General features: G+C 67.9%; 84 protein-coding genes and 1 tRNA gene (1 of these 85 running past the window's edge). 54 read left to right on the top strand and 31 right to left on the bottom strand.

The features are described 5' to 3' along the window. Positions 1–126: 126 nt before the first annotated feature. Positions 127–1242 (bottom strand): hypothetical protein, encoded by a 1116-nt coding sequence (locus FBZ89_RS18190; protein ID WP_145751290.1) that lies wholly within the window; start codon positions 1240–1242, stop codon positions 127–129. Between the two features lie 186 nt (positions 1243–1428). Between FBZ89_RS18190 and FBZ89_RS18185 the strand changes: the two genes are divergently transcribed. Together FBZ89_RS18185 and FBZ89_RS18180 are read left to right on the top strand one after the other, a co-directional pair. Continuing rightward, on the top strand, positions 1429–1776 hold the full coding sequence (locus tag FBZ89_RS18185) for an ArsR/SmtB family transcription factor (protein WP_145751289.1): 348 nt from the start codon (positions 1429–1431) through the stop codon (positions 1774–1776). Continuing rightward, positions 1773–2747 (top strand): SRPBCC family protein, encoded by a 975-nt coding sequence (locus FBZ89_RS18180; RefSeq protein WP_145751288.1) that lies wholly within the window; start codon positions 1773–1775, stop codon positions 2745–2747. The genes FBZ89_RS18185 and FBZ89_RS18180 overlap by 4 nt, the downstream gene beginning before the upstream one ends. Positions 2748–2768: 21 nt before the next feature. Here FBZ89_RS18180 and FBZ89_RS18175 read toward each other — a convergent pair whose 3' ends face one another. After that, positions 2769–4490: a J domain-containing protein gene (locus FBZ89_RS18175; RefSeq protein ID WP_145751287.1), complete on the bottom strand. Its 1722-nt coding sequence runs from the start codon at positions 4488–4490 to the stop codon at positions 2769–2771. Further along, a complete protein-coding gene (locus FBZ89_RS18170) occupies positions 4487–6190 on the bottom strand; it encodes an Hsp70 family protein (protein ID WP_145751286.1) in 1704 nt (567 codons plus the stop codon). The genes FBZ89_RS18175 and FBZ89_RS18170 overlap by 4 nt, the downstream gene beginning before the upstream one ends. 240 nt (positions 6191–6430) lie before the next feature. Between FBZ89_RS18170 and glsA the strand changes: the two genes are divergently transcribed. The 3 genes from glsA to FBZ89_RS18155 all read left to right on the top strand — a co-directional run bounded on the left by glsA (position 6431) and on the right by FBZ89_RS18155 (position 9014). Continuing rightward, on the top strand, positions 6431–7486 hold the full coding sequence (gene glsA, locus FBZ89_RS18165; protein WP_145751285.1) for a glutaminase A: 1056 nt from the start codon (positions 6431–6433) through the stop codon (positions 7484–7486). A gap of 111 nt (positions 7487–7597) precedes the next feature. Next, positions 7598–8557 carry a hypothetical protein gene (locus FBZ89_RS18160; protein WP_145751284.1) on the top strand — a complete coding sequence of 320 codons (960 nt, stop codon included), beginning with the start codon at positions 7598–7600 and terminating at the stop codon, positions 8555–8557. 64 nt (positions 8558–8621) lie between these two features. Further along, entirely contained in the window at positions 8622–9014 is a 393-nt protein-coding gene (locus FBZ89_RS18155) for a hypothetical protein (RefSeq protein ID WP_145751283.1), read from the top strand. Between the two features lie 88 nt (positions 9015–9102). On the opposite strand, the gene FBZ89_RS18150 is transcribed toward FBZ89_RS18155, so the two are convergent. Beyond that, a complete protein-coding gene (locus FBZ89_RS18150; RefSeq protein WP_145751282.1) occupies positions 9103–10953 on the bottom strand; it encodes a DUF885 domain-containing protein in 1851 nt (616 codons plus the stop codon). Between the two features lie 178 nt (positions 10954–11131). Here FBZ89_RS18150 and FBZ89_RS18145 point away from each other — a divergent pair, with 178 nt between their 5' ends. Both FBZ89_RS18145 and FBZ89_RS18140 read left to right on the top strand, forming a co-directional pair. Further along, entirely contained in the window at positions 11132–11773 is a 642-nt protein-coding gene (locus FBZ89_RS18145) for an aspartyl/asparaginyl beta-hydroxylase domain-containing protein (RefSeq protein WP_145751281.1), read from the top strand. Positions 11774–11930: 157 nt separating this feature from the next. Beyond that, positions 11931–12020, top strand: a tRNA-Ser gene (locus FBZ89_RS18140). 59 nt (positions 12021–12079) lie between these two features. Here FBZ89_RS18140 and FBZ89_RS18135 read toward each other — a convergent pair. Next, positions 12080–14029, bottom strand: coding sequence for an AAA family ATPase (locus tag FBZ89_RS18135; protein WP_145751280.1), 1950 nt, complete (start codon positions 14027–14029; stop codon positions 12080–12082). Positions 14030–14450: 421 nt separating this feature from the next. Between FBZ89_RS18135 and FBZ89_RS18130 the strand changes: the two genes are divergently transcribed. Together FBZ89_RS18130 and FBZ89_RS18125 are read left to right on the top strand one after the other, a co-directional pair. Continuing rightward, the gene (locus tag FBZ89_RS18130; protein WP_145751279.1) at positions 14451–16043 is read left to right on the top strand and encodes an ABC-F family ATP-binding cassette domain-containing protein; all 1593 of its coding nucleotides are present in this window, start codon (positions 14451–14453) and stop codon (positions 16041–16043) included. A gap of 410 nt (positions 16044–16453) precedes the next feature. Next, on the top strand, positions 16454–17641 hold the full coding sequence (locus FBZ89_RS18125) for an MFS transporter (RefSeq protein ID WP_145751278.1): 1188 nt from the start codon (positions 16454–16456) through the stop codon (positions 17639–17641). On the opposite strand, the gene FBZ89_RS18120 is transcribed toward FBZ89_RS18125, so the two are convergent. Beyond that, complete coding sequence (locus tag FBZ89_RS18120) at positions 17642–18487, bottom strand: helix-turn-helix transcriptional regulator (protein ID WP_145751277.1); 846 nt, start codon at positions 18485–18487, stop codon at positions 17642–17644. A 93-nt stretch (positions 18488–18580) separates the two neighbouring features. On the opposite strand from FBZ89_RS18120, the gene FBZ89_RS18115 reads away from it, so the two are divergent. Both FBZ89_RS18115 and FBZ89_RS18110 read left to right on the top strand, forming a co-directional pair. Further along, positions 18581–19474 (top strand): SDR family oxidoreductase, encoded by an 894-nt coding sequence (locus FBZ89_RS18115; RefSeq protein ID WP_145751276.1) that lies wholly within the window; start codon positions 18581–18583, stop codon positions 19472–19474. A 17-nt stretch (positions 19475–19491) separates the two neighbouring features. Continuing rightward, entirely contained in the window at positions 19492–20388 is an 897-nt protein-coding gene (locus FBZ89_RS18110; protein ID WP_145751275.1) for an SDR family oxidoreductase, read from the top strand. A gap of 26 nt (positions 20389–20414) precedes the next feature. Here FBZ89_RS18110 and FBZ89_RS18105 read toward each other — a convergent pair whose 3' ends face one another. Then, a complete protein-coding gene (locus FBZ89_RS18105; RefSeq protein WP_145751274.1) occupies positions 20415–21470 on the bottom strand; it encodes an SDR family oxidoreductase in 1056 nt (351 codons plus the stop codon). Positions 21471–21609: 139 nt separating this feature from the next. On the opposite strand from FBZ89_RS18105, the gene FBZ89_RS18100 reads away from it, so the two are divergent. Further along, complete coding sequence (locus tag FBZ89_RS18100) at positions 21610–22536, top strand: AraC family transcriptional regulator (protein ID WP_145751273.1); 927 nt, start codon at positions 21610–21612, stop codon at positions 22534–22536. Between the two features lie 296 nt (positions 22537–22832). Here FBZ89_RS18100 and FBZ89_RS18095 read toward each other — a convergent pair whose 3' ends face one another. Both FBZ89_RS18095 and FBZ89_RS18090 read right to left on the bottom strand, forming a co-directional pair. Next, on the bottom strand, positions 22833–24710 hold the full coding sequence (locus tag FBZ89_RS18095; RefSeq protein WP_145751272.1) for a DUF4153 domain-containing protein: 1878 nt from the start codon (positions 24708–24710) through the stop codon (positions 22833–22835). 67 nt (positions 24711–24777) lie between these two features. After that, entirely contained in the window at positions 24778–25233 is a 456-nt protein-coding gene (locus FBZ89_RS18090) for a winged helix-turn-helix transcriptional regulator (RefSeq protein WP_145751271.1), read from the bottom strand. 110 nt (positions 25234–25343) lie between these two features. Here FBZ89_RS18090 and FBZ89_RS18085 point away from each other — a divergent pair, with 110 nt between their 5' ends. After that, positions 25344–26258: an alpha/beta fold hydrolase gene (locus FBZ89_RS18085; protein ID WP_145751270.1), complete on the top strand. Its 915-nt coding sequence runs from the start codon at positions 25344–25346 to the stop codon at positions 26256–26258. Here FBZ89_RS18085 and attM read toward each other — a convergent pair. Continuing rightward, entirely contained in the window at positions 26249–27040 is a 792-nt protein-coding gene (gene attM / locus FBZ89_RS18080) for an AttM family quorum-quenching N-acyl homoserine lactonase (protein WP_145751269.1), read from the bottom strand. The genes FBZ89_RS18085 and attM overlap by 10 nt on opposite strands. 112 nt (positions 27041–27152) lie before the next feature. Between attM and FBZ89_RS18075 the strand changes: the two genes are divergently transcribed. After that, positions 27153–28043, top strand: coding sequence for a LysR family transcriptional regulator (locus FBZ89_RS18075; RefSeq protein WP_145751268.1), 891 nt, complete (start codon positions 27153–27155; stop codon positions 28041–28043). A 7-nt stretch (positions 28044–28050) separates the two neighbouring features. On the opposite strand, the gene FBZ89_RS18070 is transcribed toward FBZ89_RS18075, so the two are convergent. Next, positions 28051–28635: a hypothetical protein gene (locus tag FBZ89_RS18070; RefSeq protein WP_145751267.1), complete on the bottom strand. Its 585-nt coding sequence runs from the start codon at positions 28633–28635 to the stop codon at positions 28051–28053. A gap of 257 nt (positions 28636–28892) precedes the next feature. On the opposite strand from FBZ89_RS18070, the gene rpsB reads away from it, so the two are divergent. The 15 genes from rpsB (at position 28893) to lpxB (ending at position 44170) form a co-directional block, all read left to right on the top strand. After that, a complete protein-coding gene (rpsB, locus tag FBZ89_RS18065) occupies positions 28893–29672 on the top strand; it encodes a 30S ribosomal protein S2 (protein WP_040843524.1) in 780 nt (259 codons plus the stop codon). A 282-nt stretch (positions 29673–29954) separates the two neighbouring features. Continuing rightward, the gene (gene tsf / locus FBZ89_RS18060) at positions 29955–30872 is read left to right on the top strand and encodes a translation elongation factor Ts (protein WP_145751266.1); all 918 of its coding nucleotides are present in this window, start codon (positions 29955–29957) and stop codon (positions 30870–30872) included. Between the two features lie 381 nt (positions 30873–31253). Further along, positions 31254–31976: a UMP kinase gene (gene pyrH, locus FBZ89_RS18055; protein ID WP_276328573.1), complete on the top strand. Its 723-nt coding sequence runs from the start codon at positions 31254–31256 to the stop codon at positions 31974–31976. A gap of 2 nt (positions 31977–31978) precedes the next feature. Next, on the top strand, positions 31979–32536 hold the full coding sequence (frr, locus tag FBZ89_RS18050) for a ribosome recycling factor (RefSeq protein WP_186457425.1): 558 nt from the start codon (positions 31979–31981) through the stop codon (positions 32534–32536). A gap of 62 nt (positions 32537–32598) precedes the next feature. Further along, positions 32599–33336 (top strand): isoprenyl transferase, encoded by a 738-nt coding sequence (locus FBZ89_RS18045; protein ID WP_145751265.1) that lies wholly within the window; start codon positions 32599–32601, stop codon positions 33334–33336. Further along, the gene (locus FBZ89_RS18040; RefSeq protein WP_246172305.1) at positions 33323–34201 is read left to right on the top strand and encodes a phosphatidate cytidylyltransferase; all 879 of its coding nucleotides are present in this window, start codon (positions 33323–33325) and stop codon (positions 34199–34201) included. Before FBZ89_RS18045 ends, FBZ89_RS18040 begins: the two co-directional genes overlap by 14 nt. Then, positions 34192–35406: a 1-deoxy-D-xylulose-5-phosphate reductoisomerase gene (locus FBZ89_RS18035; RefSeq protein ID WP_145751263.1), complete on the top strand. Its 1215-nt coding sequence runs from the start codon at positions 34192–34194 to the stop codon at positions 35404–35406. The genes FBZ89_RS18040 and FBZ89_RS18035 overlap by 10 nt, the downstream gene beginning before the upstream one ends. 208 nt (positions 35407–35614) lie before the next feature. Next, positions 35615–36757, top strand: coding sequence for an RIP metalloprotease RseP (gene rseP / locus FBZ89_RS18030; protein ID WP_145751262.1), 1143 nt, complete (start codon positions 35615–35617; stop codon positions 36755–36757). Between the two features lie 13 nt (positions 36758–36770). Beyond that, positions 36771–39101 (top strand): outer membrane protein assembly factor BamA, encoded by a 2331-nt coding sequence (gene bamA, locus FBZ89_RS18025; protein WP_145751261.1) that lies wholly within the window; start codon positions 36771–36773, stop codon positions 39099–39101. 110 nt (positions 39102–39211) lie between these two features. Further along, the gene (locus tag FBZ89_RS18020; RefSeq protein WP_186457423.1) at positions 39212–39766 is read left to right on the top strand and encodes an OmpH/Skp family outer membrane protein; all 555 of its coding nucleotides are present in this window, start codon (positions 39212–39214) and stop codon (positions 39764–39766) included. Positions 39767–39839: 73 nt separating this feature from the next. After that, entirely contained in the window at positions 39840–40880 is a 1041-nt protein-coding gene (gene lpxD / locus FBZ89_RS18015; RefSeq protein WP_145751259.1) for a UDP-3-O-(3-hydroxymyristoyl)glucosamine N-acyltransferase, read from the top strand. After that, a complete protein-coding gene (fabZ, locus tag FBZ89_RS18010) occupies positions 40864–41346 on the top strand; it encodes a 3-hydroxyacyl-ACP dehydratase FabZ (protein ID WP_004273206.1) in 483 nt (160 codons plus the stop codon). The genes lpxD and fabZ overlap by 17 nt, the downstream gene beginning before the upstream one ends. A gap of 12 nt (positions 41347–41358) precedes the next feature. Next, positions 41359–42147 (top strand): acyl-ACP--UDP-N-acetylglucosamine O-acyltransferase, encoded by a 789-nt coding sequence (gene lpxA / locus FBZ89_RS18005; RefSeq protein WP_145751258.1) that lies wholly within the window; start codon positions 41359–41361, stop codon positions 42145–42147. 29 nt (positions 42148–42176) lie between these two features. Next, positions 42177–42977 carry an LpxI family protein gene (locus FBZ89_RS18000; protein WP_342780630.1) on the top strand — a complete coding sequence of 267 codons (801 nt, stop codon included), beginning with the start codon at positions 42177–42179 and terminating at the stop codon, positions 42975–42977. Beyond that, positions 42974–44170, top strand: a complete 1197-nt coding sequence (gene lpxB, locus FBZ89_RS17995) for a lipid-A-disaccharide synthase (RefSeq protein WP_145751256.1) — start codon at positions 42974–42976, stop codon at positions 44168–44170. Before FBZ89_RS18000 ends, lpxB begins: the two co-directional genes overlap by 4 nt. Before the next feature lie 3 nt (positions 44171–44173). Here the strand turns inward: lpxB and FBZ89_RS17990 are convergent, their stop codons facing one another. Continuing rightward, complete coding sequence (locus FBZ89_RS17990; protein WP_145751255.1) at positions 44174–45097, bottom strand: DMT family transporter; 924 nt, start codon at positions 45095–45097, stop codon at positions 44174–44176. 115 nt (positions 45098–45212) lie between these two features. Here FBZ89_RS17990 and FBZ89_RS17985 point away from each other — a divergent pair, with 115 nt between their 5' ends. After that, positions 45213–46628 (top strand): aminotransferase-like domain-containing protein, encoded by a 1416-nt coding sequence (locus FBZ89_RS17985; RefSeq protein ID WP_246172303.1) that lies wholly within the window; start codon positions 45213–45215, stop codon positions 46626–46628. Here the strand turns inward: FBZ89_RS17985 and FBZ89_RS17980 are convergent. The 4 genes from FBZ89_RS17980 to gltX form a co-directional block, all read right to left on the bottom strand. Next, the gene (locus FBZ89_RS17980; protein ID WP_145751253.1) at positions 46616–47323 is read right to left on the bottom strand and encodes a 2-phosphosulfolactate phosphatase; all 708 of its coding nucleotides are present in this window, start codon (positions 47321–47323) and stop codon (positions 46616–46618) included. The two genes, FBZ89_RS17985 and FBZ89_RS17980, sit on opposite strands and share 13 nt — an antisense overlap. A 197-nt stretch (positions 47324–47520) precedes the next feature. Continuing rightward, entirely contained in the window at positions 47521–47745 is a 225-nt protein-coding gene (locus FBZ89_RS17975) for a hypothetical protein (RefSeq protein WP_145751252.1), read from the bottom strand. Between the two features lie 19 nt (positions 47746–47764). Then, positions 47765–49084, bottom strand: a complete 1320-nt coding sequence (gene gltA / locus FBZ89_RS17970) for a citrate synthase (RefSeq protein ID WP_145751251.1) — start codon at positions 49082–49084, stop codon at positions 47765–47767. Positions 49085–49196: 112 nt separating this feature from the next. After that, a complete protein-coding gene (gene gltX, locus FBZ89_RS17965; protein ID WP_145751250.1) occupies positions 49197–50603 on the bottom strand; it encodes a glutamate--tRNA ligase in 1407 nt (468 codons plus the stop codon). A 391-nt stretch (positions 50604–50994) separates the two neighbouring features. Between gltX and FBZ89_RS17960 the strand changes: the two genes are divergently transcribed. After that, positions 50995–53061: a ComEC/Rec2 family competence protein gene (locus tag FBZ89_RS17960; RefSeq protein WP_186457422.1), complete on the top strand. Its 2067-nt coding sequence runs from the start codon at positions 50995–50997 to the stop codon at positions 53059–53061. A 38-nt stretch (positions 53062–53099) separates the two neighbouring features. Here the strand turns inward: FBZ89_RS17960 and lexA are convergent, their stop codons facing one another. From lexA to FBZ89_RS17930, 6 genes are all read right to left on the bottom strand, one after another. Then, the gene (lexA, locus tag FBZ89_RS17955) at positions 53100–53822 is read right to left on the bottom strand and encodes a transcriptional repressor LexA (protein ID WP_145751248.1); all 723 of its coding nucleotides are present in this window, start codon (positions 53820–53822) and stop codon (positions 53100–53102) included. A gap of 152 nt (positions 53823–53974) precedes the next feature. Next, positions 53975–55174 (bottom strand): molybdopterin molybdotransferase MoeA, encoded by a 1200-nt coding sequence (locus FBZ89_RS17950; protein WP_145751247.1) that lies wholly within the window; start codon positions 55172–55174, stop codon positions 53975–53977. 13 nt (positions 55175–55187) lie between these two features. Beyond that, positions 55188–55679 carry a cyclic pyranopterin monophosphate synthase MoaC gene (gene moaC / locus FBZ89_RS17945; protein WP_145751303.1) on the bottom strand — a complete coding sequence of 164 codons (492 nt, stop codon included), beginning with the start codon at positions 55677–55679 and terminating at the stop codon, positions 55188–55190. Positions 55680–55681: 2 nt separating this feature from the next. Further along, a complete protein-coding gene (gene trpC, locus FBZ89_RS17940) occupies positions 55682–56497 on the bottom strand; it encodes an indole-3-glycerol phosphate synthase TrpC (RefSeq protein ID WP_145751246.1) in 816 nt (271 codons plus the stop codon). Beyond that, the gene (gene trpD, locus FBZ89_RS17935; protein WP_145751245.1) at positions 56494–57558 is read right to left on the bottom strand and encodes an anthranilate phosphoribosyltransferase; all 1065 of its coding nucleotides are present in this window, start codon (positions 57556–57558) and stop codon (positions 56494–56496) included. Before trpD ends, trpC begins: the two co-directional genes overlap by 4 nt. Beyond that, positions 57555–58178, bottom strand: coding sequence for an anthranilate synthase component II (locus tag FBZ89_RS17930; protein WP_145751244.1), 624 nt, complete (start codon positions 58176–58178; stop codon positions 57555–57557). Before FBZ89_RS17930 ends, trpD begins: the two co-directional genes overlap by 4 nt. Positions 58179–58423: 245 nt before the next feature. Here FBZ89_RS17930 and FBZ89_RS17925 point away from each other — a divergent pair, with 245 nt between their 5' ends. Together FBZ89_RS17925 and FBZ89_RS17920 are read left to right on the top strand one after the other, a co-directional pair. Then, complete coding sequence (locus FBZ89_RS17925) at positions 58424–59539, top strand: divergent polysaccharide deacetylase family protein (protein WP_145751243.1); 1116 nt, start codon at positions 58424–58426, stop codon at positions 59537–59539. 54 nt (positions 59540–59593) lie between these two features. Continuing rightward, positions 59594–59797, top strand: coding sequence for a heavy-metal-associated domain-containing protein (locus tag FBZ89_RS17920; protein WP_145751242.1), 204 nt, complete (start codon positions 59594–59596; stop codon positions 59795–59797). A 121-nt stretch (positions 59798–59918) separates the two neighbouring features. On the opposite strand, the gene trpE is transcribed toward FBZ89_RS17920, so the two are convergent. Next, entirely contained in the window at positions 59919–61445 is a 1527-nt protein-coding gene (gene trpE, locus FBZ89_RS17915; RefSeq protein WP_145751241.1) for an anthranilate synthase component I, read from the bottom strand. A 6-nt stretch (positions 61446–61451) separates the two neighbouring features. Further along, entirely contained in the window at positions 61452–63335 is a 1884-nt protein-coding gene (locus tag FBZ89_RS17910; RefSeq protein ID WP_186457421.1) for a peptidylprolyl isomerase, read from the bottom strand. 327 nt (positions 63336–63662) lie between these two features. On the opposite strand from FBZ89_RS17910, the gene tpiA reads away from it, so the two are divergent. The 4 genes from tpiA (at position 63663) to kdsA (ending at position 67755) form a co-directional block, all read left to right on the top strand. Beyond that, on the top strand, positions 63663–64412 hold the full coding sequence (tpiA, locus tag FBZ89_RS17905) for a triose-phosphate isomerase (protein ID WP_088871575.1): 750 nt from the start codon (positions 63663–63665) through the stop codon (positions 64410–64412). Between the two features lie 142 nt (positions 64413–64554). After that, the gene (gene secG, locus FBZ89_RS17900; RefSeq protein ID WP_145751239.1) at positions 64555–64986 is read left to right on the top strand and encodes a preprotein translocase subunit SecG; all 432 of its coding nucleotides are present in this window, start codon (positions 64555–64557) and stop codon (positions 64984–64986) included. A gap of 105 nt (positions 64987–65091) precedes the next feature. Beyond that, the gene (locus FBZ89_RS17895) at positions 65092–66723 is read left to right on the top strand and encodes a CTP synthase (RefSeq protein ID WP_145751238.1); all 1632 of its coding nucleotides are present in this window, start codon (positions 65092–65094) and stop codon (positions 66721–66723) included. A 192-nt stretch (positions 66724–66915) separates the two neighbouring features. Next, the gene (gene kdsA, locus FBZ89_RS17890; protein WP_145751237.1) at positions 66916–67755 is read left to right on the top strand and encodes a 3-deoxy-8-phosphooctulonate synthase; all 840 of its coding nucleotides are present in this window, start codon (positions 66916–66918) and stop codon (positions 67753–67755) included. A 67-nt stretch (positions 67756–67822) separates the two neighbouring features. Here kdsA and FBZ89_RS17885 read toward each other — a convergent pair whose 3' ends face one another. After that, positions 67823–68488: an ankyrin repeat domain-containing protein gene (locus FBZ89_RS17885; protein WP_145751236.1), complete on the bottom strand. Its 666-nt coding sequence runs from the start codon at positions 68486–68488 to the stop codon at positions 67823–67825. Between the two features lie 294 nt (positions 68489–68782). Between FBZ89_RS17885 and eno the strand changes: the two genes are divergently transcribed. From eno to FBZ89_RS17840, 9 genes are all read left to right on the top strand, one after another. Next, positions 68783–70063: a phosphopyruvate hydratase gene (gene eno, locus FBZ89_RS17880; RefSeq protein ID WP_145751235.1), complete on the top strand. Its 1281-nt coding sequence runs from the start codon at positions 68783–68785 to the stop codon at positions 70061–70063. 196 nt (positions 70064–70259) lie between these two features. Next, positions 70260–70631, top strand: a complete 372-nt coding sequence (locus FBZ89_RS17875) for an FtsB family cell division protein (RefSeq protein WP_145751234.1) — start codon at positions 70260–70262, stop codon at positions 70629–70631. Positions 70632–70838: 207 nt separating this feature from the next. Further along, complete coding sequence (gene pdhA, locus FBZ89_RS17870; RefSeq protein WP_145751233.1) at positions 70839–71852, top strand: pyruvate dehydrogenase (acetyl-transferring) E1 component subunit alpha; 1014 nt, start codon at positions 70839–70841, stop codon at positions 71850–71852. A gap of 22 nt (positions 71853–71874) precedes the next feature. Continuing rightward, complete coding sequence (locus FBZ89_RS17865) at positions 71875–73266, top strand: pyruvate dehydrogenase complex E1 component subunit beta (protein ID WP_145751232.1); 1392 nt, start codon at positions 71875–71877, stop codon at positions 73264–73266. A gap of 113 nt (positions 73267–73379) precedes the next feature. Beyond that, positions 73380–74711, top strand: a complete 1332-nt coding sequence (locus FBZ89_RS17860; RefSeq protein ID WP_145751231.1) for a pyruvate dehydrogenase complex dihydrolipoamide acetyltransferase — start codon at positions 73380–73382, stop codon at positions 74709–74711. A 120-nt stretch (positions 74712–74831) separates the two neighbouring features. Beyond that, positions 74832–76232 (top strand): dihydrolipoyl dehydrogenase, encoded by a 1401-nt coding sequence (gene lpdA / locus FBZ89_RS17855; protein WP_145751230.1) that lies wholly within the window; start codon positions 74832–74834, stop codon positions 76230–76232. A gap of 233 nt (positions 76233–76465) precedes the next feature. Continuing rightward, on the top strand, positions 76466–77461 hold the full coding sequence (gene lipA / locus FBZ89_RS17850) for a lipoyl synthase (protein WP_145751229.1): 996 nt from the start codon (positions 76466–76468) through the stop codon (positions 77459–77461). A gap of 5 nt (positions 77462–77466) precedes the next feature. Then, a complete protein-coding gene (locus FBZ89_RS17845) occupies positions 77467–77928 on the top strand; it encodes a type II toxin-antitoxin system RatA family toxin (RefSeq protein ID WP_088871565.1) in 462 nt (153 codons plus the stop codon). A 120-nt stretch (positions 77929–78048) separates the two neighbouring features. Next, complete coding sequence (locus tag FBZ89_RS17840) at positions 78049–80193, top strand: S9 family peptidase (protein ID WP_186457420.1); 2145 nt, start codon at positions 78049–78051, stop codon at positions 80191–80193. Between the two features lie 37 nt (positions 80194–80230). Here FBZ89_RS17840 and FBZ89_RS17835 read toward each other — a convergent pair whose 3' ends face one another. Beyond that, positions 80231–80836, bottom strand: a complete 606-nt coding sequence (locus FBZ89_RS17835; RefSeq protein ID WP_145751228.1) for an MBL fold metallo-hydrolase — start codon at positions 80834–80836, stop codon at positions 80231–80233. 20 nt (positions 80837–80856) lie between these two features. After that, positions 80857–82446: an RNA repair transcriptional activator RtcR gene (rtcR, locus tag FBZ89_RS17830; protein WP_145751227.1), complete on the bottom strand. Its 1590-nt coding sequence runs from the start codon at positions 82444–82446 to the stop codon at positions 80857–80859. A 250-nt stretch (positions 82447–82696) separates the two neighbouring features. Here rtcR and FBZ89_RS17825 point away from each other — a divergent pair, with 250 nt between their 5' ends. The 3 genes from FBZ89_RS17825 (at position 82697) to rtcA (ending at position 87308) form a co-directional block, all read left to right on the top strand. Continuing rightward, positions 82697–84241 carry a TROVE domain-containing protein gene (locus FBZ89_RS17825; protein WP_145751226.1) on the top strand — a complete coding sequence of 515 codons (1545 nt, stop codon included), beginning with the start codon at positions 82697–82699 and terminating at the stop codon, positions 84239–84241. Positions 84242–85018: 777 nt separating this feature from the next. Further along, complete coding sequence (locus tag FBZ89_RS17820; RefSeq protein WP_281292028.1) at positions 85019–86266, top strand: RtcB family protein; 1248 nt, start codon at positions 85019–85021, stop codon at positions 86264–86266. Between the two features lie 28 nt (positions 86267–86294). Continuing rightward, entirely contained in the window at positions 86295–87308 is a 1014-nt protein-coding gene (gene rtcA / locus FBZ89_RS17815; protein ID WP_145751225.1) for an RNA 3'-terminal phosphate cyclase, read from the top strand. A 16-nt stretch (positions 87309–87324) separates the two neighbouring features. Here the strand turns inward: rtcA and FBZ89_RS17810 are convergent, their stop codons facing one another. Both FBZ89_RS17810 and FBZ89_RS17805 read right to left on the bottom strand, forming a co-directional pair. Beyond that, positions 87325–87999, bottom strand: a complete 675-nt coding sequence (locus FBZ89_RS17810; protein ID WP_145751224.1) for a hypothetical protein — start codon at positions 87997–87999, stop codon at positions 87325–87327. Positions 88000–88003: 4 nt separating this feature from the next. Further along, positions 88004–88996: an MBL fold metallo-hydrolase gene (locus tag FBZ89_RS17805; RefSeq protein WP_145751223.1), complete on the bottom strand. Its 993-nt coding sequence runs from the start codon at positions 88994–88996 to the stop codon at positions 88004–88006. A 225-nt stretch (positions 88997–89221) separates the two neighbouring features. On the opposite strand from FBZ89_RS17805, the gene FBZ89_RS17800 reads away from it, so the two are divergent. Continuing rightward, positions 89222–89998, top strand: a complete 777-nt coding sequence (locus FBZ89_RS17800) for an alpha/beta hydrolase (protein WP_186457419.1) — start codon at positions 89222–89224, stop codon at positions 89996–89998. A gap of 7 nt (positions 89999–90005) precedes the next feature. On the opposite strand, the gene FBZ89_RS17795 is transcribed toward FBZ89_RS17800, so the two are convergent. Continuing rightward, the gene (locus tag FBZ89_RS17795; protein ID WP_145751221.1) at positions 90006–90509 is read right to left on the bottom strand and encodes a CinA family protein; all 504 of its coding nucleotides are present in this window, start codon (positions 90507–90509) and stop codon (positions 90006–90008) included. 4 nt (positions 90510–90513) lie between these two features. Continuing rightward, complete coding sequence (locus FBZ89_RS17790) at positions 90514–91689, bottom strand: bifunctional 2-C-methyl-D-erythritol 4-phosphate cytidylyltransferase/2-C-methyl-D-erythritol 2,4-cyclodiphosphate synthase (RefSeq protein ID WP_145751220.1); 1176 nt, start codon at positions 91687–91689, stop codon at positions 90514–90516. Positions 91690–91944: 255 nt separating this feature from the next. Here FBZ89_RS17790 and dusB point away from each other — a divergent pair, with 255 nt between their 5' ends. From dusB to FBZ89_RS17770, 4 genes are all read left to right on the top strand, one after another. Then, a complete protein-coding gene (gene dusB / locus FBZ89_RS17785; RefSeq protein WP_145751219.1) occupies positions 91945–93036 on the top strand; it encodes a tRNA dihydrouridine synthase DusB in 1092 nt (363 codons plus the stop codon). Continuing rightward, positions 93036–94160: a two-component system sensor histidine kinase NtrB gene (locus FBZ89_RS17780; protein WP_145751218.1), complete on the top strand. Its 1125-nt coding sequence runs from the start codon at positions 93036–93038 to the stop codon at positions 94158–94160. Before dusB ends, FBZ89_RS17780 begins: the two co-directional genes overlap by 1 nt. 3 nt (positions 94161–94163) lie before the next feature. Next, positions 94164–95618 carry a nitrogen regulation protein NR(I) gene (gene ntrC / locus FBZ89_RS17775; protein WP_004271807.1) on the top strand — a complete coding sequence of 485 codons (1455 nt, stop codon included), beginning with the start codon at positions 94164–94166 and terminating at the stop codon, positions 95616–95618. Positions 95619–95953: 335 nt separating this feature from the next. Then, positions 95954–97228, top strand: partial view of a sensor histidine kinase NtrY-like gene (locus FBZ89_RS17770; protein ID WP_145751217.1) — the 5' portion only. 1089 nt of this gene lie beyond the right edge of the window; only the first 1275 of its 2364 coding nucleotides appear in the window; its start codon is at positions 95954–95956; its stop codon lies off the right edge, out of view.

Here is a 97228-nt window from a genome sequence, read left to right as displayed (position 1 = left end):
CAACGCCTAAACCACGCTTCATGAACCGCCGTATACGGAACCGTACGTACGGTGGTGTGGGAGGGGGGAGGTGTGAACCTTCCCCCTACCCGATTGGTCAATCGTTTGACGCGGTGGGTCGAACTATCAGTAGGGTACGAGCAGCGGCCCATAGCTCCCGATGGCCTTACGCTGGTCAGCCACGATAAGCACCAGATGCGGATGATCGAAGCTGATCCACAAGCCGCCGACTTCACGGAAAGCCGGCAAAGGAACGTGCCGTGCCCGGCCCTGCGGCGACAGGCGATACAATCCGTCGATGCCGGAGGCCCATAGGCTGTCGCCATCGCTGGCCAAGCCATAGAAGGCGACCAGATCGTAAGTGGGGGCCTGTCTCCCCAGCTGCCACACCAGCCCGTGCGTGTTGGGGGGACGATACGGTTGGCGATAGAGGGTGTCCGTCGCATCACCGCACAATTGGGCCACCCCGCCGACGGCGGAAAAATGAATCAGCCCCACCGCCAGGGCCAGGCAGTTGGGCCGCCAAGGCAGGGGCAGGATGGCATTGACTGGCAGGCTGCCGTTGCGGTCGAATTCCGGATCGATCTGCTTCATCCGCCCTGTCCGTCGGTCGATGCGGCGTAGGCCGCCACCCCATTCGCCGGCGTTCAGGCCGACGAACAGGTCGTCGGGTGTACCGTAAGTGGCGGCGACGACGCCCACTGCTTCCAGCGATTCCGACAGTTGCACAGGCCTGATGGCCGCTCCGTCCATGTGGATGATCCGGTGGTCGGTCAGCACCGTGATGACGCCGCCGGTGCAGTCCAGCGCCATCGCCCGGTCCCCTTCCGCCGACAAGGTCGCCAGCGCCGTCCAACGATTCTGGGACCGGTGGCGCAATGTCCAAGGTCCGGCTCCGTCTGGGCCGCCGGTCAAGACCAATGGTCGGTTGTCCAGCACGCACAAGCCCACCGCCGATTCCGGCAAAGGCTCAGGAATGCGTGTCAATCCACCGATGGCGATGCGGGACAGCCGACCCCGGTCAGTCAGTAGCCAAAGCAGCCCATCAATCGCGAGGGCGCGTGCCAGGAAGGCCTCCTGGTCCGCCCGCAAATCCAGGTCGCGGGATGGGGTAGTGTCCGGATGGACCAGGAATACGCCCATGAGCGCCAGCAAAAGCAGCGTTACCAGCTTGCCGATCAGCAGGGCCGGATGGAGGAGACGGGGCGGGAGATTCTCTCCCATGGCGGTGTTGTGGCCCATTTAAAGCGGAGTCCTCATCGGGAGGTGTGGGCCATTGGAAAGGTCCCTTTTCGTTTATGGCTATCGTTCCACAAACGTCCCATGAACATACACGCTTAACGGGCATTCGTCTTTAGTCGTCATGCTGTTTGAGCAACAAAACACTAAACCACTTGCTTTAGTATTCCTGCCACGATACTAAAGTATATGCTTAACCAACCATCCCCCCTCGACCTCACCTTCCAGGCGCTCGCCGACCCCACCCGCCGTGCCTTGGTGGAACGGCTGGTGCGCGGGCCGGCGTCGGTCAGTGAGCTGGCGCAGCCGCTGAAGATGTCCCTGCCGGCGGTCATGCAGCATCTGGCGGTGCTGGAAAGCTCCGGCCTGGTGCGGTCGGAGAAGGTGGGGCGGGTGCGGACCTGCCGGATCGATGCCGCCCAGCTGAGCCTGGCGGAGCAATGGATCAACCAGCGGCGCATGGAATGGGCCGGTCGCCTGGATCGGCTGGGCCGTTATCTCGAAACACTAAAAGACGAAGACGGAGAGGAATCATGACCCAAGTTGGAACCCAGGCCGCCGACGCGGCCGTGTTGCGGCCCGAGCCCGTGCGCATCTCCCGCGCCATTCCGGCGCGGCGCGAGACGGTGTTCAAGGCGTGGAGCAAGGCGGACCATGTGAAGCACTGGTTCGCGCCGGAGCATTACACCGTGCCCCACGCCACCGTGGAGATGCGGGTGGGTGGCGCGTTCGAGGTGTGCATGCGGGCACCGGACGGCACGGAGCATTGGACACGCGGCAGCGTCGCCGAGGTCACGCCCATCGACCGCCTGGTGCTGGACCTGCGCGTGGACGGCGGCGACGGCAAGGTGCTGTTCACCGCCTGGACGGAGGTGACCTTCTCCGACACCATCTGCGGCACGCAGCTGGACATCGTGCAGACCTACACCGTCTATGACCCGGCCATGCTGGCCGCCATCGGCGGCGCGCCGGAAGGCTGGTCCCAGACCCTGGACAAGCTGGCGCGGCACGCCGCCCACCTGGATGGCCGCACGGGCGACCTGCCCACCGAGCGTTCCGCCGTCCACGCCATCTTCAGCCTGGAGCGCACCTACGACGCGCCGGCGGCCCGCGTCTGGCGGGCCCTGTCGGATTTCGAGGCCAAGGCCAAGTGGTTCGGCGGCGACCCCGGCCAGTGGGAATCGCTGGAGCGCAGCATGGACTTCCGCGTGGGCGGCACGGAGCGGGCCAAGGGCCGCTGGCAGGGGGGCGTGACCTCCACCTTCGACGCGCACTACCTGGACATCATTCCCAACCAGCGCATCGTCTACAGCTATGTCATGCACCTGGATGACCGGAAGATTTCCGTGTCGCTGGCTACCATGGAGCTGAAGCCGGCGGGCGCGGGCCGCACCACCCTGAAGATCACGGAGCAGGGGGCCTTCCTCGACGGCTATGAGGACAACGGCTCCCGCGAGCACGGCACCGGCTTCCTGATGGACCGGCTGGGCGCCTCGCTGAAGGACTGAGGGGGCGAATAACCGACCGGATCAGGCGGCCTGGGGGCGTTTCAGCTGATAGGCGATCATGCCCAGCACGCTGGCCATCAGCACCAGGCCGCCGATCAGCAAAACGTCGCGGGTGTCCACCGCGCCGGCCATGGTGTGGGCGACGCGCAGCACCACGCCCGTGCCCCAGATGGCGTAGTAGCGCCGCTTCGCCGCCTCGCCGGAGAGGGCGAGCGAGGGCACGCGCTCCAGGACCTGCACCAAGGTCACCGCCGCCACGGCCCAGGGCAGCAGGCCCGGCGTGGTGTCGGCCGCGAACAGCAGGCCCATGGTCAGCAAGGCCGCCAGCGCCAGGCCCGCCAGGGCGCGGCGCCGCCGGGGCTGCTCGATCTCCGCATACCACCACCGGGTCAGGAGGCCGGCCCCGATGCTGGTGGCCAGCAGCGCGCCCGCCACCGCCACGGCGAAGGCCGGTACCCGCGCCGCCGGCAGCAGGGGCCCGATCCAGAACAGCCAGAACACCAAGGGAATGCTGTTGGCCAGCAGGATGCGCACGGCCTGGCGGCTGGTGTCGTTGGCGTAGACCATCTGGAACAGGCCCGCCCACCACAGGGCCAGCGTGGCCGCCGCCGCCGTGACGGGGATGCCGACGGACGGCGGCAAGGCCAGCGCCAGGGGGATGAGCGCCAGGCTGAGCGGGGCCCAGCCCAGGCGGATCGCGGGTCCGGCGTCCCGGGCCCAGCGCCGCCGCAGCCATCGCGCCGGCATGCGTACGCCCAGCCGGTAGGCGAGGCTGGCGGCGGCCAGCAGGGGCGGTATCAACAGGAAGCCCGCAGGCCACGCCGCCAGATCCTCCGGCGACAGGCTGGCCTCAAGATAGACGTAGACGGCCAGGAACAGGGGCGTGGCCAGCAGCAGCCACGCCAGGCCGGCGCTGACCGGCTCGGCCGCCAGATAGGCCTCCCAGGCCGCCAGCACGTCCGCGTCGAAATTGGCGCGCAGCGAGGGGTAGTCGTTACGGATCAGGGTGATCAGGCCGCGCACGTCCTTGGTCAGATCCGGCAGGGACAGGCGCAGGCGCGGACTGTACCGGTTCGGCGGCACCTGCAACAAGCGATAGGCGGCGGCGTAGGTGTGGTCCCGACCCCGCAGCTTGGCCAGGAAGGCCAGGTCGCGCCCGCGCTTCTGCACGGCGGCCAACAGGGGCGTCTGCGTGCCGGCCTTGGCCGCGTCCCAGCGGAAATGGGCGCTGGCGAGGGGGACCAGCGCGTCCGAGCGGGGCGCCGTGGACAGCAGCAGCCGGGCCAGCCAATCCTCCGTCCGGTTCTGCACATCGATATGGGCGAGGGCGGGGGAAGCCAGCACGGACGCCAGGGCACCCTTGAGCGCGGCCGGGTCGGCGGGGGTTGGGGCGGACAGCAGGTCGCCCAAGTGGTTGCACAGCGCGACGTGGCGGACCACCGCCTCGTCCACCGTGGGTTCCGGGGGCGGCGCCTCCGCCGGCGGCGCCTCGGCGGGGGCCGGCGACGGTCCTTCTACGGCGGGCGGCGCCGCCTCGGACGTCGCGGCCTCCTCCTCCGCCACGCTGGCGTCCGGCACCTGCCGGCGGGCGTGCAGCAGGGCTTGCTCATAGGCCTGGCGCAGCGCCTGGAACCCGTCCGGATCATCCTCCGGATTGGTGACCTTCAGGCGCCGGGCATAGGCGCGGCGAATGGCCAGTTGGTCGCCGGTGGGCTCCAGCGCCAGGATGTCCCATGGGTTCACAGGTACGTCTCGCCTTCCAGCTGGTCCAGCGCCTCGCTCAGCGACTGGCGGGCGGTCTCGATGGCGCGGGGCTCCTGGCCCTCCAGGATGCCTTCGAACTGCGCCAGCAGGTGGGCGACATAGGCGCGCTTGTCGCCCAGGAAGTCCTCATAGCAGCGGTTGGCGCGGGCCAGGACGGCGCGGTTGGCCTCGGTATCGCGCGGGTGGACCTTCAGGGCCGCCAGCGCCTGGCGCCGGGCCTCCAGGTCGTCGGGCTTGGCGGATTCCTCGTCGGTGATCACCAGGGTGCGCTGCTCCCCCGTCTCCGGCACGTGGACGTCCACCTCCAGCAGGCCGTTGATGTCGTAGGTGAAGCGGCAGTCAACCTTGATGGCGCCGGCCGGCCGGGGCGGCACGGGGATGCTGACCTGGCCCAGGGCGATGTTGTCCTGCACGTCGCGCGACTCCCCCTGGTAGACGGTGAAGGTCACCGCCTTCTGGTTGGCCTGCAGGGTATGGAAGCTGCTGACCCGGCTGGCGGGGATGACGGTGTTGCGCTCCAGGATGGGGGAGAAGATGCCGGTGCGCAGGCTGCCGTCGGGGTTGCGCTCCGCCACGTCCACGCCCAGGGAATAGGGGCAGACATCGGTGATGACCACCTCGTTCAGGGCGGCGTCGCGGCCCTTCAGCCCGGCCTGGACGGCGGCGCCCAGCGCCACCGCCTCGTCGGGGTGCACGGAATGGGCGGGAAAGCGACCGAACATGCGGGTGACGGCGCGGCGCACCGCCGGCATGCGGGTGGCCCCGCCCACCAGCACGATCTCGCGCAGCGACCGCGCCTCCAGCTGGCCGTCGCGCAGGGCGCGCAGCACGGGCTCGCGCAGGCGGTTCAGCAGGCCCTCGGCCTTGGCCTCGAAGGCCTCGGCCGTCAGCTCGTACTCATAGGTCTTGTCCTTCCACACCACGCGCACCGGCGTCGATCCCTGCTCGCTCAAGGCGCGGCGGGCGCGTTCGGCGGCGGCGCGCAGGCGCTGGTACAGGGCGTCGCTGTCGCGCGTGTCGCGGCCCCAATCGGTGGCGAAACGCTGGCGCAGGTCATCCACGATCAGCTCATTGAAGTCCTCGCCGCCCAGGCGGTTGTCGCCGCTGGTGGCGCGCACCTCGATCACGCCCTCGAAGATCTCCAGGATGGAGACGTCGAAGGTGCCGCCACCCAGGTCGAAGACCAGGAACTGCGTCTCCGCCTCCAGCTGGTGGATGCCGTAGGCCAGGGCGGCCGCCGTCGGCTCGTTCAGCAGCCGCTCCACCTTCAGGCCGGCCAGCTCGCCCGCCCGGCGCGTGGCCTTGCGCTGCTTGTCGTTGAAATAGGCCGGCACGGTGATGACGGCCTCGGTCACCGGCTGGCCCAGATAGGCCTCCGCGTCGGCCTTCAAGGCCTTCAGCACCAGGGCCGACAGCTCCTCCGGCAAAAAGTCGCGCTTGCCCAGGCGGGTGACGCGCTGCGACCCCATCAGGCGCTTGAAGGCGGTGGCGGTCAGGGTCGGGTGCGTGGCTTGGCGTTCGCGCGCCGGCAGGCCCACCAGCACCGTGCCCTGGTCATCCAGGCTGACGGCGGAGGGCGTCAGCCGGTGGCCCAGGCTGTTGGGGATCAGTTCCGCCTTGCCATCCCGCCAGACGGCCACCGCGGAATTGGTGGTGCCCAAATCGATGCCGACGATCAACCCAACGACCCTCCTGATACACCAACCGGCGGTACGCATCATGCCGCCACCGTTCTAGCCGCCGGGACGGCCAGGGGGAAGGGTGGATGCCAGCATGTGGCCAAGATCATGCGGCCAAGATCATGTGGCCACGATTAAGGCTTCTTGGCGGACAGGCGGCCCCGCTACAGTGACGCCAAACACCGGCACCCAAGCATCGCCATCCAGATGCCGGCCAGCCTGAACGAGGGGGATCCTTTGATGAAGTCCGGTTTGACCCAGCGGGCGCGCGCCTGGAGCGCCGCCGTCGCGTTGTCGCTGACCTTGCTGGGCGCCGGCGCCGCCCCGGCGCGTGAGGCCCCGCCCGCCGACAAGGCCATCCAGCAGGCAGTAGACCAGGCCTACGCCAAGGTCAAGGGCGTGATGGACGGGGAAAACGCCAGCTACATCCCCTATCTCGCCAAGGCGGACCCCAAGCTGTTCGGCATCGCCGTGGTCACGGCGGATGGCCGGGTGTTCAAGGCCGGTGACGCGGGGCAGGAGTTCCCCGTTGAGTCGATCGCCAAGGTCTTCACCCTGGCCCGCGTGCTGAAGGACCAGGGGCCGGACGCGGTGATGGCCAAGATCGGCGTGAACGCCACCGGGCAGCCTTTCAACTCGGTCCTGGCCATCGAGCTGAACAACGACAAGCTGACGGGCAGCCCCCCGGCCGGCAATCCTCTGGTCAATGCCGGCGCCATTGCCGCCGCCAGCCTGGTGCCCGGCGTGGACGTCAACGCCCGCTGGAAGGTGGTGCTGGACACCGCCTCCGCCTTCGCCGGGCGGGCGCTGGCGCTGAACCAGGACGTCTATCAGTCGGAAATGGCCAGCAACCAGCACAACCAGGCCATCGCCCTGCTGCTGCAGAGCTATGACCATCTCTACGCCGACCCGGTGGCGACGGTAGACCTTTACACCCGCGAATGTTCCTACAACGTCAGCGCCGTGGACCTGGCCACCATGGGCGCCACCCTGGCCAACGGCGGCACCAACCCGATGAGCCACAAGGCGGTGGTCGATCCCGCCACCAGCGCCCGCGTGCTCGCCGTCATGGCCACCGCCGGCCTCTACAACACCACCGGCGAATGGCTGTTCAAGGTGGGCCTGCCGGGAAAGAGCGGCGTGGGCGGCGGCATCCTGGCGGTGGCGCCGGGCAAGCTGGCCATCGGCGTCTACTCCTCCCGCCTGGACGCTGCCGGCAACAGCGTGCGCGGCCAACTGGCGGTGCAATCCATCGCCGAGGCGCTGGGCCTGAACCTGTTCGCGGCAAGCAGGTAGGTGATAGGGCGAGGGGGGGCGGAGCGCGAGAACGGCTGACCCCTTCGTCTTTAGATTGACAAGAACAAAAATAGAACATACGCTGCTCTTCCAGCAACAGGGAGAGCGAGCATGGATGGTTGGCAGCGTCGGTATCGCCTGAGCAACGGCCCGGGTGGCCTGGGGATCAGTTGCACGGCCGAGGGCTTGGCCCTGGCCGGCGTGCCCCTGCTGGCCAAGGGCGTTGGCGGTTTCCACGTCCGTTCGGCGGCGGCGGTGGAAACCTTGCTGAAGCGCGCCTATGCCGGCGCGGAACCGGGCGCCGCCGTGCTGCCCGGCCTCACCAAGATCGCCGACGCGCTGAACCGGGGCGACCTCGCCCAGGCCATGATCCGCGCGGTTCATCTGCGCCTGCCTGAGTTGGACTGGGACGCCGCCGTCCGCCTGGCGCGGGCCAACGACAATCTGGCGAAGTACAGCCCGGACCAGCCGCGTGACTGTGACGGGTGTTGGACCGACAGCGGTGGAGCGGCGAAGCCTCAAGCAGGTTTCGCGTTGCGGACCAACACTCAAGCACAAGCGGCGCCTCATGCCTGCGGTGTTTTGCGTGTAGAAGAAAAAGATCTTCTGCCTCCAGTTAAGGCGAAGGAACTGTTCGATAAAGAGTATAAGAAATTACAGGACGAAGGGCTTTTGCCGACGCAGGGATTCCTGGCAGGAAAAATACCTCCCAATTTTGAATTCGTTCCACAGTTTGGCTCTCTACGGCCAAGGGATCGTGCCTTGCCATTTCCCACCCTGAAGGAAGCTCAAAAAGACGCGGATGAGCATAATGGGATAATCGTCGGCGGATACACCAAGGGCAACTATAGTCAAATTTTCCGAACGGCAGCCGCGCCTACTTACATTCCTGGATTCGGGAAATCCACACCTGAACAAACAATGAGATTCGCCATTTTGCACGAATGGGGGCATCAACAACAGGGTGGACAATGTAAAGAAGTTGAATGCTGTGCGGACAGCTATGCCCTCAAACATATGGGGGTAAAAAATGAGGATAATGAGGGCCATAAGGCGCATATCATTTTGTAAGATTATTTCACTTATATCATGCTCAGCGCTACTTGGTTTATTTCTGATGTGGGAATTCCCACCGATGACTGCTGAAGTTGGAGATTGGGAACATATTACGCTTAATACATTCTATGATTACATGGATAATGGTCCTCCAGATGGCGATGAATTTTATCTTTCTTTCGATGGCAGGGATCCAGAAAATGATGTTCTTGAGGAAATAAGGAAAAGATACCCGGGCATTATATTTCATCCAGATAGTGAGAACACGGAGTATGGACAATGCAGCACAGGAATTGTTGGGGATACATACAGGTGCAAATTAGGTGCTGTTGTTCATGCTGAGGCATTGAGCATATTGATGCGCTGGGTCGCCCTGGCCCACGCTGGTTCTTGGCATTGCGGTGGCGACCACTGGCTCTTTAAATTCTTTGGCCGGTGGGTCGTGTTTTCCAGGCGCGTCGGCTGCGCGTGACCACGGCGGTGGTGTGCAAAATGGGGGGGCGTGACCTGGATTGATACGGCGGTGGCCGGAGCCTTTTCCGGCCGCCGCCCGTCAGCCTTTACCCCTTCATCGCCGCGATGTGGCGGTCGACGATGCGTTCCAGCAGGGTCAGGGGCACGTTGCCCGACAGCACCAGGGCGTCGTCGAAACGCTTGAGGTCGAAGCGGGCGCCCAGGGCGCCCTCGGCCTTCCGGCGCAGCATGTTGATCTGGTTGTGCCCCATCTTGTAACCGCAGGCCTGGGCCGGCATGGCGCAATAGCGGTTCAGCTCGCTGCGCAGCTGGGCCACCGGCATGCCGGTGTTGGCGTGGAACCAGTCCAACGCTTGCTGAAAGCCCCAGCGCTTGGCGTGCATGCCGGTGTCCACCACCAGGCGGCAGGCGCGGAAGCCAATGGACTGCAGGAAGCCCAGCTTGCCCAGCGGGTCGCCGTCATAGGCGCCCAGCTCGTTGCCCAACTGCTCGGCATACAGGGCCCAGCCCTCGGAATAGGCGTTGAAGGCCAGGTGGGTGCGGATCAGGGGTAGTTGATTGGCGTACTCGCCCTGCCAGATATGGCCGGGAATGCCCTCGTGATAGCACAGCGTGGGCAGGGAGTAGCGCGGCCAGATGCCCGTGTCCTTGAGGTTGATGTAGTAGTAGCCGGGCACGCTGCCGTCGATGCTGCCGGCCGAGGCATAGCCGTTGGGGGCGCCGTCCTGGATGGCGGGCGGCACACGGCGGATGACCAGCTTGCCCTGCACCAGGGTGGCGAAGGCGCGGGGCAGGCGGGTGCGGATGTCGGCGATGCGGCCGTTCAGATATTCCAGCAGCTTGGCGCGGCCGGCGTCGTCGTTGGCGAACAGCAGGTCCGGCCGCTTGGCTAACGCCGTCATGCGTTCACCCACCGTGCCCTGGCTCAGGCCCTGGGCTTTCAGCAGGGTGTCCATCTCCGCCTGGATCTGGGCGATCTGCTCACGGCCTTGGGCGTGCATCTCCTCCGCCGTGCGGGTGGTGGTGGTGCCGGCGCGCAGGGCCCAGGCGTAGTACTCCTCCCCCTGCGGCCGCTGCCACACGCCGGGCTCCGCCACCGCCACGGCGCGCTGGGCCTTCAATGCCGCGATCTGCTTGTCCAGCGCCGGCGCCACCTTGGCGGTGCACAGCGCCTCCACCTCCTTGGCGTAGCGGTCCGGCAACTTCGCCTTGGCCGCGCGCTGGCGCAGCGACTCCGCCAGGCCCCACTGGGCGATGGGCTCGGCCCGCGCCGGCACCATCTGGCCCAGCATGATGTCCAGCACGAAGTCCGGCGCCACCATGCCCACGCCGCGGTCATGGTCCAGGCGCTCGGCTTCCGCCGCCAGCTCGCCGGCATAGGCCTCGACCCGCGCCAGGTAGGCGTCGGCGTCGGCCGCGGTCTCCACCGCGTGCTGGGTGTCGAGGAAGGTGGGCACGTCTACATAGGCGCCGCCCAGGGGCGTCACCGAATAGGGCGTGTTGCGGAAGCTGTTCTGGCCGGAAAGCGTGCCCACGTCGCCGAAGGGGAAGCGCCAGCCCTCGACCGCCGTGCGGAAGGCCTCCTCGGTCACGTCCACGTTCAGCGCCTGGGTGGCGGACAGGGGGGCGCGGTCGACCGCCCGCAGGGTCTTCAGCGTTTCGCCCGCCCAGGCGGCGCGGGCGCGGTCGGCGGCGGCGGAACGGTCGGTCAGGCGGCCGTGCAGGGCGGCGCGCGCGTCCTTGTCGATGCCCAGGGCCGTGGCGTTTTCCGGATATTCGGCCAGCAGCCGCTCGGCGATACCGGCCAGCAGCTTTTCCGCGGCGGCGTCGCCGGGCGCCGACGTGGCCTCCGCGGCCCGGACGGGGAAGGGCAGGGCCAGGCTGGTGGCCACGGCCGAGGCGCCCGCCAGCAACGCGCGGCGGCTGATATCCGACATGTCTCGCTCCCGATATTGTATGCAACTGCCTGATCCGCTTGTACCCGGCTGGGGGGCGGGGCGCGAGGGGGAAAACGCCCGGCGTGGGTGCGTGCCGACGGGTGGCCTGTCCCATGGCGGGCCGGCGGCTTAACCGCTAAACAGGAAGGTGGCGCACGGCGTGGGGACGGGGGCGGGCTTGCATCCTTGGCAGGAATTGACGCGCGACAGCGGGCTGGCGCTGCATGGTCCATTGGCCATGGCGATGGATGTGGCCGCGCTTCAGGCGGACTTCGCCACCCTGGACCGGGATTTGCCGGCCGAGGCGCGTGGTAGTTTCGGCGGCACCAACGGCTGGACATCCGTGCCGCTGCTGGACCGGCGCCTGGACGGGGCGCCGGTGGCGATGCCGGCATTGGCCTTGATGCCGTCCGTCGCCGCGCTTCTGGTGCGCGCGGACTGGCGCGTGCGGGCCTGCTACCTGCTGCGGCAGGGGCCGGGCGAGATTCTGAAATGGCACTACGACGGCCAAGCCCTGCACCTGGAGGAGGCGCGCATCCTCATTCCCATCGCCGTCCCGCCAGCCGCCGTCACCTGGGTTGGACACGAGGCGGCGGCCTATCCCCCCGGCCAGGCCTGGGCGGGTGACTTCTCCATCCCCCACCAGGTCGAGAACCCGGCGCCTGAACAGCGTGTCGTCCTGGCCCTGGATGTCGATGCCACGCCGGTTGTGGCGTGCCTGTTCCCGCCGGCGCTGTCCGCCGAACCGCTCCGGCGCATCCAACTGGCGCAGGAATGCTGCAACCTGGTGCGGGCCTGGCGGGGCAGCGGCCAGGAATAATGGCGGCACGTCGCGCAACCGTGTGGACGCGGGCCGCGAGGGAATGCTAGACGATGGGCCTCCCGGCGCCCAAGGCCCGGGCGGTCGGTGGGAACCGGATGGAATCTTCTTCCCGTCCAGGATTGAGGGTGTACGCCAACCTACTGACGGAAAAGACGGATGGGTGGCCGAGTGGTTTAAGGCTCTAGTCTTGAAAACTAGCGGACTCGCAAGGGTCCCGTGGGTTCGAATCCCACCCCATCCGCCAACGCCCTTCCGTCCGGCCCATCGCTCGGAACGGGGCCTTTCCCGCTGTGTCGCTTCCCATCAGAACCCCATCTTCGCCCGCACGGGACGCCACGCACCCTCGCTCGACAGGCGATCCAGCAGGTCATGGGCGTCGCGGGCGGGCTGGTGGCGCAGTTGCCGCTTCACCGCCGCGAAATCGCCAGGGGTCAGGTGGCTTGCCATGCCGGCGGGGGCGGGCATGCCGAAGAACCGCTCGAAAGCCACGGCCGCGCGCGTTGGCCCCAGCGGCGCCAGATCGATCTTGAATACGAAGCGGCGTAGGGCGGCGGTATCCAGCCGGTGGGCGTGGTTGGTGGTGGCGATCACCGGCAGGGGATGACGGTCCAGCCAAGTCAGCATTTCATTGACCTGGCCCGACTCCCAACTATGGGTCGCGGAACCGCGATCAAACAGCAGGGAATCCACCTCGTCGAACAAAAGCACATGGCCGCGCTCGCGCGCGTCGCTAAAGGCTTTGGCGATGGCGGCCTCGGTGCCGCCCACCCAGCGCGACAGCAGGTCGGAGGCGCGCTTGACCACCAGCGGACGGTCGAGCGCGCGGGCCAGATGATGCGCCAGCGCGGTCTTGCCCGTGCCCGGCGGCCCCGTGAGCAACAGCGACACATCCAGGTCTTCGCCCCCTTTGCCGGCACTTTCCTCCAACCGCGCCAGCAGGGGGGCCAGCGGTACGGTGCTCTCGAAAAGATCGAGATCCAGCTGTTCCCCGTTCGCCACGGGTACTTCGCTGCCCCGTAAGGCGCACACCAGTGCCGTGGCGGGGCGGACGGCCTCTTCGGGTTCGCCGGCCAGTCGCGTGGCCCGTGCCGCCACGCGCAGGACGGTGGCGGTCTCGGGCGCCACGTCGAGCAAGGCTTCCAGCCGGGAGGAGGGGACGATTCCTTCCTCCGACGCGATCCGCTTCAGCATCCGCCGTGCCGCGTTGGGGGTGGGCAGGTCGAGCTTGAGGACGAAGCTCATGCGCCGCAGGATCGCCGCGTCGATGTTGCCCAGCGCGTTGGTCGTCCAGATCACCGGCACGTCGTTGGTTTCCAGCAGGCGATTGATGAAGACCTTGCTGCCCTGGCGCCCGGTCATCCAGTCCCCGTCCGATGGTTTGGCGTCGCCGATCAGATCCTCCATCTCGTCAAACAGCAATGCGGCCGCGCCCGCCGGGCCCATGACGCGCTGGCCGAGTTGCAGTGCGCAGACGCGGTCCCAGCGGCTAGGCTCATCGCCGTCATCATCGGCCTCGCCCACGCCATACAGCGCCAGGCCCGCCGCCTGGGCGAGGGTGCGCGCCAGTTCGGTTTTGCCTGTGCCCGGCGGCCCGTGGATCAGAATGTTGACGCCTGAGGCCCGGTCGCGGCTGGCCCCCGCCAGCAACCGCACAAGGAAGTCGATGTCGGCGACGTGAGCGAAATCAGCCAGTGTCAGCCGCGCCTGCTGATGCGGGCCGATCAGGGTGGCAATCACGGAGGCGCGATCGGCGGCGGCACGATCGAGCAGCCTTTCCAATGGCCAGCGGAGATTGACCTCGATCACTCCCCGCCGATTGGCGCGGAAGTCGGCGAGGCCGAGCCGCGAGGCGGCGCTGCGGCGGACGGCCCGGTCGGCATCGGCGGGGGCCGCGCCAGCCGCCCCACCCAGCAGGACGGGCAGGTCGCGGCCGTGCTCGCTCCAGGCCTCGGCCAATCCCGCGGCGCGCGGCAGTCGGCCCACGGCCACCAGAAGGCGCAGCAGGGCGGTGTCAAAAGCATCCAGCGCCAGGGTCGGGGCCAGCACATTCACGATGGCCAGCGCATGCGAGGGGGGCCCATGGTCCTGCGGGTCGTCCAGGGCCGCAAGGGCGGAAGCCCAGTCGCGCTTGTCATCCAGGTTGAGCCATTCGGCCTGGGCATCCGCCCAGCCGTCAAGGGCGCGGCGCAGGCGTGCATCGCCCACCACGCCGATCCGGAGCGCCAGGCACCGGACCATCGTCCATTCGTTCATGAAAAATCCGTTCATACGATCAGCGCGCGTCGGCGCAAGGCGACACGCACGTCACGGTCCATCCGTTTGGTTCGGGCTGCGGGCGGCGCATCCATGGCCCCGCCGCATCGCCCCCACAAATAGGGAGCGCCTTACGGAAGGGAGTGGATGCCGCCGGCCGCGCCTGTGAAGGGCATGTGGGCCAGCAATCCATTTACTCCTGATCGGGCAGGCATAGGGCCTGACGCGGGCACCTATAATCCTAATCCGGCGATATCACAAGGCCCGGCGCGACTCTGCGACCGGGCGCCGACGCGGTTTGCCTTGTGTCATCACACCCTCTTCCCCATACTCTGGGGCGAGTGCGAACCAACTGGATGGTGCTTCATGGATTTCCGCCCGAACACGACGAGCCTTCGTTCCGTCTTCGGGGATATCCATCATGCCTGCCACCATCGCGCTTGCCGATCTCAGCTGGGCCACGCCTGACGGGCGCCCGCTTTTCTCCCATCTCTCCCTCAGTTTCGGACCCCAGCGCACCGGCCTGGTCGGGCGCAACGGCGTGGGCAAATCCACGCTGTTGGCGTTGATCGCTGGGGCGCTGCCGCTGCAGACGGGTGCCGTGACGGTGTCCGGTACCCTGGGCGTGTTGCGCCAAGGCGCGCACCTGCGGGCGGACGAGACCGTGGCCGATCTGTTCGGCGTGGCCGACGGTTTGGCGCTGCTGCGCCGGGCGGAGCGGGGCGTCGCCACGATGGATGAATTGGCGGAGGCTGACTGGACCCTGGAGACGCGGCTGGAGGGGGCGCTTGCCCGTTTAGCCCTGGACGTGACACCGGGGACGCCGCTGGCGGCGCTGTCGGGCGGCCAGCGCACGCGGGTGGCTCTGGCCGCCCTGGTGTTCGCCGAGCCGGACTTCCTGCTGCTGGATGAGCCCACCAACAACCTGGACGCGGAGGGCCGCGCCGCCGTGGCGGCCCTGCTGGCGGGGTGGAAGGCCGGCGCCATCGTTGTCAGCCATGATCCCGACCTGCTGGAGGGCATGGACGCCATCGTCGAGCTGACCTCCCTGGGCGCCACGAGCTACGGCGGGGGCTGGAGCCGATACCGCGCCCTGAAGGCCCAGGAACTGGCGGCGGCCCGGCACGACCTGGATGAGGCGGAGAAACGGGTGGCCGATGCCGCCCGGCGGGCGCAGGAGGCGGTGGAGCGCCAGGCGCGGCGCGATGGTGCCGGCCGGCGCAAGGCGGACAAGGGCGACATGCCGCGCCTGCTGCTGGGCATGCGCCAGGACAGCGCCGAGCGCAGCGCCGGGGCGGGGGCCCGCCTGGCCGATGCCCGCGGCGCCCAGGCGGCGGATGCCGCCGCAATCGCCCGCGCCCGCATCGAGGTGCTGCAGCCCCTATCCATCACGCTGGCCTCCACCCATCTGCCCGCGCAGAAGGTGGTGCTGGCGCTGGAAGAGGTGACCGCCGGCTATGCCGAGGGGCACCCCATCCTGGACGGCCTGCCCCTGACGGTGACGGGGCCGGAGCGGGTGGCGGTGGAGGGACCCAACGGCTCGGGCAAGAGCACCCTGCTGGCGGTGATCGCCGGTCGCCTGGCGCCCTGGTCAGGTGCCGTGCGGGTCCACACCGGTCTGGCGCTGCTGGACCAGCGGGTGAGCGTGCTGGATCCGGCGCTGTCCGTCCTGGAGAACTTTCGCCGCCTGAACCCCGGTGCCACGGAGAATAGCTGCCGTGCCGCCCTGGCCCGGTTCCGTTTCCGCGCCGATGCTGCCTTGCAAGGGGTGGCCAGCCTGAGCGGCGGCGAGCTGATGCGCGCCGGCCTCGCCTGTGTGCTGGGGGGCGAGGCGCCGCCGCCCCTGCTGATCCTGGATGAGCCCACCAACCATCTGGACATTGACGCCATCGAGGTGGTGGAGGCGGGCTTGCGCGCCTATGACGGCGCCCTGCTGGTGGTCAGCCATGACTTGGCCTTCCTTCAGGCCATCGGCGTCACCCGATGGCTGGCCCCGGGGCGCTTGAGAAATTAGATGAGCCGACACAGAAATTAAAGCCGATTACAATATCTTAAGGGGCATTCCTCACACCGCGTGTGGCCGTTGGCCGTTTGTGCCGTGCCCCGTCCGCCCGACTTTGGGAAAGCTGAGCATCGGCGCGCTGATAGGGGCGACGAAGACCCGGAATCGGAATGAACTGAGCCTGTTTCATTAGAAAAAACAAACGCTTGTTCTTGTCACCTCAGACACTGCCCCAATGCGACTAGGCGATGGGGCGAAGTCGTCGTATTTTCAGCACGGTACGGCGACGTGCCTCCTCTGATGTCGCTCTCCCAAGGCGGCCGTAAGCGTTCCACGTCAACCAACGCATCGACCCGTCCCACCGGACGGCTCGTGCGTTGCCGCGCGTGCCGCCGGCCGGGGCAAGAGCCCGGAGCGTTTCCATGGCATCCATTCCGTCGCGTGATCCGGCGCAGCGCCGCCTGCCGCTGCTGATCGGCATCCTTTTCCTGTCCTACCTCTGTGTCGCCATCCCCCTTCCGGCCGTGCCCGTCTATGTCACCGGGCAGCTTGGGCTGGACAATGCCTGGGCCGGCCTTGGCACCGGCATGACCTTTCTAACCGCCATCCTCAGCCGGGGGCCGGCGGGCGGCCTGGCCGACCGGCGGGGCGCCAAGGCGGCCGTGGCGCGCGGCCTGGTCCTCTACGGGGTGGGCGGCCTGGTGTCCCTGGGCGCGGGCCTGCCGCAGGACAGGCCGGTGCCAGCCTTCCTGATCCTATTGGCCGGCCGTGTGCTGCTGGGCCTGGGCGAAAGCTTCACCGGGGTCGGCGTCGTCGCCTGGGGCATTGGCATGGTGGGGCCCCAGCGCACGGGCAAGGTCCTGTCCCTTGTCGGCGCCGCCATCTACGGCGCGCTGGCCGTGGGCGGGCCCATCGGCCTGGCGCTGCTGGACCATGCCGGCTTCGCCGGCGCCATGGCGGTGAGCGCCGTTTTGCCCTGTCTGGGGCTGCTGGCGATCTGGCCGCTGGCCGGCGTCGCCCCTCATCCCCCGGCCGTCCGCCCATCCTTCCTGGGCGTGATGGGCCGCATCTGGCTGCACGGGTTGATCGTCTGCCTGCAGGGCATCGGCTTCGCCGCCATCGGCGCCTTCTTCGCCCTCTATTTTCTCAACCGGATGTGGGACCACGCCGGCCTGGGCCTCACGGCGTTCGGCGGCGGCTTCGTCCTGATGCGGGTGGCGTTCGGCCACCTGCCGGACCGCATCGGCGGATTGCTGGTGGCCACCGGCTCGCTGGCCGTTGAGGCCGCGGGCCAAGTCCTGGTGTGGAGCGCGCACGACCCGGTCCTGGCCTTGGCCGGCGCCTTCATGACCGGCCTGGGCTGCTCCATGATCTTCCCATCCATGGGGCGGGAGGTGGTGCACCTGGTGCCCCCGCACCTGCGCGGCACGGCCCTGGGCGGTTTCACCGCCTTCCAGGATCTGGCCTATGGCCTGACGGGTCCGCTGGTCGGTTTCCTGGCCGACCGCGCCGGCTATGGCAGCGTCTTCCTGGTGGGTGGGGCCGCGGCGGGGCTGGGCGTCGCTTTGTCGCTTTATCTGCGCCGGGCGCGGATGGCCGAGACGGCGTGATCACGACCGCATCAGCGACTGGATGCGCTGGGCGTCCTCCGCCGTGGCGGGGTTGTAGACCGTCATGGTGAGGTCTGTCCGGCCATCCACCGCGAAGGCCGTGTATTCGAAGGCGAGGGGGCCGATGACGGGATGGCGGATGTGTTTCACCGCCTCATGCGGTGCGCTGACGACCCCGTTCTCGCGCCATAGCGCCGCGAACTCGGGGCTGAGGCGGCACAACTCGTCCACCAGCGGCTCCACCTCGGCGGCGGCCCCCGCCCGCGCGGCGTCGATGCGGAAGGCGCCCAGGACGAAACGCGCCACGCTTTCCCAGTCGTACTGCACGGCGCGGGCGCGCGGGTCCAGGAAAAGAATGCGCAGGATGTTGCGCCGCTCCGGCGGCAGCGCGCCGTAATCCGCCAGCATGACGGTGGCCGCCCGGTTCCAGGCCACCACATCCCAGGTCGCCGTGCGGATCAGGGCGGGGCTGGGGTCCAGCGCGTCCAGCACGCGTTGCAGGCGGGGGGTGACGCTGTCGTTCCGGCGGTACCGCACCTCGGGCGGGCGACCCAGGCCCAGCAGGAACAAATGCTCCCGCTCCGCCTCCGTCAGCATCAGGGCGCGGGCGATGCGGTCCAGCACATCGGCGGAGGGGGCGCCGCCCCGGCCCTGTTCCAGCCAGGTGTACCAGGTGGGGCTGATGTTGGCGCGCTGCGCCACTTCCTCCCGGCGGAGGCCGGCGGTGCGCCGCCGCTCCGCCGGGAAGCCCAGGGCGACCGGGTCCAGCCTGGTGCGCCGGTCCTTCAGGTACCCACCCAGCTTGTTGTCATTCGGGTTGGTGCCGGCGGTCAGGGGCTCGCTCATCCTGTTACCCATTTTACTATGATAACGTCACTACTTTACCAGGATAAGACCGGCGCCGAGAGTTGTCTTCAGGGAAACTTGGAGACGACGCTGATGCGTGTATTCGTGACAGGTGCCACGGGATGGGTCGGTTCCGCCGTGGTGGCCGACCTGATCGTGGCGGGGCACCAGGTGCTGGGCCTTTGCCGCTCGGCCGACGAGGCCGCCGCCTTGGCCGCGGCGGGCGCCGAGGTTCATCACGGCAGCCTGCAAGATCTGGAAAGCCTGAAGCGCGGCGCCGACTGGGCCGACGGCGTGATCCACCTGGCCTTCAACCACGACTTTTCCAACTTCGCCCAGAACGGCGCCGATGAGCAGCGGGCCATCGCGGCCATCGGCGACGTGCTGGAGGGGTCGGACCGGCCGCTGGTCGTCACCTCGGGGATCGCCCTGCTGGCGCCGGGCACCTTGGCGACGGAGCGGACCCCGCCGCGCCCGGCGCTGGAGGCCTTTCCCCGCAATCCCGAAGCGGCCGCCGCCGCGCTGCGGGCGCGGGGCGTGCGCGTGACGGCGGTGCGGCTACCACCCTCGGTGCATGGTCATGGCGACCACGGCTTCGTGCCGCGCCTCATCGCCTTGGCCCGGGAGAAGGGCGTCTCCCCTTACGTGGGCGACGGCCTCAACCGCTGGCCGGCCGTGCATCGGCTGGATGCCGCCCGGGTGTTCCGCCTGGCGCTGGAGCGTGGTGCCGAGGGCGGCCCCTTCCACGCCGTGGCGGATGAGGGGGTGGCGTTCAAGGCGATCGCCGAAATCATCGGCCGGCGGCTGGGCGTACCTGTGGTCTCCCGCACGGCCGAGGCGGCGGCGGCGCATTTCGGCTGGTTCGCCCGCTTCGCCGGCGTCGATTGCCCAGCCGCCAGCGCCGGGACCCGGGCGCTGCTGGGTTGGGCGCCCACACAACCCGGCCTGCTGGCCGACCTCGATCATCCGGCGTACTTCGCCGTCTAACACAGGGATATCGGATCATGCGTGTGTTCGTGACAGGTGCCACCGGCAACATCGGTTCCGCCGTGGTGAAGGATTTGATCGCGGCCGGCCACCAGGTGCTGGGTCTTTGCCGCTCTCAGGACAAGGCCGCCGCCCTGGCCGCCGCCGGCGGTGAAGTCCACCACGGATCGCTGGAGGATGAGGACAGCCTGCGCAGCGGGGCCGCCCAGTGCGACGGCGTCATCCATCTGGCCTTCAACCATGACTTCTCCCGCTTCGTCGCCAACTGCGAGGATGACCGCCGGGTGATCCGGGCGCTGGGCTCGGCGCTCGCCGGCTCCAGCCGCCCCCTGGTCATCACCTCCGGCACGCCCATCGCCAACACTGTTCCGGGTGAGCCGGCGAAGGAGGGCAACGCCATCGTCGGCTCGAACGTCCATCCCCGCGCCGCGTCGGAGGAAGCGGCGGCCGCCCTGGCGGCGGAGGGGATCAACGTGTCGGTGGTGCGCCTGCCGCAGGTGCACGACCCGGTGACGCAGGGTCTGATCACCCCCCTGATCGGCATGTTCCGGCAGAAGGGGGAATGCGTGTATGTCGGTGAGGGCTTGAACCGTTGGCCGTCCGCCTATCTGCTGGATGTCGCCCGGTTGTACCGGCTGGTCGTGGAACGGGCCGAGCCCAATGCGAAGTACCACGCGGTGGCGGAGGAGGGCGTGGCGATACGCGACATCGTGGAGGCCATCGGCCGCCGGTTGGATCTGCCCGTCAAATCCATTCCCCAGGAGGAGGCGCCGGCCCACTTCGGCTGGCTGTCCATGTTCGCCGGCCTCGACATGCCGGCCTCCAGCGCCTGGACGCGCGAGGTGCTGGGCTGGCGGCCGACCGGCCCGGGGCTGATCAGCGACCTGGAGCGGCTGGAACTGTCCGGTCACTGACGTTGGCATGGCTGGGGTGGGACGGTTCACCCCACCCCTGACGCCGCCCCTTTCACGCCGGGAAGCAGGCCGAGCCGGATCAGGCTTTCGGCGGTCGCGACGATGGCTTCCTCGCTGGGGCGTGGCGCCCAGCCCAGCAGTCGTATCGCCTTTTCGCTGGTGGCGTTCAGGTTGACGCCCAGCAGGGTGACGGCACCCCTCATGACCGGGTTTTTCAGGCTGATCAGGCGGACCAGCCAGTTGGGCAGCACCCGCGTGGGCACCTTGGCGGCGGCGGCCCCCAGGCGACGCCGCAGCACCCTGGCGATATCGATCATCCACAGGCTTTCACCGGAAATCGCCAGGAAGCGCTCACCGTTGGCGGCGGCATGGGTCATGGCGCGCAGGTGCAGGTCCGCCACGTCCCGCACGTCGACGATTCCGCAATTGAGTTTCGGGCATCCCGGCTGCCCATTCATCATGTTCCGGATCAGGCCGATGGAGTGGGAATAATCGGCGCCCAGCACGGGGCCCAGGACGGCGGTCGGGTTCACGGCCGACAGCTCCAGCCCGCGCCCCTCCCGCGCGATGAAATCCCAGGCCGCCCGTTCGGCCAAGGTCTTCGATTTCTGGTAGGGCCAGACAGCGCCCGTCAGGTCGCTCCAGTCCGTCTCGTTGAACGGCCGGGTCATGGCCTTGTGCCCGGCGCAGATCGCGCCGAAGGCGGAGGTCAGCACCACCCGCCTGACCCCGGCGTCCCGCGCGGCGCGCAGGACTCGCAAGTTGCCCTCGACGGCCGGCTTGACCCAATCCTCCTCGCTGACCTGCTCACCCGTCGGGGTGGGCGAGGCGCCATGCAGGACATAGGTGCAGCCGGCGACCGCTTCCGCCCAGCCTTCATCGGCGGTGAGATCAGCGGCGACGAAGGTCAGGCGGTCGCCCGCCTCCGCCCCGCCGACCTTCAGGTGCGCGCGCACCTCGGCCTCCCGCGACAGGGAGCGGACGGTGGTCCGCACGCGATATCCAGCTTTCAGCGCCGCCAGGATGCAGTGCTGGGCGATAAAGCCCGTGCCGCCGGTCACGAGGATCAGTTGGTCATTCATGTCGATTTTCCGAGAGGAGCGCTGGTGATTTGACGACGCCCAGTCAACGGGCGCTCTCCGTCTTTCCCCCCAAAGGTAGGGCGCGCAATCCGGACTGTGAATGCTTGAAAGTACGTGATGCTTTGGCGATAGTACGGAAATGAGTGCCGACCCTTTCTCCGACATTCTCAAATTCACCAATGCGGAATCGCTGGTGACCGGCGGCTTCACGGCGGGCGGCGCATGGGCCATCCGTTTCCCGGCCCCGGATAAGATCAAGTTCTTCGCTGTGGTGAAGGGCCGTTGCTGGGTGCGCATCGAGGGCGAGGCGGCGCCGGTTCATTTCGAGACCGGCGACGTAGGGCTGCTGTCGGCCAAGCGGTCCTTCGAGCTGGCCAGTGACCTGGATGCCGCGCCTATCGATGCCATGAGCCTGTTTTCCCGCACCGACAAGACGAAGCCGGTGACGGTGGGTGAGGGCGATGATTTCGCCCATATCGGCGGCCATGTCCTGCTTGACCCGGCCAGCGGCCGGCTGCTGGCGGATGTCCTGCCGCCGTGGATCCACGTGCCGGCGGCCTCACCGCAGGCGACGGCTTTCCGCTGGCTGCTGGACCAGCTGGTGGCGGAGCGGCGCGCCGACCTGCCGGGCACGCAGCTGGTGACGGCGCAATTGGCCCAACTGCTGTTCATCCAGATTTTGCGGGCCCATCTCAAGACGTCCGGGCCCCTGCCGGCCGGATGGTTGCGCGCGCTGGGCGACCCCCGCCTGGCGCCCGCCCTGCGGCTGATGCACGGCGATCCCGCCCGCGCCTGGCATCTCGATGAGCTGGCCAGGGCCTGCGCCATGTCGCGAACGACGTTCGCGCTGCATTTCAGGACCGTCGCGGGCTTGGCGCCGCTGACTTACCTCACCGAATGGCGCATGCGCCTGGCCGAACGCGCCTTGCGCGAGGGGGGCACCCCCGTGGCGGTCATCGGCCAGTCGCTGGGCTACAGCTCCGAAAGCGCCTTCAGCACCGCCTTCAAGCGCGTGACCGGCGCGTCCCCCAAGACCTACCGGGACGCCGTCCGGATGTCCGCTTAGGGCTTTCACACATGGTGGTCATGGGCGTCGTGGGGGGCGCCGAAGCTGAAGCCACCGCTGCCCATCCCCATCCCCACGCCGCCGCCGTTCTTGTCTCCGCCCTTGTCGCCTTGGCGGTCATCTTTTGCCCTTGCCGCTGTTGGCGGAGGGCCGGGCTCTGCGTGGGGATGCAAAGGTCGCCGCTGCTGGATGGTGGACATCACCACCAGCCGCCTCCGGTCTTTCCTTTCAGGAAGCGGATGCGAGCCTGCACGGTTCCCGAAAAGGGATGCGATTCTCGCTGTCAAACGGAACGTTCAGGGGCTGGTGGGGCAGGTATGATAGCCGAAATCGGCTCGGTTAATTTCCAGCCGGATGCCGCCAACCATCAGGTCCGGCCAAGGATGGGGAACGGTGGTGACTGCCCCTTGCTTGAAGGACTGCTCCAGGGCGTTACAGTTCGTAAGGTCGCCTAGTACATAACCTGTTTTGTGCCATGTACCGGCGGTGTCCACCTCGTACACGGCGGCCGACATGCCATCCAGCAAGAAGATGGCTTCCGGTGTTCCAGGCATGAGCGTCAGGAAATAAGCGGCGCATCTTTCGGTGGGGTGACCGCAGCCAGCACGCGGCCACATCGCCCCTTCCTCGGAATAGGTCTTCAAGAACGCCGAAGGGATGGGATGCCCGGGGGGATAGACCGCCAGCCGCTTTCGCAATTCGTCCTCAGTCGGCTCCGTGGTGGGGAACTGATGCCACACCTGATAACGGTTTGCCTTTTCCAGGGAGGCTTGCGCGGCTTTGTGCAGCAATGCAGTCTGTTCAGCCGTCCATTGGGGCGCTGTCATCTGGTTCAGGGCGATCGTGGCGTCTTGGCCCCAGCGGGCGCCGTCGAAGCGTAGGGTAACGATGTCGATCTTGTCCGGCGCTACAACGCCCGCGCGCAGCCGGGCCATCTGGTCGGCCACCATCAGCCGGGCGGGATCGGCCACGGGCGTCAACAGGACCAGCAGCAGGATCAGCACCAGGTGGGCGGAGACGTGGTTGGTGATTTCCAGCAAGCGCAGCCACTGGGGCCCATGTGGGCTGGGCGCGCGCAGCACGGCGCCGACGTAGCCGATGGTGTAGGCGGCCAGGGCCAGGACAATGGCGGCCGCCACCACGCGCTGCACGCTCCAGCCGTACTGCCCCACCCGCAAGCTCAGCGCCCAGGCGGCCAGCGCCACCAAGGGCAGCAGCGCCAACGCGCCCACGGTGCCGGCCCAGCGCTTGGCGGCGATGGCGGTTCGCTCCACCGCGCCATCCTGATAGCAGCAGTTGATGAGGAAGATCAGCAGCGCCGACGCCGTCAGCAGCAGCTTGGCGGCGAAATGGGTCTGCCAGAGCGGTTGCAAGGACAGAAAGGGCAGGCTGCCCAGGAAGCCCACGACGATGACCACCAGCAGGGGCAGCAGCCAGGAGAACAGGGTCAGCGCCAGGGCGCGCGCGCCCCGGATCAAGGCGGGCTGCACATCGGTGATGTGCACGGCGCCCGCGATGGCCAAGGTGGTGGCGGGGATGGCGAACCAGTCGTGGTGGATCAGTCGTTCGAAGAAGGTGATCTTCAGCAGATTGAACAGACCGGCGCCGAGATAAAGCACACCCCAGAACACACCCGTGAACACCACGGTCAGGGCTGCCTGCACTCCTTGCTTCCAGGCGGTGTCAAAATGGCGCGGATAGCTGGGGCGCCAACGCCGCTCGATGACCGCGTCCACCACCAGGGCATGGGCGATGAATAGGCCGCCGGCGATGCTCAGCCACACGTCGATGTGGCCCCAGATCAGCGAGGGAGCCTCCTTCGACCCCATGGCCGAGCCGGCGGATGGCAGGTGGGCTTCCGGCAGGCGGGCTTCCGTATGATAGCCGAGGCCGGCGACGATCACGGTCGCCACCAGGATCCATATCAGCAGCGGCCGCCAGGCGATCTGTCCCACCCCCAGCAGGGCGAGCAAGGGGATCAGGGACAGAACCATCGCCAGGGGCGTGAACAGCTCGGGAACGGTCGCGGGCCAGGCCAGCGGCTTCGTCGCCGCCTCGGCCAGCAGGTACAGTCCCGCCGCCTGGACCAGGGCCGCCACCAGGCGGGTAACGAAAACGTCAGGGGGCCGCCCCGCCGTCTGTGCCGTTGTCGCCGCTGTGCCGTCCGTCGCCATCACCACCCCACCGCGTCGTCGTTGCCCGCCAGCTTAAACGGGGTTTTGTGCAGAAGCGATGCAGGGTTTAAGGATTTTCCACCGGAAAGCGCACCACGGTATCCTCCGGCGCCAGCGGGGTGCCGTCCTGGGCCTGGGGTTCCAGGCGGCGCAAGGGTTTGCCGGTGCGCTTGTCCAGCAGGCGCACGTGTGGCTCATCGGCGGTGAAGAAATGGTCCTCGCCCCACTGGCGTAGGGCAACCAACACCGGGAACAGGCCGCGCCCCTTGGCCGTCAGCACATAGTCCTGGTGGGCGCCGCCGTCGGCGGCCGGCACCGTCCGCAGGATGCCGTGGGCCACCAGGGTGCGCAGGCGGGCGGCCAGGATGTTCTTGGCCAAGCCCAAATTCTTCTGGAACTCCCCGAAGCGGCGCAGGCCGTCGAAGGCGTCGCGGATGATCAGCAGCGACCAGCCGTCGCCGATGGCGTCCAGCGGCCGGGCGACGCCGCACAGCGAGTCCTGGTGGCTGGTGCGCTTGACCATGGCGGTCTCCCCTCATGCCGATGATGGCCTGGATATAGAGGTTGCAAATTAAAACCTCAAGCGATACGTCTCATATGGTTTTAATTTGAAACCATATCGGAGCGACCGCCATGATCCCCGCCGATGCCACCTTCGACGGCACCTTTCCCTTCGCCTCCCATATCACCAACGCCCCCGGCTTTCCCATGCACTATGTGGATGAGGGTGAGGGCGAGGTGGTGCTGTGCCTGCATGGGGAGCCGACCTGGGGCTACCTGTTCCGCCACCTGATCCCGGCGTTGAGCGTCACGCATCGCGTGGTGGTGCCGGACCATATGGGCTTCGGCAAAAGCGCCACGCCGCCGGACCGCAGCTATTGGCTGCAGGATCACATCGACAATCTGGAGCGCTTCATTCTGGCGCTGGACCTGCGCGACATCACGCTGGTGCTGCACGATTTCGGCGGGCCGACGGGCATGGGGCTGGCCGCCCGCCATCCGGATCGCGTCAAACGGGTGATTTCCACCAACGGCCCCGTATCCTTTGGCCAGCCCGACCAGCTTGACCGGCTGCTGGCCAATGCCGCGACGGCGCCCTGGTTCCAATGGATACTCAAGGCGCACGCGGACGGCAGCCTGGAAACGGTGCTGGGCCAGCTGGGCTACACCATCCTCAGCACCCTGAAGCTCAATGGCTTTGAGGACATGGGTGTGGTCACCGACAGCTGGCTGGCGGCTTATGGCGCGCCCTTCGCCACCCCGGCGGACTGCCTGGGCGCCATCGGCTGGGCCAAAGGCTTCGCCACGGGCGCACACCGGTTCGAAATGCCTGACGCCGCGGCCATGCGGGCCATCCGCACCAGACCCGCCTTGGCCATCTGGGGGATGGCAGACCGCACCTTGCAGGCGCGGCACTTCCTGCCGCTGTTCCGCGACCTGTTCCCGGCCGCCGCCGTTCATGAACTGCCCGGCGTGGGCCATTACTGCCTGGAGGATGCGCCGGACCTGATCGCCCGGCTGATCGCCGACTTCCTGCGTCAGTCGTAATAGCCCGGCGCCAGCCGGAAGCGGGGCCATACCTCCGGGTCATGGCCCGGTACCAGCGTGGCGCCGGTCCGCTCCGCCAACGCATGCAGTTTGCGGACCGACCGGACCGTGTCCACGGCGGAGGCCAGGAAGCCCGGCAGCGCCCTCTCGTTCCAATGGTCCAGGGTGTAGACGGCGTCGGCCGCCAGCAGCCAGGCGCCGCTGCGGGGCAGGGTGACCAGGAAGGATTGATGACCGACCGAATGGCCGGGCGTGAACACCAGGCGCAGGACGCCATCGCCGAACACATCGTGGCCATCGGTCGCGTCGCCCTCCAGGAGGCGCCAATCCAGGCCGGGGCGATCGAAGTCGCGGCGGGTGTAGGCGCCGGCGGCGAACCAGTCGGGGGCGTGGGCGTACTCATGCTCCCGCCGCTGCACGATGTGGGTGGCGCCGGGGAAACGGCCGATGGCGCCGGTGTGGTCGGAATGCAGGTGCGACAGCGCCACGTGGCGTATGTCACCGGGGGCCAGGCCCAGCGTCGCCAACTGGGCGACACAGCCTTGGTCCGGCGTCATCACCGGGCGGAAAACGTCGACCGTGTCGCCCCAATAGCCGCGTGGGTCCGCCAGCCCCTCCGCCGCCAAGCCGCCGTCCAGCACGACGTTGCCCCGGGGATGGGTCAGCAGGAACCAGGGCACGGGGATCTCATAGTCGGCGCCATCCCCCTGGTTCATGCGGATGTCGTGCGCCTTGCAGCGCTGGGTGCCGGATTGGAAGAAGTAAAGCCGGATGTCGCTCATGGAGGGCTTCCTTGGGGTAAGGGGTGCCCGCAATGTCAGCCATCGGGGTACTGGGCGGATAGGCGGGGTTCGTTGATTACATTCATCGGAAAAACCGATAAGGTCCGCGCCCATGGATTTGCTGATGGCGATGCGCGTCTATGTCCGGGTGGTGGAACGGGGCAGCCTGTCGGCGGCGGCCCGCGACCTCGGTATGGGCCAGCCGGCGGTGAGCGAACGCATCGAGCGGCTGGAGGCCCACCTGGGCAGCCGCCTGCTGTTGCGCAGCACCCGCTCCCTGTCCGTGACCGACGCCGGCGCCGTCTTCTACGAACGCGCCCGGCAGACGCTGGAGGCGGCGGCCGATGCCGTCGCCGCCGTGGGCCCGGACCAACCCTTGCGCGGCACGCTGCGCCTGGCGGCGCCTCATGGCGTGGGTGAGGTGCTGCTGCCGCCCATCCTGTTGCGCCTGCGCCGGTCGCACCCCGATCTCGACATCGACTTGGTATTGAATGACCGCGTCGTGGATCCGGTGACCGAGGGGGTGGATCTTTCCCTGCGGCTGGGCGACAGCGGGGAGGGCGCCTTCGTCGCCCGACCCCTGGGCCACGTCCGCCGCCTGCTGGTGGCCGCGCCCGAATATATGGAGCGCCACGGCGCGCCGGCGGGGCCGCATGATCTGGGGGGCCATGACTTCGTGCGGGTCGGCGGCCTGTTCGCCAACGGCCGGCTGCCGCTGGTGACCGAAGACGGCAAGGCCATCGCCACACCTATACGGATAAGGATGAGCCTCGGCCACTGGCGGCCGGCGCATGCCCTGCTGCTGGGCGGGGCCGGTATCGGCGTGTTGCAGGCGCCGGTGTGCGCGGCGGACGTGGCGGCGGGGCGGCTGGTGCCGCTGCTGCCCGGCCACCGGGTGCCGGGCTTCGACCTGCACGCGCTCTATCCCGTTAGCCGGCAGGTGCCGCCCAAGGTGCGGCTGGTGCTGGACCTGCTGCGGCGGGAACTGCCGGCGCTGCTGTGACCCCGGTTCAGGGCCGCAGGATTTCCACCACCCGGGCCACGGGGCGCTCGGCGCCGGGCAGGGTGAGGGCCAGGTGGGCCAGGCGGCCATAGAGCATCTCGCCCTCCGCCCCACCCAACAGGCGGACCAGTGCCGCATCGGCCGCCAGGGTGAAGAACAGCCGCGGCCGGCTGAGGAAGGGCAGGCCGGCATCGGCCAGCAGGGTGCCGAAGGGCGTCCTTTCCGCCAGCGCCTCCGCCGCCACGGGGGGCGGCAGGGCCAATAGATCGACGCTCAGCAGGCCCAGGGCCAGGGGGCGCCCATCGGCCCGCGCCGCCAGGATGACGAGCCGGCGCAGGCGGTCGAAGCCGGGACCCTGGTCGCGGGTGCGGGCCTGGACGTTGACGCTGACCGGGCCGCCGGCGTGGCGGGCCAGGGCCGCCGTCATGCCATCGACATGGTCCAGGCGCGGGCGCACGATGTCCGGCAGGGCGACGGCGGCGACGGCGGTGATGGCCGGCGGCGCCAGGCCCAGGTCGGCATAGCTGAGGGCCAGCGCGGCGCGGGCCTCCGCCAGGGGGGGCTCCGCGGGGAGGTTGGTGGGGACGAACATGGGCCGCACCATAGGCGTGGGGGCCCGCCACTGCCAAGCGCCCGGCGCGGGGGACCCCTTTCGTTCCCGCAGGGCGGGCGCCCGCGCTTCGGGGTTGAAATCGCCGGGGCGGCGGAGTATCACACCGGCCATCGTCAATCCCACACGTGGGCTTGCGGGGCGTCCTTATTATCTGGGCGGTCCGCTTCCGGTGTCTCAAGGCCAGGTGGCCAAGGGGCATTGCCCACGGAGGCCAAACCGGAGAAAGGTTCCGTTTCATGGCTATGCCTACCTTTACCATGCGCCAGCTGCTGGAAGCCGGCGTGCATTTCGGTCACCACACCCGTCGCTGGAACCCGAAGATGGCCCCGTACATCTTCGGTGTGCGCAACGGCGTGCACATCATCGACCTGGAGCAGTCGGTGCCCATGCTGCACCGCGCCATGCAGGCCGTGCGTGACGTGGTCGCCGGCGGTGGCCGCGTCCTGTTCGTCGGCACCAAGCGCCAGGCCCAGGAGAAGGTGGCCGAGGCTGCTGGCCGTTGCGGCCAGTACTACGTCAACCACCGTTGGCTCGGCGGCATGCTGACCAACTGGAAGACCATCTCCCAGTCCATTAAGCGCCTGCGCGAGATGGATGAGCTGCTGGGCGGCCAGATCGCCGGCCTGACCAAGAAGGAACTGCTGAACCGCACCCGTGACCGCGACAAGCTGGAGCGGGCGCTGGGCGGCATCAAGGAGATGGGCGGCCTGCCGGACATCCTGGTCATCATCGACACCAACAAGGAGTCGCTGGCCGTTCAGGAAGCCAACAAGCTGGGCATCCCCGTGGTGGCCGTGCTGGACAGCAACAGCAACCCTGACGGCGTGACCTTCCCCATCCCCGGCAACGACGACGCCCTGCGCGCCATCGAGCTGTACTGCGAGCTGATCTCCGGCGCCGTGCTGGATGGTCTGCACGCTGAGATGGCCGCCTCGGGCATCGACGTCGGCGCTTCGGAAGAGGCCCCGGTGGAAGAGATCCCCGCCGAGGAAGCCGAAGTCGCGGCCGAGGCCTAAGGCTTAAGCGAACGGCCGGGCCGGGGCTCCGTCAGGGGTTCCGGCCCGGCCGGCTTGCTGTCCGGGGGCGGTGCCCCTGGGCTGTCCGGGTTGTTGGAATGCTTCAAACCATTCCCGTTCCCGGCCGACCACCGCCCCGCTTCGGGGCGGCTGTCATATGGGTGGCCCCCCGCTGGGGTGGCGACCCCGCGAATTTCCGGATGCGGACGGCGACGTCCCTCCGATCCCTGAGCAAAATCCCTGCGGACGCCTGTCCGCCCTGACGCGATGAGAGAGGCGAAGATGGCTGAGATTACGGCTGCGCTCGTTAAGGAGCTGCGCGAAAAGACCGGCGCCGGCATGATGGACTGCAAGAAGGCCCTGAACGAGGTCGCCGGCGACATCGAGGGCGCCATCGACTGGCTGCGCAAGAAGGGCCTGGCCGCCGCCGCCAAGAAGGCCGGCCGCGTCGCCGCCGAGGGCTTGGTCGGTGTCGCCTCCCAGGGCACCGTCGGCGCCGCCGTCGAGATCAACGCCGAGACCGACTTCGTCGCCCGCAACGACCTGTTCCAGGCCCTGGTGTCCGGCGTGACCAAGCTGGCGCTGACCGATGCCAACGTCGAGTCCCTGAAGGGCCAGGCTTTCGGCAACGGCCGCACCGTCGCGGAAGAGCTGACCCACCTGGTCGCCACCATTGGCGAGAACATGAACCTGCGCCGCGCCGCCCGCCTGTCGGTCACCGACGGCGTCGTCGCCACCTATGTCCACAACGCCCTGACCGGCGGCTTGGGCAAGATCGGCGTGCTGGTAGCCCTGGAGTCGACCGGCGACAAGGCCAAGCTGCAGGAGCTGGGCCGCCAGATCGCCATGCACATCGCCGCCGCCCGTCCGGAAGCCCTGGACATCGCCGACGTCGATACCGCCGCCCTGGACCGTGAGCGCAACGTGCTGGCCGACCAGGCCCGCGCCTCCGGCAAGGCCGAGGACATCATCGCCAAGATGGTGGAAGGCCGCCTGCGCAAGTACTACGAGGAAGTGGTGCTGCTGGAGCAGACCTACGTCATCGACCAGGAGACCAAGATCCGCAAGGTCGTCGAGAACGCCGCCAAGGACGTGGGCGCCCCGGTGAAGCTGACCGGCTTCGTGCGCTTCGTGCTGGGTGACGGTATCGAGAAGGAAGAGAGCGATTTCGCGGCCGAAGTGGCCTCGATGGCGCGCTGATCCTACAGCCGACCTGAGTTGAGTAAGACCGGCGCGTCCAGTGATGGGCGCGCCGGTTTCTTGGGTGCCCCTTGCCATGGTGGCCCCCAGGCCATCCCGGCACCATTTCTGTGTCAGCCCCGGATGGCGATTTTCCCGACAATTCCAAGTGAGTAGAGTGGCCGCCGGCGTGATCGTCCGCGCCGCTCTTTCGTGTGCTTCGGGCCCGGCGTCATTTTGGCGGCACAATTCGGGGCTCTGTTGTGCTGCCTTCCCGCAACGCCAGACTTGGCGGCGGGGGCAAGTTTGCAGTAGAGCTAACCCGGATCTGACCCCGGACACTCGTGGCTTCCCAACCCGGCTTGCCGCCGGGACCATCAACTGGCGAGAGGACCTGACCCCGTGGCTGCCCGATACAAACGCGTGCTATTGAAAATCTCGGGCGAGGCGCTGATGGGGGACCGTGAATTCGGTCTCGACCAGAAGGTCGTCAACCGCGTCGCCAACGAGGTGAAGACCGTCGTCCAGATGGGGGTCGAGGTTTGCCTGGTCATCGGCGGTGGCAACATTTTCCGTGGCATCTCGGGCGCCGCGTCGGGCATGGAACGCGCCACGGCCGACAATATGGGCATGCTGGCCACCGTGATGAACGCCCTGGCCATGCAGAGCGCGCTGGAGCGCATCGACGTGCCCACCCGCGTGCAGTCCGCCATCCCCATGGCCAGCGTGTGCGAGCCCTTCATCCGTCGCCGCGCCGTGCGCCACATGGAAAAGGGCCGGGTGGTGATTTTCGCCGCCGGCACCGGCAACCCCTTCTTCACCACCGACACGGCCGCGGCATTGCGCGCCTCGGAAATGGGTTGCGAGGCCCTGCTGAAGGGCACCAAGGTGGATGGCGTCTACACCGCCGACCCCAAGAAGGATCCGACGGCTGAGCGCCTGAGTTCCCTGAGCTACCTGCACGTGCTGTCCAACGACCTGCAGGTCATGGACGCGACGGCGATTTCGCTGGCGCGTGAGAACAACATTCCTATCCTCGTCTTTTCCATCCATCAGGAAGGCGGTTTCGCCGAAGTCATGGATGGAAGGGGTCATTTCACGATCATTACGGAAGAAGAGGCTTGAACGTGGCCGCCCCCGATATCGATGGCATCAGCCGGCGCATGGATGGCGCCGTGGAGAACCTGCGCAAGGAATTCGCCGGCCTGCGCACCGGCCGCGCGTCGGCCAGCCTGCTGGAACCGGTGACGGTCGAGGCCTATGGGTCGCACATGCCCCTGGTCCAGGTCGCCACCATCGGCGTGCCCGAGCCGCGCCTGATCACCGTGCAGGTGTGGGACCGCAGCATGGTGAAGGCCACCGAGAAGGCCATCCGCGAGGCTGGCCTGGGCCTTAACCCGCAGACCGAAGGCCAGACCATCCGCGTGCCCATCCCGGACCTGAACCAGGAGCGCCGCCAGGAACTGGTGAAGGTCGCCAACAAGTACGCCGAGCAGGCCCGCGTGGCCGTGCGCAACGTGCGCCGCGACGGCATGGACCTGCTGAAGAAGGCGCAGAAGGACGGCGACCTGTCCGAGGACGAGCACAAGACGTGGTCGGACAAGGTGCAGGCCCTGACTGACGCTCACATCAAGAAGATCGATGAGGCGTTCGCCGCCAAGGAAAAGGACATCACCCAGATCTGAGGTGGCGTCCCAGGTTCGCTTTCATTCCTACCCGTCCCGGTTCCAGTTTCTTCGAGAGTCCCATGTCCGGTGCCGCAGTGCCCCTGAACGCCCGCCCGCCCGCCCATATCGCCATCATCATGGACGGCAATGGGCGCTGGGCGACGCGCCGGGGCCTGCCCCGCACCGCCGGCCACAAGAAGGGCGTGGAGGCGGTGCGGCGTGTGCTGGAGGCGGCGCGGGAACTAGGCGTGTCCTACCTCACCCTGTTCAGCTTCTCGTCGGAGAACTGGAGCCGGCCGGAGGGGGAGGTCAGCGAACTGATGCACCTGCTGCGGTTCTACCTGCGGGGGGAAATCGCCACCCTGCACAAGAACGGCGTGCGGCTGCGCATCATCGGCGACCGGTCGCGCCTGGCGCCCGACATCGTCACGTTGATCACCAACGCCGAGACCCTGACGGCGAACAACACCGGCCTGACGTTGGTCATGGCGCTCAGCTACGGCTCGCGCCAGGAAATCGCCAACGCCGCCCGCCACTTGGCGGAAGAGGTGAGGGCTGGGCGCATGACGGCCGACCAGGTGACGGTGGAAAGCCTGGGCGCCTCGCTCTATACCCAGGACATCCCCGATCCGGACCTGGTGATCCGCACCAGCGGGGAAAAGCGCATCAGCAACTTCCTGCTGTGGCAGATGGCCTATGCGGAGCTGGTGTTCGTGGAAACGCTGTGGCCGGATTTCGGTCGCCAGGAATTGGATGACGCCATCCAGGAATTCCATCGGCGCGACCGCCGGTATGGGGCAACGGTTGGAACGCGCTGAAGGGCTGTTGGCCAAGCTGCCGGGTGATCTGAAGACCCGTATCTTCTCCGCTTTGGTCCTGGGGCCCCCGGTCCTGGTGGCCGTGTGGCTGGGCGGCATCGTCTTTCAGCTGGTGCTGGTGGCGGTCGCCGTCATCGCCGGTCTGGAATGGCTGCGCCTGGTGGTGCCGGGGCGCCAGCCCTGGGCCACGGCCATGGGGCTGATGACCATCCTGGTCACCCTCAGTGGCGAGTTCGTGGCCGGGCCGCTTTACGCCCTGGTCTTGCTGGCGGCGCAGACGGCGCTGTTGTGGTGGGCCGCCGCCGGCGGTCATCCGCATGCGCCCGAGGCGCAGGACGCGGGGCAGGGTGGCCGGCTGCCGGCGCCCATCCTGTTCGCGCTGATCGTGCCTTACGTCGGCGGCGGCTGTCTGGCGCTGGACTGGATCCGCAACCGGGCGGGCCCCGACGCCCCCTGGCTGTTTCTGTTCCTGCTGCTGGCCATCTGGGCTACCGATATCGGCGCCTATGCCGCCGGCCGCGCCATCGGCGGGCCCAAGCTGGCGCCACGCATCAGCCCGAAGAAGACCTGGGCGGGCCTTTTGGGCGGCATGGCGGCCGCGGCTTTGGTAGGGTTGGCCCTGTCACCGCTGGCGACTGTGTCCTCGCCCGGCGCGGGCGCCCTGGTGGCGGCCGTCATCGCGGTGGTGGGCCAGGCGGGCGACCTGTTCGAATCGTATATGAAGCGCCGGTGCGACGTGAAGGACAGCGGCTCGCTGATCCCCGGGCATGGCGGATTGTTGGATCGCATTGATGGGCTGGTCATGGCGGCGCCGGTGTTCGCGCTGTTCCACGCCCTGATTGGGGAGAATGGGTCATGGTGGTGAGTTCCCTGCAGGCCGTTGTGGCGCCGGAGGCGGCGGCCGCCGCCGTTCCAGCCGCGCGCACGGTGACCATCCTGGGCTCCACCGGCTCGGTGGGCTGCAACACGGTCGAGCTGGTCGCGGCCGACCCGGAGAAGTACCAGGTCGAGGCGCTGGTGGCCCGCAAGAACGTGGATCTGCTGGCCCGCCAGGCCAAGGAGCTGCGCGCCAAGGCCGCCGTGGTGGCGGATGAGGCCCATTACGCCGCCTTGAAGGACGCGCTGTCCGGTACCGGCATCGAGGTCGCCGCCGGTGCCCAGGCGGTGGTGGACGCCGCCGCGCGCCCCGCGGACTGGGTCATGGCCGCCATCGTGGGCGCCGCCGGCATGGAACCGACGCTGGCTGCCGCCCGTCGTGGCGCCACCGTGGCCTTCGCCAACAAGGAGGTGCTGGTCTGCGCCGGGGCGCTGATGATGGCCGAGGTGAAGCGCCATGGCGCCACCCTGCTGCCGGTGGACAGCGAACACAGCGCCATCTTCCAGGTCTTCGACTCCGAGCGGGTGGAGGGCGTGAGCCGCCTGATCCTGACCGCCTCGGGCGGGCCCTTCCGCAACAAGACGCGCGAGGATATGGCCCGCGCCACGGTGAAGGAGGCGGTGGCCCACCCCACCTGGGACATGGGCGCCAAGATCTCGGTCGACAGCGCCACCATGATGAACAAGGGGCTGGAGGTCATCGAGGCCCACCATTTGTTCGGCATGCCCGAGGATAAGATCGACGTGCTGGTCCACCCGCAGTCGGTGGTGCACAGCCTGGTGGAATATGTCGACGGTTCCGTCCTGGCGCAGCTGGGCACGCCGGACATGCGCACGCCCATCGCCGTGGCCCTGGGCTGGCCGCGCCGCATCGCCACCCCGGGTGATCGCCTGAACCTGGTGACCGCCGGCCATCTGGAGTTCCACGCCCCCGATCCGGAGAAGTTCCCGGCGCTGCGCCTGGCGCGCGAGGCCATGCGGGCCGGCGGTTGCGCCGCCTGCGTCATGAACGCCGCCAACGAGATGGCCGTGGCCGCCTTCCTGGATGGCCGCATCGGCTTCCTGGATATCGAGCGTATTGTCGAGCACACGATGACGACAGTGCCGCATTCCCGCCTTAATTCACTGGACGATGTGCGCGAAGTCGATACCGTTGCGCGGCGGGTTGCGGCTGAAGCGATTCAGGCGCGATAGGAAACGGGGGTCCCGGCCGTTCAAGGATGACCGGGGCCTGCCGGCCAGGTTGCGAAGCCGCTGCCGGTGACGTTTTGTTCACCAACGCGGCGCACCATCGCGACCAGGCAAACAGGCCCTCTTCTCATGCGTGTCCCAGTTTCCGCGCCGGAAGGCGGGGTGAGGCGGGGAAGCCCTGAAGGAGGGGGTGTTATTGGAGTTTGGGACGATGCATCAGATCGTGAACTACGCCAGCACCTATGGGGGCACCTTCCTGGTGGTCTTGACCGTCCTCGTGTTCGTGCACGAGTTCGGCCATTACTATATCGCGCGCCGCAACGGCGTGCGGGTGGATGTGTTCTCCATCGGCTTCGGTCCGGAAATCTGGGGTTTCAACGACCGCGCCGGCACGCGCTGGAAGTTCAGCCTGATCCCGCTGGGCGGCTACGTGAAGATGTTCGGTGACGCCGACGCCGCCAGCCGGCCCGGCGCCGAGACCCGCTCCATGACGCCGGAAGAGCGTGCCGTATCCTTCCACTACAAGCGGGTGGGCCAGCGCGCCGCCATCGTGGTGGCGGGCCCCATGGCCAATTTCCTGTTCGCCATCGTGGCCCTGTCGCTGCTGTTCATGTTCTACGGCCAGCCCTACACGCCCGCCGTGCTGCAACAGGTGGAGCCCGACAGCGCCGCCGCCGTGGCCGGCCTGCAGGCGGGCGACCGCGTGCTGGAACTGGGCGGCCACAAGATCGAGCGGTTCGAGGACTTGCAGCAGATCATCGCCATCAATCCGGATGTGACCCTGGATGTGAAGGTGCAGCGCGGCGACGCGCAGGTTGATCTGCGCGTCACGCCGCGCGCCGTGGAATCGGAAGACCGTTTCGGTAACAAGAGCCGCATCGGCCGCCTGGGCGTCATCCGCGGGCAGGACGAATACCATCGCCGCGACCCGCTGAACGCCGTGTGGGCGGCGTGCAAGGCGACCTGGGCCCTGATCACCGGCACGCTGGACGCCGTGGGCCAAATGATCGCGGGCAGCCATGGCACCGAAGATCTCGGCGGGCCGCTGCGCATCGTGCAGATGTCTGGACAGATGGCGCAGTTGGGCCTGGTCCAAGTCATCTGGTTCATGACCGTGCTGTCGGTGAACCTGGGCCTGATCAACCTCTTCCCCGTCCCCATGCTGGACGGCGGACATCTTATGTACTATGGCCTGGAAGCTTTGCGGGGCCGTCCCCTGGGCGAGCGCGCTCAGGAATATGGTTTCCGGATCGGCCTGGCTTTGGTACTTAGTCTCATGATTTTCGCCACTTGGAACGATCTGATCCACTTTGGCGTGGGCAGTTTCGTTAAGTCTCTGATTTCCAAAGTTTGACCGGGGGAAATAATTGGGTTCGGTTTCGAGAGTAGCGGCGCTGTGCCTGGCTATCGCCGGCACCACCGCAACGTCAGCTGTCGCTCTTTCGTCCGGTGCCTGGGCTCAGGAGATCCTGTCCGGTGGCGTCATCAAGGACATCCGCGTCGAAGGCACCCAGCGTATCGAGCAGGCCACGGTCCGCTCCTACCTGGTCGTGTCGCAGGGCGATGCCTTCAATCCGGACAAGATCGATGAATCGCTGAAGGCCCTGTTCGCCACCGGCCTGTTCGCCGACGTGACCCTGCGTCGCGACGGCGACACCCTGGTGGTGGCCGTGGTCGAGAACCCGATCATCAACCGCGTGGTCTTCGAAGGGAACAAGCGCGTCAAGACCGAGGACCTGCAGTCCGAAGTCCAGCTGCGCTCGCGCCTGGTGTTCACCCGATCCCGCGTGCAGCAGGACGTGCAGCGCATGCTGGACGTCTACCGCCGTAACGGCCGCTTCGCCGCGCGCATCGAACCCAAGATCGTCCAGCTGGAACAGAACCGCGTCGACCTCGTGTTCGAGATCGATGAAGGCCCGCTGACCGGCGTGCAGCTGATCAGCTTCATCAACAACAACATCTATGACGACAGCGACCTGCGCAATGTCATGGTGACCAAGGAATCGCGTTGGTGGCGCTTCCTGTCCAGCGACGACACCTATGATCCCGATCGCCTGGCTTATGACAAGGAACAGATCCGCCGCTTCTATTTCCGTAACGGCTACCCCGATTTCCGGGTGATGTCGTCGGTCGCGGAACTGACGCCGTCGCGCGACAAGTTCTTCATCACCATGGCCCTGGACGAGGGCAAGCGCTACAAGTTCGGCAAGATCGAACTGACCAGCGCCATCAAGGACATCGATCTGGCCCCCCTGCGGGAGGTGATCGAGACCAAGGAAGGCGACTGGTTCAACGCCGACAAGATCGAAAGCACGATCAACAAGCTGCAGGACAAGCTGGGCGACCAGCAGTACGCGTTCGTGCAGGTGGATCCCAATGAGGAACGCCACGCCGACACGCAGACCGTCGATCTGCACTTCGAGATCAACCCCAGCCCGCGGGTGTTCGTCGAGCGCATCGACATCAACGGCAACCTCATCACCCTGGACAAGGTGGTGCGGCGCGAGTTGCTGCTGGCCGAAGGCGACCCCTTCAACGCGTCCAAGGTCAAGCGCTCCGAGCAGCGCGTGAAGGACCTGGGCTTTTTCGATGACGTCAAGATCAAGCCGAGCGAGGGCAGCACGCCCGACCAGGCGGTGTTGACCGTCGATCTCAGCGAACAGTCCACCGGCGAAATCCAGGTGGGCCTGGGTTACTCCACCACCGAAGGCGCGCTGATCGACTTCTCGATCCGCCAGCGCAACTTCCTGGGTACGGGCCAAGACATCCGTTTCTCGACGATGTGGTCCTACTACTCCAAGGAATTCACCATCTCCTATACCGATCCCTATTTCATGAACCGGGATCTGGCGATGGGCGTGGACCTGTTCCGCACGGACCGCAACGCCAACACGACGGAAGAGTCCTACAGCTACGACATGTCCAGCACGGGCTTCGACATCCGTGCCGGCTTCCCCATCTCCGACCGCTTGCGCGAACTGGTGACCTACACGCTGTCCCACACCCGGATCAGCGACATCACCTATGAGACCACGCGCTTCGTGCAGGAGCAGGTGGGTGCGACGACGACCTCGTCCATCCAGTCCGCCCTGACCTTCGACGCCCGTGACAGCCGCCTGAAGCCCACCTCCGGTTACTATTTCACCATCACCAACCAGGTGGCGGGCCTGGGCGGCAGCGTGCACTTCCTGCGCAACCGCCTGACCTCGGGTATCTACTTCCCGCTGTTCAGCAATGTCGTGCTGAAGGTAGAGGGCGAGGTCGGCTACATCCTGGGCCTGGGCGGTGAGTTCGTGCGCATTCAGGACCGCTTCTTCCTGGGCGGCGACACCCTGCGCGGCTTCCAGGTGGCCGGTGTCGGCCCCCGCGCCTTCAGCAGCAACGGCGGCAACGACGCCCTGGGCGGTAAGCGTCTGGTGCGCGGCACGTCGGAAGTCACCTTCCCGCTGGGCTTGCCGGAGGAACTGGGTGTGGACTTCCACGTCTTCACCGACATCGGTGCCCTGGACCAGAGCGGTGAGTCGCCGTTGCCGGGTGACGATTTCCATGACGAGTTCGCGTTCCGCGCTTCCTCGGGCGTGGGCGTGTCCTGGAAGTCGCCCTTCGGCCCCATCCGTATCGACTTGGCCTATCCGTGGATGAAGAAGAGCTACGACCGCATTCAGCAGTTCCGCTTCAGCTTCGGTTCGCAGTTCTAAGAACGAAGGGACGGGACATGATGGCGTTTGCACGCCGCACCACACCCCCGGCCGTTTGCCTTTCCCATGCGAGGGCCGCCTTGGCGGCCCTCGTTCTTGGTTTTGGGGGCTTGGTACCCGCACATGCCGCCCTGGCGGCGGCTCAGCCTAAGGCGCCGGCCAAGCCCGTGGCCAGCGACGGCCAGCAGAAGCCGGTCACGACCATCGCCGTGGTGGACGTGCAGTTCCTGCTGGAAAAGTGCTCCGCCATGCAGAGCATGAAGCGGCAGGACAGCGAGCAGACCCAGAAGTTCCAGGCGGAACAGTCGCAGCAGGAACAGTTCCTGCGGCAGGCGGAAAAGGAACTGGCCAGCCAGCGGACCAAGCTGGGCCAGGAAGATTTCGACGCCAAGCGCAAGGACTTCGAACAGCAGGTGGCCGAGGTGCAGCGGCGCCTGCAGGAACGCAAGCGCCAGTTGGACAACGCCTTCGCCGCCGCCAGCGCCCAACTGCGCGACAACATGGTGCGCGTGGTGGGCGAGGTGGCGCGCGAGAACGGCTTCACGCTGGTCATTCCGCGATCCAACATCATCTACATGGCGGACGATGCGCTGGACATCACCAACACCGTGTTGTCACGCTTGAACGCCACGTTGCCGCAGATCACGGTCAACGTTCCGAACTGACCGGCACCCGGGCGCCCTGTCGAAGGGATGGCGCGTCCGGGCGCGGTCGCTGCCGTTGAAAGGTGCCGTTCCCATGGCCGATCCCCGTTTCTTCAACCGGGCCGGGCCCTACACCCTTGCCGAACTGGCGCGGCGTTCCGGCGCCGAGGTGGCGCCGGGCAGCGACCCGGACCTGGTCCTGAGCGACGTCGCCGCGTTGGACGCCGCGGAGCCGGGCCAACTGAGCTTCCTCGACAACAAGAAGTACGTGGCCGCCTTCAGCGCCACGCGGGCGGGTGCCGTAGTGGTGCATCCAGCACTCGCGTCCAAGGCGCCGGCGGGTGTGGCGCTGCTGCTGTCGCGCAATCCTTACAAGGCCTACGCCTTGTGCGCCCAGGCCTTCTACCCGGCGACCGCCCCCTCGGGGAAGATCAGCCCCGGCGCCTATGTCGATCCCAGCGCCGAGGTGGGGGAGGGGACGGACATCGCCGCGGGCGCGGTGGTGGAGGCGGGGGCCGTCATCGGCGCCCGCTGCCGCATCGGCCCCAACGCCACCATCGGCGTGAACGTGCGGCTGGGGGACGACACCGTCATCGGTGCCAACGCCTCGCTGACCCATTGCATCCTGGGGGCGCGGGTCACGATATATCCCGGCGCCCGCATCGGCCAGGACGGCTTCGGCTTCGCCATGGACCTGGGCGGCCATGTGCGCGTGCCGCAGATGGGGCGGGTGCTGATCGAGGATGACGTGGAAATCGGCGCCAACGCCACGGTGGACCGGGGTGCCGGGCCCGACACGGTCATCGGCCGGGGCTGTATGATTGATAATTTGGTGCAAATCGGGCACAACGTGCACCTCGGTGCCGGCTGCGTCATCGTGGCCCAGGCGGGGATATCGGGCAGCACCAAGCTGGATCATCATGTCGTGCTGGCGGCACAGGCCGGCGTCACGGGGCATTTGAAGATCGGCGCCGGCGCGCAGATCGCGGCACAAAGCGGTGTCATGCGGGACGTGGGGCCGGGGGAAAAGGTCGGCGGTTCGCCGGCCGTGCCCATGCGGCAATGGTTGCGCCAGGTAGCGGCGCTGGGCCGCCTGGTGCGGGGTAGGAATGAAGGTGATGGACGTGACGACTGAAGAGCAGAAGGTTCCTGGCAAGGTACCCGATTTGGACATCCTGCGGATCATGCAGATGATCCCGCACCGCTATCCCATGCTGTTGATCGACAAGATCGTCGACATCATCACGGGTGAGAGTTGCACGGGCATCAAGAACGTCACGATCAACGAGCCGTTCTTCACCGGCCACTTCCCGCAAAAGCCCGTCATGCCGGGCGTCATGATCGTGGAGGCCATGGCCCAGACCTCGGCCGTGCTGGTCATGCACACGCTGGGTGAGTCGGCGGAAGGCAAGCTGGTCTACTTCATGTCCATCGAGGAGGCGAAGTTCCGCCGCCCGGTGGTGCCGGGCGACCGCGTCGAGATCAAGGTCCAGAAGATCCAGAACCGCCGCAACGTGTGGAAGTTCAAGGGCGAGGCCTGGGTGGACGGCCAGCTGTGTGCCGAGGCCACCTATGCCGCCATGATCGTGATGGACAGCTAGGCCTTATCCGTGATGAGCGAGACCGTGATCCACCCGACCGCCGTGGTCGATCCTGCCGCCCAGATCGGCGCAGGGGTCAAGATCGGCCCCTACTGCGTGGTCGGTCCCCACGTCACGCTGGGGGATGGCGTCGACCTGAAAAGCCATGTGGTGGTGGAAGGCCGCACCCAAGTGGGTGCCGGCACCGTCATCTATCCCTTCGCCTCCATCGGTCACGCCCCCCAGGACCTGAAGTTCAAGGGGGAGCCGGCGGAGCTGATCGTGGGCCGCAACAACCGGATCCGAGAGCATGTGACCATGCACATCGGCACGGAAGGCGGCGGCATGGTCACCCGCGTGGGCGATGGCTGTCTGTTCATGGCCTCGTCCCACGTGGCCCACGACTGCATCGTGGGTGACAATGTCATCCTGGCAAACAACGCCACCCTGGGCGGCCATGTCGAGGTGGGGGACAACGCCATCCTGGGGGGGCTCTCGGCCGTGCACCAGTGGGTGCGCATCGGCGCCCACGCCATGATCGGCGGCATGTCGGGCGTGGAAAGCGACGTCATCCCCTATGGCCTGGTGAAGGGCGACCGCGCCTTCCTGGCGGGGCTGAACCTGGTGGGACTGACCCGCCGCGGCTTCACCCGCGAGGATGTGAATGCCCTGCGCACCGCCTTCGACGGCATCTTCGGCCATGAGGGCACGCTGGCCGACCGCATGGCGGCGGTGGAAAGCGCGCACCCCACCCCGGTGGTGGGGGAGGTGCTGGACTTTATCCGCGGCCGTGGCGGCCGCGCCCTGTGCCAGCCGCGCTGATGCCGGATACCCCCGTAAAACTGGGGATCTTGGCGGGCGGGGGCGACCTGCCCAGCCGGCTGGTCGACACCTGCCGCGCCCTGGGGCGCCCGGTTTTCGTCGTGGCCCTCGACGGCCAAGGCGCCACCGTGCCCCCTGACGTGCCCCAGGCGACCTTCCGCATCGGCGCCGCCGGCGCCATCCTGGACCGCCTTCGCGCGGAGGGCGTGGGGGAGATCGTGCTGGCCGGCCGCGTGCGCCGGCCCAGCCTGGCCGAAATGCGGCCCGACTGGTTCGCCGCCAAGTTCTTTGCCCGCATCGGCGCCAAAGCCTTGGGTGACGACGGCATCCTGCGCGCCCTGGTGGCGACGCTGGAGGAGGAGGGGTTCGCCGTCGTGGCCGTGCAGGCCCTGGTGCAGGGGTTGCTGAGTCCCGCCGGCCCCATGGGTGCCTTGGCGCCCGACGCCGCCGCCGAGGCCGATATCCACCACGGCGTGGCCGTGGCCCGCACCCTGGGCCTGCTGGATGTGGGCCAGGCGGTGGTGGTGCAGCAGGGCCTGGTGCTGGGGGTTGAGGCCATCGAGGGCACCGACGCCCTGATCGAACGCTGCGGCGGGCTGCGGCGCGCGGGGCCCGGCCCCATCCTGGTCAAAATGCGCAAACCCCAGCAGGACATCCGCCTGGATCTGCCCACCATCGGCGTTACAACGGTGCGGAAGGCGGCGGCCCATGGCTTCCGCGGCATCGCGGTGGAGGCGGGCGGCACCCTGACCTTGGGCGCTGAACAGGTGGCCCAGGCGGCGGACGCCGCCGGCCTGTTCGTCACTGGTATTGTTACGGAGGCGGTATGAACGAGGATGTGCCGTTGGTCTTCCTCGTCGCGGGGGAGCCGTCGGGCGACGTGCTGGGTGGCCGGCTGATGCTGGCCCTGAAGCAGGAAACGTTTGGCGCCATTCGCTTCGCCGGCATCGGCGGGGAGCGGATGAAAGCCCAGGGCCTGAAAAGCCTGTTCCCCATGGAGGAATTGGCCCTGTTCGGCCTGGCGGAACTGCTGCCCAAGCTGCCAAGCCTGCTGCGGCGTATGAAGCAGACGGAACAGGCCATCCTGGACATGAAGCCGGCGGCGGTGGTGACCATCGACGCGCCGGACTTCTGCTTCCGCGTGGCGCGCCGGGTCAAGAAGGCCAACCCGGACATTCCCCTGATCCATTACGTGGCGCCGACCGTCTGGGCCTGGCGCCCAGGGCGTGCCGCCAAGATCGCCAAATTCCTGGACCACCTGCTGGCGCTGCTGCCGTTCGAACCCCCCTATTTCGAGAAGGCGGGCCTGGACTGCAGCTTCGTGGGCCACCCCATCGTGGAGAGCGGCGCCGACGCCGGCGACGCCGACCGCTTTCGCGCCAAGCACAACCTGGAATCCGACACCCGGATCATTACCATCCTGCCGGGCAGCCGCCGCAGCGAGGTGACTAAGCTGCTGCCCGATTTCAAGGGCGCGCTGGACATCCTGGCGCCGCGCCTGCCGCGCGTGGTGGCGGCCGTGCCCACGGTGCCCGCCACCAAGGCCCTGGTGGAGGAGGCGGTGAAAAGCTGGCCGCTGCCCGCCGTGGTGGTGGAGGGTGACCAGGACAAGTACGACGCCTTCGCCGCCAGCGAGGCCGCCCTGGCCGCGTCCGGCACGGTGGCGCTGGAACTGGCGCTGGCCCGGCTGCCCGCCGTCATCGCCTATCGCATCCATCCGCTGACCTACCGGCTGTATCGCGGCCTGATCAAGGTGCGCTTCGTCAATCTGGTCAACATCATGCTGAACCGCATGCTGGTGCCGGAGTTGCTGCAGGAGGAATGCCGGCCATCGCGCCTGGCGGAGGCCTTGGGGCGCCTGCTGGACGACCCCGCCGCCCGTCAGGAACAGATTGAGGGCGTGGCCGAGGTGGCCGCCTGGCTGGGCCAGGGGGATACCCCGCCCAGCCGCCGCGCCGCCGAGGTGGTCATGCGGGTGATCCACGCCCGCGAGCGCGAGGCGGAGCAGGCGGGGCTGGCGTAAGCCTTATCCCCGGCGGCTTGCCCGTCGCGCGCCGGCCACGCATAGGACCACGACCAGGGCCGTGCCCAGGACGGCCGGTCCCACCGGCTCGCCCAGCAGCAGGGCCGCCAGGCCGAAGCTGCAAAAGGGCTGCAGCAGCTGGATCTGTCCCACCGCCGCCGTGCCGCCCAGGCCCAGGCCGTGGTACCAGAAGAAAAAGCCGATCAGCATGCTGAACAGGGTGACGTAGCCCAGCGCCAACCAGGCGCTGGCCGGTACGGACTGCCAATCGGCGGGGAAGGTGGCCCACGCCAACGGCGCCATGAGGGGTAGGGACAGCACCAGCGCCCAGCAGATGACGGGCCAGCCGCCCAGGTGGCGCGACAGCCGCGCCCCCTCCGCATAGGCCAGGCCGCAGACGGCCACGGCCAGGATCATCAGTCCGTCGCCGGGTGCCAACTGGACTCCACCCCGCAGCAGGGCGGGCGCCAGCGCATAGGCGGCGATGGCCGCCGCACCCGCGCAGGAGAACAGCCAGAAAGACGCGCGCGGCCGGTCACCGCCGCGTAGCGCGCCGAACACGGCGGTCGAGATGGGCAACAGGCCACTGAAGACGACGGCGTGGGTGCTGGGCATCCAACGCAGGGCCAGGGCCGACAGCAGGGGGAAGCCGACCACCGCGCCGCTGGCGACCACCGCCAGGGCGGGCAGGTCGCGCCAGCCGGGCCGGCGGGGCCGCAGCAGGACCAGCAGGCCGGCGGCGACGATGCCGGCCAGGGCCGCCCGCGCCAGGCTGAGGAAATTGGCATCCAGCCCGGCCAGGCCGATCTTGGTCACTGGCAGGCTGCCGCTGAAGATGATCACGCCCATCAGGCCGTAGACAAAGCCTGCGGCCGGCTGGCGCGTTGGTGCCGTGGTAAGGGGCGCGGGGACGGTGGTGTCCGTCATGGCGGGGCATCCTGGTTCGTGACGATGCCGATGCTGCCTTCCGCCGGGACCGGTCACAAGGTATGGTGCAGTACGGTTTAAGCAAACTGTACTGGTCCAAATGGCGATACAGTCGATGGGGACCCCCGCCGGCATGACCTTGGTGGGGACGGTCATGGCCGAGATTCATGCCCGGGTGGATGGCCGGCTGCTGGCGGCCGGCGCCCGCGCGCCTTCCATCCGCATGCTGGCGGAGCGCTTGGGCGTGTCGAAGTCCACGGTGGTGGAGGCATACGATCGCCTGGTGGCGGAGGGCGTGCTGCTGGCGCGCCCAGGCTCCGGCTTTTACGTCGCCAAGCGGGCGGCGCCGCTGGCGCTCATGGGCACGGCGCTCGCCGGGGCGGAGCCGCCACCGGACCGGGCGGTGGACCCCCTGTGGCTCATGCGCCAGGCCTTGGAGCCGGGCGAGGGCGTGCTGAAGCCCGGGTGCGGCTGGCTGCCGGCCGGCTGGATGCCGGAACCGGCCATCCGTCGCGCCTTCCGCGCCTTGGCGCGGGCGCCGTCGGGGGCCCTTTTGGACTACGACAACCCCCTGGGCTATCCGGCCTTGCGCCGCCACCTGGCTGATCGTTTCGCCGCCCGGGGCATCGCGGCGGCGGCCGACCAGATCATGCTGACCGACAGCGGCAGCCAGGCCATCGACCTGGTTTGCCGCTATCTGCTGGAGCCGGGGGACGTCGTGCTGCTGGATGACCCCTGTTACTACAACTTCAAGACCGTGGTGGCGGCCCACCGTGCCCGCGCCGTGCCCGTGCCCTACACCCCCACGGGGCCGGATCTGGCGGTCTTCGCCCAGGCGGCGGCGAGCCATCGGCCGCGCCTCTACATCACCAACGCCGCCCTGCACAATCCCACGGGTGCCAGCCTGACCGCACCGGTGGCGCACAAGCTGCTGACCCTGGCGGCGGCTCACGACATCCTGATCGTCGAGGATGACATCTTCAGCGATTTCGAGGCGGAGCCATCGCCCCGGCTGGCCGCCTTCGATGGGCTGGAGCGGGTGATCCATATCGGCAGCTTTTCCAAGACGCTGTCGGCGGCGGTGCGCTGCGGCTATGTCGTGGCGCGGGGTGACTGGATCCAAGGCATTGCCGATGTGAAGCTGGCCACCGCCTTCGGCAATGCCACCACCAATCCCCGGATCGTCCACCAGTTGCTGACCGACGGCAGCTATCGCCGGCATATGGAGGGTGTACGCGCGCGCCTGGCCGGCGCCATGGGACGTACGGTGCGGCGGCTGGAGGCTTTGGGGCTTAAGCCCTGGGCGGAACCCCGGGGCGGCATGTTCCTGTGGGCGGCCCTGCCGCCGGGCGTGTCGTCGGTGGCGTTGGCCCGCACGGCGCTGGACCACGGGGTGGTGCTGGCGCCGGGTGACGTCTTCAGCCTGACCAATACCGCCGACGGCTTCCTGCGCTTCAATGTCGCCCAGTGCGACAGCCCCCGCATTTTCGAGGTGCTGGCCCAGGCGATGGAAGGGGCTTACGGCGCCTGATAGGCGCCATCACGCAAGACCGGTGCCGTGGCGCTGACGTTCAGCTCAACGGCAAGTTCCACATCATCGGCGTAGCCCCAGCCGGCCAGTTCCCGGCCCGACCGGCCGCCCCGGATAATGTCGGCCAGATCCGGCCCGGCCGCCCTGTACGCGTCGCACGCCACCCGCGCCTCGGCGGATGTCGGCAGGTCCAGCGCCGCGATGATGGCACCGGCCCCCAGCAGGTCTTCCACCGCCGGGCGCAAGCCGCCATCCGGCCAACGCTCACCCGCCGGAATGACGGCGATGTCGCCACCATCGGCCAGCAGCCGGGCCTGCCGGGCGACAGCCGTGGTGTTGCGCAGGCAGCCTGCCAGCACCTTCGCCGTGCCGCCCGCGAGGGAGAGCCGGGAACCATTGGGTGAGGGCAGCATAAGCCGGATGCCGGACGTGATGGTGGTGAGGGAGCGGGGCGACAGGCTGAGTTGGCCGCCAGCGTTGCGCGGGGCCGCCAGCACGGCATTTGCCGCGTCAGCGGCCGCCTGGGCTGCATCAGTGTCGCCATAGGGAAAGGGCAGAATGGCCGCACCGCGGCTGGTCGCGATATCGACGGCCGTGGAAAAGGACAGGATGTCGACGATGACCAGCACCGCCACGCGTTCACGCAACGCCTCCACCCCGGCCAAGCCCCATTCGCTGTGTACAGTCTGGGTCATGATCGCACCTGCGACGTGCAACTCCGGCCATCAGTCCGACCGGTACCTGTTGTGGAAATCTTTGGTCGCATGCCCTGATGGCAATGCCAGCAATGCATGGCGGTGAACGCGGACCAACGGCGCGATATAGAGGAAAAGGCCGCCCGGTTGCCCGGACGGCCTTTCCAAAAAAGCACGGGAAGGTGCTGCCATCGTCCTCAGTGCAGCAGGGACACCACGGTGGCCGCGATGCCCAGGACTGCGCCCAGGGTGGCGAAGGTCATCCACACCAACCGCTTCAACCGCCGGCCCGGGGGCACGGGGTTGTCGTTGGCCGGCAAGTGGCCCTCCAGCGAACGGGCAGGCAGGATGCGGGCGCGGGGTCGGGACCGGCGGCCGCCTGTCCCGTTATCGCCATCGCTGGGATGAACCCGCTCCGCCATCGTCCCGTCCGCCTATGCCTTAGCGCTGCTCGACCGGGACATAATCCCGCGTCGTGGCGCCGGTGTACAGCTGACGCGGACGGCCGATCTTCTGCGAGGTGTCGGCGATCATTTCCTGCCACTGGGCGATCCAGCCCACGGTGCGGGCCAGGGCGAACAGCACGGTGAACATGCTGGTGGGGAAGCCGATGGCCTTCAGGATGATGCCCGAGTAGAAGTCGACGTTCGGGTACAGCTTCTTCTCGACGAAGTACGGGTCTTCCAGGGCGATGCGCTCCAGCTCCACCGCGATGTCCAGCAGGGGGTCGTCCTTGATGCCCAGTTCGGCCAGGACTTCCTTGCAGGTCTGCTGCATGACCTTGGCGCGCGGATCGTAATTCTTGTAGACCCGGTGGCCGAAGCCCATCAGGCGGAAGCTGTCGTTCTTGTCCTTGGCACGGGCGATAAACTCGGGGATCCGGTCCTTGTGGCCGATCTCACCCAGCATCTTCAGCACGGCCTCGTTGGCGCCGCCGTGGGCGGGGCCCCACAGGCAGGCGATGCCGGCGGCGATGCAGGCGAAGGGGTTGGCGCCGGAGGAACCGGACAGACGCACCGTGGAGGTGGAGGCGTTCTGCTCGTGATCGGCGTGCAGAATGAAGATCTTGTCCATCGCCTTGGCGATGACAGGGTTGATCTTGTACGGCTCGCACGGGACGCCGAAGGTCATGTTGAGGAAGTTCTCAGCATAGCCCAGGTCGTTGCGCGGATACACGAAGGGCTGGCCGATCGAGTACTTGTAGGCCATGGCGGCCAGGGTCGGCATCTTCGCGATCAGGCGGTGCGAGGCCACCATGCGCTGGCGCGGATCCTCGATGTCGGTGCTGTCGTGGTAGAAGGCGGACAGGGCGCCGACCACGCCGCACATGACGGCCATCGGATGGGCATCGCGACGGAAGCCGCGGAAGAACTGCGACAGCTGCTCATGCACCATCGTGTGATAGGTGATGGAGCGCTCGAACTCGCTCTTTTCCTTGGCGTTCGGCAGCTCACCGTGCAGCATCAGATAGCAGACTTCCATGAAGTCGCTCTTCTCGGCCAGCTGCTCGATGGGGTAGCCGCGGTGCAGCAGGACGCCCTTGTCGCCGTCGATGAAGGTGATCTTGGACTCGCAGCTGCCGGTCGAGGTGAAGCCGGGGTCGTACGTGAAGTACCCGGTGTCGCCGTAGAGCTTGCGGATGTCGATCACGTCAGGGCCGGTCGTGCCGTGCATGACGGGGAACTCGTAAGACTTACCGGTTTGGTTGTCGGTGAGGGTGACCGTTTTCTTTCCGGCCGCCGGTGTCGTCGTATCGCTCATTTCGGCACGTCCTTGTTTATACGGAGCGGGGCCCTCTGCCCCTTATTGGTCTTTATGACGCGGTGCGGAGTGTAGTGTTCCGCACCGCCGAAGGCAATGACGCCAGGAGGGCTCAGGCACCCCCTGCGACATCACTGATACGGGCCAGGGTTTCAGCCTGGCCCAGCACTTCCGCCACCTCGAAGATCGGTGGCGAGACCGTGGAACCGGAGAGTGCAGCGCGCAATGGCTGGGCCAGTTTGCCCAGCTTCAGGCCCGTCTCCTCGGCGTACGCGCGCACGATCCCCTCCAGGGTCGCCGCGGTCCAATCGGACGCGTCCTTCAGGCGGCCGGCGATGGTCGCCAGCTGGGCCCGGGCCTCGTCGGACAAGAGTTGGGTGGCCTTCTCGTCCAGCGGAAGGGGGCGGGCCGTGATATAAAACTGTGCGCCCGCCGCAAGTTCCACCAGGGTCTTGGCCCGCGCCTTCAGGCCCGGCATGGCGCGGCGCAGCAGATCGCGGTCGGCGTCGCTCAACGCACGCCCCAGGGCCGTGACCAATCGGGGGCCGATCAGGTCCACCAGCCGGGCATCGTCCGCCTGCCGGATGTAATGGCCGTTCAGGTTGTCCAGCTTGGCGTAGTCCATGCGCGACGGGGACCGGCCGATGCCTTCCAGGTTGAACCAGGAGATGGCGTCCTCGGTGCTGATGATCTCATCATCGCCGTGGCTCCAGCCCAGGCGCAGCAGGTAGTTGCGCAGCGCCTCCGGCAGATAGCCCAGGTCACGGTAGGCCTCGGCCCCCAGGGCGCCGTGGCGCTTGCTGAGCTTGGCGCCGTCCGGTCCGTGGATCAGGGGGATGTGGGCGAAGTCCGGCGGTGTCCAGCCCATGGCCTGGTAGATCTGCAGCTGGCGGAAGGTGTTGGTCAGGTGGTCGTCACCCCGGATCACCTGGGTCACGCCCATGTCCTGGTCGTCCACCACCACCGACAGCATGTAGGTCGGCGTGCCGTCGGCGCGCAGCAGCACCATGTCGTCCAGCTGGCTGTTCTGCACCCGCACCTCGCCCTGCACCTTGTCCTGCAGAACGGTTTCGCCCTCGCGCGGGGCCTTCAGGCGGATGACGGGCGCCACGCCGGCCGGCGCCTCCGACGGGTCGCGGTCACGCCAGCGGCCGTCATAGCGCATGGGCAGGCCGGCGGCCTTCTGCTGCTCCCGCATCTCTTCCAGCTCTTCCGGCGAGCAGTAGCAATGGTAGGCATGTCCCTGGGCCAGCATGGTGCGCGCCACCTCGGCATGGCGCTCCCGCCGCTCGAACTGGCTGACGGCGTCGCCGTCCCAGGTCAGGCCCAGCCAGCTCAGGCCGTCGATGATGGCGTCCACCGCCGCCTGGGTCGACCGCGCCCGGTCCGTATCCTCGATGCGCAGCAGGAAGGTGCCGCCGTGGTGACGGGCGTACAGCCAGTTGAACAGGGCGGTACGGGCGCCGCCGATGTGCAGGTAGCCAGTGGGGGACGGGGCGAAGCGGGTGACGACACTCATGGGAAACGCACTCTCCGGCATGCGGGGCGGGTGGCGCACCGTCGGGGCGTCGGGAAGGGTCGCCTAGGCAGGGACGCATCCAGAGGTTGACGGTGCCACGCGAATATCGAGATAGCTGGTGATCAGGTCCGGCGGCACAATAACCGCCAGGGGCGCATCACCAGGATGCGGAAGCCGCTGAGATAGCACACCCGGAACGAAGATGCACCCTGAGGCAGACCCCGCTGGAGAGGACTGGGACCGTGAGGCCCCGTACTTGTCGAATGGGTCCTATTTAGCTACTGGGCGGAGCGAATTTGGCGCCGACCCACCTCCTTCAGATGTGATGCGGATCACACATCGTGTGCTCGGCGCGTTAGCCAGCATTGTCGCATCTGCGTATGTCAATTTGGTGGAAGAGCGCGAACGTTGGGTCCTTTGGGTTCCCGTCTTCCTGGGGACCGGCATCGCCCTGTACTTCGCCATGCCGGGGGAGCCGCCGCCCTGGTCGGGCCTGCTCTTCACCCTAGGAGCCTTTGGCCTGTACCTGCTGGCGGGAGAGCGTTTGCCCCTGCGGCTGGCCCTGGGCGCCCTGCTGGCCCTGGGCGTGGGCTTCACGGCGGTGGAGGCCCGCACCACCTGGCTCAAGACCCCCATCCTGCAACGTCCCCTGGACCCCGTGCCGGTGGAGGGCCGCGTGGCCAATGTGGAGCGGCTGGACAAGGGCGTGCGCGTCACCCTGGCCGATCCGCACATCCCCCGCCTGGCACCGGAATTGACGCCGCCCGCCGTACGCATCCGTCTGCGGCCCACCGACACGGCACCGCCGGCCGGCACGCGGGTGCGCATCCTGGCGGCCCTGCGCCCGCCGCCGGACAGCCCGGAACCCGGCGCCTACGACTTCCGCCGCTCCGCCTTCTACCAGGGCATCGGCGCCGTGGGCTTCGCCTTCAAGACGCCCGAGGTGGTGGCGCCGGCGCCGGTGGGCCTGGTCGGCTGGGTGAACGACCGCGTGGTTGCCTTGCGTGAGCTGATCGCCGACCGCGTGGCCGCCCGCCTCAGCGGCGCGCCCGCCATGATCGCCATCGCCCTGCTGAATGGGGAACAGACGGGTATTCCCCCCGATGATCTGCAGGCCATGCGCGTTTCCGGCCTGCAACATATCCTGTCCATCTCCGGCCTGCACATCAGCCTGGTGGCGGCGCTGTTCTACTTCTTCGCCCGGGCGGCCCTGGCCCTGTGGGAGGGGGTGGCGCTGCGCCATCCCATCAAGAAATGGGCCGCCGCCTTCGCCATCCTGGCCACCCTGGCCTATATGATGCTGGTGGGCGCGCAGGTGCCCACCTTGCGCTCCGTCCTCATGACGGCGCTGGCCATGGTGGCCATCCTGGCCGACCGGTCGGTCCTGAGCCCCCGGGCCATCGCCGTCGCCGGCATCCTCTGCCTGCTGTACCAGCCGGAGCAGTTGCCCGGCCCCAGTTTCCAGATGAGCTTCGGCGCCGTGCTGGCGCTGATCAGCGCGTATGAGGTGTTGCGCGGCCCCTTGAACCGCTGGCGCAAGGACGGGGGCTGGCTGCGCCGTGCCGCCCTGTTCGTCGGGGGGCTGTGCCTGACCTCCATCATCTCCACCATCGCCACCATGCCGTTCTGCCTCTACCACTTCCAGCAGGTGGCCAATTACGGCGTGCTGGCCAACCTGATCGGCATTCCCATCACCGAACTGTGGATCATGCCGCTGTGCCTGCTGGCCTATGTCGCCATGCCCTTCCATCTGGAGGGGTGGATCATCGACATGATCGGCTGGGGCTGCGAGGGCATCCTATGGACGGCGCGCGTCACGGCCGCCTTGCCTGGCGCCGCTCTGCATGGGGCGGCCTTGTCCGACCTGGCCTTCGGCCTGCTGGTGGTGGGCGGCCTGTGGCTGATGCTGTGGCGCCACCGCTGGCGCCTGCTCGGCTCGGTGCCCATCGCGCTCGGCTGCGTGCTGGTGCCGTTGACGCCCCGGCCGGACATGGTGGTGTCGGGTGGCGGGACCATGGTGGCGGTGCGCGATGGCGGCGGCAAGCTGTGGCTGTCGTCCTCGCGCGGCGGCGGCTTCGAGGTGGAGACCTGGGGCAAGCGCGATGGCGGGGAGGGGCGCCCGCCCGCCTGGCCCATCGTGGGCACGGATGACGGCAGCCTGCGCTGCGACAGCCTGGGCTGCCTGTACCATCCCGACCTCTATCGGCCGGAGCGACGCGACCCCGCCGCCCCGGACGGGCGCCTGGTCGCCATCGCCTGGACCCGCGACGCCCTGGCGGAAGATTGCGACAACGCCGACCTGGTGATCTCCCGCGTGCCGGCCGCCGGCTGTGACGCTCCCCGCGTCATCGGCCCCGACGTGCTGGCCGCCCGTGGCGCGCACGCCCTGTACTTCGAGCGCGGCGGCGTACGCATCGAGACGGTACACGACCCGCAAAGCAAACGGCCCTGGGACTGAGGTCGCCAGGGCCGTTGTTTAGTCTGGGATGGCCGTGGTCAATACCGGCGGAATAAGCCCACCAGGCGGCCTTGCACCCGCACGCGGTCGGCGCCGAACACCCGGGTCTCGTAGGAGGGATTGGCCGGTTCCAGGGCGATGGAGTTGTTCTTGCGGCGCAGGCGCTTCAGCGTCACCTCGGCGGCGTCGACCAGGGCGACGACGATGGCGCCGTTCTCCGCCGTCTCGCAGCGCTGGATGATGACGGTGTCGCCGTCATGGATGCCAGCCTCGACCATGCTGTCGCCTGCCACTTCCAGGGCGTAGTGCTCCCCGATGCCCAGCATGGAGACGGGGATGTCTATGGTACTGCCGCTGTCGCGCAGCGCCTCGATGGGCAAACCGGCGGCGATGCGGCCATAGAGGGGCAGGCTGACGGCACCGATGGCATCGCCGGCATCCTTGCCGGGCAGACCCGCCTGGAAATCGGCCTTGATGACGTTAGGCTTGAAGCGGGGTTCCACCTCCGCCGGTGCGGCCGCCGCGGCCTTCTTGGGCGCGGGCGTCATTTCCGGCAGGCGCAACACCTCCAGCGCGCGGGCGCGGTGGGGCAGGCGGCGGATGAAGCCGCGCTCCTCCAACCCGGTGATCAGGCGATGGATGCCGGACTTGGACTTGAGGCCCAAGGCGTCCTTCATCTCATCGAATGAGGGGGAGACGCCGCCTTCACCCAGATGCTGGTGGATGTACAGCAGCAGCTCCTGTTGCTTCCGCGTCAGCATATCGCCCCCTTCGCTGTGTCGAGCCGCTAGATATGGAACAAACCCGAAACGTACTGGCCATGTTCTATTTTGGTTCACGGCCCGCGTCAAGGGTTAGCGATGAAAAACCACCGGACGATGACAGATTTAGGGCGACCGAAGGGGGGTAGGCCCTAAATCCCGTCCAGCGGGACGATGTCCACCACCGTGCCGGCCTCGGCGGCAGGGGCGTGGGGCGGGCGGATGATCAGGCAGTCCGCCGCCGCCAGGCGACTCAGCATGGAACTGTCCTGCTGGGTGAAGGTCGCGACAGCGGGCAGGGCACCGTCGCCGGCCGTCAGGGTGGCGCGCAGATAGTCCTGCCGCCGGTCGTTGGCAGGCAAGGCGTTGGTCAGCACGGCTCGCGCCCGGGGCAACTCCGCCGGGGCCAGCCCCTGCATCCGGCGCAGCGCCGGCACCAGGAACAGGGTGGCGCACACCAGGCTGGAGACAGGGTTGCCCGGCAGGCCCAGCAGGGGCGTGCCCCCCAGGCGGCCGAACATCAGCGGCTTGCCCGGCCGCATGGCGATCTTCCAGAAATCCAGGTCCACCCCCTGGCCGCCCAGCATGTCGCGGACCAGGTCGTATTCGCCGACGGAGGCGCCGCCGGTGGTGACCAGCAGGTCGCATCCGGCCGCCCCCCGGGCCAGGATCGCCAAGGTATCGGCGTCATCGGGTGCGATGCCCAGGTTGACCGGGGTGCCGCCATGGCGTCGCACCAGCGCCGCCAGCGCCAGGCCGTTGCTGCTGACGATCTGGCCAGGGCCGAGCGGCTCACCCGGCATCACCACCTCATCGCCCGTGGCCAGGACGGCGACGCGGGGCCGGCGGTGCACGGTCAGGAAAGGATGGTTCATGGCGGCGGCCAGGGCCACGTCGCGCACGGTCAGGGGGCGGCCCGCTTTCAGGCCCACGGTCCCGGCGGTGAAGTCCAGGCCGGCGGCGCGCACCCAGCGGCCGGGCGTACCTTCGCGCACCCGCACGCCGCCGCCCAGGTCGTCGCAGTCTTCTTGCAGCACCACGGTGTCGGCGCCGTCGGGGATGACGCTGCCGGTGAACAGGCGCACCGCCTGGCCCGAGGCCACCGTGCCGGCGAAGGGCCGGCCGGCCGGCGCCTCGCCGATGCGGGCCAGCGTGACGGGCAGGGAGCCCAGGTCCGATCCCCGCACCGCCCAGCCATCCATGGCGGAGACGGCGGCCGGCGGCTGCGTCACCCGCGCCACGACATCGGCGGCCAGCACGCGGCCAACCGCCTCGCCCACCCCCACCAGTTCGCCGGCCAAGGGCTGGAACTGGGCGAGGATGCGGGCCAGCGCTTCGTCAACGGGGATCATGGCAGGACCTGGTTCAGGGGGTTTCCGCGCGATAGGGGCCGCTTTTGCCGCCATCCTTGGCGATCAGGCGGATGTCGGCGATGACCATGCCCTTATCCACCGCCTTGCACATGTCGTACAGCGTCAGGGCGGCGACGCTGACAGCGGTCAGCGCCTCCATCTCCACGCCGGTGCGACCCTTCAGCTTGGCCGTGGCCTCGATCTCCACGGCGTTGCCCTCGGGCAGGCAGGTCAGGTCCACCGTCACCTTGGTCAGGGCCAGCGGGTGGCAGAGGGGGATAAGGTCGGGCGTGCGCTTGGCCGCCATGATGCCGGCCAGCCGCGCCACGCCCAGCACATCGCCCTTGCCCATCTGGCCCGCCTGGATCAGGGCCAGGGTCTCCGCCTTCATGACCACGCGGCCGCGGGCGGTCGCCAGGCGCTCCGTCTCCGCCTTGTCCGAGACATCGACCATCACCGCCCGGCCGGCGGCGTCGAAATGGGTGAAGCCGCTGTTCTCCGACATGGTCACGCCACGGCCTTGTCGAGCCCCAACAGGGCGCGGGTGGCGGCCGCCACGTCGGCCTGGCGCATCAGCGATTCACCCACCAGGAAACGGCGGGCGCCCACGATCTCCATGCGCAGCAGATCCTGCGGATGATAAAGGCCGCTCTCCGCCACCAGGGGGCGGCCCGGCGGCACCATGCCGGCCAGCATCTCGGTGGTGGCGAGGTCGATGGACAGGGTCTTGAGGTTGCGGTTGTTCACGCCCAGCAGGCCACCGGGCAAGGCCAGGGCGCGTCGCATCTCCTCAATGTCATGCACCTCGACCAGGACATCCATGCCCCAGCCGGTGGCGGCGTCATACAGCTCCAGCGCCTGGGCGTCGTCCAGCGCCGCCATGATCAGCAGGATGCAGTCGGCACCCAGGGCGCGGGCCTCCGCCACCTGGTAGGTGTCCAGCACGAAGTCCTTGCGCAGCACCGGCAGGTCGCAGGCGGCGCGGGCCGCCACCAGGTATTCATCGGCCCCCTGGAAATAGGGCACGTCGGTCAGCACCGACAGGCAGGCGGCGCCACCCTCCTGATAGGCCCGGGCCAGGGCGGGGGGATCGAAATCCTCCCGGATCAGGCCCTTGCTGGGGCTGGCCTTCTTGATCTCGGCGATGAGGGCGTACAGGCCGGCATCCACCTTGGCCTGCAGGGCGCGGGCGAAGCCCCGGGTGGGGCCGGCGTCGCGCGCGGCCCGTTCCACCTCGGCCAGGGGGCGGGCGGCTTTGCAGGCGGCGATATGCTCACGCTTGTCGGCGCAAATCCGGGTCAGGACATCTGCGGCGTCGCTCATGCGCGTGTTCCTTCAGTATCTTCCACTGCCGGGGGCGGCAGGGGGCAATGACGGGCCAGGGCCGCCAGCTTGGCGGCGGCGCGGCCGTCGTCCAGGGCCTGGGCCGCCTGGGCCACGCCGTCACGCAAGGTGGTGGCCTTGTCCGCGACGATCAAGGCGGCGGCGGCATTGATCAACACAATGTCACGGTAGGCGCCCTGTTCCCCCGCCAGCACGGCACGCAGGGCCCGGGCGTTCTCCACCGCGTCGCCGCCCCGGATGTCCTCGGGCCGGGCGCGGGTCAGGCCGGCGTCCTCCGGCGTCACCTGGAAGCGGCGGATGGCGCCGTGGCGCAACTCCGCCACATGGGTGGCGCCGGTGGTGGTGATCTCGTCCAGCCCGTCCTCGCCGCTGACCACCCAGGCGACGTCCGTGCCCAGGCGGTTCAGCACCTGGGCCAGCGGTTCCACCCAGCGCTCGGCGAACACGCCCATCAGTTGGCGCTTGGCGCCCGCCGGGTTGGACAGGGGGCCGGTCAGGTTGAAAATGGTACGGGTGCCCAGCTCCACCCGCGTCGGGCCCACGTTGCGCATGGCGCCATGGTGGCGGGTGGCCATCAGGAAGGTGATGCCGTCCTGCCATAGGGCGGTGCGCACGGCCTCCAGCTCCGCCTCCACGTTCACGCCCAGCTGGCCCAGCACGTCGGCGGCGCCGGATTTGGAGGAGAGGGCGCGGTTGCCGTGCTTGGCCACCGGCACGCCGCAGGCGGCCAGCACGAAGGCCACGGTGGTGGAGATGTTGTAGGTGCCGCTGGCGTCGCCACCGGTGCCGCAGGTGTCGATGGTGCCCGGCGGGCAGTCGATGCGGGCGGCGCGGCCGCGCAGCGCGCGCACCGCGCCCGTGATCTCATCCACCGTTTCGCCGCGCACGCGCAGCGCCATGAGGAAGCCCCCCATCTGGGATGGGGTTGCGTTGCCGGACATGATGATGTCGAAGGCGGCCAGGGCCTGATCCTCCGACAGGCGCTTGCCCTCGGCCACCCGGCCGAGCAGCGCCTTCATGTCACCGATGTCACCGCTCATGCCGCCAGGCCGGTCTTCTTGACGGCCTTGCGCGCCACGCCGGCGAAATCGAGGAAGTTCGCCAGGATCTGGTGGCCGTGGTCAGAGGCGATGCTCTCGGGATGGAATTGCACGCCGTGGATGGGCAGGACGCGGTGGCGCAGCGCCATGATCATCTGGTCCTCAGCACCCCCTTCGATCCAGGCGACCGACTCCAGTTCCGCCGGCAGGGTTTCCCGCTCCACGATCAGGGAGTGGTAGCGCGTGGCGGCGAAGGGCGAGGGCAGGGTCTTCATGACGCCTTCGCCCTGGTGGGTGACCTGGCTGACCTTGCCGTGCATGGGCACCGGCGCGCGGATGACGCGGCCGCCGAAGGCCTGACCGATGGCCTGGTGACCCAGGCAGACGCCCAGCAGGGGGATGCCCCGTTCCGCGGCGGCCGTGATCAGGGGCAGGCAGATGCCGGCCTTATCGGGATCGCAGGGGCCGGGGGAGAGGACGATGGCCTCCGGCTTCAGGGCCAGCGCGTCATCCACACTCAGGGCGTTGTTACGCCAAACGGCCACGTCGGCGCCCAGCTCGCCGATGTAATGGACGAGATTGTACGTGAAGCTATCGTAATTATCGATGAGCAGCAGCATGATCTGGGAACCCGTTCGGGGGGAATTGGACGTGGCCAAAGGTGGCCTACACTAGTCCCGAGGCCGCGCGCAGGGCAACCGGATTGGGCGCGGATCCGATAAGCGGCATAAGCCGCCTAGGAGATTGCCAGTGCGCCGGCGCTGTAGCACTAGTGGGGGCCGGTCGGCGAAACGCGGCCGGTGCTTCTTCAAGGGACAGGCATGACCGTTTCCACCGCGTCCGCTCCCGCCATCGGGGCCCGCTGATGCCCCGGCGCGTCACTCCCCCGCCGCCGCTGGGACGGCCCGGCCGGAAAGGCCCCCCCAAGCGTGCGCCCGCGCGCCGGCGCAAGGGCACCCGGATCAGCCTGACCCGGGCGCAGCTGGCCGGCATCGTCGGCCTCACGGCCATCGTCGCCCTGCTGGGCGCCTATGTGCTGGGCAACCGCCATCCGCACAAGCCCGCGGTGGCGACCGCGCCCGTCCCATCCGGACCAACCAAGACGGGCCCCCGCCCGCCCGGCACGCCATCCGCCCCGCCCGTGGCACCGCCGCCGGAACAGCATGCCGAAGCGCCGGCTGCGCTGCCCAAGGCCGAGGCGCCCAAGGCTGAGCCAAGCAAGCCGGAAACGGGCAAGGCCGGCGCCGCTTGGCGACGCAACGCGGTGCCGTCGCCCCAGATGGCGGCGCCCACGCCCGGTGCCGCGCATGCCCGCATCGTGCTGGTGATCGATGATCTGGGCGTGGACCGGCCCCGCTCCACCCGCGCCGTGGCACTGCCCGGCCCGGTCACCACCGCGTGGCTGCCCTACGCCCACGACCTGGCCGACCAGACACGGGCGGCGCGGGCGGCGGGGCATGAGCTGATCGTGCACGTGCCCATGGAGCCGGTGGGCAAGGCCGACCCCGGCCCCGGTGCCCTGACCGTGAATCTTGGCGATGAGGAAATACAGCGGCGCCTGGAAGCGGACCTCGCGTCGTTCGACGGCTATGTCGGCATCAACAACCACATGGGCAGCCGCTTCACGGCCGACGAGGGCAAGCTGTCCATCGTGCTGGCGGAACTGTCCCGCCGCGGCCTGATGTTCCTGGACAGCCGGACCACGCCCGACACCAAGGGGCCCGAACTGGCCGCGCGCTACCATTTGCCGCTGGTCAGCCGCGACGTCTTCCTGGACGACGACCAGTCGCCCAAGGCGGTGCAGGCCATGCTGGCCAAGGTGGAGGAGGTGGCCCGCCGCCACGGCACCGCCGTCGCCATCGGCCACCCGCACGACGTCACCCTGACGGCGCTGGAGCATTGGCTGCCCACCCTGGCGGCCAAGGGCTTTGTCTTGGTGCCATTGACGTCCGTCATAGCGCCGCCGCCGGGCGGCACCTAATAATTGCTTGATGGGCCGCGTCCTGATGGCCGGCCATGGCGTGTGGAGAACGAGATGAACGCGTCTTATCGAATCGACGGCATGACCTGCCAAGGCTGTGCCCGGTCGGTGACCAAGGCCATCCAGGCCGTGGTGCCCATGGCCGAGGTGGCCGTGGACGTGGACGCGGGCGTGGTGACCGTCACCGGCCCGGCCGACGTCGGCCAGGTGAAGGGCGCCGTGGAGGATGCCGGCTTCGACTTCATCGGCCCGGCCTGACTTCCGATCATGTCGGCTCGCTGGCGGGGCCACTTAAGAAGGCCATGGCGGCTTTGGCGGCCTGAATGAAAAAGGGCGGCCCGTCGGGACCGCCCTTTTTCATGGTGCGCCGGAGCACACCTCAGATGTTCCGCGTCGAGCGTTTTTCCTGGGCGTAGCGCACGGCTTCCTCGGCGGCTTTGAACAGGGCCTTGGCCTTGTTCACCGTCTCCTGGTACTCGGCCTCGGGATCGCTGTCCGCCACCACGCCGCCGCCCGCCTGGACGTGCATGACGCCGTCCTTGATGACGGCGGTGCGGAGCGCGATGCAGGTGTCCATGGTGCCGTTGGCGGCGAAGTAGCCGATGCAGCCGCCGTAGATGCCGCGGCGGGTGCCCTCCAGCTCCTCGATGATCTCCATGGCGCGCACCTTGGGCGCGCCGGAGACCGTGCCGGCGGGGAAGCCGCCCACCAAGGCGTTGATGGCATTGAAGCGGGACTTGTCCAGCTTGCCCTCGACGTTGGAGACGATGTGCATCACGTGGGAATAGTGCTCGATGGTGAAGCGCTCGGTCACCGTGACAGTGCCCACCTCGGCCACCCGGCCCACGTCGTTGCGCCCCAAATCCAGCAGCATCAGGTGCTCTGACAGCTCCTTGGGGTCGGCCAGCAGGTCGGCCTCCAGTTCCTTGTCCTCCGCCGGGGTCTTGCCGCGGCGGCGGGTGCCGGCGATGGGGCGGATGGTGACGGTGTCGTCGCGCAGCCGCACCAGGATCTCCGGGCTGGAACCCACGACCGCCAGGTCGCCGAAATCCAGGAAGAACAGGAAGGGCGAGGGGTTGATGCGGCGCAGCGCGCGGTACAGCGCGAAGGGCGGCAAGGCGAAGGGCACGGAGAAGCGCTGGCTGGGCACCACCTGGAAGATGTCGCCGGCGCGGATATACTCCTTCGCCTTCTCCACCATGGCGTGATAGTCGGCGCGGCTGACGTTGGACGAGGGGTCGGGCAGAACCTCGATCTCGCCCGCCGCGTCGTGCCCCACCGGCAGCGGCCGGTCCAGGTCGGCCATGGCGTCGGCCAGGCGTTCCTTGGCGGCGAGGTAGGCGGCCTCCGCCGACACGCTGGCCTGGGGGCGCACCGGGGTCACCAGGGTGACCACATTCTCGATGCTGTCGAAGATGGCCATGATGGTGGGGCGGATGAGCACGGCATCCTCCACCCCCAGGGCGTCGCGGTTCTTCTCCGGCAGCTTTTCCATCAGCCGGACCATGTCGTAGCCCAGATAGCCGAACAGGCCGGCCGACATGGGCGGCAGGTGGGCCGGCAGGTCGATGCGGCTCTCCTCCAGCACATCGGCCAGGGCGTCCAGCGGGGCGGCGGACAAGGGCTCGAACGCGGTCGGGTCGGTGGCGGCCCGCCGGTTGATCCAGGCCTGGGTCCCCTTGCTCTTCCAGATCAGGTCGGGCTTCAGCCCGATCAGGGAATAGCGGCCGCGGACGGAGCCGCCGGTGACCGATTCCAACAGGAAGGAGAACGGGCGCCCTTGCGCCAGCTTCAGCATGGCGGCGACGGGCGTCTCCAGGTCGCTGACCAGCCGCGTCCAGACGACCTGCGCCTGGCCCGCGGCGTACGCCGTGCCGAAGGCCGTCTCATCGGGGAAGGGGGTCACGACGCCTTACTCCTGGTGTTCAAGGCGCTGCAGCAGCGTCCGGTTCTCGGTGATGCGATAGCGCTGGCGCAGGGCGTCCAGGAACTGGACGTAGAGGTCGCCGGCCACGCCGTCGCGCAGCTGCCTCGCCGCCACCGTGGCGCGGTCGGCCAGCAGCGGTTCCGGCATGGGCACCAGCGCCGCCAGGCGCACGACCATCTGGCCGTCGGCGGCGGCGCCGGTGGTGACTTCACCCGGCTTCAGGGTGAACAGGGCGTCCACCAGTTCCGGCGTCAGGGGGCTATCCTTGGGCGGGGTGCGGCCCACGGGCGGCTGGCGGGTGTAGACGGCGCCCGTCTCCTTGGCCACCTGCTCCGGCGTGGCGCCGGCCTTCAGCTTGTCGGCGATGTCCTTGGCCTTGGCCTTGGCGGCCTCGTCGCGCTTGGAGGATTTCCAATCGGCGATGACCTGATCCTTCACCTGGTCCAGCGGCTTCAGGGCCGGGGCCTGCACGCTGTCCACGCGCACGGCGAAATAGCTCTTGTTGCGCTCGCCCTCGGTGGTGCTGCTGTTGTCGCCCGAGGCCAGGCCGAAGGCGGTCTGCACCACCTTGGCGATGGGGACGGCCAGGCCGGTCACCGGCTTGCCGGCGGGGTCCTTGCCCTCGCGGTCCACGGCGGCGATCTTGGTCACCGCCGCGTCCACCTTCTTGGCGGCTTCCTCCAGCGAGGCGCCGCCGGAGATGGCGTCGTCCAGCTTGTTCGACAGGTCGTACAGCTGGTCGGTGGCGCGCTCGGCCTTCACCTGCTCCACCAGCTGGGCCTTCACTTGGTCCAGGGTCTGGGTGCTGCCGGGGACGATCTTGGTGACGGCGACGACGTGCCAGCCGAAACCGCTCTTCACCGGCTCCGACACCTTGCCCTGGGGCAGGGAGAAGGCGATGTCCTGCAACTCGGCCGGCAGATCCGCCTTGGTGATGTTGGCCAGCGGCAGCATGGACACGCCGGCGGCCTTGGCGGCGTCGGCCAGCGACTTGCCGCCGGCGGCGGCCTGCGCCACCTTGTCCGCCTGCTCCTTGGTATCGACCAGCACCTGGTCCAGGTCACGGCGTTCCGGCTTCACGAATTCCTTGGACCGGGCGTCATAGGCCTTCTTCAGGTCCTCATCGCTGACCTCCTCGGTCTTGGCGATGGCGTCGGTAGACAGTGTGACCACGGTCAGGGCGCGGTATTCCGGCGCGGTGTAGCGCGCGGCCTGGGCCTTGTGGAAGGCCTCCAGCGCCGCCTGGTCGGGCGTGCCCGGGTCCGGCATGGCCTTGTCGGCCACGAACAGCGTCTCTGCCCCGCGCTGCTCGCCGCGGTAGCGCACCAGGTCGCGGGCCAGGGCCTGCGGCACGCGGATGCCGGCGGCCAGGGCCTCCGTCACCTCGGTGCGGGCCATGTCCTCGCGCACCTCGCTGACGATCTCATCCTCCGAGATCTGGTTCTGGCGCAGCAGGGCCCGCATCAGCAGGGGATCGAACTGGCCGGACTTGTCCTTGAACACCGGCATCTCGGCGATCTTCCGCGCCGCCGCCTGCTCCGAGACGCGCAGGCCAAAGTCGTGCGTCGCCTGCTTGATCAGGGCGCGCTGGATCTCATCCTGCAGCGCCGCGCGCATCAGACCCATCTGCTTGGCCTGCTCGGCCGTCAGTTCCGGCCCCATGGTCTGGCGCAGCCGGTTCATCTGCTGGCGGAAGGCGCGGTCCACATCCTGCGGGGTGATCTCGGTGTCACCCACCCGGGCCACAGCTTGGTCACTGACGGTGGTGCCCACCCGGCCCACACCCCAGATCCCGAAACTGATGATCAGGAACACGAACAGGATCTTGGAGAACCACGAGCCCGAGAATTTGCGGATGAACTGAAGCATGTGCCTGCTGCGTCTTGCGAATTGCTTGTCAGTGGGACGGGGCCTGGGGCCCGGATATCCCACCCTCCCGTCAGGGCGCGGCATCATAGAAGCAGGGGGCGGGGGCGGCAATAGATGGTTGGGCGGGCGACGCGCATAGGCCGGGGCGCATGGGCCGGGCGTGCCGATTCACCGTCTTGTCACGGCCTGAATCATGGAAATGCCGGCCCATGACTGTTACAGCATGACGACAGGGACAACCGTGACAAGGTGGGCCACCCAAACCTAAAAGGCCGCCGCGCGGATGCTTCCCTTTTGAGTGCGTTAAACTCGGGGAGAACAAAGGAAATGCGCCGCAAATTCATTGTCGGTAATTGGAAGATGCATGGGCTGAGGGAAGGGGGGACGGCATTGGCCTCCGACCTCGCCGGCCGCATGCTGGGGGCGGGTGACGTCGCCTTCGACATGCTGTTGTGTCCGCCCGCCACCCTCATCCACACCGTGGTCCAGGCCGTGTCCGACGCGCCGGTCAGCGTCGGCGGCCAGGATTGCCATGGCAAGGATTCGGGGGCCCACACCGGGGACATCGGGGCCCCCATGCTGGCCGACGCCGGCTGCCGGTACGTCATCGTCGGCCATTCCGAGCGGCGGCAGGGCCATGGCGAGCAGAGCGTGGAGGTGAGGGCCAAGGCCGCCGCCGCCCACCGCGCCGGCCTGATCGCCATCGTCTGCGTGGGTGAGACGGAGGCCGAGCGCGACGCCGGCCGGGCCATGGACGTCATCGCCCGCATGGTGGACGATTCCATGCCCGAGGGCGCCACGGCGGCCAACACCGTGGTGGCCTATGAGCCCGTCTGGGCCATCGGCACGGGGCGCACGCCCACGCCCAGGGACGTGGCAGCCATGCATTCCATGATCAGGGGACGTCTCGCAACGCTGGTTGATCAGCCGGACGCGGTGCGCATCTTATATGGCGGTTCCGTTAAGCCGGACAACGCGGCCAGCCTGTTGCACATCGACGATGTGGACGGGGCGCTGGTCGGCGGCGCCAGCTTGAAGGCGGACGAATTCTGGGCCATCGCGGAAACTTGCCGCTAGCGCCCCGGGTTCGGACTGGGTAAAGAGATGCGCGAGCAGGTCGGCCGCCCCCGGACGGGGCGGCCGGCTATTTCATGTTTTGCCATAACCAACTTTTGGTCTGAACCAAGCGTTTGGCCTGCTGGATAGGATTGCTGCTTCGATGTCCACCGTCGTCCTGGTTTTGCACATTCTGATCGGCATCGCGCTGGTCGGTGTCGTCCTGGTCCAGCGCTCTGAGGGCGGCGGGCTGGGCATGGGCGGCGGCACCATGGGCGGCTTCATGACGGCCCGGGGCAGCGCCAACCTGCTGACCCGCACCACCTCCATCCTGTTCGGCGCCTTCCTGGTGACCAGCCTGGTGCTGGCCCTGCTGAACCGTGCGGCCACGCACCATGATTCGGTGTTCGACAAGCTGCCGGCCACCGCCGCTCCGGCCCCGGCCACGCCCGCTCCGGGTGCCGTGCCTGGCGCCGTGCCCTCCGGCGACCAGCCGGCGGCCCCCACTGGCGCTCCAGCGGCGCAGCAGCCGGCACCGGCGACCACCTCTCCGGCTCCCACCTCTGGCGAGCCCAAAGTTCCGACCGGCCAGTAAAGGCGGGCGACACTAACGGAGGCGGCGAAAGCCGCCTCTTTCAATTCGGGGGGCCGGCGCATTCGCGTTGGCCCGACATGCGGCCTTTAGCTAAACTAGGCTTCCATGACGCGCTTCATTTTCATCACCGGCGGCGTGGTCTCTTCCTTGGGTAAGGGACTGGCGTCGGCCGCTCTGGGTGCTTTGCTCCAGGCCCGTGGCTACAAGGTCCGCCTGCGCAAGCTCGACCCCTACCTGAACGTCGACCCCGGCACCATGAGCCCCTACCAGCATGGTGAGGTGTTCGTGACCGACGACGGTGCGGAGACCGACCTGGATCTGGGCCATTACGAGCGCTTCACCGGCGTCTCGGCCCGGCAGACGGACAACATCACCACCGGCCGCATCTATTCCAACGTGATCGCCAAGGAGCGCCGCGGCGACTACCTGGGCGCCACCGTGCAGGTGATCCCGCACGTCACCGACGCCATCAAGGAGTTCATCCTGGGCGACGTGAAGGATGAGGACTTCATCCTGTGCGAGATCGGCGGCACGGTCGGCGACATCGAAAGCACCCCCTTCCTGGAGGCCATCCGCCAGCTGGGCAACGATTTGGGGCCGGAGCGGGCGCTGTTCATCCACCTGACCCTGCTGCCCTACATCCCGTCGGCGGGCGAGCTGAAGACCAAGCCCACCCAGCACTCGGTGAAGGAGCTGCTGTCGGTCGGCATCCAGCCGTCCATCCTGCTGTGCCGCTCCGACCGCCCCATCCCGGAGAACGAGCGCCGCAAGATCGCCCTGTTCTGCAACATCCGGCAGGAGCGGGTGATCGCCGCCCTGGACGTGGACACCATCTACCACGTGCCGGTCAGCTATCACGAGCAGGGCTTCGACGAGCAGGTGCTGCGCTACTTCGGCCTGCCGGCCGACGAGGCGCCGGATCTCTCCCGCTGGAAGGAGATCGCCGCCCGTGTCCGCCAGCCGGAGGGTGAGGTCACCATCGCCGTGGTCGGCAAGTACACCAGCCTGCTGGACAGCTACAAGTCGCTGGCCGAGGCCTTGACGCATGGCGGCATCGCCAACAACGTCAAGGTCAAGCTGGATTGGATCGATAGCGAAATCTTCGAAGGCGGCGGCGCCGTGCAGCGGCTGGAGGGGGTGCACGGCATCCTGGTTCCCGGCGGCTTCGGCGAGCGTGGGTCCGAGGGCAAGATCCGCGCGGCCCAGTTCGCGCGCGAGCGCAACGTGCCCTATTTCGGCATCTGCTTCGGCATGCAGATGGCGGTCATCGAGGCCAGCCGCCACTTGGCGGGCCTGGAGGACGCGGGCTCGTCCGAGTTCGGCCACAAGTACAAGCACCCGGTCGTCGGCCTGATGACTGAGTGGGTGCGTGGCAACGACACCGAGAAGCGTGGCGCCGAGGGCGACCTGGGCGGCACCATGCGGCTGGGCGCCTACCCCTGCCAGCTGCTGCCCGGCTCCAAGGTTGCGGAGGTCTATGGCGCCAACCATATCGAGGAGCGTCACCGCCACCGCTATGAGGTGAACATCACCTACAAGGACCAGCTGGAGAAGGTGGGCCTGAAGTTCTCCGGCCTGTCGCCCGATGGCGAGCTGCCGGAGATCGTCGAGATCCCGTCGCACCCCTGGTTCATCGGCGTGCAGTTCCATCCGGAGCTGAAGTCCAAGCCGTTCGAGCCGCACCCGTTGTTCACCAGCTTCATCAGCGCCGCCATCGCGCAGAGCCGGCTGGTTTAAGCGGCGACGCCCGTATAACCCTTGGCATGGGTTTCAGATCCAGGCCAAGGGAGGCCGGCGACGGCCGGCCCGGACCGTGAGGTCCGTAAGCCAAGCCGGCGGATGCCGGCGTCCGGCGCCTGAGGGCAACATAGAGTCCCCAGGGGCCGCCGCGTCACGAGCGGCGGCCTTTTTGGTTTTAGGAGCCCACCCATGACCGACATCCGCACCGTCCGCATCCGCGACCTGGACGTGGCCAACGACAAGCCCTTCATGCTGATCGCCGGCCCCTGCCAGCTGGAAAGCCGCGCGCACGCGCTGGAGATGAGCCACGCCCTGGTGGAGATCACCGCCAAGCTGGGCATCGGCCTCGTCTACAAGACCAGCTTCGACAAGGCCAACCGCACGTCGGTCAGCACCGCGCGCGGCCTGGGCATGGAGAAGAGCCTGCCCATCCTGGCCGAGGTGCGGGAGACGTTCGGCTGCCCCGTCCTAACCGACGTGCACACGGCGGAGCAGTGCGCCCCCGTGGCCGAGGTGGTGGACGTGCTGCAGATTCCGGCCTTCCTCTGCCGCCAGACCGACCTGCTGCTGGCCGCCGGCGAGACCGGCAAGGTCATCAACGTGAAGAAGGGCCAGTTCCTGGCGCCCTGGGACATGAAGAACGTGGCGGCCAAGATCGCCTCCACCGGCAACGAGAACATCCTGCTGTGCGAGCGCGGCGCCAGCTTCGGTTACAACACCCTGGTCAGCGACATGCGCAGCCTGCCCATCATGGCGCAGACGGGCTATCCGGTGGTGATGGACGCCACCCATTCCGTGCAGCAGCCGGGCGGGCAGGGCACCACCAGCGGCGGCCAGCGCGAGTTCGTGCCGGTGATGGCCCGCGCCGCCCTGGCCGTGGGCGTGGCCGCCGTCTTCATGGAAACCCATGAAAATCCCGACTGCGCCCCCAGCGACGGCCCCAACATGGTCAAGCTGAAGGATCTGCCGGCCCTGCTGGAAACCATGGTCGCCATCGACCGCATCGCCAAGGCCAACCCGATCTTCTGATCGGCGGTTTCGGCCATCGGGTTTGAATGACCGACCGGCGGCGGGGTGACCTGCCGTCGGTGCTTCATTATTGGGTGGCTGGAGGAACCCTCCGATGGACCTTCAACCAACGGAGGGTGCGGCGCATATGGTAGTCTGCTGCACGTTGGGCCAGGGTGTTGCCGCGAAAATCAACCCCGTCCGGATTGGTGCCAACCTGCAACAAGCGCAATGCCACAGCATCACTCACGGTGGTGAGGATGGCGGTCTCCCCATGTTTGTCCTTGATCGAGAAATCAGCCCCTGCTGCCAGCAGTAAGTTCAGAAGCGTCACGTTACGAACTTCGAACAAGGGCGTGGCCCCAACGACGTCTTGATGATTGGGGTCGGCACCGTAAGCAAGTAGCCGTTTGGCCGTGGCGATCCGGTCAGCTTCCGTTTTGCAATAAGCGCCGGCCAGCCGAGACAGCGCCGTGCTGCCGCCGGGCAAGTCCAAGGCCATCTTGTCGGGATCCGAGATGGTATCGACGTTGATGCCATCCGCGATGGCAGCGTCGACGACTGCGGGATTGCAATCGGCGGCATCTTCAGCGAACCGTTCGGCTGGGGACCGGCCAGCAGCATCCGCGAGCTGGGAAAGAGCGATGAGGTTGGAGCTTATGTCCTGCTGGCCGTTGGACTTCGCGATAGCAGGAATTGCTATGAGGATGCCTGTCAACAGCAGCGAGTATATCCAATAATGCTTTAAAGGCATGTGGACATTCCCATTTCCACTGACGGCCGCGTTCACCGGGCCGGGACCGCGGCGATGGTGCAGAGCATAGCGGTTTCAGCAAAGTGGGTACGATAATCATTCTGCCGCATGAGGCGAAAATAATATCTCATGCCCGTGCGGTCGGTCGATGTATCCACCCCACAACCGCAGCCTTCAAAACGTCATAGGCGATACCGCGCCTGCCGGTCTTGCCTGGTGCCGGCCCTAAAGGCTATGACGGGCACCGTCCCGCCACGACGCATCCGCCGTCACGACGCATAAAGGGAAGAACCCATGTCCGCGATCATCGATATTCAGGGCCGCCAGATTCTCGACAGCCGGGGCAACCCGACCGTTGAGGTCGATGTTCGGCTGGAGTCCGGCGCCTTCGGCCGCGCCGCCGTGCCCTCCGGTGCCTCGACCGGTGCCCATGAGGCCGTTGAGCTGCGCGATGGCGACAAGAGCAAGTACCTGGGCAAGGGCGTGCTGAAGGCGGTCGAATCGATCAACAGCGAGATCTTCGACACCATCGGCGGCCTGGAATCCACCGACCAGGTGACCATCGACACCGCCATGATCGAGCTGGACGGCACCCCCAACAAGGCCCGCCTGGGCGCCAACGCCATCCTGGGCGTGTCGCTGGCCGTGGCCAAGGCGTCGGCGGCCGAGCTGGACCTGCCGCTGTACCGCTATGTCGGCGGCACCAACGCCCGCATCCTGCCCGTGCCGATGATGAACATCATCAACGGCGGCGCCCATGCCGACAACCCCATCGACATCCAGGAATTCATGGTGATGCCGGTGGGCGCCGAAAGCTGCGCCGACGCCATCCGCATCGGCGCCGAGATCTTCCACGCCCTGAAGAAGAAGCTGAAGGACGCCGGCCACAACACCGCCGTGGGTGACGAGGGCGGCTTCGCCCCCAACCTCGCTTCCACCGACGAGGCCCTGTCCTTCATCATGAAGGCGGTCGAGGCCGCCGGCTACACGCCGGGCGACGACGTGGTGCTGGCGCTGGACGCCGCCTCCACCGAGTTCTTCAAGGACGGCAAGTACGTGCTGGCCGGCGAGAACAAGACCCTCGATCCCGACGCCATGGTGCGCTACTGGACCGATCTGGTGGGCCGCTACCCCATCGTCAGCATCGAAGACGGCATGGCCGAGGACGACTGGGCCGGCTGGAAGGCCCTGACCGACGCCATCGGGTCCAAGGTGCAACTGGTGGGCGACGATTTGTTCGTCACCAACCCGGCCCGCCTGACCGACGGCATCAAGAAGGGGGTCGCCAACTCCATCCTGGTGAAAGTCAACCAGATCGGCAGCCTGACCGAGACGCTGGAGGCCGTGCGCATCGCCCAGAGCAACGGCTACACCGCCGTCATGTCGCACCGCTCGGGCGAGACCGAGGACGCCACCATCGCCGACCTGGCCGTGGCCACCAACTGCGGCCAGATCAAGACCGGCTCGCTGTCGCGTTCCGACCGGATCGCCAAGTACAACCAGCTGATTCGTATCGAAGAGGCGCTGGACCTGGCGGCCGTGTTCCCGGGCCGCGGCGCGCTGAAGCGCGGCTGAAACCGGGCATCGTTCCGGTATCGTCCGGAATAGGCGGAAAGTGGGGGTGGGGGCGCTGCTTCCACCCCTTTTTCTTTGTGAGGTCGTGATTCAACGTCGACCGGCGGTTGGTATTCGCGTGAATTAAATACGGCACACAGACTAGATGCCGCTTTCCATTTGACGGTTGCGGAACCCTTGTGGAACCATGGCGCCCATGATTGGCGCCCGTTCTTTCCGTACCGCATTGAACCGCGCCCTACGCCAGGTGGTCGCACCGGTGGTGGGGGCGTCCGTTGTCGCATACTTCGCCTACCACACGGTGCAGGGCGAACGCGGACTGATGGCGCTGACCCAGCTGCAGACCCAGGTGACCCAGGCCAAGGCCCAACTGGACCAGGTTCGCGCGGAACGCGAGGCCATGGAGCGCCGCGCCCGCCTGCTGCACCCCGACAATCTGGACCCCGACATGCTGGAGGAAGAGTCCCGCAAGGTGCTCGATTTCTCCCGTCCGGATGACCTCGTGATCCTTCTCCCGGGCAAGCCTGCCCCGCATGAAGATAAGGACGCGCCGGCGAAAACGCCGTAAACCGCTGATAATCCTTCGGTTAACCTGAATTCTGTTAATCGTAAATAATCCTTTTGAAGCAATGTTTTGCAGTGCACACTCCTTGCGCTGCGCTGCACTTGTGGTTAGCAGTGATGCCGTGCCGGCCGACCCGGCCCGGAATGCCCCCGGGGCTGCCCCCCAGGGAATTGCGACGCTAAACGCCCACGCTTGAGAAGGGAGACGCCAGTGGCCACGACCACGAGACGCCGTGCCAAGCCCGCTGAGAACGCAGCGCCGGAGCCGACCCAGGAGGAACTGCTCCACTACTACAAGGAGATGTTGCTGATCCGCCGCTTCGAGGAGAAGGCCGGTCAGCTGTACGGCATGGGCCTCATCGGCGGTTTCTGCCACCTCTACATCGGCCAGGAGGCCGTGGTGGTGGGCATGCAGGCGGCGCAGCTGCCGGGCGACAGCGTCATCACCAGCTACCGTGACCACGGCCACATGCTGGCCTGCGGCATGGACGCCAAGGGCGTGATGGCGGAACTGACCGGGCGCGCGGGCGGCTATTCCAAGGGGAAGGGCGGCTCGATGCACATGTTCTCGCGCGAGAAGAACTTCTACGGCGGCCACGGCATCGTCGGCGCCCAGACGCCCATCGGCACGGGCCTGGCCTTCGCCCACAAGTACAAGAAGGACGGCTGCATCGATGTCTGTTACCTGGGTGACGGCGCCGTCAACCAGGGCCAGGTCTATGAGTCCTTCAACATGGCCGCCCTGTGGAAGCTTCCGGTGATCTACGTCATCGAGAACAACAAATACGCCATGGGCACCTCGCAGCAGCGCGCCTCGGCGGGTGAACTGTACCTGCGCGGCAGCGCCTACGGCATCCCGGGCAAGCAGGTGAACGGCATGGACGTGCTGGAGGTCAAGAAGGCCGCCGACGAGGCCGTGGCCTACGTCCGTGGCGGCAACGGCCCCATGATCCTGGAGATGAAGACCTACCGCTACCGCGGCCACTCCATGTCCGACCCGGCCAAGTACCGCACCAAGGAAGAGGTCAACAAGATGCGGTCGGAATACGACTGCATCGACCACCTGAAGTCGCTGCTGTTCACCAAGGGCTATGCCGACGAGGAAAGCCTGAAGGTCATCGACCGCGATGTGAAGGCCGTCGTCACCGAGGCCGCCGACTTCGCGACCACCAGCCCGGAGCCCGATGCTGCGGAGCTGTGGACCGATATCCTCGTCGAAGCCTGATCGCTGGCCGGAGAATAAGAAAATGCCCATCGATATCCTGATGCCGGCCCTGTCCCCCACCATGACCGAAGGCAAGCTGGCCAAGTGGGTGAAGAAGGAAGGCGACACGATCAAGGCCGGTGACGTCATCGCCGAGATCGAGACCGACAAGGCCACCATGGAAGTGGAAGCGGTCGATGAAGGCACGCTGGCCAAGATCCTGGTGCCGGAAGGCACCGAGAACGTGGCCGTGAACACCGCCATCGCCCTGCTGGCCGGTGAAGGCGAGAGCGCCAGCGACGTGAGCGCCGCCAAGGCCCCGGCCGAGGCCCCGAAGGCCGAAGCCGCCCCGGCGCCCAAGGAAGAGGCCAAGCCGGCCGCCGCCCCCGCCGCCCCGGCGGTGAAGGCCCCGGTGGCGCCGCCGCCGTCGGACGAGGATCGCTTCTTCAAGAACACCCAGACCATGACGGTGCGCGAGGCCCTGCGCGACGCCATGGCCGAGGAGATGCGCAAGGACGGCAGCGTCTTCGTCATGGGCGAGGAAGTGGCCGAGTACCAGGGCGCCTACAAGGTGACCCAGGGCCTGCTGCAGGAGTTCGGCCCCGACCGCGTGATCGACACCCCCATCACCGAGCACGGCTTCGCCGGCCTGGCGGTGGGTGCGGCGTTCGGCGGCCTGCGCCCGGTCGTGGAGTTCATGACCTTCAACTTCTCGATGCAGGCCATCGACCATATCATCAACTCCGCCGCCAAGACGCTGTACATGTCCGGCGGCCAGATGGGCTGCCCCATCGTGTTCCGTGGCCCCAATGGCGCCGCCGCCCGTGTGGCCGCGCAGCACAGCCAGGAATACAGCAGCTGGTACGCCCACATCCCGGGCCTGAAGGTGGTGTCGCCCTATAGCGCCGCCGATGCCAAGGGCCTGCTGAAGGCCGCCATCCGCGACCCGAACCCCGTGGTCTTCCTGGAAAACGAAATCCTGTATGGCCAGCACTTCGAAGTGCCGACCGATCCGGATTTCATCATCCCGATCGGCCGCGCCAAGATCGAGCGCGCCGGCACGGACGTGACCATCACCGCCTTCTCGCTGCAGGTGGGCATGGCGCTCGCCGCCGCCGAGAAGCTGGCGGAGCAGGGGATCAGCGCCGAGGTCATCAACCTGCGCAGCATCCGTCCCCTGGACGTCCACACCATCGTGGAAAGCGTGAAGAAGACCAACCGCCTGGTCTCGGTGGAAGAGGGCTGGCCCTTCGCCGGCATCGGCGCGGAAATGTCCGCGGTGATGATGGAACACGCCTTCGACTACCTGGATGCGCCCGTGGTGCGCGTGCACGGCAAGGACGTGCCCATGCCCTACGCCGCCAACCTGGAAAAGCTGGCCCTGCCGCAGGTGGATGACGTCGTCACCGCCGCCAAGGCCGTGCTGTACCGCTGAACCGGCCGGGAGGGCGCCCCGACCCGTCATGGGAAGGGGCGCCTTCTGCCGCATCCGTCAGAGATTTGGGGCGCCTGGCCTGACGCCACGGCCCCCTGGGGGAGATCAAACCCATGCCGATCGATATCCTGATGCCGGCCCTGTCGCCCACGATGACCGAGGGCAAGCTGGCCAAGTGGGTGAAGAAGGAAGGCGACACGATCAAGGCCGGTGACGTCATCGCCGAGATCGAGACCGACAAAGCCACCATGGAAGTGGAGGCCGTGGACGAGGGCACGCTGGGTAAAATCCTGGTGCCCGAGGGGACCGAGGGCGTGGCGGTGAACGCCAAGATCGCCGTCCTGCTGGAGGAAGGCGAGAGCGCCGACAGCCTGAAGGACGCCGGCTCCAAGCCCGCCGCCGCCCCGGCGCCGGCCAAGGCTGAAGCCGCCGCTTCCGCCCCGGCTGCCGCTGCCGCTACTCCGGCCGCCGCCCCGGCGCCGGCCCCTGCCGCGGCCCATGACGGCAAGCGCGTGTTCGCGAGCCCGCTGGCCCGCCGCATGGCCGCCCAGTCCGGCCTGGACCTGGCCAAGGTCTCCGGTACCGGCCCGTCCGGCCGCATCGTGAAGGCCGACGTGGAGGCCGCCCTGAAGGGTGGCGGCACTGCTGCTGCCCCCGTCGCCGCTCAGGCCCCGGCCGCCACCGCCGCTCCGGCTGCCGCTGCGCCTGCCCCCGCTGCCGCCCCGAAGGGCATCGACGCCAAGGCTTTGGCCGACAAGCTGGGCATGAAGTACAAGGTCCTGCCCAACAGCGGCATGCGCAAGACCATCGCCAAGCGCCTGACCGAAGCCTGGCAGACCATCCCGCACTTCGGCCTGCAGGTCGACTGCGAGATCGACGCCCTGCTGGCGCTGCGCGCCCAGCTGAACGAGAAGTCGGGCGAGAAGGTGTCGGTCAACGACTTCGTCGTGAAGGCCGTGGCCGTGGCCCTGCGCAAGGTGCCGGAGGCCAACGTCTCCTGGCATGAGGACGGCATCCTGCAGTACGAGGGCGTGGACGTCTCCGTGGCCGTGGCCACCGACGGCGGCCTGATCACCCCCATCGTGAAGAACGCCGACCAGAAGGGCCTGGCCACCATCTCCGCCGAGGTGAAGTCCCTGGCCGCCAAGGCCAAGGAAGGCAAGCTGAAGCCCGAGGAGTTCCAGGGCGGCACGTTCAGCGTGTCCAACCTGGGCATGTTCGGGATCAAGAGCTTCACCTCCATCATCAACCCGCCGCAGAGCTGCATCCTGTCCGTGGGCGCCGGTGAGAAGCGGCCGGTGGTGAAGGGCGACGCCCTGGCCGTGGCCACGGTCATGAGCCTGACGCTGACGGTGGACCACCGCTCGGTCGATGGCGCTGTGGGCGCCAAGTACCTGCAGGTCCTGAAGAAGCTGATCGAGGACCCCATCACGCTGATGCTGTGATGCCGTATCCCCGGAGGCGCCCGCCGCTTCCGGGGATTTCTCTTGTCGTTGACCAAAAGCGCAGGGCGAGCGCCCCACGGGTTGGGCGGTCCCGGCGCCTTTTGAAGGGAACAGACCGAAATGGCCGATACCGAATTCGACGTGCTGGTCCTGGGCGCCGGCCCCGGCGGTTATGTCGCCGCCATCCGCGCCGCCCAGCTGGGCCTGAAGGCCGCGGTGGTGGAACGTGAACACCTGGGCGGCATCTGCCTGAACTGGGGCTGCATCCCGACCAAGGCCCTGCTGCGCTCCGCCGAGATCTACGGCTACATGAAGCACGCCGACGCCTACGGCCTGACCGTCAGCGGCGTGGGCTTCGACCTGCCCAAGGTGGTCAAGCGCTCCCGCCAGGTGGCGAACCAGCTGTCCGCCGGCGTGAAGGGCCTGCTGAAGAAGAACAAGGTGCCGGTGTTCGACGGCACCGGCAAGCTGGCCGGCGGCGGCAAGGTCACCGTGACCGCCAAGGACGGCACCGCCCAGACCCTGGCGGCCAAGCACATCATCATCGCCACCGGCGCCCGCGCCCGCTCCCTGCCGGGCCTGGAGCCGGACGGCAAGTTTGTGTGGTCGTACAAGGAGGCCTTGGTCCCCGACACCATGCCGAAGTCGCTGCTGGTTGTCGGTTCCGGCGCCATCGGCATCGAATTCGCCAGCTTCTTCCGCACCCTGGGTGCTGAAGTGACGGTGGTCGAGGTGCTGGACCGCGTCATGCCGGTGGAGGATGAGGAAATCTCCGCCTTCGCCCGCAAGCAGTTCGAAAAGCAGGGCATGAAGATCATCACCGGCGGCAAGGTGACCAAGCTGGACAAGGGCGCCACCACCGTCACCGCCCATGTCGAGGTGGGCGGCAAGGTGGAGACCCTGACGGTGGAGCGGGTCATCACCGCCGTCGGCATCCAGGCCAACACCGAGAACATCGGCCTGGAGAACACCAAGGTGAAGCTGGACCGCGGCCACATCGTGACCGATGGCTACTTGCGCACGGACGAGCCCGGCGTCTACGCCATCGGCGACGTGGCCGGCGCCCCCTGGCTGGCCCACAAGGCCAGCCACGAGGGCGTGATCTGCGTGGAGAAGATCGCCGGCGTGAAGGACGTCCACCCGATGGACAAGCTGAACATCCCGGGCTGCACCTACTGCAACCCGCAGGTGGCCAGCGTCGGCCTGACCGAAGCCAAGGCCAAGGCCGCCGGCTATGAGGTCAAGGTCGGCCGCTTCCCCTTCATCGGCAACGGCAAGGCCATCGCCCTGGGGGAGGCCGAGGGCCTGGTGAAGACGGTGTTCGACGCCAAGACCGGCGAGCTGCTGGGCGCCCACATGGTGGGGGCCGAGGTGACGGAGCTGATCCAGGGCTACGTCATCGGCAAGACCTTGGAGACCACCGAGGCCGAGCTGATGCACACCATCTTCGCCCACCCGACCCTGTCGGAAATGATGCATGAGTCGGTGCTGGCCGCCTACGGCCGGGCGATTCATTACTAAGCGTTCCCTCAATTGCCGGGCGCCGCCATCCGGCGGCTTGGCTTCCCCGCTGCGCCCTGCGGTACTCGCTGCGGGGCTGGCGGTCGCCAGCCTGGCTAGAGTTGAGGGGGAGAGTGCTGGGGCGATATCGGGGCCGGAGCGGAGGGGCGATGCATGCGTGGGGTTCGCCCGGCGCACTTGGCCTTCCGCCCCGGCCCCCTTATGTTTCAGGAAACATTCGTTTCGAAGGCTGCATGCCCATGACCGCCGACAAGATTCGCCACCCGGAAAAGCAGAACCGCCCGGACAACCCCATCCAGCGCAAGCCGGAATGGTTGCGGGTGAAGGCCCCGGCCGGCGGCGTGTTCAACGAGACGCGCAACCTGATGCGCGGCCTGAAGCTGAACACGGTGTGCGAGGAGGCGGCCTGCCCCAACATCGGGGAATGCTGGAAGCAGCGCCACGCCACCTTCATGATCCTCGGCGCCGTCTGCACCCGCGCCTGTGCCTTCTGCAACGTGGCCACCGGCCGCCCGGACCTGCTGGACCCGCATGAGCCCGACAACGTGGCCGAGGCCGTGGCGCGGCTGAAGCTGCAGCACGTGGTGGTCACCTCCGTCGACCGCGACGACCTGCCCGACGGCGGTGCGGAGCATTTCGCCCGCACCATCCGCGCCATCCGCCGCGCGGCGCCCGAGGCCACTATCGAGGTGCTGACGCCCGACTTCATGAAGAAGCAGGGCGCCATCGAGACGGTGGTGGAGGCCCACCCCGACGTCTTCAACCACAACCTGGAGACGGTGCCGCGCCTGTATCCCGGCATCCGCCCCGGCGCCCGCTATTTCACCTCGCTGTCCCTGCTCTCGCGGGTGCGCGAGCTGGATCCCAGCATCTTCACCAAGTCCGGCATCATGGTGGGCCTGGGCGAAACCAAGGAGGAGGTGGGCCAGGTCATGGACGACCTGCGCGCCGCCGACGTGGATTTCATCACCATCGGCCAGTACCTGGCGCCCACGCCCAAGCATGCGCCGGTGGACCGTTTCGTTACGCCGGATGAGTTCGCCAGCTATGCAACCCTGGCCCGGGGCAAGGGGTTCCTGATGGTGTCCAGCTCCCCGCTGACCCGCAGCAGCCATCACGCCGGCGATGATTTCGTGAAGCTGCGCGCCGCCCGCGAGGCCAAGCTGGCCGGCCGCCCGCTGCCGCCCCAGACGGTTTCGGGGGCCGCCGCCGAAGCCGCCGCCGAGTAAGCCTGATGCCCACGCACGCCGAGAAGCGCGTCCTGCCCTACACGCCGGAACAGCTGTTCCAGCTGGTGGCGGACGTGGAGAAGTATCCGGAGTTCCTGCCCTGGGCGGTGGCGGCCCGCATCCGCCGCCGCGAGGGCAACACCTTCTGGGCCGATCTGGTGATCGGCTTCAAGATGGTGCGTGAGCGCTTCACCTCCAAGGTGGTGCTGAGCGAGCCCGGCCGGCGCATCGACGTGGCCTATACCGAGGGCCCGTTCCACTACCTGAACAACCACTGGATCTTCGAACCGCACGCCGATGGCTGCCTCTTGGACTTCTACGTGGATTTCGAGTTCCGCAACCTCATCCTGCAGAAAATCATCGGCGCCCTGTTCGGCGAAGCCGTCCGCCGCATGGTCGCCGCTTTCGAGGCCCGGGCGCACCAGCTTTACGGCGCGCCCGGCGGCCGGCCGGTGGGGGCGGTTTAAAGGCGCTTCGTCCCGCACGTTATGGCGCGACGTTTAAGCCTGGCTTAAATTTTGATGCCGTTCCCTCTCCCTGGTATGGTTACCCCCAACGTGGGAATCATAAACAGGGCAGGGACAGGAATGAGGCATTCTGTGACGCGCGCGCTGGCGGGCGCGCTGTTGGCTGGCTGCGCCTTCACGGCGCTCGGCGTGTCGGCCCAGGCGGTCGAGAAAAAGCCCCTCACGCATGAGACCCTGTGGATGATGAAGCGCGTCGGCGCCCCCATCACCAGCCCCAACGGCAAGTGGGTGCTGTTCTCCCTGGTCGAGCCGTCGTATGAGCAGGACAAGTCGGTCTCCGACCTGTGGCTGGTGCCCACGGACGGCAGCGCCGCGCCCCGGCGCCTGACCAGCACCAAGGGTGGCGAGAACGACCCCGTCTGGTCGCCCGACAGCGGCAGCATCGCCTTCGCCGCCAAGCGCGAGGGTGATGAGGCCGAGCAGATCTATGTGCTGGACCTGGCCCAGGGTGGGGAGGCGCGGCGCGTCACCACCGTGTCCACCGGCGCCAGCCATCCGCAGTGGCGCCCCGACGGCAAGGCCATCCTGTTCGAGAGCCGCGTCTTCCCTGGCGCCGCGGATGATGAGGCCAACAAGAAGATCGCGGCGGAGCGGAAAGGCCGGAAGTACAACGTGCGCACCTATGAGCACTTCCCCGTGCGCTACTGGAACGAATGGCTGGATGACCGGCAGCCCACGGTGATGGTGCAGGGGCTGGAGCCTGGGGCGGTGGCCAAGGACATCCTGTCGGGAACGGCCTTCGCCCACACCGATGGATTCGGCGGCATGCAGGGGGAGAGCAGCGTCTCGCTGTCCCCCATCTGGAGCCCGGACGGCGGCGAGATCGTCTTCGAGGCGACGCAGGCGCGCTGGAACGCCGCCTTCGCCCATGTGCCCTATCATCTCTACCGTATCCCGGCGGCGGGCGGGGCGGCGGGCGGGGCGGAACCGCGGGAGGTTACGGCGGCGCCCGGCATCTACGGCCACGCGGCCTTCAGCCCGGACGGCAAGAGCCTGTACTTCACCTACATGCCGCAGAATGAGGAGGTCTACAACCTGCCGCGCCTGTCGCGGGTGGCCTGGCCGGCGGGCGGCGCCGCCACCGTGGTGGCGCGCGACTTTGACCGCCAGCCGGCGCAGTACGCCGTGGCGCCCGACAGCCGCACCGTCTATCTGCTGGCGGAGGATGGGCCGGCGGAGAACCTGTACAGCGTCCCGGCGGAGGGCGGCAAACCCGCGCTGGTGGCCCAGCCCAAGGTCGGTGGCTATACCGCGCTGTCCCTGCCCAAGTCGGGGAAGCTTCAGCTGATCGCCCAGTACGGCAGCGCGGTGAACCCGGCGGAGATCGTGAAGATCGACCCTGGTGCCAAGGACGGCGAGAAGGGCGGCCACACCAACCTGACCAGCATCGACACCGCCGTCGCGGCGGGCATTGACTGGCAACCGCCGCGGCACTTCACCTTCACCTCGGCCAAGGGGCGAACCATCCACAGCATGATCGTGCTGCCGCCCCGTTTCGATCCCAACAAGAAATACCCGCTGTTCGTCTTCATCCACGGCGGGGCGGCCAGCAACAACCCGGACCAGATCGGCCTGCGCTGGAACTATCACCTGCTGGCGGCCAGCGCCGGCGGCACCGTCATCCTGATGACGGACTACACCGGCTCCACCGGTTTCGGGGAGGCCTTCGCCCAGGCCATCAAGCTGGACCCGCTGAAGACCCCGGCCGATGAGATCAACCAGGCGGCGGACGAGGCCATCAAGCGCTTCCCCTTCATCGACGCCAGCCGCCAGTGCGCCGGCGGCGCCAGCTACGGCGGCCACCTGACCAACTGGCTGGAGGCCACCACCACCCGCTACCGCTGCCTGGTCAGCCATGCCGGTGAGGTCGACCTGCTGACCCAGTGGGGCGAGAGTGACGGCATCTATAACCGCGAGATCAACAACGGCGGCCCGCCCTGGGAAGGCAACGCCATCTGGCGCGACCAGAGCCCCATCACCTACGCCGCCAACTGGAAGACGCCCATGCTGATGAGCATCGGCGAGCGCGACTACCGCGTGCCCCTGGGCAATACGCTGGAGGCCTGGGCGGTACTGCAACACCAGCACGTGCCCAGCCGCTTGCTGGTCTGGCCCGACGCCTGGCACTGGATCACCAAGCCCGAGGACAGCCGCCATTTCTACCAGGAGGTGGGGGACTGGTTGGCGAAGTATCTGAAGAACTGAGGGGGATGGGGCCGGGTCGGTGGGTTCGGCCCCTTTTCTAATCATCCGTGAACAAGTCGCTGCCGACGATGCCAAGCTTCGGGAAATTCATTTGGAAGCTGCTGCTGCCGGTGGTGAATTCGCTGGCTGTATAGCGGGCATGGGCAGTGATGTGCGGAAGAATAAGCATGTTCTTGTCGAAGGCGTTCACCTTGCCGGCAGCCACATAGGGGGCCAACACGTGCTTGAGATAAGCGCGATCCGCGTCGTCGGCGGAGGTCAACCAAAAGGCATCGACGTAAATGGTGGCATTGGGGAAAGTCTGGGTGCCGTTCCGCACCAGCCCATCGATGTTATTCCGATGGGCGAAGTTCAAAAGGATCGTATCCACCTGTCCCGGACTGTAACCGGCGGCATGAATACGCTCCAGCAAAGGGCTTGGGACGCTGTTGCTTATTGAGAGGATGATATGCCCGTCACCACGGACCAGGGCTGCGGCGCTGGTTAGCGGGCGAAAGGCGAAGTCCTCCGTCCCTAGCTTAGGTGAGGCCGGAAACGTGAAGGGCGTTGGTGTTTGGGAATACGCTGGCCCGCCCAGCGCCACCAAGGCAACTGCGGCGGTTACGGAGAGCCCTTTAGCATAAGAGACTATGGCCGCCTCCATGGATAGGGACTGGCACTTATTTAACTCGTTATGCTTCCCCACTCCAATCCGAACCGCTGCAGGTACTTCCGCAGCCGGTCGGCGTCGTTGGAGGACGCCCGCCTGGTGCGTGACGCGCTGAACAGGGTGCGACCGGCTTCCGACAGGCTGCGGCAAGCGCGGCAGATGCGGATGACTTCGGCCAGTTGCACCCGGTCGAAGGGGTCGAGGGCGGCCAGGGCGTCGGCGTCCAGCAGGGCGGCCAGGCCGTCGTCGGCGGGTGCGGGGCTCCACAGGCGGCGCAGGCGGGCGATCTCCTGGTCCACGGTGTCCTGGTCGATGCGGGCGCTGGGCGCCAGGGTGGCCATGCGGGTGACGCTGGCGGCGAGGTCGCGGAAGTTGCCCGGCCACGGCGCATCATGCCCGGTGGCGAAGGCCAGGTAGCGCGCGCGGGCCTCCTTGTTGAAGGTCACGCGCTGGCCGTCGCGCTGGGCGTGGCGGTCCAACTCATAGTCCAGGTTGGGTTCGATATCCTCCCGCCGCTGGGCCAAACCGGGCAGGGTGAAGGTCCACAGGTTCAGGCGGGCATAGAGGTCGTCGCGGAAGTCGCCTTTGGCCACGGCGGCACCCAGGTCGCGGTTGGTGCCGGCGATCAGCTGGAAGTCCGACGCCACCTCCTTGTCCGATCCCACGGGCAGGAAGCGCTTGTCCTCGATGGCGCGCAGGATCATGGCCTGCTCGTCCAGGCCCAACTCCCCGATCTCATCCAGGAACAGCATGCTGGTGTCGGCGGCACGCAGCAGGCCCGGCCGGTCGCTGACGGCGCCGGTGAAGGCGCCCTTGCGATGGCCGAACAGGGCGGACATGGCGCCCTCGCCGCGCAGGGTGGCGCAGTTCACCTCAACGAAGGGACCCGCCACCTGGTGCTTCAGGCGCTTCAGCTCATAGATGCGGCGGGCCAGGTGGCTCTTGCCGGCGCCGGTGGGGCCCATCAGCAGCAGGGGCGCCCTGCTGCGCAGGGCCACGCGCTCGATCTCATCCACCATGCGGTTGAAGGCGGCATTGCGCGTCTCGATGCCGGATTTCAGGAAGGAGGAGCCCTCCGCCGCCGCCGCCGCGAACCGGGTGGCGATGCTGTCATAGCGCGACAGGTCCAGGTCTATGGCGCTCCATTCCCCCGCCGGGTTGAGGCCTTCGCCACGGGAGGGCTGGGTCTGCAACAGGCGGCCGGGCAGGAAGCGCGCCTCCGTCAGCAGGAACAGGCAGATCTGGATGACGTGGGTGCCGGTGGTGATGTGGACCAGATAGTCCTCCCGCTCCGGCTCGAACGGGAAGGCGCGGGCGAAGTCCAGCAGCTTGCCGTAGACCTCCTCGAAGTCCCAGGGGTTGTCCAGCCCTAGGGTGCGCTGGTCCACCGTCGTTTCCGGCGAGACGGTGTGGATGTCCTCCACCACCTGGTCGGCCAGGCGGCCATGTCGCTGCCCATGCAGCAGCACGAAGCGGTCCACCCGCAAGTCCTCATGCATGCAGATGCCCACGCTGGGCCGCCACTTCTGCCAGCGGCTGGGCCCGAACTTGGCGGCGTCCAGGGTGGAGCCCAGGAAGCCGATGATGGTGAGGGGGCGAGGCATAAGGCTTATCCATTTCTATAAAATCATATCGATTGATATCAGATTTTCCCAGCGCCGGAAGACATTTTTAGAGATTCTGTGGCGAAGATAATTAAAATATCGATTTAATATCAATATATTGGATTATTCCTCTGGTGCGCCGGCGCCTTTTGGCACGACCATTGCTTTATATCCTGGCATCGGATCGGGGCCGCCGGAATGCGCCGGCGGCCCCCGGGGGCGGAAGCCTCAAGGAGAAGGAGCGAGGACCATGGCCAACAAGCAGCTGTTTGCGTCGATGATCGCGAAACTGATGCCGGATGCGCGTAACCGCGAGGGCGCGCCGGCCTACAGCTATGGTCCGGAACACACCCTGGCCCAGCTGGCCGCCACCGGCACGCTGAACGACGGCTTCTATGGCACGGCCGAGGCCCAGTTGGCCGAGGTGCTGGCCGTGGCCAAGGCGGTTGACCCGCGCTTCGTGGCCCAGGCCGCCGTCTATGCCCGTACCAAGGGCGTGATGAAGGACATGCCGGCGCTGCTGACCGCGTGGCTGACCGTGGCCGATCCCGACCTGTCGGTGGCCGTGTTCCGCCGCGTCATCGACAACGGCCGCATGCTGCGCACCTTCGTGCAGATCATGCGGTCGGGCGTGGTGGGCCGCACCTCCCTGGGCACCCGGCCCAAGCGCCTGGTGACGCAGTGGCTGGAGCAGGCGTCCACGGACCAGTTGATGCGGGCGGCCACGGGCAAGGACCCGTCGCTGGCGGACATTGTGAAAATGGTCCATCCGGCGCCGGTGGACGCCACGCGTCGCGCCTTCTATGGCTGGCTGATCGGCAAGCCCTATGACGTGGCGGCGCTGCCAGCGGAAATCGCGGCGTTCGAGGCCTGGAAACGGGACCGTTCGCTGCCCCTGCCGCCGGTGCCCTTCGAGTGGCTGACGGCGGAGCCGCTGACGTCCGCGCAATGGGCGGAGGTGGCGGACCGCATGGGCTGGCAGGCGCTGCGTATGAACCTCAACACCCTGGCGCGCCACGGCGCGTTCGCGGTGGAGGGGCTGGCGGAGCGAGTGGCGGCACGGCTGGCGGATGCCGAAATGATCACCCGGTCCCGCGTCCTGCCTTATCAACTGTTGGCGGCGCGGGGCATGGTGGGCAAGGACGTGCCGCCGGTGGTGGTCGCGGCGCTGGAAACGGCGCTGGAGCTGTCGCTGGCGTCGGTGCCGGTTCTGCCCGGCCGGGTGGTGGTGTGCCCCGACGTGTCGGGGTCCATGGCCAGTCCCATCACCGGCCACCGCAAGGGGGCGACGACGGCGGTGCGCTGCATCGATGTGGCCGCCCTGGTGGCGGCGGCGGTGATGCGGCGCAACCCGGGCACCCTGCTACTACCGTTCGAGACCAAGGTGGTGCCGCTGGACCTGGACCCTGGGGCCCCGGTTTCGGTGAATGCCGCCAAGCTGGCCGCCATCGGCGGCGGCGGCACCACCGTCTCCGCCCCGCTGGCCTTGCTGAACGCGCAGCGGGCGGTGGCGGACCTGGTGGTGATCGTTTCGGACAACCAGTCCTGGGTCGATGCCAAGCGCTTTGGCGCCACGGCGACGATGCAGGAGTGGGAACGCCTGAAGCGGCGCTGCCCCCGGGCCAAACTGGTCTGCATCGACCTGCAGCCCTATGGCACCACCCAGGCGGTGGAGCGCCCCGACGTGCTGAACGTCGGCGGCTTCTCTGACGCCGTGTTCGAAACCCTGGCCCGTTTCGCCGCTGGCGGATCGGATCGGGATTGGGTTGCGGAGGTTAGCGCGACGGTCATCTGACCGATGGACTGGGTTGGGTCGTGGCGAATGCTGGATGGAACTACATCCTCCACCGAAGCCCGTGGTAGAGCGCCCGGTCCGCAAGGACCGGGAGGTGCGGTTCGAGCCCGCCTTGGAGAAGATAGCTCAAAGGGCGGTTTCATCCCCCCTGGTCGCCACGACTTGGTCCATCATCCCCGGTCACCGCCGGTGAATGCGGTGGGGAGTACATAGGTAAGGCCGCAAGGCCGAGCGGTTCGACTCCGCGCCTCCCCGCATTCCTCGTCACCGGCGGTTCGATCATCACGTCCACTTTTCGCAAGCGGTACCGGCGAATGCCGGCCGGACTACAAGGTCAGAGCGTCCACCGCAGGGTGGGAGGCGGCGGTTCAATTCCGCCCCCGGGCGACCGGGTAGCTCAGTCATCGTCTGGCTATGCCTTGTCGCCGGTGCCGTTTTCATCGTTTGGGCGAATGCCGTGGGGAACTCCGTCACCTGCAAGGTCGCCGGTGCAAGTCCGGCCGTGTCCGTCCCATCCAGGGACTGGACGCGTAGCTCAGCAGCGAGAGCATGCGGTCCCGTTTCCCACACCTCTTGTCGCCGTTTTTTGAATTTCGAAGCTTGTGGCGGTCCCTGGCGAATGCCGCGGGGAACTACAGGACCATGGGGCCGCCGGTTCGAGCCCGGCCAAGCGTCCGTTGCTTGTAGCTCAGTTGGTAGAGCACGTGGCGATGTTTCCCGCACTTCCTCGTCACCAACCCGCCCAAGCTGCTAGATATGTGAAAGGATATACAGGAAATGACCATGACCGATCAGGCCGGCGGGCAGGGCTTCGAGGTGACGGTGGCCGATGGCGCCGTGCCCATCAAGATGTGGACCAAAGGTGTGGCCGTGGACGACCAGGCCCGTGCCCAGTTGGCGCGGGTGGCGCGCCTGCCCTTCGTGTTCAAGCATGTGGCTGCCATGCCCGACGTCCATGTCGGCATCGGTGCCACCGTCGGTTCCGTCATCCCCACGCTGGGCGCCGTCATCCCGGCGGCGGTGGGGGTGGACATCGGCTGCGGCATGATGGCCGCCCGCACCTCATTGGCCGCCGCCGACCTGCCGGACAATTTGGCGGGGCTGCGCACCGCCATCGAGCGCGCGGTGCCCCATGGCCGGGACGTCGGGCGGGGCCGCCGTGACAGTGGGTCCTGGGGCGATCCGCCCGCTGACATCGTCGCTGCCTGGGCGACGTTGGCGGAGCGCTTCGCCCGCATCACCGCCAAATATCCCAAGCTGGCCAGCGCCAACACGCTGGCGCATCTGGGGACGCTGGGCACCGGCAACCACTTCATCGAGCTGTGCCTGGATGAAGTCGGCCAGGTCTGGGTGATGCTGCATTCCGGGTCGCGCGGGATCGGCAACGCCATCGGCACCTTCTTCATCGAGTTGGCGAAGAAGGATATGCGCCGCTGGTTCATCAACCTGCCGGATGAGGATTTGGCCTATTTCCCCGAGGGAACCGACCACTTCAACGACTATGTCGAGGCGGTGGGGTGGGCCCAGGATTTCGCCGCGCTGAACCGCCGCATGATGATGACCAACGTCATCGCCGCGATGCGGACCGTCATCACCAAGCCGTTCGACGCGGCCATGGAGGCCATCAACTGCCACCATAACTACGTCCAGCGGGAACGCCATTTCGACCGCAACAACGTCCTGGTCACCCGCAAGGGGGCGGTGAACGCGGCAGAGGGGGTGATGGGCATCATCCCGGGATCCATGGGCGCCAAGTCCTTCATCGTGCGGGGCAAGGGGAACGCCGAGGCGTTCAACAGTTGCTCCCACGGGGCCGGGCGCCTGATGTCCCGGCATGAGGCCAAGCGACGGTTCACGCTGCAGGACCACGCCCACGCCACCGAGGGGGTGGAATGCCGCAAGGATGCCGATGTCATCGATGAGACGCCGGCCGCCTACAAACCCATCGAGGCCGTCATGGCGGCGCAGGCCGACCTGGTGGAAATCGTGCATACGTTGAAACAGGTCCTGTGCGTGAAAGGCTGACGCCTTCACACACGGACGGGGGGATACTGTGATCATCATTGATGGATCGGAAGGCGAGGGCGGCGGGCAGGTGTTGCGCACCGCCCTGTCCCTGTCGCTGGTGACGGGCCAGCCCTTCCGCATCGACAACATCCGCGCCAAGCGGGACAAGCCCGGCCTTATGCGTCAGCATCTGACGGCGGTGGAGGCGGCCTGCGCCATCGGTGGCGCCACCGCCGACGGGGCGGCCATCGGGGCGGGCAGCCTGACCTTCACCCCGGGCCGGGTGCGGGCCGGCGATTACACCTTCGCTGTGGGCACGGCCGGCAGCACGGGGCTGGTGCTTCAGGCCCTGCTGCCGCCCCTGTTGCTGGCGGACGGCCCGTCACGCCTGGTGTTGGAAGGCGGGACGCACGCCCATGCCGCGCCGCCCTTTGACTTCACGGCGCAAGCCTTGTTGCCGCTGCTGTCCCGCATGGGCCCGGCGGTGACGGCCACCCTGGTGCGCCCGGGATTCTACCCGGTGGGCGGCGGCCGTGTGGAGGTGTCGGTGACCCCAGCCCCCTTGCGGCCCCAAGAGTTCCTGGAGCGTGGCGCCCTGCGTGGGGTGCGCGGCCGGGCGTTGCTGTCCAACCTGCCGGCCAACATCGCGGAACGCGAGGTCGCGGCCGCCCGCCAGGTGCTGGACTGGCCGGACGAGGCCTGGGGCGTGGAAACGCTGGTGGAGGGGCGGGGCCCCGGCAACATCCTGATGCTGTCGGCCAGTTTCGATCAGGTGACGGAGGTGGTCAGCGCCGTGGGCCGCATCGGCCTGCGGGCCGAGGATATCGGCCGCCAGACGGCCAACCGCCTGGCGGGCTACATCGCGTCCGGCGCCTTTGCCGGGCCCTATCTGGCCGACCAGTTGCTGCTGCCCCTGGCGCTGGCCGCCGGTGGGTGCTTCACCACCGTGCGGCCGACGCAGCACACCCTGACCGCCGTGACCATCATCCGCCGCTTCCTGGACCGGGACATCCGGATCGAGGGGCGGGCCGACGGCACCCATCTGGTGACGGTGGCATAAGCCTGAACCGGGCCGTCTACTTGGCCAGTGTCGTCACCTTGACCGCCTTTTGCGGGCCGGCGGTGATGGTGGTGCCGGTGGCGTCGGGGATGAAGCGGATGGGCACCTCGATCTGCTTGGTGCAGGTGCGCAGGGTCCACACCTCGCGCCAGGGCGGCGACTTGCCGCCGGGGGCGGGGCCAGGGGTGAGGGGAATCTCGCGGTCCACGAAGCGGGTGTCGGCCACATACTCGCGGGCGCAGCCTTCTTCGGTGGCCCCGGGGGTGATCTTCACCAGTTGATCCACCTGCTGGATGGCGTCGCGCTGCAGCAGCACGTCGGTATGCGTGCCGCCGGGTAGCAGGGCGCCCATGCCGATGGCCTGGCCCGCCTGCTTCCAACCGATGACGTTCAAGGTGTGGGTGACGCCGCAGCCGGCCAAGGTCACCTGCTGGCGCCAGATGCCGGTCTGCAGCTGGCCGGCGGCATCGAACACCAGGGGCTGGAACACCGCCACGTCGGTCGATACCGTGGCCTGGGCGCTGGGGCAGGGCTCATTCATGACCACGGCCGATTGCTGGGCCGCGGCCAGGGTCATCTGCCGCACCCCGGGATCGGCGAACAGTTTGGCCGTGTTGGCCTGATCATCCGCCAAGGCGGTTCCCGAGGCTAGGGTCAGGGCGAGGGTGGTGGCGATCCCGGTGCGCGTCATGGCCTCATTCCCCCAGGCTGAACTGCACCGGTTCCCAGACATAGCTCTTGGGATCGGCCTTGCCGTCGGTGGCATCCTTGGGACGGATGTGGCCGATGCCGGGGAAGGAGATGTGGGCGGCGGCCACCCAATAGCCGTCCTTGGCGGCCTCGGCGAAGATTTTGGCCCGTGCCTCGTACGCGGCGGGACTGTCGCTGTCGAACTGGATGGTGGTGGCCGGGGTGTCGAACTGCACGGCGGCGACATGCATCAGGTCGCCCCAGAACAGCATTTTCTGGCCTTTGCTCTCGACCGCGTAGGCGGAATGGCCCGGCGTGTGGCCATGGGCCGGAAGGGCGGTGACACCGGGGAACAGCGAGGTCACGCCGTCGAAGGTCTTCAGCTTGCCGGCGGCGGCATAGGCGTCCAGCAGCTTGTGCGCGGTGGTGAAGCCGCCCCGTTTATCGGCGGGCGTCTTGGCCTCGGCCTCCGGATTCAGCCAGTGGCCCTTCTCCGCCGCGTCGACATAGACGGTGGCGTTGGGGAAGGTGGGGTGGCCATCCGTCATCAGCCCGCCGATATGGTCGCTATGCATGTGCGTGATCAGCACCGTGTCCACCTGCTCGGGCGTGTAGCCGGCGGCCTTGAGGTTGGCCAGCAGGTGGCTGGGCGCCTGGGGACCCGCCAGGCCATTCAGACCCGTGTCGACCAGGATCAGTTGCGCCCCGGTGTTGATCAGGAAGGCGTTGACCGAGGTAGGCGTGGGACTGGGCTGATGGTTGCGCGCCAACGCCGCCGCCACCTTGGCCGGCGTGGTGTTGGTCATCAGCTTGTCCATGGGCAGGGTCAGGACCGTGTCATTCAGCGCCGTGATCTCGAAATCCCCCAGCATCAGGCGGTAATAGCCCGGCGCCTGGGTCTTCACCTGGGGCGCGGCGGCATGGGCGGCGTGGGGCAGGGACAGCGACAACGGGGCGGTGGCGAAAGCCAGGGCCAGGCTGAGGGAACGCAGGGACATGGGGAAACTCCGGCAGGCGGGACCGTGAAGGCGGGGTCCGACACGTTGGACTGGGCGCCAGACTATGCCCCAGTCTTCACGGCATGCAACCGGGGCAGAGCCTTGGCACCGCTCTTTCTCCTGCCGCTCTTTCCCCTGCTGTTGGATGCCCCGGTGCCTTCGGTTGACGTGGGATCGACCCGTCCCCCAAGCTGTCACGGTGGGGAAGCGGGATCGGGGGACGGAATGCGCGGGCGTGTCGCAAGAGTGTTGGCCTGCCTGCTGTTGTTCCTGGCGGCGCCGGCGCGGGCGGATGACCTGGTTCATCTCACGGCCCGGCCGCAGGTTCCGCCCCCAGGGGCGGAGGGAACCGTTGGGCCTGTGCGCCTGGGGGATGGCATCGTCCTCATTCCCGAATCCTACCGGCCGGGCCGGCCCCTGCCGCTGCTGGTGATGCTGCATGGCGCCAGCCAGCGCGGCGCCGACATGGTGGCCCGGCTGGCGCCAACGGCGGAGGCCCGGGGCGTCATCATCGCAGCCCCCGACTCCGGGGATTACACCTGGGACATGCTGGCCGCGCGCAAGCACGAGGCGGACGAGCGCTGGGGGCCGCGCTATGGCACCGATCCGGCGCGCATCGACGCCTTCCTGGCCCTGGTCTTCTCCCGCTACGCCGTGGATCCGTCCCGGGTGGCGCTGGCGGGATTCTCCGATGGGGCGACCTACGCCCTGTCGCTGGGGCCGGAAAACCGGGACCTGTTTCCCACGCTGATCGCCTTTTCCCCGGGGCACGTCGCGCCGCTGCATACCCAGGGGGCAACGTCTGGCGGCGGCCAGATCAGGGTTTTCATCAGCCACGGCAAGGCAGACCGCGTGTTGCCCTTGGAGGAGACGGCGCGCGCCACCGTGCCGGCGTTCACGCGGCGGGGCTTCCTGGTGGAACTGCGGGTGTTCGACGGCGGGCACACCATGCCGCCGGAGGTGGTCGAGGGCGCGTTGGACTGGTGGCTGGGCCCTCGCTGAGTCTGTCCTAGGCGGTCGCGCCATTACCCGCCGCGGCCAGGCCCATGGCCAGGGCACGGGCCACGGCCGCCAGGCGCACCGCCTCGCGGTCGCCGGGGAAGACGTGGCGCTCCACAACCACCGGGCGGTCGCGGCGGGCGCAGCCGAGGTAGACCAGGCCCACCGGCTTTTCCACGCTGCCCCCGCCGGGGCCGGCGATTCCGGTGACCGATAGGGCGATATCGGCGCGGGAGCGGGCCAGCAGCCCCTCCGCCATGGCGTGGGCCACCTCGCGGCTGACGGCCCCGTGCAGGGCGATCAGGCCGTCGGGCACGCCCAGCAGGTCGACCTTGGCTTGGTTGCTGTAAGTGACCACGCCCCGGTCCACCACGGATGACGAACCGGCAATGGCCGTCAGGCTGGCGGAAATCAGGCCGCCGGTGCAGGATTCGGCCGTGGCCAGCCGCAGACCGTCAGCCTGGCAGGCGGCCAGCAGGCGTTCGGTCACGCGTGTGATCTCCGCCGGGAACATGGGGTCAGGCCTTTGAGGTCGGCCAGGGCAGGCGGACCGTGCAGGTCGCCATGGCGGCGATGCCCTCGCGCCGGCCGGTGAAGCCCAGGCCTTCGGTGGTGGTGGCCTTCACGGAGACGCGGTCGGGCGCAATCTGCAGCAGGTCGGCCACGCGGGCCACCATGGCCTCGCGGTGGGGGCCCACCTTGGGACGCTCGCAGATGACGGTGATGTCGCAATGGGCGATGGCCCCGCCCTTGGCCTTCACCAAGCTGGCGGCGTGCTGCAGGAACTTGCCGCTGTCGGCGCCGCGCCAGCGCTCATCCGTGGGCGGGAAGTGGCTGCCGATGTCGCCGGCTCCGATGGCGCCCAGGATGGCGTCGGTCAGGGCGTGCAGGCCCACGTCGGCGTCGGAGTGGCCTTCCAACTTGTGGGTGTGCGGCACCTTCAGGCCGCAGAGGACGATGTGGTCGCCTTCCGTGAACTTGTGCACGTCATAGCCGTGGCCGACGCGGACATCGCCCAACTCGTTCATGATGATCTTCTCCGCCCGCGCCAGATCCTCGGCATGGGTCACTTTCAGGTTGTCGGGATTGGTGGGCACCAGGCGCACGGGGAAACCGGCCTTCTCCGCCACGGCGGCGTCGTCGGTCAGTTCCTGGCCGGCCAGGTCGCGGTGCGCCTTCAGGATGTCGGGGAAGCGGAAGCCCTGCGGGGTCAGCGCCCGCCACAGGGCGGTGCGGTCCACGGTGGTGGCCACGGCGCCGTCCTGGTCCGCGCGCTTCAGCGTGTCGCTGACGCTGGCCGCCGCCAGGGCGGCGGGCACCTCGGCCAGCGCCTCGATGACAGCGGAGATGCTGGCGGCGTCCACCAGGGGCCGGGCGGCGTCGTGGATCAGCACCAGGTCATAGCCGCCATCGGCGGCCGCGGCCTCCAGCCCGTTGCGCACGCTGTCCTGGCGGGCGGCGCCCCCGGCCACGGGCGGGGGCAGGTCCAGGCCGACCACGGCCGCCTCATACAGGTCGCGGTGGGCCGGGTTGATCACCACCCGCACGGCCGTCACCTCCGGGTGGTTCTGGAACGCGGCCACGGTGCGGGCCAGAACGGGCTGGCCGGCCAGGGACAGATATTGCTTGGGCATGTCCCCGCCAAAGCGGGAGCCGCTGCCGGCGGCGACGATCAGGGCAAGGCAGGACGGCATGGTTGGTCAAGACACCATGATGAATAGGAAGGCGGACGAGGGATGGTGACAATTATCCCTATTTCCCAATGAGAGATATCTCCCCTTAAGACCTTGCCGCTAGGCTTGTTTGTCCGCCGGCGTCCACGATCTGCCATGCCACCGCGCCATACCATAGTCGCATCCGCCGTCTTCGGCGGCGTCGCTTCCCTTTGGCGGGGGCTCATGATAGCCTGATCGCCTAATTTTGTAGCAGTCACGGAAAGCGCCTAGGAAATGGGCAGTAAGTTAGCGCCGATTCAGGTCGGTCCCGTCACCATTCAGGATCCGGTGATCCTGGCGCCCATGTCGGGCGTGACCGACACGCCCTTCCGTCGCCTGGTGAAGCGCGCCGGCGCGGGCTTGGTCGTTTCCGAGATGATCGCCAGCCAGGCGATGATCCGCGCCACCCGTGAGTCCGAAAAGAAGATCGACCCTAACGCCCAGGAAGGCGTGCTGTCCGTTCAGCTGGCGGGCTGCGAGCCCGAGGTGATGGCGGAGGCGGCGAAGCTGTGCGTGGACCGGGGCGCCTCCATCATCGACATCAACTTCGGCTGCCCGGTGAAGAAAGTGGTGAACGGCTACGCCGGTTCCGCCCTGATGAAGGATGAACCGCTGGCCGGCCGCATCCTGGACGCCGTGGTCAAGGCCGTGTCCGTGCCCGTGACCCTGAAGATGCGCAAGGGCTGGGATGAGCGGAACCTGAACGCCCCGCGCCTGGCCAAGATCGCGGAGGAGTGCGGCATCCGCATGATCACCGTGCACGGCCGTACCCGCAACCAGATGTACAACGGCGTCGCCGACTGGGCTTTCATCCGCCAGGTGAAGGACGCCGTGTCCCTGCCGGTCATCGCCAACGGCGACATCGTGGACTTCCCCGACGTGACCCGCTGCCTGGAAGAGAGCGGCGCCGATGGTGTCATGATCGGCCGCGGCACCTATGGCCGTCCCTGGTTCATCAACCAGGTCATCCAGATGCTGCGCACCGGCATGGCCCCGGCCGAGCCCACGCTGGTGGAACAGCGCGACCTGGTGCTGGAGCATTACGATGCCATCCTGGAACATTACGGCACCGACGCCGGCCTGAAGATCGGGCGCAAGCACATTGCCTGGTATTCCAAGGGCCTGCCCGGTTCCGCCGAGTACCGCGCCAAAGTGAACACCATCGAGAAGGCGGAGCTGGTGCAGGACTTCGTGCGCGGCTGGTACCAGGACCTGCTGGACCGGGGCATCGTGGGGCGCGACCTATCCGGCCGGGGCCTGACCGCCGAGGCCGGTTGCGATGTTGAGGACGATGACACCGCCGGCGAAAAGAAGGTGGCGGCCTGATGGGGCGGACGGCGGCCCTGCCTGCCCCGGCGAACGGCATGGTCGATCCCACGGCCATCCTGTCCGCCCTGCCGGAACCCATTCTGGTCATCGACCGGCAGCGCCGCATCCATTTCGCCAACCTGCAGGCGGAGGAATTCTTCGACGCCAGCGCCGCCCTGCTGGTGGGCAGCCAGCTGGACACGCTGATCCCGGGCGACAGCCCCGTCCACTCCCTGATCGACCAGGCGCGGATGACGGGCGGCAGCGTGTCGGACTACAGCATCATGCTGGAGACGCCGCGCATCGGCCTGCATTTCCTGACCGCCAAGGCGGCCCCCTTGTCCGATCCGCCGGACCTGGTGGTGCTGTCGCTGCATGAGCGGTCCATCGCCCGCAAGATCGACAACCAGCTGACCCACCGGGGGGCCGCCCGGTCCGTCGTCGCCATGGCGGCCATGCTGGCGCACGAGGTGAAGAATCCGCTGTCCGGCATTCGGGGGGCGGCCCAGCTGTTGGAAGAGAACGCGTCGGAGGGGGACCGCATGCTGACCCGCCTCATCTGTGATGAGGCCGACCGCATCGTGGCCCTCGTGGACCGCATGGAGGTCTTCACCGACGGCCGGCCGCTGGAAAAGACGGCCGTGAACATCCATGGCGTGCTGGAGCACGTGCGCCGCGTGGCGCAAAGCGGCTTCGGCCGCACCATCCGCTTCGTCGAGCGCTACGACCCGTCGCTGCCGCCGGTGCTGGGCAACCGCGACCAGCTGATCCAGGTCTTCCTGAACCTGGTGAAGAACGCGGCCGAGGCCTGCCCGGAAAAGGGTGGGGAAATCGTCCTGTCCACCGCCTACCAGCATGGGGTGCGCCTGGCGGTGCCGGGGTCCGACAGCCGGGTGCACCTGCCGCTGCTGATCAGCGTGCAGGACAATGGCGACGGCATTCCGGAGGACCTGCGGGCCAACCTGTTCGACCCCTTCGTCACCACGAAGATGAACGGGACCGGCCTGGGCTTGGCGCTGGTCGCCAAGATCATCGGCGACCATGGCGGGGTCATCGATTTCGACAGCGTGCCGCGTCGCACGATTTTCAAGGTGTCGCTGCCGGTCGCCCCTGGGCGGACGGCGTCAGAGGGGGGCGTTTAATCCATGGGTCCATCCACCATCCTTGTCGCTGACGACGACAGGGCCATCCGCACCGTTCTGAACCAGGCCCTGCTGCGCCTGGGCCATGACGTGCGGGTCACCGGCAATGCCGCGACCTTGTGGCGCTGGGTCCAGGATGGGGAGGGGGATCTGGTCATCACCGACGTGGTGATGCCGGATGAGAACGGCCTGGACCTGCTGCCGCGCATCAAGAAGCTGCGTCCTGAGCTGCGCGTCATCGTCATGAGCGCGCAGAACACGCTGCTGACCGCCGTGAAGGCGGCGGAGCGCGGCGCCTTCGACTATCTGCCCAAGCCCTTCGACCTGAAGGATCTGATGGGCATGGTGGAACGCGCCCTGTCCACGCCCCAGCCGGCCCCGCCGGCCGCCGCCGGCGCCGCGGCGGCGCAAGCCGAGGAGGAGGCGCTGCCCCTTATCGGCCGGTCGGCGGCCATGCAGGAGATCTACCGTGTCCTGGCCCGCCTGATGGGCACGGATCTGACGGTGATGATCACCGGCGAGTCGGGCACCGGCAAGGAGCTGGTGGCGCGCGCCCTGCACGATTACGGCAAACGGCGCAACGGCCCCTTCCTGGCGGTCAACATGGCCGCCATCCCCCGCGAACTGATCGAGTCCGAGCTGTTCGGCCATGAGAAGGGGGCCTTCACCGGCGCCACCGTGCGGTCCACCGGCCGGTTCGAGCAGGCGCAGGGCGGCACCCTGTTCCTGGATGAGATCGGCGACATGCCGCTGGACGCCCAGACCCGCCTGCTGCGCGTGCTGCAGGAGGGGGAGTACACCACGGTCGGCGGCCGCACCCCCATCAAGACCGACGTGCGCATCGTCGCCGCCACCCACCGCGACCTGCGCACCCTGATCCGCCAGGGCCAGTTCCGCGAAGATCTGTTCTATCGCCTGAACGTGGTGCCCATCCGCCTGCCGCCGCTGCGGGAGCGGACGGAGGACATCCCGGCGCTGGTCCGCCACTTCTTCGGTCTGGTGAACCAGCAGGGCCTGCCGTTGAAAAGCATGGACAACGCCGCCCTGGACCGCCTGCGCCGCCATCGCTGGCCCGGCAACGTGCGTGAGCTGGAGAACATGGTGCGGCGTCTCGCCGCGCTGTACACCCAGGAAGTCATCACCATCGATGTCATCGAGCAGGAGCTGGCGGACTTCGCGCCCGCCGCCGCCCCGGCGGAGGAGCCGCAGAACGAAGGCCTGGGGGCCGCGGTGGAGCGGCACCTGAAGGACTATTTCGCCGCCCATAAGGACGGCGTGCCGGCCGCCGGCCTGTATGATCGCGTGCTGCGCGAGGTGGAACGGCCCCTGTTGTCCCTGTCGCTGATCGCCACCCGGGGCAACCAGATCAAGGCCGCGCATATGCTGGGCCTGAACCGCAATACCCTGCGCAAGAAGATCCGCGACCTGGACATCCAGGTGGTCCGTGGCCTGAAGTAACAGGGGATACTTCTACCAACGGGCGTAAGACGGACGGCTGGAAACGCGCGTGGCATTCTGGTAACAGAGGTGGGCGCCTGGGCAACATCAGCCCTGCCGGGCGATGTCCCTCCGGCTTTGGCCGAACGGGCGTCGTCTGACGGATGTTGTCCGCACCACCTCCGCGCCGGGGGTGGCGTTTGCGCCGTGCAAACCACCGGCCTGGCAGGAACCGTGCTTCGTTTCGCCTTTTATGCGGTCTCACCCCCCATCGCAGCGACGCCCATCCTGGCGCCGGCCCTGATCATCATGCCTCTGACGGTGTCCGGGGCGGCGGTGGTCCGGACGTCTTTGCCATGACCGAGGTTCCTCCGGCGCTGATCACGCCGCCCAGCCCCCCGGTTCCGCCGCAAGTCCCTCCCAAAAGCGACAGCTGGTGGCGGCGCCTATCCGTCTGGTCGGCCCGCCTGGGCCTAGGCAACAAGCTGGCGGTGGCCTTGGCCTTCGCCGCCGTGCTGTCGGGCTTCGCGACATACGCGGCGCTGACTCAGCAGCCGCCCTTCGGCAACAGCCCCAACACGGTCAGCCTGCTGCTGACGCTGGATGGCGCGCTGCTGCTGCTGCTGCTGGCGCTCATGGCCCGGCGCATCGTCGGCCTGTGGATCGAGCGGCGCCGGGGCCTGGCCGGGTCGCGGCTGCACGTGCGGTTGGTGGCGGTGTTCAGCCTGCTGGCGGTGCTGCCCGCCATCGTCATGGCCGCCTTCTCCGCCTTTTTCTTTTACCTGGGCCTGCAGTCCTGGTTCAGCGACCGGGTGCGGACGGCGGTGAATGAAAGCCTGGTGGTGGCCCAGGCCTATCTGGACGAACACCAGATCGCCATTCGCAACGACGCCTCCTGGGTGGCGAACGACCTGCTGGCGGCGCGCCAGGGGCCGCTGGTCACGCTGGACCCGCTGTTCATCTACGCCTTCCTGCGCAACGAGTCCTTCCAGCGCTCTTTTACCGAGGCGGTGATCTTCGACGGCCAGAACCGGCAGTACGGCAGCTATACCTTGGGCTCGGTCTTCCAGCCCGACGTCATGCCCAAGGAACGGCTGGAGCGGGCTCGCAAGGGCGAGGTGGACTTCGAATTCAATGAGAAGGAGAAGCGCGTCACCGCCCTGATCCGTCTGGACCCGGACTTCGACATTTTCCTGCTGCTGGGCCGCCCGGTGGAAGCCAAGGTGATGGAGCACCTGAACGCCGCCCAGACGGCGGTGCGCGAATATACCGAGCTGGAAGGCCAGCGTTTCGGCCTGCAGACCAAGATGACGCTGATCTTCATCATCGTCTCGCTGCTGCTGCTGCTGGTGGCCATCTGGGCCGGCCTGAACTTCGCCAACACCCTCATCACGCCCATCAGCGCGCTGATCATCGCGGCGGAGCGCATCCGCACCGGCGACCTGACGGCGCGCGTGCCGGAAACCCTGCCGGGACCGGAGGATGAGCTGACCTCGCTCAGCCGCGCCTTCAACCGCATGACCAGCCAGTTGTCGTCGCAGCGGAGCGACCTGGTGGAGGCCAACCGCCAGTTGGACCTGCGCCGCCGTTTCACCGAGGCGGTGCTGGCCGGTGTGTCGGCCGGCGTCATC

This window comes from Nitrospirillum amazonense (assembly GCF_007828045.1).
In the GTDB taxonomy this organism is placed as follows: domain Bacteria; phylum Pseudomonadota; class Alphaproteobacteria; order Azospirillales; family Azospirillaceae; genus Nitrospirillum; species Nitrospirillum amazonense_C.
The sequence above is the reverse complement of the archived record's forward strand: the minus strand, read 5'-3'. Positions and strand labels throughout refer to the sequence as shown.

Bases quoted from the DNA above. Each gene is read 5' to 3' on its own strand.
- FBZ89_RS18150 (WP_145751282.1), bottom strand. From the start codon at position 10,953: ATGTCGGATATCAGCCGCCGCGCGTTGCTGGCGGGCGCCTCGGCCGTG.
- trpD (WP_145751245.1), bottom strand. From the start codon at position 57,558: ATGAGCGGTGACATCGGTGACATGAAGGCGCTGCTCGGCCGGGTGGCC.
- FBZ89_RS18095 (WP_145751272.1), bottom strand. From the start codon at position 24,710: ATGGCGACGGACGGCACAGCGGCGACAACGGCACAGACGGCGGGGCGG.
- FBZ89_RS17790 (WP_145751220.1), bottom strand. From the start codon at position 91,689: ATGCCGTCCTGCCTTGCCCTGATCGTCGCCGCCGGCAGCGGCTCCCGC.
- FBZ89_RS18185 (WP_145751289.1), top strand. From the start codon at position 1,429: ATGCTTAACCAACCATCCCCCCTCGACCTCACCTTCCAGGCGCTCGCC.
- FBZ89_RS18115 (WP_145751276.1), top strand. From the start codon at position 18,581: ATGCGTGTATTCGTGACAGGTGCCACGGGATGGGTCGGTTCCGCCGTG.
- secG (WP_145751239.1), top strand. From the start codon at position 64,555: ATGTCCACCGTCGTCCTGGTTTTGCACATTCTGATCGGCATCGCGCTG.
- FBZ89_RS17990 (WP_145751255.1), bottom strand. From the start codon at position 45,097: ATGACGGACACCACCGTCCCCGCGCCCCTTACCACGGCACCAACGCGC.
- FBZ89_RS17930 (WP_145751244.1), bottom strand. From the start codon at position 58,178: ATGCTGCTGCTCATCGATAATTACGATAGCTTCACGTACAATCTCGTC.
- FBZ89_RS18190 (WP_145751290.1), bottom strand. From the start codon at position 1,242: ATGGGCCACAACACCGCCATGGGAGAGAATCTCCCGCCCCGTCTCCTC.
- FBZ89_RS17860 (WP_145751231.1), top strand. From the start codon at position 73,380: ATGCCGATCGATATCCTGATGCCGGCCCTGTCGCCCACGATGACCGAG.
- FBZ89_RS17840 (WP_186457420.1), top strand. From the start codon at position 78,049: ATGAGGCATTCTGTGACGCGCGCGCTGGCGGGCGCGCTGTTGGCTGGC.
- FBZ89_RS18070 (WP_145751267.1), bottom strand. From the start codon at position 28,635: ATGTTCGTCCCCACCAACCTCCCCGCGGAGCCCCCCCTGGCGGAGGCC.
- eno (WP_145751235.1), top strand. From the start codon at position 68,783: ATGTCCGCGATCATCGATATTCAGGGCCGCCAGATTCTCGACAGCCGG.
- FBZ89_RS18105 (WP_145751274.1), bottom strand. From the start codon at position 21,470: ATGAATGACCAACTGATCCTCGTGACCGGCGGCACGGGCTTTATCGCC.
- FBZ89_RS17875 (WP_145751234.1), top strand. From the start codon at position 70,260: ATGATTGGCGCCCGTTCTTTCCGTACCGCATTGAACCGCGCCCTACGC.
- FBZ89_RS17920 (WP_145751242.1), top strand. From the start codon at position 59,594: ATGAACGCGTCTTATCGAATCGACGGCATGACCTGCCAAGGCTGTGCC.
- FBZ89_RS18100 (WP_145751273.1), top strand. From the start codon at position 21,610: ATGAGTGCCGACCCTTTCTCCGACATTCTCAAATTCACCAATGCGGAA.
- FBZ89_RS18155 (WP_145751283.1), top strand. From the start codon at position 8,622: ATGACTGCTGAAGTTGGAGATTGGGAACATATTACGCTTAATACATTC.
- tsf (WP_145751266.1), top strand. From the start codon at position 29,955: ATGGCTGAGATTACGGCTGCGCTCGTTAAGGAGCTGCGCGAAAAGACC.
- FBZ89_RS18075 (WP_145751268.1), top strand. From the start codon at position 27,153: ATGGATTTGCTGATGGCGATGCGCGTCTATGTCCGGGTGGTGGAACGG.
- lpdA (WP_145751230.1), top strand. From the start codon at position 74,832: ATGGCCGATACCGAATTCGACGTGCTGGTCCTGGGCGCCGGCCCCGGC.
- FBZ89_RS18130 (WP_145751279.1), top strand. From the start codon at position 14,451: ATGCCTGCCACCATCGCGCTTGCCGATCTCAGCTGGGCCACGCCTGAC.
- FBZ89_RS17820 (WP_281292028.1), top strand. From the start codon at position 85,019: ATGACCATGACCGATCAGGCCGGCGGGCAGGGCTTCGAGGTGACGGTG.
- lpxA (WP_145751258.1), top strand. From the start codon at position 41,359: ATGAGCGAGACCGTGATCCACCCGACCGCCGTGGTCGATCCTGCCGCC.
- FBZ89_RS18160 (WP_145751284.1), top strand. From the start codon at position 7,598: ATGGATGGTTGGCAGCGTCGGTATCGCCTGAGCAACGGCCCGGGTGGC.
- tpiA (WP_088871575.1), top strand. From the start codon at position 63,663: ATGCGCCGCAAATTCATTGTCGGTAATTGGAAGATGCATGGGCTGAGG.
- dusB (WP_145751219.1), top strand. From the start codon at position 91,945: ATGGGCAGTAAGTTAGCGCCGATTCAGGTCGGTCCCGTCACCATTCAG.
- FBZ89_RS17780 (WP_145751218.1), top strand. From the start codon at position 93,036: ATGGGGCGGACGGCGGCCCTGCCTGCCCCGGCGAACGGCATGGTCGAT.
- rpsB (WP_040843524.1), top strand. From the start codon at position 28,893: ATGGCTATGCCTACCTTTACCATGCGCCAGCTGCTGGAAGCCGGCGTG.
- FBZ89_RS17810 (WP_145751224.1), bottom strand. From the start codon at position 87,999: ATGACGCGCACCGGGATCGCCACCACCCTCGCCCTGACCCTAGCCTCG.
- FBZ89_RS17975 (WP_145751252.1), bottom strand. From the start codon at position 47,745: ATGGCGGAGCGGGTTCATCCCAGCGATGGCGATAACGGGACAGGCGGC.
- FBZ89_RS18180 (WP_145751288.1), top strand. From the start codon at position 1,773: ATGACCCAAGTTGGAACCCAGGCCGCCGACGCGGCCGTGTTGCGGCCC.
- FBZ89_RS18135 (WP_145751280.1), bottom strand. From the start codon at position 14,029: ATGAACGAATGGACGATGGTCCGGTGCCTGGCGCTCCGGATCGGCGTG.
- FBZ89_RS17985 (WP_246172303.1), top strand. From the start codon at position 45,213: ATGGGGACCCCCGCCGGCATGACCTTGGTGGGGACGGTCATGGCCGAG.
- gltA (WP_145751251.1), bottom strand. From the start codon at position 49,084: ATGAGCGATACGACGACACCGGCGGCCGGAAAGAAAACGGTCACCCTC.
- lpxD (WP_145751259.1), top strand. From the start codon at position 39,840: ATGGCCGATCCCCGTTTCTTCAACCGGGCCGGGCCCTACACCCTTGCC.
- FBZ89_RS17865 (WP_145751232.1), top strand. From the start codon at position 71,875: ATGCCCATCGATATCCTGATGCCGGCCCTGTCCCCCACCATGACCGAA.
- fabZ (WP_004273206.1), top strand. From the start codon at position 40,864: ATGGACGTGACGACTGAAGAGCAGAAGGTTCCTGGCAAGGTACCCGAT.
- trpC (WP_145751246.1), bottom strand. From the start codon at position 56,497: ATGAGCGACGCCGCAGATGTCCTGACCCGGATTTGCGCCGACAAGCGT.
- FBZ89_RS17925 (WP_145751243.1), top strand. From the start codon at position 58,424: ATGCCCCGGCGCGTCACTCCCCCGCCGCCGCTGGGACGGCCCGGCCGG.
- glsA (WP_145751285.1), top strand. From the start codon at position 6,431: ATGAAGTCCGGTTTGACCCAGCGGGCGCGCGCCTGGAGCGCCGCCGTC.
- lexA (WP_145751248.1), bottom strand. From the start codon at position 53,822: ATGCTGACGCGGAAGCAACAGGAGCTGCTGCTGTACATCCACCAGCAT.
- ntrC (WP_004271807.1), top strand. From the start codon at position 94,164: ATGGGTCCATCCACCATCCTTGTCGCTGACGACGACAGGGCCATCCGC.
- FBZ89_RS17795 (WP_145751221.1), bottom strand. From the start codon at position 90,509: ATGTTCCCGGCGGAGATCACACGCGTGACCGAACGCCTGCTGGCCGCC.
- rtcR (WP_145751227.1), bottom strand. From the start codon at position 82,446: ATGCCTCGCCCCCTCACCATCATCGGCTTCCTGGGCTCCACCCTGGAC.
- FBZ89_RS18035 (WP_145751263.1), top strand. From the start codon at position 34,192: ATGGTGGTGAGTTCCCTGCAGGCCGTTGTGGCGCCGGAGGCGGCGGCC.
- FBZ89_RS17835 (WP_145751228.1), bottom strand. From the start codon at position 80,836: ATGGAGGCGGCCATAGTCTCTTATGCTAAAGGGCTCTCCGTAACCGCC.
- FBZ89_RS17800 (WP_186457419.1), top strand. From the start codon at position 89,222: ATGCGCGGGCGTGTCGCAAGAGTGTTGGCCTGCCTGCTGTTGTTCCTG.
- gltX (WP_145751250.1), bottom strand. From the start codon at position 50,603: ATGAGTGTCGTCACCCGCTTCGCCCCGTCCCCCACTGGCTACCTGCAC.
- FBZ89_RS17885 (WP_145751236.1), bottom strand. From the start codon at position 68,488: ATGCCTTTAAAGCATTATTGGATATACTCGCTGCTGTTGACAGGCATC.
- FBZ89_RS18125 (WP_145751278.1), top strand. From the start codon at position 16,454: ATGGCATCCATTCCGTCGCGTGATCCGGCGCAGCGCCGCCTGCCGCTG.
- FBZ89_RS17845 (WP_088871565.1), top strand. From the start codon at position 77,467: ATGCCCACGCACGCCGAGAAGCGCGTCCTGCCCTACACGCCGGAACAG.
- FBZ89_RS18110 (WP_145751275.1), top strand. From the start codon at position 19,492: ATGCGTGTGTTCGTGACAGGTGCCACCGGCAACATCGGTTCCGCCGTG.
- FBZ89_RS18045 (WP_145751265.1), top strand. From the start codon at position 32,599: ATGTCCGGTGCCGCAGTGCCCCTGAACGCCCGCCCGCCCGCCCATATC.
- FBZ89_RS18090 (WP_145751271.1), bottom strand. From the start codon at position 25,233: ATGGTCAAGCGCACCAGCCACCAGGACTCGCTGTGCGGCGTCGCCCGG.
- attM (WP_145751269.1), bottom strand. From the start codon at position 27,040: ATGAGCGACATCCGGCTTTACTTCTTCCAATCCGGCACCCAGCGCTGC.
- FBZ89_RS17980 (WP_145751253.1), bottom strand. From the start codon at position 47,323: ATGACCCAGACTGTACACAGCGAATGGGGCTTGGCCGGGGTGGAGGCG.
- FBZ89_RS17950 (WP_145751247.1), bottom strand. From the start codon at position 55,174: ATGATCCCCGTTGACGAAGCGCTGGCCCGCATCCTCGCCCAGTTCCAG.
- FBZ89_RS17895 (WP_145751238.1), top strand. From the start codon at position 65,092: ATGACGCGCTTCATTTTCATCACCGGCGGCGTGGTCTCTTCCTTGGGT.
- FBZ89_RS17805 (WP_145751223.1), bottom strand. From the start codon at position 88,996: ATGTCCCTGCGTTCCCTCAGCCTGGCCCTGGCTTTCGCCACCGCCCCG.
- FBZ89_RS18120 (WP_145751277.1), bottom strand. From the start codon at position 18,487: ATGAGCGAGCCCCTGACCGCCGGCACCAACCCGAATGACAACAAGCTG.
- lpxB (WP_145751256.1), top strand. From the start codon at position 42,974: ATGAACGAGGATGTGCCGTTGGTCTTCCTCGTCGCGGGGGAGCCGTCG.
- rseP (WP_145751262.1), top strand. From the start codon at position 35,615: ATGCATCAGATCGTGAACTACGCCAGCACCTATGGGGGCACCTTCCTG.
- moaC (WP_145751303.1), bottom strand. From the start codon at position 55,679: ATGTCGGAGAACAGCGGCTTCACCCATTTCGACGCCGCCGGCCGGGCG.
- lipA (WP_145751229.1), top strand. From the start codon at position 76,466: ATGCCCATGACCGCCGACAAGATTCGCCACCCGGAAAAGCAGAACCGC.
- FBZ89_RS17910 (WP_186457421.1), bottom strand. From the start codon at position 63,335: ATGCTTCAGTTCATCCGCAAATTCTCGGGCTCGTGGTTCTCCAAGATC.
- FBZ89_RS18085 (WP_145751270.1), top strand. From the start codon at position 25,344: ATGATCCCCGCCGATGCCACCTTCGACGGCACCTTTCCCTTCGCCTCC.
- kdsA (WP_145751237.1), top strand. From the start codon at position 66,916: ATGACCGACATCCGCACCGTCCGCATCCGCGACCTGGACGTGGCCAAC.
- FBZ89_RS17825 (WP_145751226.1), top strand. From the start codon at position 82,697: ATGGCCAACAAGCAGCTGTTTGCGTCGATGATCGCGAAACTGATGCCG.